The following is a 111,477-nucleotide window of genomic DNA, read 5'->3' as shown; positions in this document are numbered from 1 at the left end:
CTCGCCGACACCGGGGTGCTCGACCAGGACCGCTTCTTCGACGTCGAGGTCACCTACGCCAAGGCCGGTCCCGAGGACCTCTGTGTCCAGATCACCGCGACCAACCACGGCCCCGACCCGGCGCCGCTGCACCTGGTGCCGCAGGTCTGGTTCCGCAACACCTGGTCGTGGGGCCGCGACGCGCGCAAGCCGTCGCTGGTCGCCTCGACCGTCGACGGCTGGTCGCGGGTCCTGGCCGAGCACTCCAGCCTCGGCCGGTACACGCTGCACTTCGACGGCTCGCCGCGGCTGCTCGTCACCGACAACGAGACCGATGAGGCGCTGCTGTTCGGCCGCGACGCCAACCCCAGCCGGTACGTCAAGTCGGGCATCGGCGACCACATCGTCAACGGCGACCCCGACTCCTGCCAGCTCGTCAACGGCGCATCGCAGCCGGGCACCAAGGCCGCCGGGTGGTACCGGTTCGACGCGGTCGCCCCGGGCGAGTCGGTCACCGTGAGACTGCGGCTGATCAGCGGCGACGGCCACGGCGGCGCGTTCAGCGGCAACTTCCACAAGACCATGGCCGACCGCGAGGCCGAGGCCGACGCGTTCTACGACGGCATCGCGCCCGCCGCGAGCGAACAGGAGAAGCAGGTCGCCCGGCGCGCGTTCGCGGGTCTGCTGTGGACAAAGCAGCACTACCGGTTCCGGGTCCGTGAGTGGTTGGAGGGCGACCCGGCGCACCCACCGGCACCGGCCGAGCGGAAGGCGTCGGACGCGCGCAACCGGCACTGGACCCAGATGGACGTCGCCGATGTGCTGTCCATGCCCGACGAGTGGGAGTACCCCTGGTTCGCCGCGTGGGACCTGGCCTTCCAGATGGTGCCGTTCGCCCAGATCGACCCGGCTTTCGCCAAGGACCAGTTGCTCCTGCTGTGCCGCGAGTGGCTGATGCACCCCGACGGTCGGCTGCCCGCCTACGAGTGGGAGTTCGGCGACGTCAACCCGCCGGTGCACGCGTGGGCGGCGCTGCAGGTCTATCGGGCCGAGCAGCGCGCGACCGGCCACGGCGACCGGCTGTTCCTGGCCAGGGTGTTCCACAAGCTGCTGCTCAACTTCTCGTGGTGGGTCAACCGCAAGGATCCCGAGGGCAACAACCTGTTCGAGGGCGGCTTCCTCGGCATGGACAACATCGGCCCGGTCAACCGCTCCGAGCCGCTGCCCGACGGCTGGCGCTTCGAGCAGTCCGACGCGACCTCGTGGATGGCCACCTACGCCCTGCACCTGATGACCATGGCGCTGGAGTTGGCCAGGCACGACCCGGCGTATGAGGACGTGGCGACCAAGTTCGTCGAGCACTTCCTGGCCATCGCGCAGGCCTCGACCCACTTCGGCTCGGCCGGGGCGCCGATCTGGGACGAGCAGGACGGCTTCTGCTACGACCTGCTCGCCCGCGCGGGCGAGCAGTCGCGGCCGGTCCGGGTGCGGTCGATGGTCGGGCTTATCCCGATACTGGCCTCGGCGTCGCTGGAGCCGTGGGTGTTCACCGAGCTGCCCGCGTTCGCCGAACGGCTCAACTACGTGCTGCACCGCCAGCCCGAGTTCGGCCAGTTCCTCACCTGGCGCGAGGACGAGGACGGCCGCCGCGCCCTGCTGTCGCTGCTGGATGAAGGCAAACTCCGGCGCGTGCTGACCCGGATGTTCGACGAGGCCGAGTTCCTCAGCCCGCACGGCATCCGGTCATTGTCCGCCGCCCACCGCGACGGGATCGTGGTCGACATCGCGGGCTCGGAACACCGGATCCACTACGAACCCGGCGAGTCCCACACCACGATGTTCGGCGGCAACTCCAACTGGCGCGGCCCGGTCTGGTTCCCGACGAACGCCCTGCTGGTGGAGGCCCTGTTCGTCCTCGACGAGTTCCACCGCGGTGGCATCACCCTGCCCGTGCCGACCGGTTCGGATACGCAGGTCACCGCAGGTCAGGCGGCCCGCGGCCTGGCGGGCAGGCTCGCCGCGCTGTTCCTGCCCGGCCCGGACGGCGCCCGCCCCGCCGACGGGAAACGCATCGAGTCGACCGACTCCCCGCGCTGGCGGGAGCACATGACATTCAGTGAGTATTTCGACGGCGACACCGGCGAGGGCCTGGGCGCCACCCACCAGACCGGGTGGACGGCGTTGGTGGCGGTATTGCTCGCCGGGTGGCCTGACGGGGTCGACTGAACGGACTTCTTTCGGTCCCGAACTCCGCTATGCGCAAATGCTGCGCGCGGGGTCAAGGCGACGCAACAACTTGGCTGCGGTGGCGTGACAAACGAACTTGTACTGCACATGGCCGGGTGACGGTGGCAGTATGCGTGCACTCGACCTGAACAAAGTTACGAGGAGTGACACCGTGCTTCGATCCAAGCTCAAGGTGTTCGCCCTGGTCCCGGCGCTGGCCCTCGCGGTCGCCGCAGCGGGATGCGGGAAGACGGACACGCCCTCCGGGGGCTCCACGACGGGTGCGGCGGCGGACGCCCCTCAGCTCATCAAGTCCGGCAAGCTGCTGACCTGCACCGGTCTGCCTTACGAGCCGTTCCAGTTCGAAAAGGACGGCAAGGTCATCGGGTTCGACGTCGACCTGGTCGACCTGGTCGCGAAGAAGATCAACGTCACGCAGGAGATCATCGACACCCCGTTCGACGGCATCCAGTCCGGTGTCGACCTGAACTCGGGCAAGTGCGACCTCGCCGCGGCCGGGATGACGATCACCGACACGCGCAAGCAGAACTTCGACTTCTCCGACCCCTACTTCGACGCCACCCAGGCGCTCGTGTCGAAGAAGGGCTCCGGCATCAAGGACCTCGCCGGGCTGAGCGGCAAGAAGCTCGCGGTGCAGAACGGCACCACCGGCATGGAGTACGCGCAGAAGAACGCGCCGGGCGTCGAGCTGGTCACCTTCGAGGACCTCGGTCTGCTGCTGACCGCGGTCGAGACCGGCCAGGTCGCCGCGGGCATCAACGACAACGGCGTGCTGTTCGACTGGGCCAAGAAGAAGACCGACTTCGAGGTCGTCAAGGAGTTCGCCACCGGTGAGCAGTACGGCATCGGTGTCAAGAAGGGCAACGACAAGCTCCTGAAGCTCATCAACTCGACGCTGGCCGACGCCAAGAAGAGCGGCGAGTACGACAAGATCTACGAGAAGTGGTTCGGCAAGAAGCCGGGTAGCAACTAGCAACGGCCGCGGGGTCGGCGCGCACGTCGCGCCGGCCCCGCAGCATGTGCGGAGCCATTTCCTAGGAGCGAATATGGCAATGACCAAACGCCAACGCGTTCGGGTGATCCGGACCGCCCAATACGCCGTTCTCGTCGCCTTCGTCCTGGTCGCGGCGTTCGCCGCGGACTGGGGCAAGATCCGGATGGCCTTCTTCGACCTCGACGTCGCCGCCAAGATGTTCCCCGAGGTCATCAGCGTCGCCCTGGTCAACACCCTGATCTACACCGGACTCGGGTTCGGGTTCGGGTTGGCGCTCGGCTTGATCCTGGCACTGATGCGGCTGTCGAGCGTCGCGGTGTACCGGTGGATCGCGGGCGCCTACATCGAGTTCTTCCGCGGCCTGCCCGCGCTGCTGGTCATCCTGGCTATCGGTAGCGGTATCCCGCTGGCCTTCGGCACCAACCTCGACCGCTACGTCGCGATCATGATCGCGCTGGGCATCGTCGGCTCGGCGTACATGGCCGAAACGATCCGCGCGGGTATCCAGGCCGTCCCCAAGGGACAGGTCGAGGCGGCGCGGTCGCTGGGCATGTCGGAGGGCCGGGCGATGATCTGGATCGTCATCCCGCAGGCGTTCAAGATCATCTTGCCGCCGCTCACCAACGAGCTGATCCTGCTGACCAAGGACTCGTCGCTCGTGCTGTTCCTGGGGTCGAGCCCGCTGCAGTACGAGCTCACCCAGTTCGGTCGCACCTCGCTGAACCAGTCCCGCAGCTTGACCCCAGTTCTGGTCGCGGGCATTTGTTACCTGATCATCACCATTCCGCTCTCCTACCTGTCGCGGTACCTGGAGAAGCGGACCGGCGGACGCAAGATCGCGTCGCCGGAGAAGGTCGACGTGGACGTGGAGGCCGTCAAGTGAGTGAGCCCGCGGTCCGCATCACCGGACTCACCAAGAGTTTCGGCACCCTGAAAGTCCTGCGCGGCATCGACGTCGAGGTGGCCTCTGGCGAGGTCGTCTGCATCATCGGCCCGTCCGGCTCCGGCAAGTCCACGCTGCTGCGATGCGTGAACCTGCTTGAGGAACCTAACGACGGTTCCGTGGTCGTCAACGGCGTTGAGCTGACCCACCCCGACACCGATCTCGACGGCGCGCGGCGGCGGATCGGCATGGTGTTCCAGTCGTTCAACCTGTTCGGCCACCTCACGGTGCTGAACAACCTGACCATCGCGCAGCGCAAGGTCCTCGGCAGGTCCAAGGCCGAGGCCGAGAAGGTCGCGATGGCGAACATGGAACGGGTGGGCTTGGCCGACAAGGTCAACGCCCTGCCCAGCCAGCTCTCCGGCGGCCAGCAACAGCGGGTGGCGATCGCCCGCGCGCTGTCGATGAACCCCGAGGTCATGCTGTTCGACGAGCCGACCTCGGCGCTCGACCCGGAACTGGTCGGCGAGGTGCTGGCGGTCATGCGCGGCCTGGCCGACGAGGGCATGACGATGCTGGTCGTCACCCACGAGATGCAGTTCGCGCGTGAGGTGGCGGACAAGGTCCTGTTCATGGACGGCGGCTACGTCGTCGAGCAGGGCCCGGCGGCCCAGGTCATCGGCTCGCCGCAGCACGAGCGCACCAAGACCTTCCTCAAGCGCGTTCTGGACCCGACGCACATCGACTGATCTTCGTCCATCCGGTCGTTTCGCATACGTGGGGCGACCGGATGGGAACGAAGCGTAGCCGGCGTGCGTTTAACTCCTCGGGCAGCAAGATCGAGGAGGGGGCGCGATGGCGACGGCGGACTGGACCGAGGAACCGGGTGGCATCCTCGATCCGCACGACCCGTTCCCGCCCGCATGGGCGCGGCTGCCCGCTTCCGAGGTCGTGCGGCAGGCGATCGAGCCCGACACCGGCGGCGTCCTGCGGCGCAGGCGCCCGGCCACGGCCCCCGTGCTGACTGTCTCCGACCGCTTCCTGACCGGTCAGCTGGATCTGCGCGGCGTCGAGTTCCCTTATCTGCTGGAGTTCGTCCGCTGCCGGTTCGAGTTCACGCCCGACCTGCGCCAGGCCAAGCTCGCGGGCGTCGAGTTCCGCGACTGCGCGCTGCCGGGGCTGGCCGCGCGGAACCTGCGCAGTGACAACGATGTCCTGCTCGTGGCGGGCACCGTCGTGCAGGGCACGGTCGACCTGACCGACGGTGAGATCCACGGCTCGCTCGTGCTGCGCGGCAGCAAGCTGTTCAGCACCGACGGCCCCGCCCTGCACGCCAACCGGCTGCACCTGGCGGGCGCGCTGCTCGCGGCGAACATGCAGGCGGAGGGCGAGGTCCGCATCCCCGGCCTGCGCACGGGCGGCAACGTCAACTTCGCGGGCGCGCTGCTCAACAACCCGAAAGGCTTCGCGCTCAACGGAAACGGCGTCCAGGTCGGTGGCAACCTGCACCTGACGCCGGACGGCGCGACCGGGACGCCGTTCCGCAGTGTCGGGCAGGTGTTGCTCGCCAGCGCGCGGATCGACAGCGACTTCTCGTTGCGGGGAGCCAAGATGGCGCCGCGGACCGAGCACTCGCGGCCGGTTCCGCCGGACGACCCGTTCTACGACCCCAACGCCACGCTGGTCGCCGATCGGTCCAAAGTGGACGGCAATGTCAACCTCGACCGCGGGTTCGCCAGCACCGGGACCGTGCGCATGGTCAACGCCCACATCGGCGGGTCACTGCGAATGGCGCACGCCAGGGTCGACCTGTCGGGCGGGCGCGAGCCGTTCCGCGCGGTCGACGGCGCCCCGGGTCCGTATGACGACCGGTCGTTGCACTTCGACGGCACCCAGATCCGCGGCGGCATCGACGCCCGGGACGCACGGGTCGCGGGGCAGGTGCGGCTGGTCGACGTCCAGGTGCAAGGCAGTGTGCTGCTCGACCGCTGCGTGTTCAGCAACCGCCACGGCGACGCGGTCGAGGCGCGGCGGTTCACCTGCGGTGGCAACCTCGACGCCCGGTCGGCCACCGTGTTCGGCTCGCTGCTGCTGCCGGGCATCAAGGTCGCCGCGAACGTCGACCTGCGCGGCAGTTCCCTGCTGGCGCCCGGCACGTACCACCGCGACCGCTCGCCCAAGCCGTCGCTCGACCTGCGCGTCGCCCACGTCGGCCGCGACCTGATCCTCGCCGACAGCCTCGCCGAGGGCGAGATCCGCATCCGCCGCGCCGAGGTCGGCCGCGAGACCAACTTTCACGGCGCTCGCCTGTCGGCGGGCAGCAACGGCATCGCGCTCAACGCCTTCGGGGTGCGCACCCAGGAACTGCGGCTCGACGTGGCCATCCCGCCCAGCGGCGAGATCGACCTGCGCCACCTGCACTGCGCGTCCCTCACCGACAACGCGTCGCTGTGGCAGGCGGGCGGGCGGATCGAACTGGAGGAGTTCCGCTACGACGGCCTCGGTGACCCGGTCCCGCTCGACGCCGACACCCGCGTCGTCGAGCGGTTGCGCTGGCTGCGCCACGGCATGCGCGAGGTCTACCGCCCCGGCCCGTACGACCAGCTCGCCGCGATGCTGCGCGCGGGCGGCAACGAGGAACACGCGGCCACGGTCCTGGTCGAGAAACAGCGCCGCCGCTACGCCGCCCTCGCCGAGGGCGCGCGCTGGACCCGCCCCGGCATCCACCTGTGGAGCTGGCTGCAGCGCTGGATGGTCGGCTACGGCTACCGCCCGATGCGCGCGCTGTTGTGGCTCATCGCGATCCTGGTGGCGGGTTCGGTCTGGTTCTCGTTCATCCAGACCCCGTCGGAGTCCAATCAGGACGATCACCTGGTGTGGAACCCGGTGCTCTACACCCTGGACCTGATCGTCCCCATCGTCGACTTCGGACACAAGAACAAGTGGACGGTCGGCGGCGCCTCCCAGTGGATCGCGGCGTCGATGGTCGCCGCGGGCTGGATCCTGGCCACCACGGTCGCTGCGGGCGTCACCCGCATGCTGCGGCGGACCTCGTGACCCTTCCCTGACGTCGTTCGGCGGGGCAGGATGCGTGCACCACTGACGTCCCAGAGGGAGCACACAATGCGACGCCGTATGGTCCTCACGCTCACGCTCGGCCTGGTCGTGGCCGCCGCCCCCGGCGCGGACGCCGCGCCCACCACCGGGGTCGGCCAGGTGTTCATGGTGAACCCGGTGCAGTCCAGCGGGAACCAGGCGCTGACCGACAACAAGGACGCGGACGCCGCGGTGCCCGCGTCGGCCTACGTGACCGTGCCGCTGCGCAACCTCGACGGCTCCGGCACCCTCACCGGCAAGTGGGTCAACGTGCGTGCCGAGACGGGCAAGCCCGCGCGGTCGGCCGACGGCCGGTTCGTCTTCACCCGCAACCAAGACGAGTTCGAGCAGGTCATGGCCTACTTCTGGGTCAACCAGGCGCAGGAGTACCTGCAGTCGATCGGCTTCGGCAGCGAGCTGGCGCCGGTGAACGCCGAGTCGCAGGACGTGCGCACCAACCAGTGGGGCCAGGACAACTCGTACTCCTGGGACAAGCACGACATCATCCGCCTCGGCAAGGGCGGCGTCGATGACGCCGAGGACGCCGAGGTCATCGTGCACGAGTACGGCCACGCGGTGCACGACGCCCAGGTCACCGGCTTCGGCTCGGCCCACGAGGCAGGCTCGATCGGCGAGGCGTTCGGCGACTACCTCGCCGTGACCGTCGGCCTGAACGCCGCCCAGCAGTACGGCTGGCCGGTCAACGCGCCCGCGGCGTGCGTCGCCGACTGGGACGCGGTCAGCTACACCGCCGCCGCCCCGCACTGCCTGCGCCGCATCGACTCGAACCTGACCTACGCGGACATGACCAACACCAGCGTCCACCGCGACGGCATGATCTGGTCGCGCGCCCTCTGGGACATCCGCAACGCGCTCGGGTCCACCAAGGCCGACCGGATCATCGTCAACGCCCAGTTCGGCTTCGCCCCCGACACCACCTTCAGCGCCGCGGCCCTGACCACGGTCGCCACGGCCCAGTCGATGTACGGCCCGGCCGCCGCGAACACCGTCCGCGCCGCGTTCGCCGCGAGGGGTATCCCCGGTTTGTGACTCGCCAGTAGATTGGCGGTATGAGCACTCCCGACGCCCGCGCCCAGGTAGTAGTCGACGCCCCAGCCGACCGCGTGTACGCGCTGGTCAGCGACCTACCTGGGCTCGCGGGCGTCGCGGAGGAGTTCGCGGGCGGCAAGTGGCTGGGCGGGGTCAACCAGGCCCAGATCGGCGCCCGCTTCCGCGGCTCCAACCGGCGCGGAATCCGCTTCTGGACCACGGTCTCCACCGTCACGGACGCGTCGCCGTCGCGCTTCGCCTTCGAGGTCAAGTCGATGGGCCTGCCGGTCTCACGCTGGCAGTACGACATCGAGCCCACCGACGGCGGTTGTCAGGTCACCGAGTCGACGTGGGACCGCAGGCCGGGCTGGTTCCGCCCGCTGACCTACTTCGCGACCGGCGTGACGGACCGGAGCGTGCACAACCAGCGCAACATCGAACGGACTCTGGCGAGCCTGAAGCAGGCCGCCGAGTCCTGATCAGAGCTGGAGGATGCCGATTTCGTGCGCACAGGTCAGGCGATACCCAGCTCGCGGAGGACCTCGCGATGCGGAATCCTGGCTTCAGAGGACCCGAGCGCTTCCCGTATCGCGGTTAGGTCGGCCGCATCCTCAGCTTCTTCCAGCCGCTCAAGATCACGGGCCTCGCTGATGGGCAACTCAGTCATGCCCCGGATTGTGCAAAACGCTGAGCTCAACTGCCAGGAACATCGACTCATCGTGTGGTGTTGACTTCGCGTGTGACTTCTCAGATTCGTGGGCGGGTTCGTGCGCCCGAGCTTGTCGGGCGGGGGTGGCTCAACACCGGAGGCCAGACGCCGCATCTCGGGGACTTCCGGGGCAAGGTGCTGCTGCTCGACTTCTGGACGTTCTGCTGCATCAACTGCCTGCACGTCCTCGACGAGCTCCGCCCCATCGAGGCCGAGTTCGCCGACGTCCTGGTCACCGTCGGTGTCCATTCGCCCAAGTTCGTGCACGAGGCCGATGAGCAGGCGCTCAAGGCCGCCGTCGAGCGCTACGACGTGCACCACCCCGTCCTCGACGACCCCGACCTGACCACCTGGCAGGCCTACGCGGTCAAGGCGTGGCCGACGCTGGTCCTGGTCGACCCCGAGGGCTACGTCGTGCACGTCGCCGCCGGGGAGGGGCATGCCGAGGCGCTGCGGCGGGTGATCGCCGAGGTGGTGGCCGAACACGAGGCCAAGGGCACGCTGCACCGCGGCGACGGGCCGTACGTGCCCCCGGTCGCCGAGGACACCCCGCTGCGGTTCCCGGCCAAGGCCGTGACCAGCCCGAACGGCACCCTCCTCGTCGCCGACACCGCCCATCACCGCGTGGTCGAGCTGGCAGGCGATGACATCGTCAAAGCGTTCGGCACCGGGGAGCGCGGCCGTGTCGACGGCCGCGAAGCCACCTTCTCCGAGCCCTCCGGCCTGGCCGTGCTGCCCGACGAGATCGCCAGGAAAGTCGGCTACCACGTCGTCGTCGCCGACACGGTCAATCACCTGCTGCGAGGCCTCAACCTCGACACTGGCGAGGTCACCACCGTCGCGGGCACCGGCGACCAGTGGCGCGACGGCCGCGACGACGGCCCCGCCCTGGAGACCGACCTGACCAGCCCGTGGGACGTCGCGTGGTGGCGGTCCGAGATCGTCATCGCCATGGCGGGCAACCACACCCTCGGCGCGTTCGACCCGGTCACCGGCCAGGTCCGCCGCTTCGCCGGGACCACCGTGGAAGGTCTGCTCAACGGTCCCGTCGCCGAGGCGTTCTTCGCCCAGACCTCGGGCCTGGCCGCTGACGGCGACCGGCTCTGGCTGGTCGACTCGGAGACCTCCGCCCTGCGCTGGATCGATGCCGACCTCGTCGTGCACACCGCGATCGGGCGCGGCCTGTTCGACTTCGGCCACCGTGACGGCGCCGCCGACCAGGCGCTGCTGCAGCACCCGCTGGGTGTCGCGGTGCTCGGCGACGGCACGGTCGCCGTCGCCGACACCTACAACGGCGCCATCCGCCGGTTCGACCCGGAGACCGGGCAGGTCAGCACCCTGGCGACCGGTATCGCCGAGCCGTCGGGGCTGGTCGTGCACGACGGCGTTCTGACCGTGGTCGCGTCCGCCGCGCACCGGCTGGAGACCCCGGTGGCCGCCGCGTCGCTGGTCGCGGGCGAGGCCCACCAGGTGCGCAGGCCGCCGTCCGACCTCGCCGCGGGCGCGGTCGAACTCGCCGTTGTGTTCACCCCGCCGCCTGGGCAGAAGTTCGACGACCGCTACGGCCCGTCGACCCGGCTGGAGGTCACCTCGTCGCCGCCCGAGCTGCTCGCCGAGGGTGCGGGGGTGGGAACGGATCTGATCAGGAAACTGGTCGTCGCCGAGGGGTTCAGCGAGGGTGTGATCCATGTCGTAGCGCAGGGAGCAAGCTGCGACGACGATGGCTCCGAACACGCCGCATGCCATCTGACCAGGCAGGATTGGGGTGTCCCGGTGCGGATCGTCGCCGACGGCGCGCGCAGGTTGGCGCTGGTGATGGGCGGGATGGACGACCACGCATAGCACGCGTGCGAGGGACCGGCGAGCCGACCGTTAGGATTTGTCGGTGCCGGAACCGAAACTCGAGATCCAGATGCTGCACGACCGGCTGTTGGTCCAGCTCACCCCGGAGGAGGGAGAGCGGCGCAGCACCGGAGGGATCGTCATTCCGGCCACCGCACAGATGGCGACGCGGCTCGCGTGGGGCGACGTCCTCGGGGTTGGCATGAACGTGCGCACCGTCAAGGTCGCCGACCGTGTCCTGTTCAACCCGGAAGACCAGCTCGAAGTCGAGGTGCAGGGCCGCAACTACCTGGTCATGCGCGAGCGCGACGTGCACGCCATCGCCAGCGAGCGCACCGAACACGGGACCGGGCTGTATCTGTAACTGGAAGGTGTAGTCGTGCCGGACGACCACAAGTGGCCGGGGGAACACAGCTGGCCGGAACCGCCAGGGGAGCGGACCGAGCTGCTGCCGAGGGCGCCCATTCAGCCGTGGGGCGCCGGGTTCGAGGCGCCCACCGAGCGGTTCCAGCCCGCGCCCGACCAGTCCGCTGAGCCGGAGAAGAAGGCCCCCGGCTGGCGCAAGCCCGCGATCATCGCGGGCTCGGTCCTCGGTGCACTGGCCCTGCTCTACGGCGTCGACCTGGCGCTGAGCGGCGGCGAGGTGCCACGCGGGGTCACCGTCGCGGGCGTCGAGGTCGGCGGCCTCGCGCAGGCCGACGCCGAGCGCACCCTGCGCGAGGAACTGGAGCCACGGCTGACCAAGCCGGTCACCGTGCGCGCGGGCACCATCGAGGACCAGGTCGACCCGGCGAAGTCCGGGCTCACCCTGGACTGGGCCGCCACTCTCGCCCAAGCCGGTGACCAGCCGCTCAACCCGATCACCCGGATCAGCTCGCTGTTCAGCACCCGCGAGGTCGGCGTGGTCAGCGGCACCGACGACGCCAAGCTCACCGCCGCCATCGACCAGCTCAAGGGCAAGGTCGCCAAGTCCCCGGTCGAGGGCGCGATCAAGTTCGACGGCGCGACCCCGGCGATGATCGAGCCGGTCGCGGGCCAGGAACTCGACACCGCCAAGGCGCGCGACCGGCTCGTGGCCGACTGGCTCGCGGGCAAGCCGCTGGTGTTGGCCGTGACCGAGACTCCGGTCAAGACCAGCCTTGACGGCGTACGCGCCGCGTTCGAGCAGGTCGCCAAGCCCGCCGTCGCGGCCCCGGTCGTGGTGAAGGGCGAGGGCAAGGACGCCAAGATCGAGCCCGCCGTCATCGCCTCGGCCCTGACCTTCGAGACCGCCGATGGCGGCGGTCTGACGCCGAAGCTGGACACGGCCAAGATCGTCGAAGCGGTCAAGCCGCAGCTCGCGTCCACCGAGAAGGAAGGCAAGGACGCCCAGGTCGTCTTCGAGGGCGGCGCCCCGACGGTCACCCCGTCGGTCGACGGCATGGGGGTCAAGTACGACACCGCCTTCGCGACCCTGCTCGACGTGCTCAAAAAGGCCGAAGCGCGGGAGATCAAGGTCGAGTACGCCAAGACCCCCGCGAAGGTGACCACCGAGCAGGCCAACCAGCTCGGGATCAAGGAGGTCATCGGCGAGTTCACCACCAAGGGCTTCGCCGCCGACTCGGGAGTCAACATCCGGGTGACCGCGCAGGAGGTCAACGGCGCGATCGTCAAACCCGGCGAGACGTTCAGCCTCAACGGCCACACCGGCCCGCGCACCGCCGCGCAGGGCTACGTAGAGGCGGGCGTGATCAAGGACGGCGCCCCGGGCCGCGAGGTCGGCGGCGGCATCTCCCAGTTCGCCACCACGCTCTACAACGCCACGTATTTCGCGGCGCTGAAAGACGCGGGCCACAAGGAACACAGCTACTACATCAGCCGCTACCCGGCCGCCCGCGAGGCGACGGTGTTCCAGGACCACGCGGGCAACAGCGTCATCGATCTCAAGTTCACCAACGACTCGGCCACCGGCATCGCCATCCAGACCGTGTGGACGCCGTCGTCGATCACGGTGAAGATCTGGGGCACCAAGAAGTACACCGTCGAATCGGTCACCGGCGGCCGCTCGGCCGAGACCCCGCCCAACGAGAAGGCGGGCCCAGCCGCGAACTGCAAGGCCAGCAACGGCGCCCCCGGCTTCACCACCTCAGACACCCGCATCATCCGCGACGCCGCCACCGGCGCCGAGGTGCGGCGCAACACCCGGACGGTGAAGTACAACCCGCAGCCGAAGATCGTCTGCCAACCACCGCCTGCAGGCTGACGACGAGAAAGAGGCCCGGGCGGTTACACCCGGGCCTCTTTTCGTTGGGGGTCTAGTGGCGCGCGGTCGACCCGCCCCGTGTCTTCGCCCAGATCCCGGCCACCAGCGTCACCGCGACCACGGCGACGATCACCTGCAGCACGATCTCCAGGAAGTCGATCCCCGACGTCTTGTCCCACCCGAACGGCCGAGCGAGCAGGGTTCCGACGAACGCGGCCGCGATACCGGTCAGGATGGTCAGCCACCACGGGATCTTCTGCTCGCCGGGCGCGATCGCCCGACCCACGATGCCGAGGATCGCCCCGACGATGATCGCGCTGAAAATGCCACCGATACCCATGTGAGCTCCTCGCTTGAGCGCGTGATCTAAACGCTTGCGCAAAGCCTGACACCGAGTTGTCGAGCCCGCCTCTCGTGGCCCGGTGATCAGTGACGCGAAATCACTCTGCCGGGTGAATTTCGACCTGAGGAAATGCGGTTGACGGCAGATCATGGTTGCCGGATGCTCCGTGGCCATGACCTACCGAATCGAGAACACCCCCCTCTGGTGACCCCCGAGACCAGCGCGTCTGAGCGCGCTCTCGCCGAGGTCCTGCGTTCCTACTTCGCCTCTCCCCCCGATTCGCCCGCGGCTCTCCACGACGCACTTGAAGGCGTCCGGGCTACCCGGATCCGCCGTGCCCTTGATCCTTGGCCCGGCTTCAACCGCGAGTGGGCCCGGTACACCGGCCGGTGGCTCGTTTGCCACGGAACATACGATCCGGCGGTCTGGCTCGGCCTCGCCCTGCTCGGCGCGACCGGCACCACCGAGGACGCCGACCTCATCCGCACGGCCGCGTGCGTACGGCGTTTCACCAGACCCGCGATCGAAGCCCTTTCCGCGATCGGCGACACCGATCAGGATCTGCTCTGGCTCGCCGACCGGATCGACCGACCATGCTTGATCTGGCTGCTGGGCGCTCTGTGCGCGCAGCGCCTGGTGGCCGACAGTGCGGGTTGTCCAGCCGCGATCTCTTGCTATGAAGCGGTTTCCGCGCACCTTGAGGACATTGAACCGACCTTCGTCCGCTACGCCGCTGTCGTATCCCTTGTCGAGGAACTGATCAGTGGACGCAGTTTGCACCTCGACTGGGCGGACGGGCAGCGTCAATCTGTCATCACCCGCTCGCGCGCGGTCTTGGCGTCGGCGGCATGGCAGGAATCCTTGCGGCAGGCTAAGAACTCGCCGGACGCGACCGTCCGATGGCGCGCGGACTGGGCGAGTCACCTGCCGCCGCGCGATCCGCCCAGCGGAGTGCGTTTGGCCAGGCTCATCCGATCGGCGGTGGCGGCCGACCCGACCCTGCTGGGCCGGTGGGGCTACGTCGTCGACTGGATCAGCTCGTTGCCAGGTGAGCGCGACCAGGTGCGCTTCACCTTCCGATCGGCAAGCGATCCCGATGTACAGAGCCAGTGGCTGATAGATGTCAACGACCACCCACCTGAAGTCCAGGCCGAAGCCTTCCTCCGCGCGCTGAAGTTCGTCGATCCCAGAACCCTGGCCTGAACAGGAAACGGCGGTGGTCACCCGAAGGTGGCCACCGCCGTCCGCGCCGCGGGAGCGGTCTTACGAAATCAGAAAGCGGACTCGTCGATGTCCATCAGGTCGTTGTCCGCCGACTCGACGATCTTGCGGTCGGCCGACAGCTGCGGCAGCACGTTCTTGGCGAAGAACGCCGCGACCGCGACCTTGCCCTCGTAGAAGGCCTTGTCCTTGCCGGTGGCGCCCGCGTCGAGCTTGGCGTGGGCGATCTCGGCCTGGCGCTGCAGCAGCCAGCCGACGAGCAGGTCGCCGGTGGCCATCAGCAGGCGCACGGAGTGCTGGCCGACCTTGTAGATGTTGCGGGAGTCCTCCTGCGACGCGGTCAGGTACTGGATCAGCGCGCCGAGGATGCCCTGCACGTCTTCCAGTGCCTGCTTGAGCAGCTCGCGCTCCTGCTTGAGGCGGCCGTTGCCGCTCTCGGCCTGGATGAACTTGGTGATCTCGCCCGCGACGAAGGCCAGTGCCTGACCCTTGTCCCGGATGATCTTGCGGAAGAAGAAGTCCAGCGACTGGATCGCCGTGGTGCCCTCGTACAGCGAGTCGATCTTGGAGTCGCGGATGTACTGCTCGATGGGGTAGTCCTGCAGGAAGCCGGAGCCGCCCAGGGTCTGCAGCGACTGCACGAGCTGCTCGGTGGCCCGCTCGGAGCCGACACCCTTGACGATCGGCAGCAGCAGGTCGTTGACCCGCTCGGCCAGCTTGATCGCGTCCTCGTCGCCTTCCTGGGTCCAGACCTGGTCCTGGAAGGTGGCGTTGTAGATGTAGACCGCGCGCAGGCCCTCGGCGTAAGCCTTCTGCAGCATGAGGCTGCGGCGCACGTCCGGGTGGTGGGTGATGGTGACGCGCGGGGCGGCCTTGTCCATCATGTTCGGCAGGTCGGCACCCTGGACGCGCTGCTTGGCGTAGTCCAGCGCGTTGAGGTAGCCGGTGGACAGCGTGGCGATCGCCTTGGTGCCGACCATCATCCGGGCGTACTCGATGACCTGGAACATCTGCGCGATGCCGTCGTGCACCTCGCCGAGCAGCCAGCCAACGGCGGGGGTGCCGTGCTGGCCGAAGGTGACCTCACACGTGGTGGAGACCTTCAGGCCCATCTTGTGCTCGACGTTGGTGACGTAGGCGCCGTTGCGCTCGCCCAGCTCACCGGTCTGGCCGTCGAAATGGAACTTGGGGACCAGGAACAGGCTCAGGCCCTTGGTGCCGGGGCCGTGGCCCTCGGGCCGCGCCAGCACCAGGTGCACGATGTTTTCCGTCATGTCCTGGTCGCCCGAGGTGATGAACCGCTTCACTCCGTCGATGTGCCAGGAGCCGTCGGCCTGCTGGACGGCCTTGGTGCGACCGGCGCCGACGTCGGAGCCCGCGTCGGGCTCGGTGAGGACCATGGTGGCGCCCCAGCCGCGCTCGATCATGATCTGGGCCCAGTGCTTCTGCTCTTCGGTGCCGTTGGCGTGCACGACGCCCGCGAACGCCGGGCCCGCGAGGTACATGTACAGCGCGGGGTTGGCGCCCAGGATCAGCTCGGAGGCCGCCCACTGCACCGTCGGGGGCAGGCCGAAGCCGCCCAGCTCGTTGCGCAGGCCCAGCCGCCACCACTCGCCGTCCCACAGCGTCTTGTAGGACTTCTTGAAGGACTCGGGCAGCGTGGCGCTGAACGTCTTCGGGTCGTAGACCGGCGGGTTGCGGTCCGCGTCGGCGAACGACTCGGCCAGCGGGCCAACGGCCAGGGTGTTCAGCTCGGCGAGCACACCGCGGGCGGTCTCCTCGTCGGATTCGGCCAGCACGCCCTTGCCCAGTCGGTCCTGGACGTCGAACACCTCGAAGAGGTTGAACTCGAGGTCGCGGACGTTGCTCTTGTAGTGACCCATCTGTTTGCTCCGTGTCTTCACGCGAGAGTGCTACTCACCGGTAACATACAGGGTATTACCTGTCGGTAACCCGGGCAAGCGGTTCTGGTGCGCGAAGGGGTGAAGTGCTCGGAGTCACGTGCCCGTTCTGGGCGGCGCTGACTGGCCGGGCGGGCGCTGCGGCGTCGGCGCCAGCAGCACTCCGGAGCGGAAGCCGACGGCGACCGCGTGCGTGCGGTCCCGCGCGCTGAGCTTGCGCAGGATGCTCTTCACATGGGTCCGCACGGTCTCGACCGAGACGTAGAGGATCTTGGCGATGGCCTGGTTCTCCAGCCCGTCGGCGATCAGCTGCAGCACCTGGAACTCCCGCCGCGACAGCGGCTGGGTCGAGTCCGGCACCCGCGCCAACCGGCCGCGCGGGGCGGCCACGGTCTGAGCCAGCGCCGGATCGACGTACCGCCGGTCGGCTCGCACCGCCCGGATCGCGTCGATGACCTGTGGTGGCTCGGCCGAACGCAGGATCACCCCGTGCACGCCCGACGCGATCGCGGTGGCGACGTATTGGGTGGTGCGATGCGCGTCGCGGACCAGGACCAGCGTCGTCAGGCTGGGGTTGGCCGCCGAAAGCATGTTGCTGAGGTGACTGCGGGTGTCGAGGCCGGAGTCGATGAGCACCACATTCGGGTGATAGCGCTCAGCGAACTGGACGGCGCCCTGCGGCGTGTCAGTGGCCCCTAGCCAGGTCAGGCCGGGGGTTCGCATCACCAGCGCGGACAAGCCCTCTCGGAACAATGGGATGCCGTCAACGAGCGCGACCCCCAATCCACCGTCCGCAGGCCTGGCCGTCCGGCCAGAGACCTGTAGGTAGGAACTGCGCATTGCCCGCCCTCCAGTTCGTCCTCTCCGTGCGTGCGACGCACGGGACCGTCGGTCGTGACGTGCTCCTTTCGGATCGTTTCCGCTCGCAGGCAAAGTCACCCGCCCAGGTGATATGCGTGTGATTTGGATTACACTCCTGTCTCATGCGATCGTCCACCTGTGACGCGCAGAACTTTTCTACTCTCCGGTAGTGCAAGGAATCTTTAGGGAACGGACCGCCCTACGGGATAGGGTCGGTATGACCCGATCGGGTAACCGTTCCGGTGCGGTGCGTGATTCCAACCCAGGAGTAGGGGGCGGCGGTGGAACCAGGCGCGGTGCGCAACGCGGATGAGTGGTTCCGGCTCATGGTCGAGACCGGCTTAGCTCCCGGCCTGCGCGCGCTCGGCCTGTCCGGCACCGGTCGCCGCTACCGGATGGTCCGCGACGCGCATGTGGCCCAGGTGTCGATCCTGCAGTCCAACCTCGGCCCCCGCTCGACCCGCTTCACCCTCGCGCTCAGCGTCGCCGCCACCGACGAGTGGTCCAGCCAGCTGCGCATCCGCCCCTACCTGCGCGGCGCGTCGAACGCGGGAATGGGCTGGCAGGAGCGCATCGGCAACCTGATCCTGGTCGGCTCTGGCGTGCCGATCGGGGACCTGTGGTGGCAGGTCGACGTCGGCAAGCCCTTCGGCTCCCTGTCGCGCGAAGTGCTGTCCGCCGTGCGCGAGTTCGGCCTGCCCGCCATGTACGACGAGATCCGCAGCCGGGTGGACTAGTCCGCCTCTTCGGAACTAGGCCTGGCGTTCGGTTTCGTACCACTTGCGCAGTCGCGCGACGATCGCTTGCAGCGAGCCGTCGTTCATGGCGTGGTCGATCGTGCCGTCGCAGAACCGCTCGCCGCGGATGATCTTCGTGGCCAGTCGGGCGGCCGTGGCGACCGGCGCCTTGTCGAGGGTGGCCGCGTCGATCGGCGGCCAGTGCATCCAGTCGTAGACGACCACGGCGCCGACCTCGGAGAGCCTGCCGGTCAAGGCGTTCACAGCCGGGCTGTAGATCGGGTACGGCATCTGGATCGACCCGGTCGGTGTCGACTGCCCGCCGCCCCACTTGACGTTCAGGTCGGCCGGGGTGATCGCGTCGGCCGCGGCGAACAGTGCCTGCCACACCTCCGCCGGGCGTTCGGCGAGCCGGGCGGTGATCTCGTCGTCCGTCGGGCCTTCCGCGGCTTTGAACGCGGCATACGCGGCGCCGTCGAACAGGACGAATCGGACTTCATCGACCTGGGTGTCAGCGTCGCGGACCGCTCGCAGGGCGATATGAGCGGCGTTGTCGAGTGGCCAGGCGTAGGCCCCCGCCGATATCGCGGGGAAGGCCACGCTGCGCGCGCCGAGTTCGTCGGCGACCCGCAGTGACTCGCGGTAGGCCGAGGTGAGCGCGGCGGACCGGTCCTCGGACTTGGAGTGGACCGGGCCGACGGTGTGGATCACCCACCGCGCGGGCAGCGTGCCCGCCGTCGTCGCGACCGCCTGTCCCACCGGAAGCCCGCGCGGGTAGCTCGACTCCCGCAGCGCCCGGCATTCGGCCAGGATCGCGGGGCCGCCGCGGGCGTGGATCGCACCGTCGACCCCGCCGCCGCCGAGCAGCCCCGAGTTCGCCGCGTTGACGATGGCGTCCACGGCCTGCTCGGTGATGTCACCCCGGATAATGCTGATCCGCATGCCCGCAGGTTAGACGGTTAAACCTCGAAGATGAGGCACGACGAGGTGGCGTGGGCGATGAGCCGCCCGGCCTCGTCGGTGAGCTGCGCCTGGGCCAGCGCGGTCCGGCGGCCGCGCGAGATGACCGTGCCCTCGCACGTCAGCAGGCCGGACGCCACGGACGCGGGTCGCAGGAACTTCGTCGTCAGGTCCAGTGAGGTGTATCCGGTCCGCGCGGGCAGCGTGGTGTGCACCGCGCAGGCCGCGGCGGTGTCCAGCAGCGTGGCCAGGACGCCGCCGTGCACGCCACCGAGAGGGTTGTAGTGGAACTCCTGGGCCCGCATGGTCACGACCACGCGCCCTTCCTCGGCCTCCATGCGCTCCATGTCGAGCAACCGCATGACCGGCGGCGCGGGGTACTCGCCCGCGATCATCGCCTGGATCAGCCCCAGCCCGGTGAGCGTCCCGAGCGCGGCGGCGTTGACCTGCGGGTCGTCCCAGCTGAAGGTTCGGGTGCGCTGCATCTGTGTCATGGACTCAGCCTGGTCCCGCTTGCTGAGTCTGTCAATAAGACTTAGCCTGGTGTGATGGACTCCCCACCCGCGCTGGCCTGGTCGGTGGCCAACTGCACGGTCGCCAGAACGATGTCCATCCTCGGCGAGCGCTGGACGGTCGTGGTCCTCCGCGAGATCTTCAACGGCGTCCGCCGCTTCGACCAGATGCGCGAACACACCGAGATCCCCCGCCAGGTCCTGACCAACCGCCTCGCGATGCTGGTCGACGAGGGCATCCTCTACCGGCACCCGTACCGACTGGCGGGCGAGCGGGAGCGGCACGAGTACCGGCTCACGCCGAAAGGCTTCGACCTCTACCCGATCCTGGTCGCCATCCGGGCCTGGGGAGACCAGTACCTGGCCGACCCGGAAGGCTCCCCCGTCGAAATGGCCCACCGGGACTGCGGCGAACCCGTCGAGGTCCGCCTGGCCTGCGCGGGCGGCCACGACATCGACTCACCCCGCGACGTGGTCACCCGCCCCGGCCCCGGAGCCCACCGCCGAGTCGGTTGACTGGCGCGGCAGCAGGTCGCCTGGGTCTAGCCCGTCAAGGGTTCGGAGCTGGTGGAACACCGCGAGCAGGGCCTCGACCGTCGCCCGCTGCAGGATCTGCTCCGGCACATCCCCCGCTTCGACGAGCAACTCCCGAGCGCGCGCGGCGTGGCAGGCGGCGGCTTCGCGATGATCGAGTGCCATGACTCCACCGTGACAGCGGACGCGGGTGGTCGCATCGCCCGACTGGTTGACTTCGCGACCCCCGTCAGTGGAATTCATTTAGATTCAGGCGATGGCAGCGAATCCGGTCCGGTTATCGGTGTGGGCCTACGTGGGCATCGTCGTCGCCTACCTGGCGCTCCTTTTCGTGGTCACCGCGGTCATGACCCGCGGCATCGATACCCAGTACGCAACGGCCACCAACGTCGACCAGCTGTGGCGCAGTCTCACCGTCCCGCTGGGGGCCGCCCTGCTGTTCGTCCTGGCGGTGGTGGCGGCCCTGCGCTGGTGGCGCCCGGTCCTTCGCGACGACCGCCCGGTACAGCGGTGGGTGATCATCGTCCCCGTCATCCAACTGGCCGCCATCCTGCTCGCCGTCAACTATGGCGGACTGGCCGACCGGGGCCTCGCGTTCACCCTCCTGCTGCTGCTCACCGCCTTGCTCGTCGGATTCGGCGAAGAGATCATGTTCCGCGGCCTGGGCGTCACCGTCTTCCGGGCCAACGGCTTCACCGAAGGCAAAGTGGCCCTCTGGTCCACGGTGATCTTCGGCTTGGCCCACTCCACGAACCTGTTCACGTCGGAGGGCACAGGAGCGATCATCCAGGTCTTCATCGCGGCCCTGTCCGGCTACTTCTTCTATTTGGTGCGCAGGCGCAGTGGCGGCATCCTCGTGCCCGCCATCGTGCACGGCCTGTGGGACTTCGCCCTCATCTCGGGCACCACCGTTCCCGGTGAGCACTACCCCGGCTTTGTGGCGAGCATCCTGGCGCTAGTCGTGCTCACCGTGATCCTCCTGCTCCGCCGACACCGCGTCGAATTGGTCGACGAGAATGCGAAAGGCCCGTCAGTGACGGGCCCTCGGAACAGCTGAACGGTATTTGGAGCGGATGACGGGAATCGAACCCGCATATTCAGCTTGGGAAGCTGATGTTCTACCACTGAACTACATCCGCATAGTGATCCACAGGATACACGGACGACCCCGCCGCGCCCACACAGGGCGGTTCGGGCTAGGGGCAAGATCAGGGCAGGTCTCCGGGACCAGCCCTGATGTCCAGGCAAGTGCCGCTCCACACACTGGCCGCATGATTCTCTCCAGGGTCGGATGGGCCCTCATGACAATCCTGTCCCTGCTGGTGGTGCTGATCTCCACGCACTATCTGGCGTTTGACTCCACCACCTACTTCGAGCAGCAGCGTGAGGTGTTCATCCGGCGCGAGGTCGTGCTCGGGATCCACATCTGCGGTGCCCTCCTCGCCTTGATCACCGGTCCGTGGCAGTTCGCGCGATCCATCCGGAACCGCTGGCCGCGCGTCCACCGGATCACCGGCCGCGCGTACGTCCTCGGGTGTCTCGTCGGTGGCGTCGGCGGGCTCGCGCTCGCCACGACGGCGCACGGGGGCTGGGTGACGTCGCTGGGGTTCGCCGGGCTCGCGATCGCGTGGTTGGGGACGACCGTCGTCGCGTTCGCGATGATCAGGGTGAGGCGGGTGGCCGAGCACAAGAAGTGGATGATCCGCAGCTTCTCGCTGACCTTCGCCGCGGTCACGTTGCGGCTGATGCTGGGCGCGTATGAGGGCTTTGAGCTGGACATCGCCTTCGCCGACGCCTACTCCGCGATCGCGTGGCTGTGCTGGGTGCCGAACCTGGCCGTGGCGTGGTGGTTCACCCGGAGCAGGCAGCCTCTACTCTTGGCCCGTGCTGCTGAGCGACCGTGACCTGCTGAAAGAACTCGATTCCGGGCGACTGGGGATCGAGCCGTTCGAGCCGCTGATGGTCCAGCCGTCGAGCGTGGACGTGCGGTTGGACCGGTTCTTCCGGGTCTTCAACAACACCAAGTACACCCACATCGACCCCCGGCAGCAGCAGGACGAGCTGACCACCCTGGTCGAGCCGGACGGCGACGAGCCGTTCGTGCTGCACCCCGGCGAGTTCGTCCTCGGCTCGACGTTCGAGGCCGTGACCCTGCCCGACGACCTGGCGGGCAGGCTTGAGGGCAAGTCGTCGCTGGGCAGGCTCGGGTTGCTGACGCACTCGACCGCCGGGTTCATCGACCCCGGGTTCACCGGCCACATCACGCTGGAGCTGTCCAACGTGGCCAACCTGCCGATCACGCTCTGGCCGGGCATGAAGATCGGCCAGCTCTGCCTGTTCCGGCTGACCTCCCCGTCCGACCACCCTTACGGGTCGGCGCAGGCCGGCTCCCGGTATCAGGGTCAGCGCGGGCCGACGCCGTCGCGGGCCTACCTGAACTTCCATCGGGTGGACACCCGGCGCTGACCGGGGTTTCCACTACTTGGGACCTCGCCGCGCACGGGCGTGATCCCGGCCGCCATCAGCGGAAACAGCGCGCCCAAGGCCAGCGCCCACGGCCACCCGATCGCGGTGACGATCGCGGCGAACGCGGGCGCTGTCGCCATGGCCATCGAGTTCTGACCGGTGTTCTGCAGGCCCATGGCCCGACCGGCCCACGCCGGTCCGGCCAGTTCGGCGGTCGCGACGAACGACAGGCCGTTGGGGCTCGCCGAGATGATCAGCACCGCGACCAGGCCTGCCAGGGCCAACGCGGGGGCCACCGCGTCGCCGACCGCCCACACGATCATCGACACGGTGCCCGCGATGGCGATCGTGCGCATCGGCCGCATCCGGCTGGCGACGCGGTCCGACCAGACACCGGCCCCGACTCGGCCCAGCGCGCCGACCAACTGGACCACCGCGATGACCGCGCCCGCGGTCACCGGATCCCAGCCCTGCTCGGACACCAGATAGGTCAGCGCGAACACGGTCGAGACGAACTGCGGCCACACCAGCAGCGCGCTGGCCCCGTGCACCCGCCAGAGCCGCGGACTCCGATACGGCGACGGCGCGCGCACCTCGTCTCGGCTCGCGCGTGGACGGCTGGGCACGACAACGCCCACCACGATCGCCATGACAAGGCAGATCCCGGCGGGCACAAGCAGCGCCAGCCGGTAGCCCCAGGCCGCGCCCAGCGGTGGGAGCAGCACGGCGGCCAGGCTCAAGCCGAGCGGCTGCGCGCTCTGTCGGATGCCCATGGCCAGCCCGCGCTGCGAGACGTCGAACGCGGCCAGGATCGCCCGGCCGCTGGTGACGTTGATCGACGACCCGAAGGCGCCCGCCGCGATCAGCGCGAAGCCGAGCCCGCTCAGACCCGGCAGAGTCGCCGCCGCTATCCCGAACAGACCGGTGCCCAGCGTGCCGATGACCATGATCAGCCGCTCGCCGAACCGATCGGCCAGCGCGCCCCACAGGATCAGCGTGGCGAGGACGCCCAGCAGCGGCGCCGCGGCGATCGTGCCCGCCTGGGTCAGGGTGATCCCCTCGGCGGTCCGCATGAGCGGGATCAGGAACGGCAGTCCGTAGACGAGTGAGATCGATCCGGTCTGGGTGACGACCACCGCGGTGAGGATCGACCATCGGGACATTTACTTAACATAGCTAACGATCGGGCGTCCGCCTATGACACGGATAACAACGGAGGGGGCCGCCGAAGCGACCCCCTCCGTTGAACTCGACTCAGCTGGCGGGTGACCTGTCCTCTTCCGGCAGCTCGGCCGGTTCCGGCTTGCGCTTCACCGAGGACAGCAGCAGCTGCGCCACGTCGACCACCTCGACATGCTCGGCCGCCAGGCCGTCGGACTTCCGCGCGGTCACGCCGTCGGTGAGCATCACGCGGCAGAACGGGCAGCCGGTGGCGATCTTCGACGGTGCGGTGCCGAGGGCCTCATCGACCCGCTCGACGTTGATGCGCTTGCCGATGTGCTCTTCCATCCACATCCGCGCGCCACCCGCGCCGCAGCACATGGCGCGGTCGGCGTGGCGGGGCATCTCGCGCAGGGTCGCGCCGGACGCGCCGACCAGCTCGCGGGGCGCCTCGTAGATCTTGTTGTGGCGGCCCAGGTAGCACGGGTCGTGGTAGGTGACGTCCTCGGCGACCGGGGCGATCGGCACCAGGCGCCGCTCGCGGACCAGGCGGTTGAGCAGCTGGGTGTGGTGCACGACCTCGAACTGGCCGCCCAGCTGCGGGTACTCGTTGGCCAGAGTGTTGAAGCAGTGCGCACAGGTCACCACGACCTTGCGCTTGCCCCGCGGCCTGCCCTCGAAGACCGAGTTGATGACCTCGACGTTCTGCTGGGCGAGCATCTGGAACAGGAACTCGTTGCCCGCGCGGCGGGCCGGGTCGCCCGTGCAGGTCTCCTCGGTGCCGAGGACGACGTAGTTGACCTCGGCCATGTGCAGCAGCTCGGCGACGGCCTGGGTGGTCTTCTTCGCGCGGTCCTCGAACGCGCCCGCGCAGCCGACCCAGAACAGGTACTCGGTCTCGTCGGCGAGTTCACCGTCGAACACCGGGACCTCGAAGTCCAGCGCGTCGGTCCAGGCCAGCCGGTCCTTGGCGTTCTGGCCCCACGGGTTGCCCTTGTTCTCCAGGTTCTTGAACATGCCGCCCAGCTCGGACGGGAAGTTCGACTCGATGAGGACCTGGTAGCGGCGCATGTCGACGATGTGGTCGACGTGCTCGATGTCCACCGGACACTGCTCGACGCAGGCGCCGCAGGTGGTGCAGGACCACAGCACGTCCGGGTCGATGACGCCGAGCTCGTCGACGCCGCCGATCAGCGGACGCTCGGCCTCGGCCAGCGCCAGGACGTCCACATTGGAGTGGTCGGGCAGGCCGATCTCGTCGCCCGCCATGTCCTTCTTACCGCCCGCGAGCAGGTACGGCGCCTTGGCGTAGGCGTGGTCGCGCAGCTGCGTGATCAGCAGCTTCGGCGACAACGGCTTGCCGGTGTTCCACGCCGGGCACTGCGACTGGCAGCGGCCGCACTCGGTGCAGGTGGTGAAGTCGAGCCAGCCCTTCCAGGAGAAGTCCTCGACCTTGCCCGCGCCGAACGCGTCGGTCTCCGGGTCGGCCTCCTCCAGGTCGAGCACCTTGCCGCCGGACATCATCGGCTTCATCGCGCCGAGCGCCACGCCGCCGTCGGCCTCACGCTTGAAGTAGATGTTGAAGAACGCGCTGAACCGGTGCCACGCCACGCCCATGGTCATGTACTTGGCCACGACGTAGACCCAGATCATCGCGCCCATGAGCTTGATGAAGGCCAGGCCCGACACCAGGTCCGCGCTCGCGGGCAGCAGCTCGCCGACCGGGTTGGACACGATCGCGGCCCACCACGGCAGGTCGTGGGCGCCCATGGCGGCCTTGCCCGCGCGGACGCCGAGGATGCCGATGCCCTCGAAGATCACCACGGCCTCGACGAAGTAGGCCTGCCAGAAGTTCGAGCCCTGGAAGCGGGACTGGCGGTCGGCCCGGCGCGGGTGGTTGAGCTGGCGGACGACGACGAGCGCGACACCGCCGACGATGGTGGCGATGCCCAGCAGCTCCATCAGCAGGTGCCACAGATTCCAGTGGTCGAGGATCGGCCAGCCCCAGGTCGGGACGAACACCTCGCCGTAGGCCTCGAACAGCGCGGCGGACCCGATGAGGAAGCCCCACATCACCATCCAGTGCGCCAGGCCGACGTGCCGGAACTTGTTCATCCGGGTGTGGGCGGCGAACTCGGTGATCAGGGTCGTCATCCTGGCAACGAACGGGCCGTTGCGGGTGGGGTCGGGCTGCCCGAGGCGGATGATCTTGACCATCCGCGCGACAGTGCGGACGAACATCCCCCAGGCCACGATGCTGACCGCGACCGCGATCAGACCCAACGTCAACTGCACGGCACCCATGTGGCGTTGACCTCTTCCGTCATTCCGTTTGGGACGGGACTTTAGCTCTTCTTACTCGCCGGTAACCAACTGAGTGAAGCCTAAGTCGAGCAAGTGTGGCGCACACCTCGGCAAGTATTGGGACACTTGTTCAGGTAGTTTGCCACTATGCATCCGCTCATCTTGCTCGCCATCGCGATCGTCGGCGAGGTGGCCGCGACGGTCTCGCTGAAGCTGTCCGAGGGGTTCAGCAAGCTGGTCCCGTCGGTTGTTGTCATCGTCGGATACGGAGTCGCCTTCACCGCACTCGCCAAGCTGCTGAAGCAGGGCTTTCCGGTGGGTGTCGCCTACGCGGTCTGGGCCGCGATCGGCGTCGCGGCGGTGGCGCTCATCGGCGCGCTCTTCCTCGACGAGCCGTTCACCCCGGTCATGGGGCTGGGCTTGGCGATGGTGATCGGAGGCGTGCTCCTGCTCGAACTCGGGCGGACCCACTGACCCGCTCCTACCGCCGCGTCGACGGCCGCAAGGCCCGCGGCGACCGGCGGCGGTCGGAGATCATCGAGGCCACCTTGCGCGTGATCGAGTCCGACGGCGTCGCCGGGGTCAGCCACCGCTCGGTCGCGCGCGAGGCGGGGGTGCCTGCCACGTCGATCACCTATCACTTCGCGGGTCTGGACGACCTGCTGGTCGACACCCTGACCTGGTCGGCGGAGAACCTGGCCGTGGAGGCCCGCGACCTGATCGAGTCGAGCCGGATCAAGGGCGGCAGCCCGGCCGCGGCGGTGGCGTCGCTGTTGGCCACGGCGCTAGGACCGAGGCGGGGCCGGACGATGGCGGAGTACGAGTTGTATCTCTTGGCGGCGCGGCGCCCCAGTCTGCGGCCCGCCGCGCGGATGTGGCTGGACGTGCTGACCAGCCTGGCCCGCCATCCGGACGAGGTCGGATTCCGGGCATTCCTCGCGGGCGTCGATGGAATGCTCATGCAGGGCCTGATCGACGACGAGCCGCCCACGGCCGCGGAGTTGCTGCCGGTGGTGGAACACCTGCTCGCTCCCCTTCGGTGAGTGACCGACCGCGTCAGATGATCAGGTCGAACCCGCATGCCGCGCCCGACGCCGCGGCCAGTTTCGCGTCACACGTGACAAGGGGGCCGCCGAGGTGCTCCGCGAGTGCGACGTACGCCGCGCCGTAAGGGGTGATGTTGTTCCGCAACTCCCACATACGCTCAAGAAGTGGGGCGATCGGCATGCGACGGATCGGGAAACCCGCGAGGTGTCTCAACGCATTGGGTACCGCCTGCATCAGCGTTGGGTTCCCCCGGGCCATTCCACGCAGAGCTGAGAGCACCTCGGCGTCCAGATGCGCGGGCGCGAACAGCGCGTGCCCTGCGGAAAGGCGTGCCACCGTCTCCGGTCGTCGTACGTCGTCGGCCGCGTAGAACGCCGCCAAGACCGAAGCATCGACAACCATCAAGCTCACGAGGCTTCCCGGACATCGCGCACAGCGGCCACGGCGTCGTCGAGGGTGACGCCGGTTCCACGTGGTGGCTCGTAGGACGTCACATAGTCGGCGATGCTGAGCACCTTGGCGACCTCAGCGAGGCGTTCCACCACAAAAGCGTTCAACGATTGCCGATTGGCCTCGGCCCCTTCGGCCAGCGCGTCGTAGATCTCGTCCGGTACATCCCGCAGGTTGATTCGCTTCATGGCGCCATTATGGCACCAAGAGGGCTGGAAGTCCTGTTGCCCCGGGGGTTGAGCGGAACACTTGCTCGGCCACGGCGCTAGGACCGCGGCGGGGCCGGACGATGGCGGAGTACGAGTTGTATCTCTTGGCGGCGCGCCGCCCCAGCCTGCGGCCCGCCGCGCGGATGTGGCTGGACGTGCTGACCAGCCTGGCCCGCCATCCGGACGAGGTCGGATTCCGGGCATTCCTCGCGGGCGTCGATGGAATGCTCATGCAGGGACTGATCGACGACGAGCCGCCGACGGCGGCGGAATTGTTGCCCGTGGTCGAGCATCTCTTGGCTCCACTTCGCTGACCAGCGGCGATGTGGGGTAGCTGAATAAACCGGAACATTCCACCTGGCACAGCGTGGACTGCCCGTTTGATCCCTCATAGCGTTTCGCCGTGCCGGTTGTCCACCGGTAACGCAATTCGCTGGAGGGAAAGGCGGTAAATTGTGTCTGTCGATGAACGACAGAGCGGAAGAAGAATTCATGGGCTCGTCGCCGCAGGGATCGCGGCCGGATTGGCGTTCTGGTCGGTCCCGTCCGCGCAGGCGCAGACGCAGCCGAGTCCGGAGCGCGTGCTCAAGGTCGACTACGTCGGCGACGGGATGCTCGCGGGCGCGGGCCTGACCGATACGTACCTCGACGCGGCCGACCCCAGGGCGCAGTCGCGGATGTCGGCCCCGGCCCAAGCCCTGGCCCGGTTGCAGGGCGCGAACCCCGGCGTGCGGGTCGACGCCAGGGTCGCCGCGGCCGTCGGTGCCCGCACGGCGCACTACTTCGCGCCGCAGGAGGGCGGCGGCAAGGTGGTCAACACCGCCCAGCGCGACCAGGTGCGGCCCGACGCGGACGTGGTCGTGGTCGGGTTCGGGGCCAACGACATGCTCTATCCCGAGCTGCTGCTGGCCGCGGCCGGGACCCTGCCAGAGGGATCGCCGTCGTTCAGCGAGATCGTCGGCCAGATCGAACCCGGCGTCAGCACCTTGGTCAACGACGACGGACACCGCGGACTCGCCACATCGGGCGAGCCGGGCCACGCGGGCACCATTACCGCCAGGCTGCTGCAGATCCTCACCGACCTGCGGCAGCGGGCCCAGCGCGCCAAGATCGTTCTGACGACCTACCCGCTGGTGTTCGACCCGGCCGCGACGAACCTGCCCGCCGAGATCACCCGCGACGAGCTCACCGTGGCCGACGAGGTCGCCAAACGCCTCAACGCCGCCATCGACCGCGCGAGCCGGATCTGCGGTTGCGCGTCGGTCGCGGACCTGTCGTCCACGGTGAAGGGCCGGGAGATGTTCACCGCGAACTCCGCGGTCAACGACCTGACCCCGCGTCCGGGCCTCGCCCAGCCGACCCTCGCGGGCGCCGCGCTGGCGGCGACCCCACTGGCCGAAGCGATCGCCAAAGCCACCGCCCTCACCGCCCCGGCGGCGTCGGGCGACCTGGCGAACACCGAGTCCCTGCGGTTGGCCCGCGTGACGCCCACGGGGTCGGCCAAGCCCCACCCGGTTGCCCGCGTCTCGCACCCCGCTGCCCGCGCGCAGCGGCCGGTGACGATCGTGCGGCAGGCGCCCGCACCGAGGGCGATGGTCAGCGCTCGCCCGGCTAGCGCCGCGACGCGTCCAGCCCCCGTCGTGCAGCAGGCCCCAGCCGCGGCGGTGCGTTCGACTCCGGCCGCACCCGCTCCGGCGGTGGCAGGGGCTTCGGCTCCGGCCGAGCCGAAGTCGCCTGCGGACGTGCTGCGGGACCAGTTGGGACTGGACCGTGACGGCCGCTGCCGCAACGTCCTTGGGTGCAGGCCAGAGGTGAGTGCGGCCGAGAAGCGCGCACCCGAGTCGGACGGATTCGCGTCGGCCTTCCGGGACGCACTGGCGGCCACCACGAAGGACCCCGGTCGGGAGCCAGAACTGGATGTCGACCCCCGACCCGAGCCGAAGCCGAAGCCGGAGCCGAAGCCGGAGCCGAAGCCCGAGCCGGATATCGACCCGCGGCCCAAGCCCGTGCCGCTGCCGAGGCCCTTGCCGGTGCCCCGGCCCGAGCCCCGGCCCGAGCCCCTGCCGCTGCCCTGGCCCGAGCCGCTGCCGCGCCCCCGGCCTGAGCCGCTGCCGCTGCCTGAACCGAAGCCGGTGCCGGTGCCGTTGCCGCCGGTCGTGTCGCCAGATGACCTGGACGTGCTGCGCAAGCGGCTGGGCCTGGTCAAGGAAGGCCACTGCCTGAACGCGATCGGCTGCCCACCCTGGACGACCGGCGAAGCCACCGCACGCGATCGCGTCCGTGCCGCGGAAACCGACGGCATTCTGATCCGAATGAGGAGTGAGAAGTGAAGATCGGATCCAAGGCCCGATTGGTGGCCATGAGCTTCGCCCTGAGCGGCGCGCTGCTGATCGGCGGCACCACCGGGGTAGCGAACGCGTACATGGAAGGTGACAACGGCAGCCCCGCCGACACCTCTGCGCCTGCCGACTCCGGCCCGGCGCCTGATCACGATCCGAGGGGTGAGGCCGAGTCGCCGGGGGCCGGTCGCGGTTCTGGGAGCGAGGGGAACAAATCCGGTGGCGGTCCGGAGAAGTCCGCCGACGAGCAGGATCACGATCCGAGGGGTGAGGCCGAGTCGCCGGGTGCCGGTCGCGGTTCTGGGAGCGAGGGGAACAAATCCGGTGGCGGTCCGGAGAAGTCCGCCGACGAGCAGGATCACGATCCGAGGGGTGAGGCCGAGTCGCCGGGTGCCGGTCGCGGTTCTGGGAGCGAGGGGAACAAATCCGGTGGCGGTCCGGAGAAGTCCGCCGACGAGCAGGATCACGATCCGGTGGGTGAAGCCGCGTCGCCGGGTGCCGGTCGTAGTAGTGGTTCGGAGCCATCGGGTTTGGTCGACATGGGGGCTTCGGCCGTGAACGCCACTGGGTATGCGGGTCTCGACTTGTCGAACCCCGAGGTTGCGAACCTGGGGCAGACGGTCGAGAAGTCGAGCCTCGTCGACTTCGGCGATGTCAACAACCTCGTCGGGCCCTCGCCCGGCCTGAATGTCAATTCGTCCTTGAATTCCGGCATGGTGAGTTTCGGGGCCGCCCCCGCACAGGTCGAGGATGTCGTCGACTACACCGCCACCTTCAGCCCGGAGCTCGCCTACAGCCCCCACCGGGGGTGACCGCCAACCTGGCGTTCGAGGCGAAGGCCCTGACTCCGCAGGGGCAGCCCCGGATGGACCTGCCTGTCCACGCTGGGGTGCGTGGGTGTCTCAGCGCATGTTTGGGTCTCGGATTTTCACATCTGCCAGGCCGCGGGTTTTCAGTCAACTTGGATTACGCCCCGTTCGGCTGGAACTTCGGCCTAAAGAGCCATGTTCGGACCGTCGCAGGTCCCACACAAGCCAGTGGCTCTTATAGGTCGTACGTTTCGCAGAAGTTGGAGCAGCCATACATCGGAGGGGACCTCCACCTCTACTCTGCGCAAGTGGAGTCGGAATTCGGCCCGTTCGGGCGGGAGAAGACCTATGGCTGGTCGGGCGATTCATGGGGGCTGGCCACAGGAATCGGGCACATCGACACTACGTTCGAGGGACGTGCCTTCCAGATCTGGTGAGTCATCCGGAGCGGCGGTGGACCTCATCGAGGTCCGCCGCCGTGACCAGTCCGACCTCGGCGATCCGCTTGCCGACCGCGAACCGAACGTTCTGCAGCCGCTTGACGCGGGGGGCGCGGAACGGGTCGTCCGGCTCGCCGAAAGCGATCGTGGCTACCGACCGGATCGCCTCGTCAACCCGTTGGGAGCGTTCGAGGTTCCAGGCATAGCCGTGCCAGCCGAGGATTCGTTCGTAGATCTCGCGGTTCGACGGTGGGCGCGGATAGTCGTCGTCGCCCGCGAGCCAGGGTTCGGCCAGGGCCAGCGCGACGAACCACTCGCGTTCGCCTTTCGCCAGGCCGGGGGCGCGGCTGGTCGGGTCCTGTTCGACGGGCGCCGGTGGTTGCGGGGTGATCCGGATCGGGTCGACCGGGCGCACGTCGATCATGAGCGGCAGGTCGGTGAATCCGGTGTCGCAGACTCGGCCGCGCAGCAGCAGAAGCTGGCTCTCGCCTTCATCCATCAGCGCCGACATTCCCGCCGACAACGTCACTCGGCGAGCGCCGCCAGGAGCGTCGAACAAGCTCGACAGCTGGGCGCCGCCTTCGCCTCGCCATCGCATTCTTGCCAACTCGTTGGTCACGGCCAATTCCCCGACAAGACGGGACACATGTGGCGCGCAGTCAGGCAAGGCGAGAGTCGTGTAGCGGAGTTGGGTGTCCGCGTCACCTTCCGGGGTTGGTGACCGGCCGATCAGCAGCGTGTCCCCCGAACCGAGGACCACCGTGGGCGCCCCCGCACCCCGAACGACGACCCTGAGCATCCGTACCACCCCATGAGTCACTCTACTGATTGATCAAGGAAGTCCGTTGGGGCGCAATGGCTTGATATGCTCGGCCACGGGAGGGACCGGGCGGTGGAGACAGTCACGCTCGACGGCTACGACGACGTCACCCCGATCGCCAAGGGAGGCGGCAGCGTCGTCTTTCGGGCACGCCACCGCGGACTCGACCGCGTGGTCGCGGTGAAGGTCATCGACATCCATGACGCCGCCGCCGCGCGCCGGTTCCAGCGCGAACTCGACATCACCCTGACCTTGGGTCGCGAGCACCCCAACATCGTCACCGTTCTCGACACCGCGACCCTGCCATCGGGTCAGCCATGCCTGGTCATGGAGTACCACGAGGCCGGATCGCTGCACGACCGACTTGTCGAGTCCGGGCCGCTGCCGCCCGCCGACGTGGCCGAGATCGGCGCCGCGGTGGCCGACGCACTCGCGTTCGCGCACCAGCAAGGCGTCGTGCACCGCGATGTCAAGCCGCAGAACATCTTGCGGTCGGCCACGTCGTATGTCCTGTCCGACTTCGGGATATCCCGGCGGATGGACGCCGGGTACTCGACCTCGATGGAGCTCTTCAGCTACCGGCACGCGTCGCCGCAGGTGCTCGACGGCGAACTTCCCGCCGCGGCCGACGACGTCTACTCGCTCGGATCCACGCTCTACACGCTATTGGAGGGCAATCCGCCGTTCAGCGCGGACGACCCCGACGACGACACGCCACTGGCGTACCTGCGGCGGGTGCGGACCGGTAGGCCGCGGCCGATGACCCGGGCTGACGTGCCCGCCGACCTGGCCGACGCCATCACCCGGTGCCTGGCTCGACGGCGCGAGGATCGGTTCGCCGCGGCGGCGGACCTGGCGCACGCGCTCGCGGGTGGTCCACTCGCCCGGCCGCGAGTCGTCTGGCGGCCGGTTGTCGCGGCCGCCGCTGTGGCGCTCGTCCTGGGCGGGGCGGCCGGATTCGGGTGGACGTGGTGGCAGGCGAAACCATCCGGGTCGACTGCCGCGTCGCCGACACCGCCGCTGCGAGACGACCCAGCCATCGCGCCGGTCATCACGGGAGTCGACGACCAGCGCAGCGGTGTCGTCATCCACTGGCGCGACACGAGTGGCGGGACCGCCGTGTTCGCGGTAACCCGCAGGGCCGGTGACGTGGTCACCCTGGCGGCCAGGGCTCCGGCGGGCACCTCCAAGGTCACCATCGCGGGACTGGACCCGGCGGTGACCAGGTACTGCTTTCAGGTCTCGGCCGTCGTCACCGATCGGCGCGGACAGTCCGCGGAGCACTGCGTCCGGTCGTGATCATCTAGCCGGCCGTGGTGATCTGGTTGGACTCCGGTGAGCGCCCCGGCGCGTCGTCGGCCTCGACGAAGAACGTGCCGGAGCTGCCGGGGTCGAGCGAGGTGACCACGGCCGAGTTCGCCGAACCCGACACGTCGAGCACCTGCCGCGCACCGGGGCGGCCCGCCATCGGGGGCTTGGCGGCCCAGAACCAGACGTAGTAGCGGTCCGGCCGGGCCGCGCCCGGTGTCCAGCTGACCAGCACGGACCCGTCGCCCCGCGCTGTCGCGCTCACGCTCGTGGGGATGATCGCCGCCCCCGTGCCCGTCGTGGTTGGAGGTGGCGGCGGTACTGCCTGGGTCGTGGTGGTTGGCTGCGGGCCTGCCGAACCAGGGCGGGTCGTCGCCGTCGGCCCGGTCGTCGTGACAGGCGCGGCCGGACCGGTGGTGGTCGAGGTGGTCGTCGTGCCCGTCGGGGCGACACTCGCGGACGTTTCCGGCCGGGTGTCGACTGGTCGGGTGCTGCCGTCCGGCTCGATCACGATGTCCGTACTCGAACCGGGCACCCGGACCACGATGGTGGCGTCGCGTGAGATCAGGATCGGGTCGCCGCCTGCCGGGACGGTGAGGTCGGGGCGGACCTGGAGGCCGTCCGCGCCGAGCGCGATGACCCGTCGTGCGCCGAGGCACGGGACGTAGGTCACGGCGTCGAGCACGGCGGGTTTGCCTGGCCGGTCGCAGCCCACAGCGGCGACGTCGACGTCGGAGACCTGCGTGCCTCGGATGAAGATCACCATGCCCGCGGGCTCCACCGCCACCGGCACGGACTCGGCGCCGCCGCGGTCGGCTGTGCGCACGGGCGTGCGCAGCCCGGTCACCGTGACGGTCTGGTCGGTGCCCGCGCCGACCCGGATCGCCGCGCCTGCCTCCGGGCTGATCAACGTCGCCCCGCGCTGGTGCCCCATCAGCACCGATTCCGCTCCGATGCCGGTGACCGGTCGCCTCGTCGACTCGGTGAGCGCGCCGCCCGCCCAGGTGAGCTCGATCAGCGACCCGGACTTGTCGATGGCCCAGACCGTGCCCGCGTCATCGACCACCGCGTCGGCCAACCCGCCGACCGTGCGCCACGGCACGCCGAGCGACTTCGCGGAGATCCGGTCGGTCGCCGTGATGGTGCCGTCGTTGTAGTCGACGAGGTAGTCGTGTCCGGGTGTGGTGAGCAGCTTGGTGATGTGGTCGACCCGGTGGTCGGGTAGCCGCACGAGGCTGTGCGCGATCACCGTGCCGAGCCAGAACCCCGCGACGATCGCGGGCACCGTGGCCACGGTCAGCCTGCGAATCCTGGTGCGTGACAACGGGTTGCTCCTCCAGGTCGTTCTCCCAAGCAGTCTAGTGAGGTAGGGACATCCCATGACCACGAATCAGGGAAGCTCCTGACTCGCGCAAGAATGAGAGACATGCTCGACACCTCATCCTGGTCCGCCACCGAGTGGTCGCTGGTCCCCTGGCTGTCCAAGCTCGAAGACAACCAGTTCATCACCGTGTCCGCGCCCGCTGTCGCAGCCACCAGATCGGGCTTCTTCCGCCGCAATCGCGTGTCGGCCCCGTTCGTCCAGGCACTGCGGATGGACGACTTCCTCTACACCGAGTGTGTCGGCTCCACCTCCTTCGGCGGTCGGTACGCCTGGGCGCCCGACGACGAGGCCGCGCTCAAGCGGCTGGGCTGGGAGCCGGTGACCATCGGCGAGCGGGTCTTCGCTGTCCACTTCCCCCGCGACCAGACCCGAGCGGCCGCCCGGCTGCTCGTGGTCACCTTGCGCGACGTCGCCAGGGTCGCGGATCCGACGCTGCTCGAAGTCGGTTCCGGCTGAGTGGGGGTAGGGACAACCCCCGGGTCGATTCGGGGGCATTCCTGATGCCACGCGCCCGCGCACATCAATAGCGTCTTCCTCAGTCAAGGTTCCAGGGTGAGGGGTGCGGGATGGCGCGTCGGACGTGGGTGCTGGGGGTGTCCGCGGTGGGGGTCGCGGGCGCGGTGCTGTGGTTGGGGGCCTGCGGGATGGTCTCCAGGCAGTTCGCGGACGACACGAAGATCGACCAGACGATCAAGTCGGTGCTGGTTGCCAGCGACTCCGGGTCGGTGAAGATCCGGGCGGGCGGGTCGACCACCGTGCACCGCGAGGTGCACCACAACGGGGACCGGCCAGGGGCCACCTCCCGGGTGGACGGCGACGTGCTGATCCTTGAGGGCTGCTCGGTGCGCAACTGCTGGGTCGACTACGACGTCGTGGTTCCCGAGGGGGTGACGGTGTCCGGCAAGGTCGACTCGGGGGACGTGACGATCGAGGGCGCCAAGTCGGTCAGCCTGCAGGCCAGCTCGGGGGACGTGACGGTTCGCAAGGTCTCCGGGACGGTCAACGTCGAGGCGAACTCGGGGCGGGTCGAGCTGGTCGACATCGGCGACAACATCGCCGTCGAGGCCGACTCGGGGGACGTCAAGGCGGTGGGGATCGGCGGGTCGGCCGACATCGGGGCGTCGTCGGGGAACATCGAGGTGCGGCTGGACAAGGTCGGCAACGTGCGGGCCGTGTCCAACAGCGGCGGGGTGACCGTCGCGGTGCCAAGGGGGAGCTACAAGGTCACCACCGACGTCGACAGCGGCGCCCTCGACTGCGCGATCACGAGCGAGGAGTCGGCGGCCAACTCCGTCGACGTCAAGGCCGACAGCGGTGACGTGGCGATCAGGTTCAGCTGACCGGGTGCGTGGCGGCGGCAGTCGAGGGGGCTGCCGCCGTCGCCGCGTGTGGGGGCGGTCACGCCGGGAACACCGCGGTCGGGCCGCTCGTTGGGGGTTCAGGAAGGTTGAGCGAGGGCGACTCAAGTCTGGAGACTGAGTCAGCTAGGCTCAACTTCGCATAAGCAGGCTACAAGCAGGAGGAAAGACAATGGCGCGTGCGGTCGGCATCGACCTGGGGACGACCAACTCTGTCGTCGCCGTCCTTGAGGGCGGTGAACCGACGGTCATCGCCAACTCGGAGGGTTCTCGGACCACCCCGTCCATCGTGGCGTTCGCCAAGAACGGTGAGGTTCTGGTCGGCCAGCCCGCCAAGAACCAGGCCGTCACCAACGTCGACCGCACGGTCCGGTCGATCAAGCGCCACATGGGCGAGGACTGGCACACCGCCGAGATCGACGGCAAGGCCTACACCGCGCAGGAGATCAGCGCCCGCGTGCTGATGAAGCTCAAGCGCGACGCCGAGGCCTACCTCGGTGAGACGATCACCGACGCGGTCATCACCGTCCCGGCGTACTTCGAGGACGCCCAGCGGCAGGCCACCAAGGAGGCCGGGCAGATCGCGGGCCTCAACGTCCTGCGCATCGTCAACGAGCCCACTGCGGCCGCCCTGGCCTACGGCCTGGACAAGGGCGCCAAGGAGCAGACCATCCTGGTCTTCGACCTCGGCGGCGGCACGTTCGACGTCTCCCTGCTGGAGATCGGCGACGGCGTCGTCGAGGTCCGCGCGACCTCCGGCGACAACCACCTCGGCGGCGACGACTGGGACCAGCGCATCGTCGACTGGCTGGTCGAGAAGTTCAAGGCGAGCAACGGCATCGACCTGACCAAGGACAAGATGGCGCTGCAGCGCATCCGCGAGGCCGCGGAGAAGGCGAAGATCGAGCTGTCCAGCTCGAACAGCGCCAACATCAACCTCCCGTACATCACCGTCGACGCCGACAAGAACCCGATGTTCCTGGACGAGACCCTGACCAGGGCCGAGTTCCAGCGCATCACCGCAGACCTGCTCGACCGCACCCGCGCGCCGTTCAACAACGTCGTCAAGGACGCGGGCGTCCCGGTCGGCGACATCGACCACGTGGTGCTCGTCGGCGGCTCCACCCGGATGCCCGCCGTCGCGGAGTTGGTCAAGGAGCTGACCGGCGGCCGTGAGGCCAACAAGGGCGTCAACCCCGACGAGGTCGTCGCCGTCGGCGCCGCGCTGCAGGCCGGTGTGCTCAAGGGCGAGGTCAAGGACGTCCTGCTGCTCGACGTGACCCCGCTGTCGCTGGGCATCGAGACCAAGGGCGGGGTGTTCACCAAGCTCATCGAGCGCAACACCACCATCCCGACCAAGCGCTCGGAGATCTTCTCCACCGCCGACGACAACCAGACCACCGTGGGCATCCAGGTGTTCCAGGGTGAGCGCGACTTCGCCTCCGACAACAAGAAGCTCGGCACCTTCGACCTGACCGGCCTGCCGCCCGCCCCGCGTGGCGTGCCGCAGATCGAGGTCACCTTCGACATCGACGCCAACGGCATCGTGCACGTCGGCGCGAAGGACCTGGGCACCGGCAAGGAGCAGTCGATGACCATCACGGGCGGCTCCGCGCTGCCCAAGGAGGACATCGACCGCATGGTCAAGGACGCCGAGGCGCACGCCGAGGAGGACAAGAAGCGCCGCGACGAGGCCGAGGTCCGCAACCAGGCCGAGACGCTGGTCTACCAGACCGAGAAGTTCGTCAAGGACAACGACGACAAGATCTCGGCCGAGGCCAAGGAGAAGGTCAACGCCGCGGTGATGGAGGCCAACACCGCGCTCGCGGGCACCGACATCGCCGCCATCAAGGCCGCGATGGAGAAGCTGGCCACCGAGTCGCAGGCCATGGGCTCGGCCCTCTACGCCAACCCCGGCGCCGAAGCGGCCGATGGGCAGGCATCCGACGCGAAGCCCGCCGACGCCGCCGACGATGTCGTCGACGCCGAGATCGTGGACGACGAGAAGGAAAAGAAGTGAACGAGCTTGCGAGTTCACCAATCGACACAGTGACCGTTCGAACGGCTCCGAGCGGTAGCGAGGTGCGAAAGTGACCGATCAGCACAACTCCGAGGGCGAAGAGCCGCGGGTGGTCGTGCGTGATCGGCGGCGGATCGACCCGGACACCGGGCAGGTCCGCACCGGTTCGGTGGACGCGGAGGTGCCCGCCCCGGCGGGCGCCGACGCCCCGGCCGAGCCGGAGCCCGCGCCCGAGGTCGACCCGGCCGCCGAGTTCAAGGCCCAGCTCGACGAGCGCACCGCCGACCTGCAACGCCTGCAGGCCGAGTACGCCAACTACCGCAAGCGCGTCGACCGCGACCGTGAGGTCGTGGCCACCGCCGCCAAGGCGCACATCGTCACCGAGATGCTGTCCGTCCTCGACGACATCGAGCGGGCCGCCGCCCACGGCGACCTGACCGGCGCGTTCAAGGCCGTGGCCGAGAAGCTCGCGGCCACGCTGCAGAAGTCGGGCCTGGAACCGTTCGGCCACGAGGGCGAGCCGTTCGACCCGTCGGTGCACGAGGCCGTGCAGCACAACACCTCCACCGAGGTCGACGGGCCCACCGTCACCGGCGTCCTGCGCCGCGGCTACCGCTTCGGCGACCGCGTGGTGCGGGCGGCGCTCGTCGCCGTCACCGACGCGGAGACGGTGTCCGCCCCAGCGGTGGCCGTTGTCGACGGTGTCATCGAAGCCGAGCTCGAAGAGAACTGAACGGGAGGAGGGGACGTCCGATGAGTGCTAGGGACTGGATCGACAAGGACTTCTATCGCGAGTTGGGCGTCTCCTCCGACGCGGGCGACGCGGAAGTCAAAAAGGCATACCGCAAGCTCGCGCGCGAACTCCACCCGGACGCCAACCCGGGCAACACCGACGCCGAGGCCCGCTTCAAGGCGGTGTCCGAGGCCTACGGCGTGCTCGGTGACCCGGAGAAGCGCAAACAGTACGACGAGGCCCGCTCGCTGTTCGGCTCGTCGGGGTTCCGCCCCGGCGGCTTCGGCTCTGGCGGCAACTTCGACTTCGGCGACGTCTTCGGCGGCCAGAGCGGCCAGCCGGGCTTCGGCGCGGGCGGCGGCGGTTTCAGCGACCTGCTGGGCAACCTGTTCGGCCGCGGCCGAGCGGGCGCCACGGCCGCGGGCTCCCGCCCCAAGCGCGGGGCCGACGTCGAGACCGAGGTCCGCATCGACTTCCTGGAGGCCGTCAAGGGCGCCACGGTGCCGCTGCGGCTGTCCAGTCCGTCCACATGCGACACCTGTCACGGCTCGGGCGCCCGCCCGGGCAGCATCCCCAAAGCCTGCGAGACCTGTGGCGGCGCTGGCCTGGTCAGCCGCAGCCAAGGTGCCTTCGCCTTCAGCGAGCCGTGCCGCGACTGCCGCGGCACCGGTCGCCTGATCGACGACCCGTGTGTCGACTGTGGCGGCGAGGGCGTGAGCACGAAGATCCGCACGCTGACGGTCCGGATCCCGGCCGGGGTCGAGGACGAGCAGCGCATTCGCCTCGCGGGGCAAGGGGAACCCGGCAGGCACGGAGCCGCGGCGGGCGACCTCTATGTCCGCGTGCACGTCACGCCGCACTCGGTGTTCGGGCGCAGCGGGATCGATCTGACGTTGAAGGTGCCGGTGACGTATCCGGAGCTCGCGCTCGGGACGACGCTGACGGTGCCGACCCTGGACGCTCCGGTGTCGCTGCGGGTGGCGCCCGGGACCGCGTCCGGCCGCGTGCTTCGGGTGCGGGGCAAGGGCGTCGCCAAGCGCGACGGGCAGACCGGGGATCTCCTGGTGACCCTCGCGGTGACGGTGCCGCCCGCGTTGGACGACGCGGCGAAGTCGGCGCTGGAGGCCTATGTGGCGGCCAGCGGCGACCATGACCCGCGGCCGGACCTGACGGCGATGGTGCAGAAGGCGAGGGAGTCGTGAACCCGTTTCCGCCCGGTGCCGATGAGGACACCCCGGTATTCGTGATCTCGGTGGCCGCGCAGCTGTCCGGGCTGCACGCCCAGACGTTGCGCGGCTACGACCGGCAGGGGCTGGTTTCCCCCGGACGCACGTCCGGTGGGGGGCGGCGGTACTCGATGCGGGACATCGCCCTGCTTCGCGAGGTGCAGCGTCTGTCGCAAGAGGACGGTGTGAACCTCGCGGGGATCAAGCGGATCATCGAACTGGAGAACGAGGTCGACGCGCTGCGCGACCGGATCGCCCAGCTCACCGAGGAGATCGCCGCCGCATACGCCGCCGCGGAGCAGGCCGCCGCCGCGATCCACCGGTCGTACCGCAATGACCTGGTGCCGGTTCGGCAGCAGACCGCGCTGGTGGTGTGGCGGCCGCAGCCGCGCCGCTGACCTACCAGGCGGTCTTGAGGTCGGCGTGCTCGCGAACCCACGCGTGCATCACGATCCCGGCCGCGACCCCGGCGTTGATCGACCGGGTCGACCCGAACTGCGCGATCGACACCAGCAGGTCCGCGCCTGCCCGCGCCTCGGCGGTCAGCCCGGGCCCTTCTTGACCGAAGATCAGCACACATCGCCGCGGCAACGACGTCGTCTCGATCGGCGTCGACCCCGCGGTGTTGTCCACGCCGACCACGGCCAGTCCCTCGGCTCGCGCGAACTCCAGCAGCGAGTCGACCGACGCGTGATGATCGACGTGCTGGTACCGGTCGGTCACCATCGCTCCCCGGCGGTTCCACCGCCGCCGCCCGACGATATGGACCGCCCGCGCGGTGAAGGCGTTGGCGGTGCGGACCACAGTGCCGATGTTGTGGTCGTGCTGGAAGTTCTCGATCGCGACGTGGAAGTCGTGGCGTCGGGAGTCCAGGTCCGCCACGACGGCGTCGCGGCGCCAGTAGCGGTAGTGGTCGACGACGTTGCGGCGGTCGCCCTCAGCCAGCAGCTCGGGGTCGTAGCGCTCGTCGGTGGGCAACGGGCCCTCCCACGGGCCGACGCCGACGGGGTCGCCGAAGACCCATTCGGTGGGGCCGGTCACCTGGCGGCGACCGTGGGCGTGCGCCACCTCAGGTACGCGCCCACATACGAAACGATCAGCACTATCAGTGCTCCGATTGCCACGACGTGAATGTAGTCGGCGGGGAAGAGCACGCCGATGATGTAGTGCTCGTTGAAGCCGCCCGGGAGGTCGCCCAAGCCTTGCTGCCTGCGGAAATGGTTCTCCAAGGCGGTCAACGGGCACGGCACGGGGAACACGTTGACGAGCACGCCCCAGGCCGCGAAGAACACGTGCAAGAAGATCGACCTCGGCCACCTCCAGGCCAGGAACCCGCCTAGACCGATGTAGAGCAACGCGATGAAGTGGACCACCATCGTCGCCCCGGCGAGCACACCGGCCATGCGCACCCTCCTGCCCCAGATACCTTCCACGGTACCTGGGACAGGCGAAAATCACTGGTCAGACAGCCCAAGATCGGCAAGATCAAGCAGATACCGGTAGGGCAGCCCACGGGCCTCGATCGCTTCGCGGGCGCCGGTTCCGCGGTCGACCACGGTGACGACGCCGACGACGACCGCGCCCGCCTCGTCGAGGGCGTCCACCGCGGTCAGGACGCTGCCGCCGGTCGTGGAGGTGTCCTCGACGGCCAGGACCCGCTGGCCCGCGACCTCGATGCCCTCGATGCGGCGCTGCATGCCGTGTTCCTTGAGCGCCTTGCGCACGACGAAGGCGTCGAGCACCTCGCCCGCGTTGGCCGCGGCGTGCATCATCGCCAGCGCTACCGGGTCGGCGCCGAGGGTCAGGCCGCCCGCGGCGACGTAGTCCCAGTCGGCGGTGGCCTGGCGCAGCAGCCTGCCGATGAGCGGGGCGGCGGCGTGGTGCAGGGTGGCCCGGCGCAGGTCGACGTAGTAGTCGGCCTCCTTGCCGGACGCCAGCGTCACGCGGCCGTGGACAACAGCGAGTTCGGAGACCAGGCGGGCCAGTTCACCCTTGGCGGCCAGGTCGACAGTCGGAGCGGTTCGCACGGGTCCGTAGCCTCTCACGCCGGTCAGTTGAACCCGCGACTGTCCTGCTTGAGCGCGGTGTCGACGGTCAGCGCCGACGCCACGACCATGCTGATCAGCGGGTCAGGCAGCGGGCGGTGGATCTGCAGGACGTAGTTGTCCGCGGTGGTGAACAGCGTCTTGGCGAAGCCCTCGAACGTCTTGGTGATCCGCGCGACCTCGGTGCCGGTGTGGTCGACGATGGCGAAGTTCCACGCCCGCCAGTTCTCCGCCTGGATCGCGCCGATCTGCTGGCCGTTGACCAGGAACGAGAACCTGATCTTGCCGAAGACGTTGTCCTGGGCGATCTCGCCGACGGGCTGGCCGTTGGGCCGCTCGACGATCATCCGGGACTTGAACACCTTGCGCGGCCTGGTCAGCGCCAGCACCGGCTGGTGGTTGATGTCGCGCACCTCGTAGCGGTGGGTCATGAACTGGTCGATCTCGCCGAGGAAGCGCACGACCTTCTTCAGGGTGCTCTGCCCGACCTGGGCGACGAACCCGATCTGGCGGCCGTGCTGGTCGGACACCGAGTACTCGGCGGCCATCTCGATCAGCTTGACCTTTTGGTTCACGACGAGCACAGGCTCGGTGAACAGCGTGCCGCCGCCCTGGCCGACCTGCCCCACCCCAGCCTTGCGCTGCTGTTCCTTGATCTTGCTCGGGTCGTGCTGACCCTCCAGCGACAGCTCCCACGGGCTCGCGTCGCTGCGCGGGGCCTGCTGCGCCTGCTGGGTGTGGGCGGTCCACTGCGCACCGTCCCACCAGCGCAGCGTCGCGGAGCCTGGATTGTCGGGGTACCAGCCCGGCTGCGGGTTCGTCATAGCCCGAGCCTAACCTCGGTTGCGGCCCGCGGCCGCCCGCTTCTGCAGAACGCGCAGCAGCCCGCGCGGGGCGAACTTCGCGAACCCGACGAGCGCCTTGTACTGGGCGCCGGGGATCGACCGGGACCGGCCGTGCCGTAGGTCGTCGAGGCAGTCGGCGACCACCCGGTCGGCGTCGAGCCAGAGGAACTCGGGGATACGCGAGACGTCCTCGCCCACCCGTGCGTGGAACTCCGTGTGGGTGAATCCCGGACACAGCGCGACCACCCGCACGCCGGTGCCCGCCAGGGTGGTCGAGAGCCCCTCCGACAGCGCGGTCACGTACGCCTTGGTCGCCGAGTACGCCGGGCCGGTCGACGGGAAGTACCCGGCGACGCTGGAGACGTTGATGACCCCGCCGTGTCCGCGCGCCACCATGCCGGGGATGGCGGCCCTGGTCAGCCGCATCACCGTCGTCACGTTCACGTCGAGCTGCGACTGCAGCGCGTCGACGTCGGCGATCCCGAACGGGGTGCTGGTGCCGAAACCGGCGTTGTTCACCAGGAGATCGATGGGCCTGGACTCATCGGCCAGCCGGTCCTCGACCCGCTTGCGCGCCCGCGTCGTGCCCAGGTCGGCGGTCATGGTCTGCACCTGGACCCCGTGCGCGGCGGTCAGCGCGCCCGCTGTCTCCTTGAGCCGCTCGGTGGTCCGGGCGACCAGGACCAGGTCGTACCCGTCGGCGGCGAGCTTGCGGGCGAAAGCCGCGCCGATACCCGCGGTGGCACCGGTGATGAGCGCAGTAGGCATGCGGTCACGCTACTGGGTGGTAATCACCGACGGCAGTGGTCTGTGAGCCGATCAGCCTTCGATCCGCTTGATCGACTCCGGGTCCAGGACGACCGGTTCCACCTCGCCGTCGAACGGGTCGACCACGTCGGCGATCTCGCCGATGCCGCGCAGCAGCCGCTCCAGCCGCGACGGGCTGGAGTTGGGCGCGGCGGCGGCCAGCACCCAGCCCTGTTCGATCCACGCGACGGCGATGTCCTGGCCGATCTCCTCGGTGGCGTCGACCAGGTCCGGGGTGATCATGGCGCGGGCGCCGGAGATGTCGGAGACGAAGGCGTAGCGCTGGCCGACCGGGCCGAGCAGCTCGGGCATGTGCTCGCGCTGGAACGGCGTGCTCGGCACCCACAGCTCGACCACGACCGGATGCACCCGGCGACACTGCACCGCGGCGATCACCGTGTTGACCCGGCCGCCCGCCTCCAGGTCGAACACGTACACCCGGCGCCTGCCGTCGGCGGTGAAGGTCGACCCGGTGACGACGTCGCGGGCCACGCTGTCGCCGTAGTAGGCGATGGCGCCGCCCGACCAGGTGCGCGGCAGGTCTTGATCGGTCTCGGCGAACTGCCAGCCGCGCAGCGCGGCCCAGCGCCGCCGCTCGCGGTTGCGCGAGGTCAGCACGGCGCGGTCGCGCAGCAAGAAGAGGCCGCCCGCGACGAACGCGACCGCGGCGATGACGAACCAGATCCACGCGGGTATGCCCACGTCGAGCAGCGTAGTCGTCGCGGCGCGGTGTTCAAGATCACGGGGGCGTGGCTCGCGTTCTTTCCTTGTTCAGCGCGCCGCGTGGACCCCTCCGGCAGCGGGGTCGCCACTGCGGCACGATAGAAGGTGGAGAGGGGCCGCGGTTGGAGGCGGCCTCTCTCCACCTTTCGTCAGGCCCTGGAAACTACGAGCGCGGTGTTGTCGTCGGTGACGTCGACCAGGACGGTGTCGCCGTCGCGGATGTCGCCCGCGAGCAGGGACTTGGCCAGCTGGTCGCCGATCGCGCTCGACACCAGCCGCCGCAGTGGGCGGGCGCCGTAGACCGGGTCGAACCCGTTGATCGCGAGCCAGTCGCGGGCCGACATGGTGACCTCCAGGCTGAGCCTGCGCTGCGCCAGCCTGCGGCCGAGTCGGGTGACCTGGATGTCGACGATCGAGGTCAGCTCCTCGGTGGCCAACGAGTGGAAGACGACGACGTCATCGAGCCGGTTGAGGAACTCCGGCTTGAAGTGCCGCTGGACGACGCCCATGACCGCGTCCTTGCGCTGCCGTTCGTCGAGGTTGGCGTCGGCGATGACCTGGGAGCCCAGGTTCGACGTGAGCACCAGGATCGTGTTGCGGAAGTCGACCGTGCGGCCCTGGCCGTCGGTGAGCCGACCGTCGTCCAACACCTGCAGCAGCACGTCGAACACGTCCGGGTGGGCCTTCTCCACCTCGTCGAGCAGCACGACGCTGTACGGGCGGCGGCGGACCGACTCGGTGAGCTGGCCGCCCTGGTCGTAGCCGACGTAGCCGGGCGGGGCACCGACCAGGCGGGCCACCGAGTGCTTCTCGGCGTATTCGCTCATGTCGATGCGGACCATCGCCCGCTCGTCGTCGAACAGGAACTCCGCCAGCGCCTTGGCCAGTTCGGTCTTGCCGACGCCGGTCGGGCCGAGGAACAGGAAGGAGCCGGTGGGCCGGTCCGGGTCGGCCACGCCCGCGCGGGCGCGGCGGACCGCGTCGGACACCGCGCGCACGGCCTCGGCCTGGCCGACGACGCGGGCGGTGATCGCGTCCTCCATGCGCAGCAGCTTCTGGGTCTCGCCTTCGAGCATGCGGCCCGCGGGGATGCCGGTCCACGCGGAGACGACCTCGGCGACGTCGTCGGGGCCGACCTCCTCCTTGAGCATGACCTGCTCGCCGCTGTTGGCGGTGACTTCGATCGCCGCGTCGAGTTCCTTCTCCAGCGCGGGAATCCGGCCGTAGCGCAGTTCGGCGGCGCGGCCCAGGTCGCCGTCGCGCTCGGCGCGTTCGGACTCGCCGCGCAGCGCCTCCAGCTTCTCCTTCAGCTCGCGGACGCGGTCGAGGGAGCCCTTCTCGTTCTGCCAGCGGGCGGTGAGCCCGGACAGCGTCTCTCGCTTCTCGGCCAGTTCCGCGCGCAGCGTTGCCAGCCGATCACGGGAGGCGGCGTCGTCCTCTTTGGACAGTGCCATCTCCTCGATCTCCAGCCTGCGCACCGCGCGCTCGACCACGTCGATCTCCACCGGCCGCGAGTCGATCTCCATGCGCAGCCGGGACGCGGCCTCGTCGACGAGGTCGATGGCCTTGTCCGGCAGGAACCGGGCGGTGATGTAGCGGTCGGACAGGGTGGCGGCGGCGACCAGCGCGGTGTCGGTGATCCGGACGCCGTGGTGGACCTCGTAGCGCTCCTTGAGTCCGCGCAGGATGCCGATGGTGTCCTCGACCGACGGCTCGCCGACCAGCACCTGCTGGAACCGCCGCTCCAGCGCCGGGTCCTTCTCGATGTGCTGGCGGTACTCGTCGAGCGTGGTCGCGCCGACCATCCGCAGCTCGCCGCGGGCCAGCATGGGCTTGATCATGTTGCCCGCGTCCATCGCGCCTTCGCCGGTCGCGCCAGCGCCGACGATGGTGTGCAGTTCATCGATGAAGGTGATGACCTGGCCCGCGGAGTCGGTGATCTCCTTGAGGACGGCCTTGAGCCGCTCCTCGAACTCGCCGCGGAACTTCGCCCCGGCCACCATCGCGCCGAGGTCGAGCCCGACGACCCGCTTGCCGCGCAGCGACTCGGGCACGTCACCGGCGATGATCCGCTGGGCCAGGCCCTCCACGATCGCGGTCTTGCCGACGCCGGGCTCGCCGATGAGGACCGGGTTGTTCTTCGTGCGGCGCGACAGCACCTGCACGACCCGGCGGATCTCGGTGTCGCGGCCGATCACCGGGTCGAGTTCGCCTTTGCGGGCCCGGTCGGTCAGGTCGACGCCGTACTTCTCCAGGGCCTGGTAGGTGCCTTCCGGGTCGGGGCTGGACACCCGCGCGGACCCGCGCACCCTGGCGAACGCCTCGCGCAGCGCGTCCGGCGTCGCGCCGTGGCGCTTGAGCACGTCGGCGACGTCACCGCCCTCGGCGGCGAGGCCGACCAGCAGGTGCTCGGTGGAGACGTACTCGTCGCCCATCTCGGTGGCGAGCTTCTGCGCGTGCGTGATCGCCCGCAGCGCCGCCTGGGACAGCTGCGGGGACGAGACCGTCGCCCCGACCGCCGACGGCAGCGCGCGCACCAGCGGCTCCAACTCCTTGCGCACGGTGTTCGGATCGGCGCCCACGGCGGTGAGCAGGGGTGCGGTCAGCCCGTCGGCCTGCGCCAGCAGCGCGCCGAGCAGGTGCACCGGGCGGATGTCGGGATTCCCCGCGGCCGACGCGGCTTGCGCCGCGGCCGAGATCGCCGCCTGAGTCTTGGTCGTCGGGTTGAACGCGTCCATCTGCCACCTCGGTCGGTACGTCCATGTCACGGGTCCAACGCGCGAAAAGTTGAGTCAGTTCCACTCAACTCTAGGGGTGTGGGCCACTCGACGTCTTGGCGTGCTGGATGAACAGCGGGTTCCCGCGCGCGAAAACCCCTCGCCCAACCACGATCACCGGGTCACCCACCCAGCGCAACGCGGCGATTCCCGGTCTGTCCACACCAGGGTGCCAGTTATCCACAAAGCCCAGGAGTCCATCCACAGGCGCTGCGTGAAATTTCCACCGGGACGGTTCACGCGATCGTGGGAAGCCGCCATCCGGGTGGTGGATTCGTCGATCACGGTCACGCAGTGCCGATCAGACCGGCTCCGAACTGGGCAAACTTGGCTGAACAGCCAAGCGAAGGGGAGGTGAACCAGATCACAGTGCGTCGTTGAGCTTGCCCAGCAGCCGCGCGAACTCACGCAGGTCGCCCGTGGGCCACTCCTCGAACTTCCCGCGCAGCTGCTTGCGCCGGTCGGCGCGGACCTCGGCCAGCCGCGCGCTGCCGACAGCGGTGAGCTGGACCAGCCGCGCCCGACCATCGGACGGGTCGGGAACTCGCTCGATCAGGTCCAGTTCCTCCAGTCGGGCGACCTGCCTGCTCACTGTCGACTTGTCCAGCCCGGTCCGCTCGACCACATCGGCGGCGCGCACCGGGCCGATGTCCATCAGGTGCAGCAGCAGGGCGTAGGAGGCGCCGTCGAGACCAGGGTGGATCTTGGCCGCAAGGGTCAGCGACACGCTGCGGGCGCGGCCGAACAGCTTCGACAGCTCACGCTCCAAGTCGTGGGCGGCTTCCTCACGGTCCTCAGTCACATACGGAACGTTATCCGCCGGTCGCGGGCAGGTGAATGTTGGTCTCGCCAAACGATTACGACCATCAGCCGAATGCCAAATCCCCCGGTCGGCTGTCCCTCGATAGGACGAATGGCGATCACTGAACGTGAGGATACGGCACACCTTGGGGTGATCCTGGGCGCCATTTCCCAGATTCCGACTACTCTTAACACTCCGTCGGGGGATGGAAGCTCTAGTACCGTGGCCCCAGACTTACCCGGCGCACGAGAGGTGGAGTCGACCCCCCGACCATGACAGCCAACGCCTTGGTGAGTCCCATTCCGGCCTCCCAACCCCGGACCGAGTCCCCCACCGCCGTGTCCACGATGGTGCGGCTGGTCCGCGAGAGCTTCGCGGGGGTCGAGCCGCACGCCGAACAGGTGGCTCAGTTCTTCTACGGGATGCTGTTCACGATCGAACCATCCATCCGCGAGATGTTCCCGGCCAACATGCAGGTCCAGCGCTCCCGCCTGCTGCGCGCGCTCGTGCACGTCGTGCAGATGGTCGACCGCCCGGATGACTTGGTGCCGTTCCTGCAGCAATTGGGCCGCGACCACCGCAAGTTCGGTGTCGTCAGCACCCACTATGAGGCCGTTGGCATGGCCCTGATCTCCTCGGTCAAGAAGTTCGCGGGCCCAGCCTGGACCGACGACATCGAACGCGCGTGGGCAGAGGCCTACACGATCATGGCCCGCGCCATGCTCGACGCGGCCGCCTCCGACGAAGGCCCCGCCTACTGGCACGCGGAAGTCATCTCCCACGAACGCATCGGCTGGGACCTCGGCGTCGTCCGAGTCCGCCCCCACTACCCCTTGCCGTATCAACCCGGCCAGTACTTGAGCGTCGAAGTCCCCCAACGCCCCCGCCTCTGGCGCTACCTGACTCCAGCCAACGCCCCCCGCGCCGACGGCACCATCGACTTCCACATCCGAGGCGTCGAAGGCGGCTGGGTAAGCCGATCAATAGTCGCCCACGCCCACATCGGCGACGTTTGGAAAATGGGCCCACCCATGGGCCGGATAACTGTGGACCGTGAGAGCGGCAGGGACGTCTTGATGGTGGCGGGCGGCACCGGGTTGTCGCCGATGCGCGCGATCATCGATCACCTGGCCCAGTGGGGCGAGAACCCCCACGTCCACCTCTTCATCGGCGGCCGCATCCGCCAAGACCTGTACGACGTCGCCAACATGCAGAGCATCGCCGCCGTAAACCCTTGGCTGACAGTGGTCCCGGTCGTAGAGGAACCCAACGTGCCAGGCGTTGAACAGGGCACCTTGGCGGATGTCGTTACACGGTACGGAGCTTGGGCGGACAGGGATGTTCTGGTCTCAGGCTCCCCAGGCATGATCAGATCAACAGTCTCCCGCATGCTGGTAGCCGGAACCCCTCTGGACAGGATCACCTACGATCCGTTCACAGTGGACTAAAACCGCAACACACCAACGAGTGTGCTCGTTCGTTGTACGACGATGAGTGCACTCGTTCGGGCTTCGAAGACCGAGCCGCTCCCTCGTCAATCAGCGTCTTATCCGGAAACAGGCCTGTCAATGGCGCCTGCGGCGTCGCTGCGCGATCAGCAAGCTGACCATTGACAGGCCTGTTTCCGGATAAGGGATTGCCAGGACGAGGGTGCTGGGGGAAGTGCAGGGACCTTCGGTCCCCTCAAGCAAGGACCTTCGGTCCCCACAGGGGCCCGAGTTGGGCTGGGTGGGGTTGATCTTGGGTTCGCGTGCGTTGGTTGGTCAGTTTGGGGTTACTTCTACGGGGATGCCGTTCAGTACTGCGTTTCCTGATAGGGCGTCGATGAGTAGTTCGTCTGCCAGCAGGTTTGAGTTGACGCCCGCGTGGGCTGTCGCCACCGCCGTTCGCATTCCGTCCAGGTCGTGGCCCCAGCCATGGGGGATGCTGATCACGCCGGTTCGGATCGTGTCGGTTACCTCGACCGGGACGCGGATCTTCCCCGTCCGTGACCGCACAGTCGCCTCTTCGCCGTCGACCAATCCAAGTCGTTCGGCGTCTGCCGGGTTTACCTGGGCTGTGCAGCGGTTCTTGCCTCGCACCAACGGTTCCAGGTTGTGCATCCAGGAGTTGTTCGAACCCAGTTGACGTCTGCCGATCAGGAGCATCTGTCCATTCGGGACGGTGTGGAGTTCGGCGGCGAGGCGGGGGACGTCTTCGACCAGCGCTGGTGGGGCCAGTTCGATCAGGCCGCTTGGCGTCGCGAGTACGTCGGGTACGCGTGGTTGCAGCGGGCCGAAGTCGAGGCCGTGTGGGGCTTCCTTCAGTTCCGCCAGGGTCACCTTGTATGGACCGCCGCGCAGTAGGAGGTCGATCAGGCGTTCTGGGCCCGTCAGTGCGGGATCTGGTTCTACGCCTGCGCGGGCGGCGACTTGGGCTGCCACGAAGTCGTCCAGTGCCGACACATCCGCGCCTGCGCCGGTGATGATTCCGGTGAGGCGGAGGAGGGTTTCCCATTCCTGGGGGCCGTCGGCGGGGAGGGCGGCGGCGGTCCAGTTGGCGACGTTGCGTACGGCGAACTGGTAGAGGGCGACGTCGTAGTGCGGGCGTTGGAGAGGAGAGGGGCCAGGCAGGATGACGTCGGCGTGCCTGCTGGTCTCGTTCAGGTAAACGTCCAGCGAGATCATGAAGTCGAGTTGGTCGAGGGCTTCGGCTAGCCTGCCGGAGTTCGGGGTGCTCAGGATCGGGTTGCCGCACACCGTCACCAGCGCGCGGACCTTGCCCTCCCCCGGAGTCAGGATCTCGTCGGCCAGAGTGGCTGCCGGGAATTCGCCGAGGACTTCCGGGAGGTCGCGGACTCGGCTGCGCCAGCGGCCGTGGGCGAAGCCGCGGCGTCGTCCTGTTTGGACGTTGGCCTGGCCTGCCGCGGCCAAGGGGAACATCGCGCCGCCGGGGCGGTCGAGGTTGCCGGTGAGGACGTTGAGTACGTCGACCAGCCAGCTCGCCAGGGTGCCGAAGGCCTGTGTCGAGGTGCCGATCCGGCCGTACACCGCCGCGCTCTCGGCGCCCGCCAGGTCGCGGGCCAGGCGCCGGATCTCGGGGGCCGCAATCCCCGTGATCGACTCGACCGCTTCCGGGGTGAACGGTTCGGCCAGGTCTCGGACTTCCTCGACGCCGGTTACCTGGTCCGCCAGCGCGCCCAGGGCCACCAAGTCCTCCGCGAAGAGGGTGTTGACCAGCGCGAACAGCAGGAGCGCGTCGGTGCCGGGGCGGATGGCGTGGTGTTCGTCGGCCACCTCGGCGGTGCGGGAGCGGCGGGGGTCGAGCACGACGATCTTGCCGCCGCGGGCGCGGATGGCCTTCAACCGGCCGCGCATGTCCGGCGCGGTCATCAGGCTGCCGTTGGACACCAGGGGGTTGGCCCCGAGCAGCATCAGATACGACGTCCGGTCGACATCGGGGACGGGAATGCTCATCGGGTCGCCGAACAGGTACCCCGCCGACACGTGCTTGGGCATCTGGTCGACGGTGCTGGCGGAGTAGAAGTTCTTGGTCGACAGCGCCTTGTAGAGCACGCGGCCATAGAGCGCGGTGGACGTGTTGTGGATCGACGGGTTGCCCGCGTAGATGGCAACCGCGTCCTTGCCGTGCTCGGCGATGATCGGCAGCAGCCGGGCCGAGATCTCGGCGAACGCCTCGTCCCAGGTCGCGGTGTGCCACTGGCCGTCGCGCTTGATCATGGGGGTGCGGAGGCGGTCGGGGTCGTGGTGCAGGGCGCCGATCGATGCGCCCTTGGGGCAGATGTAGCCCGCGGAGAAGACGTCGGCGGCGTCGCCACGGACGGTGGTCACCCGATCTTCGTCGATGGTGACGTCGAGACCGCACGTCGCCTCGCAAAGTGGGCATGTGACCTGCTCGGTGCGCATAGCTCCGCCCCTCATCGTCCGGACCGACAGCCTCGCACGACCCGGTGACAAATCCCCGCTCGCGGGACATCGGAAACGATCCAGCCGTCACTATTGGTAGGTGACCCGGGGTACGGAGTACGCGGAGGGCGCTGCCGAGCGGTGCCCTCAGTTGTGGGCGGCCCGCGCCGCCGTGGCCGAGCAAGGTGTCCTCGCTCGGCACCTGCGCAGACTGTGGGCCGTCCCCGGCACCCGCCTCGGCGTCGCGACCTGGCCGTCAACCCCAGGCCACCGCCTGCTGCTGAGCTGGAACTACTGGTGGCAGGCCCACCTGCTCGACTGCCTCATCGACGCCCAACTCCGCGCGCCGAGCCCGGTCCGGCTGCGGACGATCCGCCAGCACATCCGCGGCGTCCACGTGCGCAACCTGGGCAAGTGGACCAACGAGTACTACGACGACATCGCCTGGATGGGCTTGGCCCTGCTGCGCGCCTCCGACGAACTGGGCATCGATACCGAGAAGGCACTCGACGCGATCACCGCCCAGATCCGCGGCGGCTGGACCGACCACGGCGGCGGCGGCATCTGGTGGCGCCGCCACGACACCCTCAAGAACGTCCCGGCCAACGGCCCCGCCGCCATCCTGCTGGCCCGCTTCGCCCAGGACCGCGCCGACCGCCAGCGGGCCCGCTCGATGACCGACTGGATGGACGAGTACCTGCTCGACGACACCACCGGCCTGGTCTGGGACGGCCTCTACGTCCACTCCGACGGCGAGGTCCGCGAACGCGTCGAGGTCGTCTACACCTACTGCCAGGGCGTTTTCCTCGGCGCCTGCGTCGAACTGGCCGCCGACGACCCGTCCGGCGAGTGGACCGAGCGGGCCGAGCGCACGGTCCGGGCCGTGGCGGGCCACCTGGCCGTCGACGGCGTCCTCCCCGGCCGCGCGGGCGGCGACGGCGGCCTGTTCGCCGGGATCCTCGCCCGCTACCTGGCGCTGTCGGCGATCCGCCTGCCACAGGCCGCGGGCGACCTGGCCGCGCGCATGGTGATCACCACCGCCGAGGAGACCTGGCGCAACCGCGGCGTGGCCCGCAGCGGCCCGCTGTTCGGCGACGAGCCGGTCGTCCCCGCGATCACCCCACGGGGCAGGCGCGACCGGCGCGTCGAGCGCGACCTTTCGGTCCAGCTGTCCGGCTGGATGTTCATGGAAGCCGCCGCGCTGCTGGAAGGTCATGCCAACATGGCGCCATGAGCTTGCGCGCGAATCAGTGGCTAGGCGCTGGTCGCGGGTGCCAGTCTCAGGCGAGCCGCTCGACCTCCTGGATTCGACTGTCCAGTCGTGCTGAGTTGACTGAGTCGCTGGCCCGCTTCGAGCGGATGAGCGTTTCTCGCGCGGCGTCGAACTCGCCTGAGCGCGCGTAGGACTCTGCGAGCCACGATAGGTACAGGCCAACCTCTCGTGCGTGTTCTGGCGTATACGAGTCGATCGCGGCCGTGAGCAATGGTTCCGCAGCGGCCGGATGCCCGAGTTCGATCAAACAGCGTCCGGCCATGACGTCGATCTCGCTGCGGTTCATCCAGTAGACCCAGTGCGGTTCTTCGATTCCATCAGATCGCTCCTCGTAGGTTTCGTCTACCTCGTCAAGGATGCGTCGCGCGGCGTCGCTGTTCCGCGCGCGAGCTTCTGCCCACGCCGCACGTTCAAGTAGGAGGGTCTTCACAACAGGAGTCGCCTGTGCCGCGCCCTTTACCGCTGATCGAGCGAGCAGAGCCGCATCGGAGGGATTGCCGATATTGGCCATTTGGTAGCTCAGCGAAGACAGAAGCTGACCGGCAAGCGCTGTGTCGCCAGCGTCGCGAGCCGCGGCCACGCCAGACAGGTATGCCCGTTCGGCGGCGACGTGCCTTCCGGCATCGCTCGTGACCCAACCCGCGAGTTGCGACAGCTCGCCGACGACCTTCAGTAGTCGGCGACCAATGTGTTCGCTATATGAACCATCGGACACGACGTTTTTCGCGTCGTTCAGCTCCTGGGCGACTAGCGGGTGCAGATCCGTCCCGCCGATCACGTCGTCAAGCAGGCGCAGCTCAATGACTCTGGATTCAAGCGTCTGGGTCAGACTTTCCCCAATGCGCCGCCCGGCGTCTTGGTGCAGTCGGGCGGGCTGATCGTTCACCAGCCATTCATGAGCGACCCTCAGTGGATCATCGGGTTCGCCGAAGAGGCTGCCAACCGGTACGCCCAGCGCCCTCGAATAGGCGATGACGTGCTCGTTTCTGACCGGACGCACACCGGTTTCGAGATGGCCTAGAAGTGACTTGGAGTAGTGGGTCTTCTTCGCCACAGCTCCAAGGCTAAGGCCGGCCGCCTCGCGTGCGGCCCGCAGCGAGTAGCCCAGATTGTCCATGGCACCACCTGTAGACGCTTGTAGACGCGTCGAGACTTCCCCGTCACGGCCTGCATTCGCAAGGCTACCCCTAGCCAGTTCTCGGCGATGTCGCTGGCGGCGGACATGACAGGTGAGGAGGTAGTGGGCGTGGTGTCACCGGCAACGACCGTTGTGCAAAGCCCCGCCGTGATTGGCGAGGACGTGGTGCTGACGCCCACGCTTGGCCTGTCCATGGTGCTCAGGCACGCGCGCGACGACAGGCTTAGGTGGATTCCGGCCGTTCCTGATGTTTACGACGGTGGCCATCCGATGAAGCCCTGGTTGTATACGCACCTCGATGTTGCCCTGGCGGACTCCTACATACGTTTTGTGGCCATGGTCAACGGCATGAACGCCTGGTACTCGGGCCTTCTCACCCCAACTGGCGCGTGGCTGATTCCGGTTCTGGATCGACTCCACGAAATAGATATCCGTGCAAGGAAATTTCGGACTCACGGGGGCATCGGGCCGACAGGCGGCGCCCGGCGACGACCCCCGGCGGTCGCCGTTGATTGCTTCTCGCTGGACCCGCACGGCGCCTTGGTCGCCGTGCGGGTCCACCCAAACGTTCGCGGCCGGGGTGGAGGACCGATGAAGATCGTCTTGACCAACCTCAGATGGTTCCAGGGCTACTTCCGTTCGGTCGTGGCCCACCTACAGGAGACGTGCGACGGACTTCCACGCCTGGTCGACCGCGGGGATCAGCACAGGATGGTTTCGGTGGCCGTCTGCGGTGTTTGGCTCAGCGACAACGCTGTGGGGCCTGACTCCGCAGTCGTGCGGTGCGAGGAGTGCCGGGACGCGGCTTCGCGGATTGGCGGGATCGTGTGACAGCCAAACGGCGCCTTGCGGAAGAACTCCCGACACCGGTACATGTGGGAGTCGATCCCGGCATCGAGCCCGATCAGCCGCGCGCCAGTGCGGTTCGCGCTCGCGTGGACCTCCTTCGCTGCAACGGGTTCAGGCTTTCGCCGCTGCCGGGCCTCACTGGTCGGGTTAATGGCCTTTACGCGGTTCGGTACGGAATCGGGCTCATCGACGTGGCCGTCATCCGGGCGTTCGACTGCGTCAGCGCGGCTCGGGTCCTTGACTACCTAGAGGTTCCGTGTAGGGGCGACGAGCAGCCGCCTGTCGTTTGGGCGAAGGTCGGCGACCTTTGGGTGCTCGACCAATTGCGCGAACTCCCGAGTCCGCTTGGCCGACATCGAGGAGCCCGACCTCGACATGCCGCCCCGTGATTGCCGACGCGCTCGATGAGAACCGACCCAGAAGGAGTTGACGTGGTCATCCCTCTAACCATGCGGAGCATCAATCAGCCTGAGGCGGCCGACAGGTGGCTGTTGGCGACGCCGCAGACCATGATCGTTCAGCCGACCAGTCTTTGCCCACTCGCTTGTACCTATTGCTACCTGCCGGAACGGCACCGGAAGCAGGAGATGACGATTGAGACCGCTCGCGCGCTGGCCGAGGGAATCGGCGCCGAGTGGGGAATCGGCAAGCCGCTGGAGATCGTGTGGCATGGGGGCGAGCCCCTAGCGGTTGGTTGCGCGAGATTCCGTGAGCTGCTGGCGCCTTTCGAGGATCTTCGAGCCGCAGGGCGGGTGGTGCACCGGATCCAGACCGGGGCGACGTTGATCAACGACGAGTGGTGCGGTCTGTTCAAGGACTACGACATCGACGTCGGCGTGAGCCTGGACGGCCCGCGGTTTGTCAACCGGCACCGTGTGGACCGGGCTGGCCGCGAGATGTTCGACCGGATCCTGAGGGGGATCGAGTGTCTCAAGGCGCACGACATTGGTTTCACAACCCTTGCCGTCGTTACGGAGGACAGCATCCCGCACGCAGAGGAACTGCTGAAATTCTTCGCCGAACTCGGCTGCTCGTGGATCGGCTTGAACGTCGAAGGCAAGGAGGCCGCCAACGTCGACGGTCAGCCGCCCGCCTTGGAGCAGGCTAGATCGTTTTGGCGCGACGTGTTTCGTTGGAGCGCCGCCAACCCGACGATGACGATCCGGGAGGTCCGAAGCCTCTTCGGGTTCCTCGGCTTGGCGTCGGAGATTCAGAGCGCGGACGGATTGCATGATCCCATTCCCACAGTCGGCTGGAATGGTGACGTGATTCTGCTGTCGCCGGAGCTTCTGGGTGTGCGCTCTGCCGAATATGAGGACTTCGTGGCGGGCAACGTGCGGCGCGAGTCGATCGCGTCCATCGTTGGACGCGCCGCGGAGATTGGTTACGTCCGCGAGTTCATGGATGGCCTGAACGAGTGCAAGCGGACGTGCGAGTTCTGGAACTACTGTCAGGGTGCTCACGCCGGAAACCGGTATTTCGAGCACGGGAATTTCCGTGCCACGGAAACACTCCACTGCCTGACGTCCTTCCAGGCGCCTGTCCTGGCGCTTGGCGATCTGATGAGAGAAGGAGCGAACGAATGACCGTGCTCGAACAGCTTGTGGCCCAGCCGAAACCCATGAAGTGGCAGAATCTGATCAACCGGCACACGCCTCAGACCGGCCACGGCTACCCGGTGGTGCAGGATTGGGGGAGGAAGGGGCAGAGCCACTACAAGGACGGCACGTTCTCGAAGAACTAGCCGAACACGGACCTGCGTGACGAAAGCAGGAGGACCTTGACCGACGAGGAAATCGAGCAGGCCGTCGAGCAACGTCGGCTGTGGCTGCTCGACCAGGTGGACCTGGCTGCGACGCACCTCGGCGCGCAGTTGACGGGCGCTGAGGTGGTCAACACCTACGACATGCGGTCAGCGGGCACGGTCGCAACGGACTCAGGGACGGAGGTCTGGTTGCGGGTCGTTACCGAGGATCCGGACTACCAGCCCGCCTGTCGCTGGGACGGCAACGTCACGGCTAACGCGATCGAGGGTGTGCCCAAACCCGACGTGCTGCGCTGGGTCGACTGGGACAACCGCACCGAGTACCGCAACGGATGTCGAATGCGCGCTGAGGTCATGACCTTGGTCCCGGCGAAAGCCATCGCCCAGGACGCCGTACTGACCACGGATCCGGGCCTACCGGAGACATGGTGGTCCGACGTGCGGACCGCGATCGACGCGCTGGCGAAGAACCCGGTTCCGCCGCGAAGCGAGGTCGACACTGTCGGCTTCACTCTCCGCGGAGTGGAACGTGAGTTCGGCGTGCAGCTCAACGCATCGTTGTTCGACATGGCCGAGTGGACGACCGCTCACGCGGATCTGCACTGGAGCAACATCACAGGGCCTGACCTGTGGCTGTTGGACTGGGAGTCCTGGCGCCGTGATCTCCTCGGGTACGACGCCGCCACGTTGCTCTGCAACAGTCTGCTCGTCCCGCACGTCGCGGACCGAGTCCAGGCTGTGTTCGCCGATCAGTTGGACACTCCGACCGGCAGGCTCGCTTTGCTGGCCGCGGTCGTTCGGTACCTGGCCAACGCGGACGAGGGCGGAATAGGCGAAGCCCTTGCGCCCAGCCTCCGAAAGATCGGCGACGAAGTGTTGGCAAGCATTCGCAAGTAGAACGAACAGCAGGTGATCGGCGGGTCCGCGTCAATGGCGCGGATCCGCCGATCAGAAGCCCCCGGATATTGGCAATACTGCGCCGGTGACGAACGACGCGGCGGGCGTGAGTAGCCAGACCACGCCTTCCGCTATTTCTTCAGGCTCACCCGCTCGGCCAAGCGGGATCTTCCAAGCGAGTCGTTGTGGCCGGTCCGGCATGCCCGCGGCTGCGTGGAGGTCTGAGTTGACCAGTCCCGGCGCGACGGTGTTCACACGGATGCCCCGATCGGCGACCTCTTGCGCCAGGCCGTAAGCGAGAGTTTCCAGAGCTGATTTGCTTGCCGCGTAGTGAACCCACTCGCCTGGCGATCCGCGACGTGCGGCGGTGCTTGACACGGCCACGATAGCTCCGCCGTCGGTCAATCTGCCCACGGCCTCGCGCATACAGAGGAACGCGCCTGTCACGTTCACGTCGAAGACGCGGCGAAAGGTCGCCACGCTCTGGTCGTGGAGTTTGCCGGGGGTGTTTCCGGTGATACCCGCGTTCACTACCAGAGCCGAGAGAGAACCGAGTTCGTCGGCCTGGCGGAACAAGTCGCGGACCTGGTCCTCGTCGGACACATCCGCCCGCACGGTCATTGCGCGCTGGCCGACCGTCCGGACAGCTTCCGCGACGTCCTCGGCCGACTTCCTGTCGTCGGCGTAGTTGACGACGACGTCGAATCCCTCGCGCGCGGCGCGGCGACAGACCGCTGCGCCGATACCTCGCCCGCCTCCAGTAACCACCAGAACCGTCACGCTGCCATCCTGGCACAAAGGCGTTGTGTACCAGTGGAAACACCGGTCCTCTAGATGGAGGTTGACCAAAGCCGCGGTTGAGACCCTCTCCTACGGACTAGCCCAAGAGGTTGCGGGCGAGGGCATTCGGGTCAACGTGGTGGCGCCCGGACTCGTCCACTCCGACCTGCACGCCGCCGCCGGTATGCCTGACCGGCCACAGCGCCTGGCCCCGCGCATCCCGATGGGTCGCGCCGGGCAGCCACCGGAGATCGCCGAGGCGGTCGTGTGGCTGCTCAGCCCGGCGGCATCGTTCGTGACCGGCGCGGTGTTGCCGGTGTCAGGGGGCTTCTGAACGGGGCAGGGGGAAGTGGGCGACCACCGTGGTCCGCTCGACCTCGACCTTCTCCGCCGCGGCGTGGGCCATGGGGAGGCCGACCGGATCGATCTCGGCTTGACCGGTGATCGTCAGCACCACAGCCTCGGCGGAGGCCTCCGCGGTGATCGACAGTGGACCGTCCAAGGTCAACGCCTCCTCGGCGACCAGGACGACGTCGCAGGCCAGCAGCTCCGGCACGTCCCGCCGCAGCAGCCACCGGCTCAGCGACCGCCGGGCGGCGGGCCACTCGGCTGACGACGTGATCGCCAGCTCGGTCGACTCGGATTCCGTGCTCACGTTCATCCGACTCCCTTGGCCGTGCGGAGTCGACGGCTGCCGGACCCTGTCGGAGGGTCGTTCCGTCCTCTGTGGCCGTTACGCGGATTCGCGACCAGGATGTCGGGTCAGCAGCTTGGCGAGGGTGTCGGTGAAGCGTCGGGCGTCCACCCCGGCGGGCGGGACGCCGAAGTAGTCCGCGGCGACGAAGTAGCCGATCATCGCCGACTGCATCACCGCGGCCGCGGCCGCCGGATCCTCGGCCACCAACGGGGTCGGGTCGCCGAACAGCAGGTCGGCCACGCCCATCTCGACGCCGCGGTCCATCATCATCTTCTGGACCGTCTCGGCCACCTGCGGCGCCCGGCCGCGCTCCCACATCAGGATCGCGATCAGCGGCCGAAGGTCGGCAAGGAAGGTCAAGTCCGAGCGCAGCCGCGCGGCGAGTCCATCGGTGATCGGCCCGCCCGTGCTCGCCTGCCGGGTGTCTGGGTCTTTGCGCACCCGGACGAGTTCGCGCTCGACCACGGCGGCCAGAAGTGCGTCCTTGTCGGGGAAGTGGCGGTAGAAGCCGCCGCTGCCCGCCGAGAGCCCGGCCGCGGCTTCGATCGCGGTGACCGGGGTAGCAGCGACGCCGCGCTCGACGAACAAGCCGAGCGCGGCGTCGATGATCCGCTCACGGGTCCCGGTCGCCATAAGGATCAAGCTACCCGCAGGCGCCACCGTCCCCTCGTCGATGGCGACAGCGTCGGACGACCTACTACCCGGTAGCCAAGCGCAAGTATGCAAGACCCGTCTTGCGCGGCGCAAGCTACCCCGACGCCGCCGTCCGGTCGCACCCGCACGACTCCCGATGGATCAGCCGCGGCGGCAGCAGCACGGTGCGCGGCGCGTGCTCACGGTCGTTCAGGCGGTCGAGCAGCAGCCGCACGGCGGTGCGGCCGATCTCGTCCACCGGGTGCGCCATGGTGGTGATCGACGGGCGCACCAACTCGGCCCACTCGACCTCGTCGTGGCCGACGATCGCCAGGTCCTCGCCGATCCGCAGCCCGTGCGCCGTGGCCTCCCGCACCGCGCCCGCGGTCATCGCGCCGTTGCCGGTGATCACCGCGGTCGGGCGCTCCGGCACGGTCAGCAGCCTGCGCAGCGCCAGCACACCGTCCTCGTGGGACGCGCCGCCGCCCGCGACCAGGTTGGAGTCCCAGCGCAGGCCCGCGCGGCCCAGGCCGAGCCGGTAGCCCAGCGTCCGCTCCTCGCTGGCGACCATCCACTCCACGCCGCTGATGAACGCGATCCGCCGGTGCCCGGCCGCGGCCAGGTGCGAGACCAGCGCCGAGGTCGACTGGATGTTCTCCGGGCCGACCTGATCGAGCTTGACCTTGTGCGACACCCGGTCGACCAGCACCGCGGGCACGCCGGTGCGGGCGAGCTGCTCAAGCGTGGCGGTGTCGCCGGGGGCCGGGGTGAGCAGCATGCCGTCGACCCGGCGGGCCTGCAGCTTGCGCACCGCGTCGCGCTCGCCGTCGGGCGAGTCGAGGGTGTCGCCGAGCAGGATGGTGTACCCGGCCCTGGTGGCCTCGGCCTCGATCGCGTGGATCAGCTCGGCCAGGTGCGGATTGGCCAGCAGCGACATGGCAACGCCGATGGACTTGGTGCCGCCGGTGACCAGCGACCGGGCGATGGCGTTGCCGGTGTACCCGGTCGACTCGATCGCCGCCAGCACTCTGGCGCGCGTGCTGACCGCGACCGCGCGGGTCTCGTTGACCACATGTGAGACGGTGCTGATCGACACGCCCGCGAGCTTCGCGACGTCGTCCATAGTGGCCACGGAATGTCCTGACTGCCGTATGCAAACGCTTGCGCGCGGGGACCTTACTCCTAAGGGAGGACGACGGATGTCGCGGGAGCCGATCTTTGCCGACCTGGTCGCCCTGGGGCGGGCCATGGCGGGCCATGGCAGGCGGCTGCTAGGCATCGCCGGGCCGCCCGGCTCTGGCAAGTCGACCCTGGCGGCCCGGCTGGTCGCCGAGCTGGGCCGCGACGCCGTGCTCGTCGGGATGGACGGCTTCCACCTCGCCCACGCCGAGCTGGAGCGGCTGGGCCGGGTCGACCGCAAGGGCGCCCCGGACACCTTCGACGCCGACGGCTACGTCGCCATGCTGCGGCGGCTGCGGGCCAACACCGACCCGGTCGTCTACGCCCCGGAGTTCCGCCGCGAGATCGAGGACGCGGTGGCGGGCGCGGTCGCGGTGCCGTGTGAGGTTCCCCTCGTGGTCACCGAAGGGAACTATCTGCTGCTGTGGCCCGCGGTCCGGCCCCTGCTCGACGCGGTCTGGTACCTCGACCCCGACCCGGTCCTGCGCCGGAAACGCCTGGTTAAGCGGCACATGGCCTTCGGCAGGACGGCAGCGCAGGCCTGGGAGCGGACCACCGGATCCGACGAGCGCAACGCCGAACTGGTGGCGACCACGGCGGGAACGGCGGATCTCCACCTGCGGAAGGTCGAATAACGGCGCTCCACTGGTCACCGGACTGGGGCACTATGGGCGAAGGTCAGGATCCGAACGGCGCAAGGAAGGGACGGTCGGCGATGCCCGGCGTACGCCAGGTCGCGCTCACGGTGACGGATGTGGACCGCAGCGTCCCCTGGTACGAGCGGGTCCTGGGCTTCACCAGCGCCGCCGAGCAGGACGTCCCCGGCCGGAGATCGGTGCCGCTCGACGGCTTCGGCATCACACTCACCCTGGTCCAGCACCTCGACGCCGCGCGCGCGACGTTCGACGGCTCCCGGCCGGGGCTGGACCGGCTGACATTCGCGGTGGACGAGCTCCGCACGTGGGTGACCCGGCTGACCGAGTTCGGCGTCCCGTTCATCGCCTGCTCCGACGAGATCTCCGTGTGCGACCCCGACGGAATCCAACTGGCCCTGCGGCCTACTCGGTGATGGAGACCGTGTCGACGGGCTTGTGCATCTCCTGGCGGTAGCGCCACACGCCCCACACGGTGCCCAGCACCAGGAACGCGACGCTGATGACCAGCGCGGCGGTCTGCAGCCAGGGCAGCTCGTCGAGCAGACCGGCGGCGTAGTAGCCGACCAGCACCAACGTCGGCACCCAGGCGATGCCGCCGATGGTCGTGGCCAGCGCGAACTTGCGGGGATCCATCTTCGCCGCCCCCGCGATCAGCGGCGCGAGCGTGCGGATCCACGGGATCCAGCGGGCGAGCACGATCGCCCAGAACCCGCGCCGGTCGAGGAAGTCCCTGGCCCGGTGGAGGTTGTGCTCGTTCATCACCTTGCCCCCGCGCCGGGTGATGATCGCGTGGCCCGCCCGGTGGCCGATGTAGTACCCGAGCTGGTTGCCCGCGACCGCCACCGCCGTCGCCACCAGCGACAGCCACCACGCCTGGTGTTCGTGGTTGCCCTGCGCGAGCACCACCCCGGCGGCGAACAGCAGCGAGTCGCCGGGCAGGAACAAGCCGACGATGAAGGCGCACTCGACGAAGACGAAGCCGAGCACGATCGCCCAAACCAGCAATGGGGCGGCGGAGTCGAGCAGACCCGTAGCCATGGTCACGGGGCCAGACTACGTGGGGTGTCCGGCGGGCCGCAGGGGAATGGGTCCGTATTCACCTGTCTTTGGCGAAGCCGCAATCAGTGGGTCAGCGTCGCCGCACGCCGCCCGATCAGCTCGCCGATCCATACCGCGACCAGTCCGAGCGTGCCGATCCCGATGGGAATCACGTAGCCGAGGACCTCCAACCCGTCACCCCATTCGGACTCCTTATACCGCCGCACGGCCTCCCATGCTCCGAAGACCAGCGGCACGACCAGCCCCACCAGCCCGAGCAACGCGATCGGCACCGACCGGTGGGCGGCGAGGCCGAGCAGCGGGACGAGCAGCAGCGACGCGCCCAGGACCGGGGTGTCGATGAACTCGACCTCGTAGTTGCTGTTTCCCAGGTTGATGACACCGGCAGCGGTGTTGAGGGCGATCAGAACGATCACCACGGAACCGGCGGTGACAACGGCGGACCAGAGCGACGCGGTGGTTCGTGCGGTCATGCCTCCACCGTAGGGCCGCGCTGATCGTCTCGCCGAAGGACGACGACACCCCGGTCAAGATCGACCCCGTGGTTCGGTGGGGCACCTTCGGCGTCTTCCTCGCGCAGCAGCGACACCGAGTCCCGGTGGTCCAGCTCCGTCCGTTTGGAGCCGTAGAACATGGCGGTGAACTCGTTGACGTAGGTCGCGGTGAGCGGAGTCCCCGGGCGCTTGCGGCGCTTCTGCCGCAGCAGTTCGTAGCCGCCGACCGCCACCATCAGCAGCGTCCCGCCGGGAACACTCCAGGCCAGGATCGTCTCCACCGTCCCCATGCCGGTCGAACGATCCGGCGGGCCGTGCCGTTCCCTACTAGAGCCCGATCACCGGCGGTGCGGCCGCTCGACGGACACTTCCCTTGGGTCGGAGACCACCAGAATCCCGCCGCCCGCGCCCATCCTCACGATCTTCGCGAAGGGGTGGAACAGGTAAGCGACGTCCTCGGGCGGAGCCCCGCGGTAGCCACCGACCACAAGTGGGGTCGAGGTGTACTCGCCAGGCTGGACGTGATCGGCGACTTCCGGGTGTTCCCTTCGATCGCGGTGGTCGCGGCAGAGCCTTGGGGGTGGGTCTTGGTGTGCGCTTACGGTCGTTCACCAGGCAAAACCGGATTATGAGGCGTTTTCTGTCCGTGGACTTGTCTGCCTGCTTGTCCGGCGCGCTGTCCCTCAGGCGGCGAGCGACTCCGCCAGCGCCGCACGCAGGAAGTCGCCCGCGTAGCGGATGGCCAGGCGGCCCTCCGGGACGATCGGGTAGAAGGCCGGGAACACGTGCACCTGCCCCGGCCACACCTGCAGCTCGCAGTGCGCTCCCGCCATCCGCATCGCGGTCGCGAGGCGTTCCGAGTCGCCGAGGAGGCATTCGGTGTCGCCGACCTGGATGAGCATCGGGGGCCAGCGGCGCTTGCTTCCTTTGAGCACGGTCAGCCGGGGGTCGGTCAGGTCGGTCGTCCCCGCGTAGACCCCTGCCGCCTCGCGGGCGCGCGCCGGTGGGATGAACGGGTCGCGGCGGGTGGCGTCGCGGTCGTCGAGCTGCGTGCAGTGCAGGTCGAGGAACGGGGAGAACAGCACCGCCGCGCCCGGCATCGGCAGGCGCAGGCGGGTCAGGTCGGCGAGCAGGCCGACCGACAGGTGTCCACCAGCCGAGTCGCCCGCCACGACGATCTTGGACGCGGGGAAGCCCTGGTCAAGCAGCCAGTGATAGCCCGCGACCGCGTCGTCGGCCGCCGCGGGGAACTGGTGCTCTGGCGCGCGGCGGTAGTTCAGCAGCAGCACCGGCAGACCCGAAGTGGCCGACAGTGCGGCCGCCAGGTGCTTGTGGGTGCGCATCGAGCCGAAGACGAAGCCGCCGCCGTGCAGGTAGAGGATCGCGCCCGCGGTCTCGTCGGCCTCACGGGCGCAGATCCACATCCCGTGGACGTCGCCGTAGCCGTGGGGTTCGCTGACCGGGCGGACTTTCGTCCCTCGTGGCAGCGGCATGAAACCGAGCGCGTCGAAGGACTCTCTGATCACGCGCAGGTGCAGGCCGTGCAGTCGGATCCGCTCGGCTATCGGCCGGATCGTCGTGCCCATGAACAGTGCGAGCGCGCGAGCCTGCACGCTGGGACCAGGCATCTCGGCCATGGCACACCGCCCCTCCCCCGATGTGGGTGTCCACAGTGACCACCACTGCACCAACTGTAAGTCAACGATCTACTGATTCACTGCGTCCGAACGCCTTAACTCTTCATTGTGTCGCGGGGACTACCGTGACTGTTATGTCCCTGCTGACCAGGCTGAACACCGCCCTCGGTGCCGACGGGATCGCGGTCGATCCCGACGTCACCGCCGCGTATCGGCGCGACATGATGCCGCTGGCGCCGTACGGCTCGCCGCTCGCCGTGGCGTTCCCCCAGGACGTCGAACAGGTCCAAGAGGTTGTCCGGGCGTGCGCCGAACACGGGGTGCCGATCGTGCCGCGCGGCGCGGGCAGCGGGCTGTCCGGAGCCGCCAACGCGATCGACGGATGTGTTGTGCTCGTCACAACAAGGATGAACACGATCCTCGAGGTCGACTCGGACAACCGTCTCGCCGTGGTCGAGCCGGGCGTGGTCAACCTCGACCTGCGCGGCGCCGTCGAGAAGCACGGCCTGTTCTATCCGCCCGACCCGTCCTCCTATGACTGGTGCACCATCGGCGGCAACCTGTCGACCAACGCGGGCGGCCTGTGCTGCGTGAAGTACGGCGTCACCACCGATTCCGTCCTCGGCGTGCACGTCGTGCTCGCCGACGGCGAACTTCTCAAGACCGGCCGCCGCACGGTCAAGGGCGTGGCGGGCTACGACCTGACCAAGCTGTTCATCGGCAGCGAGGGCACCCTTGGCGTGATCACCCAGGCGACGCTCGCGCTGCGCCCGCTGCCGCAGGCCCCCGGCACCATGGTCGCGGCGTTCGGCTCCACCGAGGCCGCGGGCGCCGCGGTCAGCCGGATCGTGCGCGAGGGCATCGTGCCGTCGCTGATGGAGATCATGGACGCCACCTCGATCGAGGCCGTCGAGGCGCACCTGAAGACGGAACTGGGCGCGGGCAAGGGATGCGCGGCGCTCCTGATCTGCCAGTCGGACTCAGGCGGCGAGGCCGCCCGCCGCGAACTGGGTGTCATCGAACAGGTCTGCACCGACGCGGGCGCCGAACTCGCCTACACGACCTACGACCTCGCCGAAGGCCAAGCCCTGCTCACCGCCCGCCGCGCCGTCCTCATGGCCCTTGAGGTCTACGGCGCCTGGCTGACCGACGACGTCTGTGTCCCGCGCACCCGCATCGCCGAACTGATCGCGGGCTGCGAGCGGGTCAGCGCCGAAGTCGGCCTGCGGATCGCCGTCGTCGGCCACGCGGGCGACGGCAACATGCACCCGACAATCGTCTACGACGCGACATCGGAGGACGAGTTCGCGCGCGCCCACAAGGCTTTCGACGACATCCTGGCCATCGGTCTCGCGCTGGGCGGCACCGTCACCGGCGAACACGGCATCGGCAAGATCAAACGCGAGTGGCTGGCCCGCGAGATCGGCCCGATCGGCATGCGCACCCACCGGGCGATCAAGGCGGCGCTGGACCCGGAGAACCTGTTCAACCCGGGTTCGATGTTCGCCGCTCAGCTCTGAGCGGCGCGCTTCTCGCGGCGGGCCTTGAGGACCTCGATGATGATCGGGATGATCGAGATGAACACGATCAGCAGGATCATGGCTTCGAGGTTGTCGTGTACGAACGGGATCTGGCCGAGGAAGTAGCCAAGGACCGTCACACCCGTGGCCCACAGCACCGCGCCGATGCCGGAGTAGACGAAGAACTTGCGCTTGTCCATCTTGCCGACGCCCGCGATGGCGGTGATGAAGGTGCGCACGATCGGCACGAACCGGGCGAGCACGATGGCGCGGGGGCCGTACCTCTCGAAGAACTCGTGGGTCTTGACCACGTGTTCCTTCTTGAACAGCTTCGAGTCCGGCTTGTTGAACAGCGCGGGCCCGGCTTTCTCGCCGATCCAGTAGCCGACGACGTTGCCTGCGAACGCGCACACCGTCAGCAACACGCAGACCAGCCACAACGGCGGCGTGATCGCGTCGATCGCGACGAAGAGTCCTGCGGTGAACAGCAGCGAGTCGCCAGGCAGGAAGAACCCGATCAGCAGCCCGCACTCGGCGAAGATGATCAGGCACAGGCCGGGCAGCAGGTACGGGCCGAGCCCACGCAGGATCACCTCGGGATCCAGCCAGGACGGCAGCAGGGCGAGATTCACGGGAAGCGCGGCGCTCATCACGACAACAAAGGTACGGGGCGGGTGTCAGATCAGGGTCAGCAGGCCTACGAGCGAGCCTGCTGCCAGGCCTAGTAGGAGCGCTACTAGGAGGATCCACCAGACCCTTGTCGGTGTCTTGGGCTCGAAGCGGGCCGTTGGCTCGGCTTGGGCGACCAATGGCAGGTCGCTGCCGGAAAGCAGTCCGAATCCGCCGATCGTTGGTGACTCCGACAGGGGGGTGCGCGCGGCTTGGGCGCGTAAGGCCTCGGTTAGGAGGCGTTCGGGGTCGGCGGTCAACTCGCCTCTCTTCGCGGTGCGCTGGTGGTGTCTGGTTGGGTGGGGCCTGGTCGGGTGGGGCTGGTTGGGTGGTGGGCCTGGTTGGCGGGTTGGTGCCTGGTTGGGTGGTTCGCCTTGATTTGGGGACCCCTGGAAATGGGCCTGTGCGGGTCAAAAGGCGAGGTCAAGAAGACTCACCCGCACCGCGAGTTTAGGCCCATTTCCCCCAAATCAAGGCGAACCACCCAACCAGGCCGTTCAGTTGGGGCCGTTCAGTTCCGTGCCGGTCCGGCCCCGATCCGGCTACGCGCCGGTTCCGCTCTGCCCCAGTCGACCTGGCGGTCCGGGGTCCCGTTTGACCCGGTTCGGCCTGCCCCTGTCCGGTCCCGCGCCAGCCATGCCGCGCCAGTCACGCCCCCGAGCCATGCCCCGGTCCGGCCATACCCGGTCCTGCTCTGCCCCGGATCCGGCGCTGCTCCGGTCTGGCCCTGTCCTCGGGTCGACCTGCTCCCGGTTCGGCGTTGCCCCGGCTCGGCAGGCCTGGCCCCCGTTCGGCGCTGCCTCGGTCTGGCCCTGTCCTCGGGTTAACCTGCTCCCGGTTCGGCGTTGCCCCGGCCGGCCCGCCCCGGCCCCCATTCGGCGCTGCTCTCGGGTCGGCCTGCCCTGGGTCCGGCAGTGCCCTGCCCGGGGTCCCGCCCTGGCCGGGTTCGGCCTCGCACCGGGTCCCGCCTGCGGTCCCCGGCCGAGCCCGGGTTCCGCCCTGTCCGGTCCCATCCTGCGTTGGATCGATCCCGGCCCGCGCGGTCCGCCCGCTCGGCGCCGGTCCGTCTGTTCTAGTTCGGTCCCATTCGAGTTTTCGCCTCGCGATCAGGCGATCCAGTTCCCTCGCTGCAAGACGCGTTCCACCTGCAGTTTGTCGTCCAGGAGGACCACGTCTGCGGACTTTCCGGCGGCGAGTCTGCCGGTGTCCAGGCCGAGTAGGTCAGCCGGACGGGCTGCCGTGGCGGCGACGGCGGCGGTGATGTCCAGGCCGCAGGCGGTGATCAGGTTGCGGAACGCCGCGTCCATGGTCAGGGTGCTGCCTGCCAGGGAGTTGCTGCCCTGGACGGTGGGGACGCCGTCTCGGACTTCGATGGTCAGGCCGCCGAGTTGGTACTGGCCGTCGCCCGCTCCTGTTGCTGAGATTGCGTCGGTGACCAGGACAGTTCTGTTTGTCCCTGCGTGTTGGGCGGCCATGCGCACGATCGTGGGGCTCAGGTGGACCAGGTCGCAGATCAGTTCGACCGATACCCGCTCGTCGTCCAGCAAAGCGCCGATGGGGCCGGGTTCGCGGTGGTGGAGGGGGCGCATGCCGTTGAACAGGTGGGTCGCGACGGTCGCTCCCGCGTCGATGGCGGGTAGGACCAGGGACTCGACGGCGTCGGTGTGGCCGATGGCGGCGATGGAGCCGCCGTCGACGAGTTGTTTCACCGCGTCGATCGCCCCGTCGAGTTCGGGGGCCAGGGTCACCATTCGGACCTGGCCGGTATCCAGCAGAGCGGCGACCGAGTCGCGGTCGGGGGGCGTCAGGATCGCCGGGTCGTGGGCGCCGCAGCGGGCCTCGGCGAGGAAAGGGCCCTCCAGGTGGACGCCCGCGATCACGCCGTCGGTGACGTGTTCGCGCAGGATCGCGAGTTGTTCGACCAGTTCGGGGATGGGGCGCGAGACCAGGCTGGCCAGTAGCGTCGTGGTGCCGTGACGGGCGTGGAAGGCCGTCGCGGTGCGGATGTCGTCGGGGTTGGGGCTGGTGAACGCGGCCCCGCCGCCGCCGTGGCAGTGGATGTCGATGAAGCCAGGGACGACCCAGTCCGCTCGGGTGGTCCGCTCGGTGGCGGGTGCCTGGTCCGTGCCGACGGCTTTGATCTTCCCGCCGTCGATGTGGAGCCAGCCGTCGTCGAGTACGCCGTCCGGTGTGACGATCCGCCCGGTGATCAGTTGTCCAGCCATGCCCGTCCTCCCGAGGTTCCTCGGTGAGGAGTCTAGGTGGTCTAGACCTCAGTGGTCTAAACCAAACTTTGCGTAGTTATTCGATCACGGGGTGTTCATGATCTTCTGTAGGGCTTCCAGCGCGCGGCTGGCGGTGGACTTGACCGTTCCCTTCGAGATGCCTGCGGCCTCGGCGATCTCGGCCTCGGTGAGGTTGCCGTAGTAGCGCAGCACCAAGACCTCGCGCTGGCGGGGCGGCAGCTGTGACAGCGCCTTCACCACGCCCTGGTGTTCGGCGGTCAGCATGGCAAGGCTCTCGGCCGACCGGGCGTTGACCGCGTGCGGCGGGGTGTACTCGCGTGCGGTTTTGCGGCGCCGCAGCACGCTGCGGGACCCGTTGACCACCGCGGTCCGCAGGTACCCGACTGCCGCGGCCGCGTCGCGCAGGCCGCCCCAGTTGCGGTGCAGACCGGTGAACGCCTCCTGGACGACGTCCTCGGCCGTGGCGGGCTCGTCGACCAGCAGCAGGGCCAACCGGATGAGCCGCATCCGGTGCGTCCGGTAGAGATCTTCCAAGGTCAGGGGCGCCTCGGGCGCGGCTGGCGGCGAACTCTTGAGGTCGATCGCCCGCAGCCGGGTCAGCGTCTGTTCGACGCTGCGCTCAGCATTGCCCTCAACCGGTTGCCCCGGCTCCGCGATGAATCCGCGCGCCGGAGGGTAATCACCTGGTTGCACACCATCCCCTGCCACGGACAAACCTTACCGGGCGGCGATCCCGAACACACCGGCAAACCCCGACTGGGATCATCACGCCATGACTTGGTTCACCGTGGACACCACCTACATCGACGACGCCGACCGTCTCGCCGAGGTTCGCCCGCTGCATCGCGCGTACCTGGGGACTCTCATTGAGACCGGCCAGGTCCTGGCCGCGGGCCCGTGGGCGGACGGCACCGGCGGGTTCGTGGTGCTCAAGGTCGTGGACCGGGCCGAACTCGACGCCATCCTGGCCGTCGATCCGTACACGACCGAGGGAATCGCGGCAGCCCGGACCGTGCGCGAGTGGACGATCGCCCTTGGTCCTTGGGCGACCCAGTGATCCAGGGCGTGGTCGAGTCGTGGTTGGACGAGGAGGGCTGGGGCGTGCTCACCTCGCCCGCGCTGGCCGAGCCGGTATGGGCGCACTTCTGCCACATCGTCGACATGCCCGGCTTCCGCACCCTCACCGCGGGTAACGCTGTGGAGTTCGACTACGAGGACGCCGACCAGGACGGATACATCTACCGCGCGACCAGCGTCCGACTGCTTCGCTAGTACGTGCCGCCGAGTTTGCTGTGGTCCCAGGACACGACCTTGGTCGGGTGGAACACCAGGCCGACCCGCTTGGCCGCCTGGGCGCGGACGAACTGCGACGCCGCCGCGGCGACCTCGGGGCTGCCGGTGTACCGCTCGGTCAGCGCGCTGCCGATGGCGGTGATCCGCTCGGTGTCCTCGACGATCTCCACGTCGCACTCCAGTGATACGCCGCGAAGTTCCTCGTAGGACGTGCCCGCCTCGACCAGCACCGTCGCCTGGGCGAGGCGGCGCAGGTTGGCCACCTTCTGCGACGACTCGTAGGTCCAGGTGCTCAGCGTCGAGCCGTCCGGCAGGTACCAGACCGGCACGAGGTGCGGCCTGCCGGTGCGCCCGATCGTGGCGACGTTGGCGACCTTCTCTTCGGCCAGGAAATCCGCGATCTCCTGGGGCGTGAGCTTGATCTGGTCCCGTCGCGACATCAGCGCCTCCTTGGCAGCCAGGCTAGCGGTTCGCGGCGTCGGCCTGCCCGCCCGCGCCGACCGGGCGGGAGGCGGCCTCGGCACCGCGTCGGGCGATGTCCTCGAGCGCGGCCTTGTCGGCCTTGGCGACCAAGTCGCCGCGCAGCTTGGCGCCGATCTCGATGATCGGCGGCAGGAACGAGCGGATGAGCTTGAGCGCGCCGACCCAGCCAGGCACGTGCACCGTGCGGTCGCGCCGCAGGATGCCCTTCTCCAAGGCGTCCAGGGCGACCTCGACCGGGTAGGTCTTGCCCAGCACGCCCGGCATCGCCGACCGCAGCGGGCCGAACACCGGGTGCTGGTCGGCGCCATGGACCAGGTCGGTGGAGATCCAGGACGGGTGCGCGACGCCGACCTTCACGCCCAGGTGGCGGACCTCGGCGCGCAGGCTGTTGGTGAACGCCTCGACGCCTGCCTTCGCCGCGGCGTAGGCGCCCATGCCGGGGGCGTGGGTGATCGCGGCCAGCGACGAGACGACCAGGACGTAGCCCTTGCGCTCGATCACGTGCGGCAGGGTCACCCGGATTGTGCGCCACACGCCGAGCAGGTCGACCTCGATGGTGCGCTCGAAGGCCTTGGGGTCGATCGAGCGGATGAAGCCGGTCGCCGCGATGCCCGCGTTGGCCACCACGATGTCGATCCCGCCGAACCGCTCGACGACACCCCTGGCGGCGGTCTCCAGCGCGGCCCAGTCGGTGACGTCGGCCTCGAAGACCGCCGCGTCGGGCCCGCACTCGACGGCGACCTTGGCCATCTCGTCCGGCTCGATTCCGACGAGCGCGACCTTGGCCCCCTGCGCGGCGAACCGCTTGGCCAGTCCCGCGCCGAAGCCGCGGGCGGCACCGGTGATCAGGATGACCTTGCCGCGCACGCCGGTCTTGCGGGCCAGCAGGTTCGTCGCACCCATCGTGGAGCCTCCTCGGTCGCTTCTTACCGCGAGTAACCTACCACAAGTAACTGTAATTTGAAGTAACAGTTACTACTTGTCGCGGATGATCCGGGCCGCCAGTCCCGGCGCGAGTCGGTGCAACGCGGCCAGCTTTCGGGTCGCGCCGATCCTGATCACGTCGCGGTGCAGCCCGGACAGGATCGCTTGAGCCGCGGCGTCCGCGCTGATCTTTCCGGTGCCGCGGCCCGCGGTCATGGCCGTGTCGACCAGCGGCAGCATCGCCTCGACCACCCGTCGGGGCGCCAGTTGATACCGCAGCGACGTGCTGAACGCGCTCAGTCCGGCTTTGGTGGCGCAGTATCCGGGCGCGGCCCGCTTGGGCACGAGCCCCAATCCGGACGTCACATTGACGATCACCGCCGACTTGCTCAGGCGTGGCAGCAGCATCGCGGTCAGCCGCATCGGGCCGAGCAGGTTCAGGCCGACCTCGCCGTCGATGTCGGCCAGCAGGTCCGCCGTCGGCTCGATCGTCCAATTGTTCAACAGTTGAACACCTGCATTGTTGAACAAGAGGTCGATCCGGTCCGGTGCGGCGTCGGCGACCGCTCGGGCGCCCGCCTCGGTCGACAGATCCGCGACGACCGTGCGGACGCCTTCGACCTGGGCGAGCCGGGCCTTGTCCCGGCCGCAGATCGTCACGTCGACACCGTCGGCGACCAGTCGGCGGGCCAGCGCGAGGCCGACTCCGGCGCTGCCGCCGGTGACGACAGCGGTTCTTGTAGCACTTGTTACACTCATGGGGTCGACCGTAGATGTAACACGTGCTTCAGTCAAGGAGGTGGGCGTGCGCCAGCCCGACCAGGCCCGCCGCGACGAACTGGTCGCGCGGACCCTCGACTATCTGGCCGAGCGAGGACTGGCCGAGTTCAGCCTGCGGGGTCTCGCCGCTGAACTCGGGACCAGCGCGCGCATGCTCGTGCACTACTTCGGCACCCGGGAGAACCTGCTCGACCAGGCGTTCGCCGAACACCGCGCGCGGGCGATCGCCGCGGTCCAGGCCGCGCGCGGCGACAAAGCCGCGGCGCGCACCGGCTGGGACACCATGGCCGACCCGGCCAACCGCGGGCACTACGTCGTGATGTTCCACCTGCTCGCGGCCGGCCTGACCGACGGGCCGTTCACCGAGATCGCCCGGCACGCCGTCGCCGACTGGTTGGACGTGGTCACCGGCCTGCTCGCCGACCGCGACGAGCCGAGCGTGGACGCGACAGTGCTGGTCAGCGGCCTGAAAGGGATCCTGCTGGACTTGCTGGTGACCGGTGACCGCGACCGCTGCGCGGCCGCGGCCCACCGGCTCATCGGGCTGTTGACCTAGTCAACGACCTCGACGCCGCGCCAGAAGGCGACGCGGTCCTTGATCTGGGCGGCTTCGGGTTTCGGGTCGGCGTAGTACCAGACGGCGTCGGTGTTCTCCGCGCCGTCCACGTCGAGCGAGTAGTAGTTCGCGGTGCCCTTCCACGGGCAGAAAGTGGTCGTGTCGGAGGGGCGCAGGTACTCGCGGCGCACCGAGTCGGCGGGGAAATAGTGGTTCCGCTCGACGATGACGGTGTCGTCGCTCTCGGCGATGAGCACGCCGTTCCAGGTCGCTTTGGCCATGCCGCCACTCTGCCCGATCGGCCCGCCGGGTCCGCCTCGTAGGATGCCGCTGACGGGCGCAGGCCATTTCCGAGGAGGACCCACCGATGCCTATCGCCACCCCCGAGGTCTACGCGGAGATGCTTGACCGGGCCAAGGCGAACGAGTTCGCCTACCCCGCCATCAACGTGACCTCGTCGGAGACACTCAACGCCGCGCTGCGCGGGTTCGCCGAAGCCGAGAGCGACGGCATCATCCAGGTGTCCACCGGCGGTGCCGAGTTCGCCTCGGGCACCAAGGTCAAGGACATGGTGACCGGCGCGGTCGGGCTCGCCGAGTTCGCCCACGTCGTGGCCGCCAAGTACCCGGTGAACGTCGCGCTGCACACCGACCACTGCCCCAAGGACAAGCTCGACGGCTTCGTCCGCCCGCTGATCGCGATCAGTCAGGAGCGCGTTGATACTGGCGGGCTGCCGCTGTTCCAGTCGCACATGTGGGACGGCTCGGCCGTGCCGCTCGACGAGAACCTGCAGATCGCCGCCGACCTGCTCGACCTGGCCGCCAAGGCCAAGATCGTGCTGGAGATCGAGGTCGGGGTCGTCGGCGGCGAGGAAGACGGCGTCGACAACGAGATCAACGACAAGCTCTACACCTCGACCGAGGACTACCTCAAGACCGTCGACGCGCTCGGTGTCGGGGAGAAGGGCCGCTACCTGCTGGCCGCGACCTTCGGCAACGTGCACGGCGTCTACAAGCCGGGCAACGTCGTGCTGCGGCCGGAGATCCTCAAGCAGGGTCAGGACGTGGTGGCCGAGAAGCTGGGCCTGCCCGCAGGCTCCAAGCCGTTCGACCTGGTCTTCCACGGCGGGTCGGGCTCGCTGCTGGAGGAGATCCACGAGGCGGTGACCTACGGCGTCATCAAGATGAACATCGACACCGACACCCAGTACGCGTTCACCCGCCCGGTGGCCGCGCACATGTTCGCCAACTACGACGGCGTCCTCAAGGTCGACGGCGAGGTCGGCAACAAGAAGGCGTACGACCCGCGCAGCTACCTCAAGGCCGCTGAGCAGGCGATGGCCGCGCGCATCACGCAGGCGTGCGAGCACCTCAAGTCCGCGGGACGCATGATCGCGGGCTGACCCAACTTCACGCGCGAACGCCCCCCTCCCCGGCTGCGGGAGTGGGGCGTTCGTCGTATCAGCCTACAATTCTAATGTTCAACAATCCTACGTTTGAACATTAGAATTGTTGAACGATCGGCTGGCGAGGGCGGGCGCGGCGGACTGGCGTTTGGTGAACCAGGCGCCCACCGGCTTGCCGAGCCACCACAGGATCGCCACCAGCGCGAACGTGATCGGGGCCGACCACCATGCGATCGGCGGCGCGGCGATCAGCGCGTCCTGGGCGTAGAGCGCGGCGTGGCCGAGCACGGTCACCGCGGCGGCGCCCGCCACGGCCTCCAGGGTGTGCCCGAGATTCAGCCTGCGCACGATGTCGATCGCGAGGCCGACGAACACCAGGTAGAACGGCACCGTCGACGGCGGGAAGTCCCCGATCGTCAGCAGCGGCCAGATCACCGCGCGGTAGGCGACGTACACGCCCGCGACCATCGTGGCCGCCCAGCGGGTCCCGATCGTCTTCGCCGCGGCCGCCAGCACCAGCGCGGCCATGCCGATGCCCCACATCGGGTACACCCAGCTCGGGATCGGCAGCGCGAACTGCTCGATAGCCTGATAGTCGACCGGGCGGCCGATCTCCCCGGCGGCGAACTCCAGCAGCGTGCGCTCCGCGTAGCACTGATCGATCGTCAGCACGCCGTTCGGCATGCAGGACCGCAACTCGAGCACGCCGTACTCCTGCTGCCCGTTGGGGAACAGCATGTTCTCGAAGAAGAACAACCACAGCGCACCCAGCACCCACGGCCTCGATTTGCCGCCGGGTCCCGCCGAGTACCAGCCGTCGATCAGCCCGGCGATCATGAGCGCGGTGCCGAAGTAGAGGAGCGCGTGCGACGGGCTCCACGCGGTCAGGTCCAGGCCGTTGATCCGGTGGTTGATCACATCGAGCGGGGCGGCGATCAGGAACACGCCGAGGCCCCACTGCAGCAGACGCACGGACCGCTTCGTGGCCGCCATGCCGGTGAAGCTGTGGATCGCGACCAGCACCACCGCGATGCCGGTGCCGACGGTATTGATCAGGTGCGGCGGGGCGAGGTCGTCACGCAGGAACTTGAAGTGCCACGATTCGTCCCAAGAGGACCCGAGCACCTTGAACAACAAGGCGATCAACCAGGTCCGGTAGGCGAAATGCCATACCCATTCCGGCGTCTCCCGGCCCGCGTCGCCACGGGTCCAATGGAGCCGGAAGAAATCCTTGAACTGCCCGACCGGCCCCTTGCCCGCCGGGTCATCGATCGCTGCGTTCCCCGTGTTCACCCGGTCATCATGGCGTTCTGGACCTGAGAACGGATAGTCGGCCCCACACGTTCGTGAGCGAATTCCGGGTTTCCCTTAAGGGATGGTGACATCAGGGATCAGGGCGATTACCCAGGGTATATCGGCCAGACGTCGTGCGGATGCGGCAGGATGGCGGCATGACCGGCAATCTGCTTGGACCCGAACCCACCTTGCTCCCCGCCCGCGACGAGCCGCAGGGCATGCTCGACGGCGGGACCGACCCGGCGCAGGTGGCCGCCCACTGGCCGGACTTCAGCGCCGCGTGGGCCGCTCTCGCCGAGAACGCGCTCGCCGCCGGGGAGAACGTCTCCGCCTACGCCTACGCCCGCACCGGCTACCACCGCGGCCTCGACCAGCTGCGCCGCTCGGGCTGGAAGGGCTTCGGCCCGATCCCGTGGTCGCACGCGCCGAACCAGGGCTTCTTGCGCGCGCTGGCCGCGCTCGCCCGCGCCGCGAAGGCCATCGACGACGTCGAGGAGTACGAGCGCTGCTCGACCTTCCTCACCGACTCCGACCCGACCGCCCCCCACTGACGACCAGAGCCCGCCCCGGATGTGTCCGGGGCGGGCTCCACGGTCAGCCCGCGGGTCGGTTGAGCACGCTGACCAGCAGCGTGTGCACCGGCCCGTGGTCGGCAGGGTCGGCCAGCTTGCACTGCCCACCCCGCAGCCGGTACCACTCCGCCGCGCCGAGGTAGCGCACCTTCGCGGTCAGCGCGCCGTCCAGGCCGAGAGCGGTGTGCAGCTCAAGGTCACCGGTGACGACGCCCACTTCCTCGGTCATCACGCCTGGTCCGGCGTGCAGCGGCGAGGTGTACTCCGACATCGGGCGTCCGATCAGCAGTAGTTGAGCATGCTCAGCAGCGCCGACTTCTCCGCCGAGTTCACCCGCAGCGCGTACTTGTACTTCACGTGCGTCCACATCTTGGCGTAGGTGCACCAGTACGAGGTGAGCGACGGCTTCCAGGTCGCCGGGGTCTGGTCGCCCTTGGACTGGTTGACGTTGTCGGTGACCGCCATGAGCTGCGGGTAGCTCAGGTCGTTGGCGAAGGCCTGCCGCTTGCTCGTGGTCCACGAATTCGCGCCGGACCGCCACGCCGCGGCCAGCGGGACGACATGGTCGATGTCGACATCGGAGGCGTTGTACCAGGTCGCGCCGTCGTACGGGCTGTACCAGGAGCCCGAGGTCGCCGCGCACGACGAGTCGGTCACCACGCCGCTGCCATCGCGCTTGAGCACCGTCTCCCGGGTGTTGCACGAGCCGGAGATGGTGATCCAGTGCGGGAACAGGGTCCGCGAGTAGCCGGACATGGAGCCGTCCGCGGCCACGGTGAGCGCGGCCAGCTCGGCGCGGGCGGTCGCCTCACTGGGGATCGACGGCGGAGTGGCACTGGCAATGCCCGCGAGCCCGACGACGAGCGCGACGGTCAGGAATAAGGAGCCGATCAGAGTGCGGGTCTTCGACATGTGTTCCTCCGTTGTGGGGGCAACGAGACCGTCGATTACCGTGGCGGGGCCATGTGGCATGTCGACGGCGGGTGAAAACTGACCCCCGCGTGGCATCCGAATTTTGACCCCCTGTCCGGTGACTCTGGCTCGTAGTCGAGCCGGGGAGGACGAAGGGTGTTGTCCGTGGAGGATTGGGCTGAGATTCGTCGTTTGCGCAGGTCGGAGCGTTTGCCGATCAAGGTGATCGCTCGGGTTTTGGGTGTCTCGAGGAACACGGTGCGTGCCGCGCTGGCCTCGGATGCGCCGCCGAAGTATGTGCGGCCGTTGAAGGGTTCGATCGTGGATGCGGTCGAGCCGCGGATTCGTGAGTTGTTGCGGGCGTATCCGACGATGCCGGCGACGGTGATCGCGGAGCGGATCGGCTGGAAGCGGTCGATCCGGGTGCTGTCGGAGCGGGTGGCCGAGTTGCGGCCGGTGTATCTGCCGCCGGACCCTGCCTCACGCACCACGTATGCCGCCGGGGAGATCGCCCAGTGCGATCTGTGGTTCCCGCCGATCACGCTGCCGGTCGGGTTCGGGCAGGCCCGTAAACCTGCTCGTCTGCCGGTGCTGACCATGGCGTGCGGGTACTCGCGGTGGCTCTCGGCGGTGCTGATTCCGAACCGCTGTGCGGAGGACTTGTTCGCCGGGTGGTGGCGGCTGGTCGAGAAGTTGGGTGCGGTGCCACGGGTGCTGGTCTGGGACGGTGAGGGTGCCGTGGGCCGGTGGCGCGGCGGGCGCAGTGAGCTCACCGCGGACTGCCAGGCGTTCCGTGGGACGCTGGCCACGAAGGTGGTCATCTGCCGTCCGGCGGACCCGGAGGCCAAGGGTCTGGTGCGAGCGGGCGCACGATTATCTGGAGCGTTCGTTCCTGCCTGGAAGGCAGTTTGCCTCGCCTGCGGAGTTCGCCGCGCAGCTCGAGGGGTGGCTGGCGGTGGCCAACACTCGGCCCAAGCGGGTACTTGGGTGCGCGCCTGCCGACCGGATCACCGCCGACAGGACGGCGATGCTGGCGCTGCCGCCGGTCGCGCCTGCGGTCGGGTGGCGGGCCTCGACCAGGTTGGCGCGCGACCACTATGTCCGTCTGGACTCCAACGATTACTCAGTGCACCCGGGCGTGATCGGTCGCCGCATCGAGGTGATCGCCGACCTGGATCGGGTGCGGGTGCACTGCGATGGCAGGCTCGTCGCCGATCACGAGCGGATCTGGGCCTGGCACCAGACGATCTCCGATCCCAGCCATCTCGTTGCGGCAAAGGTGTTGCGCCGCAAGCGGATCGGCATGCTGCGCCCGGCGACCGAACCGGAGGTCGAAGTCCGCTGCCTGGCCGACTACGACACCGCGCTCGGCCTCGATGGCATCGATGGTGGGGTGGCGTGATGGCCGTGAAGACCACACCACCGTCGCGGGACCTGGCCGCCGAGGTCGCCTACCTGACCCGGGCGTTGAAGGCGCCAACCCTGCGCGAGTCCGTCGCCCGCCTCGCGCAACGGGCGCGGGCGGAGTCCTGGACGCATGAGGAGTTCCTCATCGCCTGCCTGCAACGCGAGGTCTCCGCGCGGGAGTCCCACGGCGGCGAGGGCCGGGTCCGGGCCGCCCGGTTCCCTGCCCGCAAGTCGCTGGAGGAGTTCGACTTCGATCACGCCCGCGGGTTGAAACGCGACGTGATCTCCCACCTCGGCACCCTCGATTTCGTTGCCGCCAAAGAGAATGTGGTGTTCCTCGGCCCGCCCGGCACCGGCAAGACCCACCTCGCGATCGGCCTGGCCATCCGGGCCTGCCAGGCCGGGCACCGGGTCGCGTTCGCCACCGCCGCCGAGTGGGTGGCCCGGTTGGCAGAGGCCCACCACGCGGGGCGGTTGCAGGCCGAGTTGACCAAACTCGGTCGCTATCCGCTGATCGTCATCGACGAGGTCGGCTACATCCCGTTCGAGGCCGAAGCCGCGAACCTGTTCTTCCAACTCGTGTCCTCCCGCTATGAGCGGGCCAGCGTGATCGTCACATCCAACAAAGTCTTCGGCCGGTGGGGCGAGGTCTTCGGCGACGACGTGGTCGCCGCCGCCATGATCGACCGCCTCGTCCACCACGCCGAGGTCATCGCCCTCAAAGGCGACAGCTACCGGCTCAAGGACCGCGACCTCGGCCGCGTCCCCACCGCCAGTGGCACCGAAGAATAAAGATCAACCAACACACAGGGGGTCAACATTCAGATGCCGCCTGGGGGTCAGATTTCGAGTGCCGTTGACAGCGGCACCCGTCATACCAAAGAGTGACACCCCGACGACGGGCTGTGAAAGTTCTTGACCACGTTCCGTGGAGGGTTCTGTTGGCAGTCCTGCGGACAGTGGAGTTCTGGCCGAAGACCGGATTCCCCGGCGGGCCGTGGGCTGACACTCCTGACGTGGACACCTTCGTCAAGACCGCCCGCCGCGTGTGCGAGCGCTATAGCGAGCTGCTGGCTCTTGGTGGCGTCAGGAGCCGGACCTCCAGCGTCCGGCTCTTCGCCCATCCCGATACCGCTCGCGCCGACGTGCTCGGTGAGGTCTACGTCGATCCGCAGAGTGATGGCGAGTTCGCCGTCGTCAGCCTGCCTCCAGGCATCTCCGTGTTGGCGCCGCAGGCCCGCGCGATGCTCGTACTGGAGGTCGTTCACCGGTGCTTGCTCCGACTGGCGAGCGCACGCGGCTGGGATCCGGCCGTCCTCGACGCCGCATACCGGCACACGATCGAGTCCGGCCTCGCGTTCACCTGGTCGAGTGCATGGAAGGCCAGTCCCGGGCGATGCTTCCGGGCTCGGGCGACCTTCCGGCTGGCCGACGACGGCTACGGCAGGGTCTCGGTGGAGATTCAGGAGCGTTCCGGTGGGACCGTCGTCGGCCACACGTCGGAGTCACTGAGTTTCAGCACCATTGAGGGCTTCAAACGATCGGCGGCCACGCTGCGGTGGGTCGGTCGCTCAGCTGTGCGGATCCACCCGTTCGTCAGCCCGTTCGGCGACTCCACCGGCGAGATCGAGCACGACGTCACGACCCTGACCCAGCAGCCCATCCACCTACTCGGCCCACCGGAATCGGCAGTGATCCCGGTCACCGTTGTGGGCAGGGGCGCTTCCCGCTCAGCTCGATGCGCTCAGGCCATGAAGGAGCGACACAGGCTCGTGCTGACGGGCTCGCGCTGATGACCAAGGTCGCGGCACGGCTCGGCCTCGGCCCAGTGCCCGACCTAAACCAATCCCCGCGCGATTCGTAGGTCCTCCGTGTGCCGGTACCAAGTCCACCTCGACACGTCCCGAGGGTGGGCGACCCCGTTCGACTCGGGGATCGCCGGTAGGCAGCCGACCTGGAACGCCCGGCCCCGCATCGTCTCCACGCGCCTTCCAAGCAGCCCGAGTCGGACCACCCGCACCGCCAGCCCGCTCTCCGGGTCCGGCACGACCTCGATCCGCTGGGCCCGCCCGCGCAGCGCGGTCGTGTCGTCGCAATAGGCCACGCCGCGGACCGACTTCAGGACGCCCAAGCCGACCAGCACCCCGCCCGTGTCGTCGCGGACCAGGGGGAAGTGGTCGAGTTCACCGTCCAGGGCCACCCGCAGCGCCGAGGTCGGGTCCGCTGGGATGCCCCAGAGGCCGGGGATGGCCGACCGGCCCACCGGCACGAACCCGATCGGCGTCGACAGCAGGGACAGCCGCATGAGTCGCACCACAACGGCGGCCAGGTCGGCGTCGGTGCCCTTGATCACCAATCGGCGGTCGTCGAGGGCTTTGACCAGCGGATCCACGTCAGCGCGGGCTGGTCGCGACGGTATTGACACCACCTCGACGCCGTCTCGCTCGCCGAGGTCCGGCCCTGCCTGGTTTCCGCAGGCCAGCACGAGTGCACCCACGTCACGCTCCTGGTCTAGTGTTAATCACCGGCATTCGCCCGAATCAGCCCGGGTACGGGTGTCCACGCGGTCCATTGCCAACACCTGGAGTTTCACATGCCGGCAATCGTGCTGATCGGCGCCCAATGGGGCGACGAGGGCAAGGGGAAGGCCACCGACCTGCTCGGCGAGCGGGTTCAGTGGGTAGTGCGCTATCAGGGCGGGAACAACGCCGGGCACACGGTCGTGCTGCCCGACGGCGAGAATTTCGCCCTGCACCTGATTCCCTCCGGCATCCTCACCCCGGGACTGAACAACGTCATCGGCAACGGTGTCGTGGTCGACCCGACGGTGCTGCTCAAGGAGCTGGCCGGGCTCGAAGGCCGCGGTGTCGACACCTCGCGGCTGCTGATCTCCGCCGACGCGCATCTGATCATGCCCTACCACGTGGCCATCGATAAGGTCACCGAGCGCTACCTCGGCAAGGCCAAGATCGGCACCACCGGCCGCGGCATCGGTCCGGCCTATCAGGACAAGGTCGCCCGCGTCGGCGTGCGGGTGCAGGACCTGCTCGACGAGAAGATCCTGCGGCAGAAGGTCGAGGCCGCGCTCGACATCAAGAACCAGATGCTGGTGAAGATCTACAACCGCAAGGCCCTCGACCCCGACCAGGTGGTCGACGAGGTGCTGGCCTGCGGCGAGAAGTTCGCCCACCGCATCGCCGACACCCGGCTGCTGCTCAACGAGGCCCTCGAACGCGGTGAGACCGTGCTGCTCGAAGGTTCCCAGGGCACGCTGCTCGACGTCGACCACGGCACGTATCCGTTCGTCACGTCCTCGAACCCGACCTCGGGCGGCGCGTGCGCCGGGTCGGGCATCGGCCCCACCCGGATCACCACGGTGATCGGCATCCTCAAGGCCTACACCACCCGCGTCGGCTCGGGTCCGTTCCCGACCGAGCTGACCGACGACATGGGCGAGCGGCTGCGCAAGGTCGGCGGCGAGATCGGCGTGACCACCAAGCGCCTGCGCCGCACCGGCTGGTTCGACGCGGTGATCGCCCGCTACGCCAGCCGCGTCAACGGCATCACCGACTACTTCCTCACCAAGCTCGACGTCCTTTCCGGACTGGATACCGTCCCGGTCTGCGTCGGCTACGAGATCGACGGCCAGCGCGTCAACGACATGCCGATGACGCAGACCGACGTGCACCACGCCGTGCCGGTCTACGAGGAGCTGCCGGGCTGGTGGGAGGACATCAGCAAGTGCCGCACGTTCGACGAGCTGCCCGCCAACGCGCGCGCCTACGTCGAGCGCCTCGAAGAGCTGTCGGGCGCCCGGATCTCGGCGGTCGGTGTCGGACCGGGCCGCGACCAGACGATCGTCCGTCACCAGATGGCATGAGTAACCAGCGGCCGGGCCCCCGCCCGGCCGCTGGTTCTCACTCGACCTTGAGCGTCGACTTGGCGAGGTCGTAGGCGGCCATGCCGTCCTCGAACTCCTCGTCGTCCAGCCCGCGCCACAGCACGGCCACGATCCCCTTCGGCGTGGCGACGGCGAAGCCCTTGTCCTTGGCCTCCTTGGTCGCGCTGACCGCCTCGACGACTTCGGTGGTCCCGGCCTTGGTCTGGCTGTACTCGTGCTGGGCGCCCTTCTTGCCTTCCTCGGCAAGGAAAGCTTCCAGCGTCTGTCGCACGTCGGCATTCGGGTCGTCGCCGGACCACACCCGGATGAAGCCGAGCAGGCCAGCGCCCTTGGCGTCGATCTCGTAGCAGAGCTTGAGTCCGGCGGCCTCGGCGAGCGAGTCGCCCGACGGTTCCACCGGCTTGGCCTTCCACTTGTCGGCCACCTCGAAAGTGATGTGGCACTTGGCTTCCAGCCGGTTGGCCGACTTGGCGGGCGCGGCCGGGTCGGCCGAGCAGGCGGCGGCCAACGCCATGATCGCGGCGACGGCACACAGACGCTTTGTCATCCGATCCCCCAAAAGAGTCGCGGCCGCGAGCCTACTCCCGGGCCAGGGCCGCCTCTTCCAGGTCCGCGGCACATTCCGCAGATTTCGCCTTTGTCCCGCGCGGCGATGAACACCGATCGCTCCGCGGCAGGCATCTCGCGGCGCAGCCGCCGGAACGCCGACGCCGGGGCCGGGCATATCCAGTGGGATCGCGGCCAGCGGCGGCCGGCGAGATCACGCCGCGCATGCCTGCCCAGGAGATCACGGTCAGCGACCGCCAGCCGGGCCTGGGCTCCCGTTCGCGGATCCTGGAGATCAGCCTGGGCCGCCACTGGCCGGGAACATCCACACGAACCGGACGACGACCACCGCCGCCAGCACGACGAGCGACGCGCCGACGAGTGTCCAATTCGGACAGGCGCGGCGATCACGGTGCGCGGCTGCAACCCGATCAGGGCGAACGAGCCGGAACTCGGGGATGCCGGGGTGAACGACACCGCCAGCCCCACCGCCACCAGCAGCAGGGACGCGGGCTACCCGGCCCGCCGCGCGATGGTGGTGACGGCGAGCTAGCCCGCCACGAGCACACTGCGCCAAGATGACCGGTGAGAGCGAAGGAGCGCGCGATGAGCCGTGAACACGTGGCCGCGTTGCCCGCCGAGGTCACCGCCGACGCCGATGACTGTCCCGCCTCCCCGGAATTCTAGGTTCGTCACGATCGCGGGTTCCGTCTCGACGGGCGGTCACCGTGGTCGGCCGCCGTCACGGTCCCCTTGGGTCTGGATGGCAGTGAGCCATGAGCCAGACCCAAGGGGTGAGCGTCAGTGGGCGAAGTGCTCGGTGCGCGACTCGACGGCGATGTCGCTGTTGTCGGTGAACAGGCCGTCCACACCCGCCGCCCAGAACGCGGACAGCTCGCCGAACAGGTTGCCCGCGTCAGCCGGGTTGGCCGACGAGCGCAGGTTGGTCGGCAGGAAGTTGTTCTCCACCCGGAACGTGTACGGGTGGACCTTGAGGCCCGCGGCGTGCGCGTTGCCGACCAACGCGGTCGGGGCGGTCAGGTTGCCCGCGGCGTCGCGCGGGATGACCTGGTCCTTGGCCGGGCCGATGCCGGAGGCGTAGGTCGCGACCTCGCGCAGGCCCGCCGGGGTGATGAGGTCGGCGTACTTGCGGGGGTCGCCCGAGTCGACGAAGTCGTACGGAGCGCCGTTGGCCGAGGTCAGCTGGATCAGCGGGACCCGCAGCTTGCCCTTGAGCGCCTTGAGGTTGGACACCTCGAACGACTGCACGAACACCTTGGCGCGCGGGTGGTTGAGGCCGTTGCGGGTCAGCGTCCACACCAGCTTCGGCTCGAGCTCCAGGCCGAGCTTGCGGAAGTAGGTGGGGTGCTTGGTCTCGGGGTAGATGCCGATGTCGCGGCGCAGCTCGCGGGACAGGCGCTTGCTGAGGTCGATGACCTCCTGCAGCGTGGGCACCTCGTAGCGGCCGTTGAACACGGTGTTGCGCGGGCGCAGCGCCGGGATGCGCTCGACGGCGCGCAGGGTCTTCAGCTCGGCGAGGGTGAAGTCCTCGGTCCACCAGCCGGTGACCTGAACGCCGTCGAGGTTCTTGGTCGCCTTGCGGTCGGCGAACTCGGGGTGGTTGGCGACGTCGGTGGTGCCGCCGATCTCCGGCTCGTGCCGGGCCACGAGCACGCCGTCCTTGGTGGGCACCAGGTCGGGCTCGATGTAGTCGGCGCCCATGCGGGCGGCCAGCTCATAGGCGGCCAGGGTGTGCTCCGGTCGGTAGCCCGACGCGCCGCGGTGGCCGAGCACCAGGGGCAGCGCCGAGTCGCGCCGGTCGTCGTTGTGCTCAGGGGACGCGCTGGCGGTGCTCAGCGTGGCGACGCCGAGCAGGGCGATGGCCGACACGGCGACACCGGCTAACCGGACCGATCGGAGCATGGTTGACCTCCTGCGATGTGATGGCCTGGCCACCTTCGTCCCGCACCGCGACATCGGGGCCACACGCGGGCGAAACGCGGCCCACCTGTGGATGAACGCCGGGAAACTTCGCCGGTTCAACAATTCCACAATCCTCTTGTTCAACAATCCTATTGTTCCCTTGTTGAACTGTAGGATTGTTGAACATTCCTGGCCCCGGTGGGACGTGTCCGGACTGGGCGGCCGATTACCGTGTCGCCCGGTCGAGCATCTAGGCTCACCGCTCGTGCGTGTCCTGGTTGTCGGGTCTGGCGCCCGCGAGCATGCCCTGGTCCTTGCGATGTCCAAGGACGCCGAGGTGACCGCGTTGGCGTGCGCTCCCGGCAACGCGGGAACCGCCGCGCTGTCGGAGAGCTACGGCGTCGACCCGGCCGACCCCGCCGCGGTGACCGAGCTGGCCAAGCGCTGGCAGGCCGACCTCGTCGTCATCGGCCCAGAGGGTCCGCTGGTCGCGGGCGTGGCCGACGCCGTGCGCGCCGCCGGGATCGACGCCTTCGGCCCGAGCGCCGCCGCCGCGCGCATCGAGGGTTCCAAGGCGTTCGCCAAGGACATCATGACCACCGCCGGTGTCCCGACCGCGCACAGCGAGATCGTGGACAACCCGGCCCGCCTCGACGCCGCGCTCGCCCGCTTCGGCCCGACCTGGGTGGTCAAGGACGACGGCCTCGCCGCGGGCAAGGGCGTCGTGGTCACCACCGACCTCGCCGCCGCCCGCGCCCACGCGATGACCCTGCTCGACGGCGGCCACCCGGTCCTGCTCGAGTCGTTCCTCGACGGCCCCGAGGTCTCCCTGTTCTGCGTGGTCGACGCCGCGGGAACCGTCGTCCCCCTGCTTCCCGCCCAGGACTTTAAGCGCGTTGGCGACAACGACGCCGGGCCCAACACCGGCGGCATGGGCGCCTATGCGCCGCTGCCCTGGACCCCCGACGGCATGGTCGACGACGTCGTGGCCCGGGTCATCCAGCCGGTCGTCGACGAGATGGCCGCCCGCGGCTGCCCGTTCTCGGGCCTGCTCTACGCCGGGCTCGCCATAACCAGCAATGGCCCCGAGGTCATCGAGTTCAACTGCCGCTTCGGCGACCCGGAGACCCAGTCCGTCATCGCCCTGCTCCGCAGCCCGCTGTCGCTGTTGCTGCGCGCGTCGGCCCGAGGCGAACTGGCCGCCCACCCGCCCCTGGACTGGGCAGAGGGCTCCTCGGTCACCGTCGTCATCGCCGCCGACGGCTACCCCGGCCGCCCCCGAACCGGCGACCCCATCACCGGCGCCGAGGTCGAGGGTGTCCTGCACGCGGGCACCCGCCGCCGCGACGACGGCGCCCTGGTCTCCGCGGGCGGCCGAGTCCTGGCCGTGGTCGGCACCGGCCCCACCCTGGAAGCCGCCCGCGCGGACGCGTACCGCAAGGTCGACGCCGTCCACCTCGCTGGCTCCCACCACCGCACCGACATCGCCCTGCGCGCCCAGCGCGGAGAAATCGGCGTCCCCGTCGCCGGATAGGGAACCGAAGCGCGGTTTTCTCCGTCAAAGTTCAGGTAGGCCTCACCACGCCGTTGGTAGCCTGCTAAACGAGACGACATCATCACGATGCGTACGGGGGTGCGTGAGATGGACATCGGCGCTTCGCTCAACGCCGTCGCGGGCGCCGCCCTCGACATGGCCGCCAAGATCATGGGCAACGGCCCAACCGGCGGAAAGTTCGTGGTCAACCACGACAACGTCCTAGCCGCAGCCAAGATCATTCATACCCAGGTGGAAACGTTCAGACTCGCCACCCGGGACGCATTCCATGACTTGCACGTCGATCCGCCGGGTGAGGACATCGTCAGCAAACGGCTGGCCAACGCCTGGAACGACAAGCTCATGCTCGATGATGATTCCTATGCGGTGCGCATCGATGAATATGTGCGTTCTCTGAACAAGTTGGTCTCACAGTTGATCGAGTCGGCCAAGGCCTATGGGCACAACGAGGAAGAGATCGCAGCCGCACTCCAGGGTGACACGCGTGCGTAGCCGCGTCCTTCTCGTAGCGGTGGTGCTCGTCGGTGCAGTCGCGTGCACGACGAATGAACCAGGCACGGCGACGACCCCAGCAGGGACAACCACCTCGGACTCTGGCGGTCAGACGGCATCGACGAAACCCACCACGAAGCTGCCGCCGAGGCCACGCGAGATCAAACTGGATTCGGTCGATCCATGTGCCCTGCTGACAAAGCCGCAGTCCGATCAGCTCAAGATCGATCGTTTCCGCGCGCGTGTAAGTGGCAGTGAGACCTACAAGGGCGCCAAGGAGTGCGTATTCAACGTACTTCGCCAAGAGCCGTTCTATGACTACGGCATCTTGCTGGTGACCACCGAAGGCGTTGATGTGTGGTTTGCCAACAAGCGCAATGCTGACGTCACCGAAGCAACGGTCGAGGGATTCGGCGCGGCGAGCTTCCATTTCCCAGGCGCGTCCGGGACCAGGAGCTTTGAGTGCACGACCGCGGTGGATGTCGCTGATGGTCAACAGCTCCAAGTCGATATGAAGCTGACCAGCCGGGGTGCGTTCACGCAGGATCAGATTTGTCAGATGTCCGAGGAAGCCGCGGCGATGGCCGTGACCACGTTGAAGACGTTGGGGTGAGGGGCTGACATGGCAGGCGACAACGGGCTGGGCGACCTCCGCTTCGAGGGCTACGGCCACAACGAGCTGGCCACCGAGCTCGACCGGCTGCGTCAAGGGCCAGGTTCCGAGAGCCTTCACCGCGCCGTGGCCGCGCTCAAGACCATCTCCGAGGGACTCGCCGAGACTGACCGGGTGCTGCGGGAGGAACTCGCCAAGATCGGCGTCGAGTGGGAAGGCGCCGCGTCCGAGGGCGGTACTGAGGCCACCAAGAACTCCAGCGTCTATGCCGAAGAGGCGGGCGCGACGGTCGACCAGTCGGCCGGAGGCGTGCGGGAGCAGGGCGAGACGTTCTCCAACACCCGCAACGGCGCTCCCGAAGGCTCGGATCTGCGCGGGCCGACCAAGCTCAGCGGGGTCGATCGCTTCGCGGGTGCGGTTCTCGGGCACACCACCGACCACGCCAAGCAGGTTCAGCAGACCAACGCCGCGCATCAGCAGGCGGTGACGTCGATGAACGGGTACAGCTCGGGCAGTCAGGCCGCGCTGGGCAACTACCAGTCGCTGCCGGTGCCGCCGGGGATGTCGCTGGAGTCGACGCCGTACCACCCGAACGGCACGACCTCCGCGCAGACGTTCAACGGCAACCCGAGCACCTTCACCCCGTCCGGCTCCACCGGGCCCGGCGTGCCGGGGCAGACCAGCGTCCCGCCTGGCGGCGGTCAGCAGTACACCGGCGTGCCCGGTCAGCCCGGCAACCCCGGCCACGTGCCGACCACGGGCGGCCAGCCGCCCGGAGGGCTTCCTGGCCGCGTCTCCGGGGTCGCGCCGGTGGTGCCCGGGTTCGGTGGGCTTCCGGCGACCGGTGGGTTCCCCCCTGGTTTGCGGCCCGGTTTCCCCGGCGGTCTCATGGGCGACATCGCCGCCGTCGCCGGGTTGGCGGGCGCCGGTGGCGGCGGTGCCGCGGCGGGGTCGAGTCTGGAGAAGGACCGGGTTGTGCGCGGCGGGGGCTTCGCCGACACGCCCGAGGGGCGGGCGGCGCGGGCCGCGGCGCGGGGCGGGGTGCCGATCGGCGACCTGCCCGACGACGAGGCGAGGGCCGCGCGCAACGCCGAGCGCCATGGGGCGCGGCCGGGGCGGGCCGCGGGCTCACTCATGCAGCCCGCCGCCGCAGGGGCCGGGGCGCCCGGCGAGGACGACGACGAGCATGTGCGCAAGTACGGCATCGACTCCGACGACGTCTTCGGCGACGACCGCCTGGTGATCCCGCCAGTGCTCGGGCAGGACGACTGACCTTGACCGCGGGTTCCAACAGCATCGTGCTGTCCACGCTCGAGTTCGACGTGCTCTGGGCGGCCGAACGGCTGCCCGAGAAGCATGTCGCGCTCGATGTGCCCAGCCCGGGCAAGACCCACACCGAACGCGCCAAGCTGGTCGAGGAGGCGTTCGCGGGGCTGGCTCAGCGCGGGCTGGCCGAGGGTGGCCGCGCGGTGCCGGACCTGGCCGACTGGCTGAGCCTGCTCGCGCACGCGCCGGTCGCGATCGACAGCTGGGTGTGGACCGACCGGGAGATCGCCGCGCTGGCCGTGGTCAGCGGCGATCAGGGGCTGCTCGCCGTGGTCGACCGCGCCGAGGTGTGGCTCATCCCGTCCCGCGCCACCGCGATCGCCGACGCGGCTGTGTCCATCGCGGGCGACATGCCCGCCGGGCCCGGGCGGTCGGTGAGCCTGCCGACCGACGTACTGATGAAGGCCGACAGCGGCGACCCGCAAGCGATGATCACTGTCATGGTCGAGCACGGCGTGAGCCTGTCGGACGCCCAGACACTCGGGTCGATGCTCAGCGGCATGACCACCCGCGGCCAACTCGGCGCCGAGCGCGCGCCGCGCGGGCAGAAGCGGGAGCGCGCGGGGCGGGTCGTGGCGTTCCACGACACCGACGCGGGCCGCTATCTGTACCTGTCCCGCCCCAGTTCGGACGGCCGATCATGGAGCACGATCACCCCCGCGGACAACGCGCGCCTGGCAGGCTGCGTACGCGAACTACTCGACGAGCTGTGACCCGCGGCGGTGGCTGCGCTGGCTACTGAATGCGGACGTATCGGGTGTGTTGCCGACGCTCGTCGACGACGTGGGTCGGCGCCCCGAGGAAAGCATCCGGCGAGGCGACTGGGCCGTAGGCCAGGTTCAGCGTTTCGAGACTGTAGTACCAGGGCCCCCGGCCGAGCGAGGTGGCTTGCCGATAGGTGATCTGCCACCGAACCCACTCGTTGGGGCGCAATCGCACCGCTGGAGGTCTGCGCCGAATCGCTCCGGGCCACTGAGTATCGACCAGCATGACGCGCAGCAGGCCGTTTTCCTCCCGCAGCCGCACCTCGCTCCGGTCAGGCGATGTATGCGCGATGGTGGACTGCGCCGCGAAATTCGTGCTCTCCCTCATCATAACCGCGTGGACGAGTGGCGGATTCAGCTCCGGGAGGGGAAACGCCATGGGGAGCGCGTTGCGCTGGGCCGCGGCTGGTCCGCTGCGGGACTGCTTGGTCCACTGCGTCCGAACCCACTGCGCGACTACGTCCACGGAGCCATCATCGCTGACAAGTCCCTCATGGTGGCGGTAGCGGCTGACCTACGCTGACCGCATGCATGGTCGGTTGCTCAAGGTCGCGGCCCGGGCGGCTGTTCCGCCCTTCCACGTCATGGACGTGCTCTCCGCCGCGAACGCCCGGCAGCGGGCGCACGGGGACATGGTGTCGCTGGCCGCGGGGCAGCCGTCGACCGGGGCGCCGTCGGCGGTGCGGTTCGCCGCGGCGGAGGCGTTGGGCAGCCAAACGCTGGGGTACACCGAGCAGTTGGGGGTGCCCGCGCTGCGGGAAGCCATCGCGGGGCACTACGGGCGGCGTTATTCGCTCGACGTGTCCGCGCAGGACGTCGTGATCACCACCGGCTCTTCCGGCGGGTTCCTGCTGGCCTTTCTCTCCGCGTTCGACGCGGGTGACCGGGTCGCGCTGGCGCGGCCTGGGTATCCGGCGTATCGGAACATCCTCAGCGCGCTCGGGTGTGACGTGGTCGAGCTGCCGTGCGACGAAAGCACCCGGTTCCAGCCGACCGAGGCGATGCTCGACGAACTCGGCCCGCTCGACGGGCTGATCCTGGCCAGCCCCGCCAACCCGACCGGCACGGTCCTCGACCCGGCCGAACTGGCCGCGATCGCTGGCTGGTGCGCCGAGCGCGGCGTTCAGTTGATCAGTGACGAGATCTACCACGGCATCTCCTACGGCGCCGAGACCAGCAGCGCGTGGCAGTTCTCGCGTGAGGCGGTGGTGGTCAACAGCTTCTCGAAATACTTCGCGATGACCGGGTGGCGGCTGGGCTGGATGTTGGTGCCCCGGCGCCTGCACCGGGCTGTCGACTGCCTGACCGGCAACTTCACCATCTGCGCCCCGGCCATCGCCCAGCACGCCGCGGTGGCCGCGTTCGAGCCGGAGACCTACGCCGAGCTGGACGCGCACGTCGCGCGGTACGCCACCAACCGCGACCTGCTGCTCACCGGCCTGCCGAAGCTCGGCATCGACAAAGTCGCCCCCGCCGACGGCGCCTTCTACGCCTACGCCGATGTCTCGCACCTGACCCACGACTCGATGTCGTTTTGCCAGCGGCTGCTCGCCGAGACCGGGCTGGCGATCGTGCCCGGCATCGACTTCGACCCGGTCGACGGCAACCGGTTCGTCCGCCTGTCCTTCGCGGGCGCCACCGCCGACGTCGAGGAAGGGCTGCGCAGGTTCGGGGACTGGCTCCAGGGAACCTCGGGCGGACTCTGAGCGTTGATCGGACGTGGAGAGGGGGAGGCAATGGTTCTGAAGATCATCGGCGCGGTGATCCTGATCTGGGTGGCCTTCAGCCTGATCGGGTTCCTGTTCAAGGCCGTCGTGTGGCTGCTCGTGGCCGCCGCGGTCGTGTCGATCGGGGCGATCGCGTACGGCGCGATCAAGGGCAAGTCGGAGCGCCGCCAGATCCGCGGGTAGCGCCTGGTCACAGCCGTCCGCGAGGATGTCGGCGTGCCCAACATCCTCGTGCCAGGCGAACGCGTCGCCGATCCCGCTGAGCCAAGGCTCAGCGCGTGGGAGGCGCGCACCGATCTTCCGCTGACCGCCTTGGCTGGCGTCTTCCTGCTCGGCTACGCCTGGCAGGTGCTGCACACCGGCGCCACGCCGACGGTCCAGCTGTGGCAGGAGATCCTTCTCTGGGGCATCTGGGCGGTGTTCGCCGTCGACTACGTCATCCGGTTCGTGCTGGCGCACAACAAGCGCCGATTCATCTGGCGGCACCTCTTCGACTTGATCGTCGTGGCACTGCCGATGGTGCGCCAGCTGCGCGCGTTGCGGCTGATCACAGTCCTGCGCGTACTCAGCAAGCGTTTCGCGGTCAACTTCCGCGGCCGCATCGGCCTCTACGTCGCCGCGACCGTCCTGCTGGTCGGCGTGTCGGCGTCGCTGGCCGTGCTCGACGCCGAGCGGGCCGACCCGGACGCCTCGATCACCACCTTCGGCGACGCGCTCTGGTGGACGCTCACCACCATCACCACGGTCGGCTACGGCGACCGCTTCCCGGTCACGACCGAGGGCAGGCTGGTCGCCGCGGCGCTGATGATCGGCGGGATCGCGCTGCTCGGTGTGGTCACCGGTCTGATCGCGTCGTGGTTCCTGGAGAGAATCGTGGGCGCCGAGGAATCGATCGAGGAGACCACCCGCACCGAGGTCCGGGCGCTGCGGGCGGAACTCGCCGAACTCCGCGAGGAACTCAGGCGGACTTGATCCGGTGCAGCGCCTCGGCGATGTCGGCGGCCAAGACGTCCCGGTGGGTCACGAAGCGCACTCCGCCCGGCACCGCGACCGCGGGTACCCCGACCCGGTCGAGCATGGCCAGCGTGGTCGGGGTGTCGGGCACCGACGCGAGCACGATGTTGGTCTGCGGCTCGGTGACCTCCCAGCCCAACTCCGCCAGGCCCGCGGCCAGTGTCCGCGCGTTGGCGTGGTCGGCGGCGACGTCGTTGATCCGCGACAGCGCCACCAGGCCGCCCGCGGCCAGCACGCCGCCCTGGCGCACACCGCCGCCCAGCATCTTGCGCAGCCGCCTGGCCTCGGCGACGAACGCCGCCGACCCGCCCACCAGCGACCCCACCGGGGCACCCAGGCCCTTGCTCAGGCACACCTGGACCGTGTCCACGCCGACCGTCAGCGCAGCGGGCGGCACGCTGAGCGCCACGGCGGCGTTCCACAGCCGCGCGCCGTCGAGGTGCACCTTCAGGCCCGCCTCGCGGGCGGTGGCGACCAGCAGGGCGTGTTCGTCGGGCGGGGTCACGGTGCCGCCCGCGAAGTTGTGCGTGTTCTCCAAGCACAGCAGCGTCGTGCGCAGCGCGTAGTACGGCGCGCTGCCCGCCGCCATCGCGCTGACGTCGTCGGCAGCGACGCGGCCTGGCCGGCCGGACCACTCCAGCGGGTGCGGCATCCCGCCCGCGAGCCACGCGGGCGTGCCCAGTTCGGCCTCCAGCACGTGGCTGCCGCGCGCGGCCAGGAACCGGTCGCCGCGGCGGAGGTGGGCCATCAGGGCGATCAGGTTGCCCATGCTCCCGCTGGGCACCCACAGCATGGCCTCGACGCCGAGCAGCGCGGCGGCGCGTTCCTCTAGCTCGCGCATGGTGGGGTCGTGGTCGAGGACGTCGTCGCCGACCTCGGCGGCGGCCATCGCGGCGCGCATCGTGTCGTCGGGGCGGGTCACGGTGTCGGAGCGCAGGTCGATCCGGCGGGGTGCGGAAGTCACGATCCGATCTCACCACAGCGGGCAATACAGCCACGTGTATGCCGCTGATCGCGGGGGTGGCGTACATCTCTTCGGGCACACATGCAACCGTGGACCCGGTCAGGTCCGTCCTTAGTCCGACAGAACGAGCGGAGAGCGTCCGCGTGGATCAGCGCGACGAACAACAGTTCGCGGAGTACTTCACGGCCCGGCGCGACGCCGTGCGGCGAACCGCGTTCCTGTTGTGCGGAGACTGGCACAAGGCGGATGACCTCGCGCAGACGGCGTTCGTCGCGCTGCACCGCAGCTGGCGCAAGGTGCGGGACCGGGAGGCCCTCGACGCCTACGTCCGCCGGTCGGTGGTGCGCGCGATGATCGACGAGACGCGCAGGCCGTGGCGGCGGGAACGCCAGGTGGACCAGTTGCCCGAACGGGCGACCCACGATGGTGAACTCGGTAACCGGGTGGCCACGAGGTCGGCGCTCCTCGACGGGCTGTCGCGGGTGCCACCGCGGCAACGCGCGGTGCTCGTGCTGCGGTTCCTGGAGGGCTTGGACGTGGCGGCCACGGCCGAGGCGCTCAAGTGCTCCGAGGGCACCGTGAAGAGCCAGACCGCCCGTGGCCTGGCCGCTTTGCGGGAATCGCTGGGCGACACACTGGATGATCTACGGTCGGGACTGTGATGCGAACAGGGACGAGGAGGTGGATGTAAGTGGATGAGCGGAAGATCTCTGAGCTGTTTCGCGACGCCGTCCGTGACGTTCCGCCTGCCTCCTTCAACCAGGAGGATGTCGCGGCCGAGTCGTCGAGATTGACCCGAAAGAGGAACAGCCTCGTCGCGGGATCAGCGCTAGGCTTCGTGTTGCTCGCAGGCGGAATCGTTGCCGGGACAAGCCTGTTGTCGGGTTCGGAAACGAACACGCAAACAGGGGCTGCCGCCGGTGCGCCCTATGACAGCGGTAACGATTCACGGTCTCTGAGCGAGAATAGGGACGACGGCCAGAAGGCCGAAGCCCAAGGTCTCCCGCCGACGGCGCCCATGCAGGGGGGCTCGTCGGTCGGGAAAGCCGGTGTCACAACCGGCGGCACCCCTGGTGGGTGCGGGTCGGCGGACCGGGAGCTCGCTGCTGCCCTCGCGGGCGAGCTCCCGGCCGCCACTTCCGCGGCCGATGTCGTCGCCTCGCCGCTCGCCTGTCCCACCGGCTCGCGATCCGCCGCGTTCGGCGTGCAGAACGGCCCCCGCCGCGGCTTCATGTCGATCATGCTGGTGCCCGCGAACACCGCTCTGATGCAGCAGCCGCCGTGGGCCGACCGGCCCTCCGGCACGACCGGCTCGGTGGTCGACACCAAGTCCGGCCAGGTCATGATCGTGGTCATCGAGCCGCTGGCCGGTTCGATCGCCCCGCCGGTCGACGGCTCGCAGGCCCGCGCGATCGCCGAGGAGCTGGCGGCGCGGTTCTGATCCCGGCCTGCGACGATTGATCCGATGACCACCGCCAGCACGCCCAAGGGCGAACGACGCAAGCACGCGCTCGTCGAGGCGGCGGCGGCGCTGCTGATCGAGGGCGGGTTCGACGCCGTCCGCCACCGCGCCGTCGCCGAGCGCGCCGGGCTGCCGCTCGCGTCGACCACGTACTACTTCGACTCCATCGACGACCTCATCGTCGACGCGCTGGAGTTCCACGGCCGCGCCGAGCTGGCCCGCGGCCGGGCCGTGCTCGACGAGCTGACCGCGTGCCCGCGCGAGCCGGACGCGCTGGTGGAACTGGTGCTCGACCAGCTGCTGGGCCCCAGGGCCAGGGAGAACGACGCCGAGGCGATCCTGCTGCGCTACGAACGGCTCGTCGCCACCGCCCGCAGACCCTACCTGCGTCCGCTGACCCTCGAACTCGGCGCCGACCTGCGGTCGCTGCTGATGGACACCCTCGCCCGCGCGGGCGCCGCGGTCGACGAGACCCGGCTGGAACAGCTGATCGCCCTGGTCGACGGCGCGGTCGTGAACGCGCTCATCGAGGTCAACCCGGACCCGCGGGCCGCGGCGCGAAGGATGTTGCTCGACGCACTTGCCTGACCCATGCAACCTTCCCGCGCGCAGGCGCGTGAGAAGGTGCGAAGGGGGGCTCGATGCGAGACGAGGACGAGTTTCGGGCGTTCGCCCATGGTCACGCGCCCACGTTGCGAAGATCGGCATACCTGTTCTGCGGGGACTGGCACCTGGCCGAGGATTTGGTCCAGACCACCCTGATCAAGATCTACAAGTCGTGGTCGAGGGTGGGCAAGCGCGAGACCACGCACAACTACGCGCGCACGGTCCTGCTGCGCACGTGGCTCGACGAGAAGCGCAGGCCATGGCGTCGTTCGGAGCGGGTCGGCCCGGAGGTCCCGGACACCCCGGACCCGTCGGCGGACGTCGCGGACTGGGTCGGCCGGGCGTGGGAGCGGGATCTGGTGCACCAAGCGCTGTTGGCGCTGGGTCCGCGTCAGCGGGCGGTGTTGGTGCTGCGGTACTTCGACGAGCTGAGCGTCGCGGAGACCGCCGAGGTCATGGGGTGTGCGGAAGGGACCGTCAAAAGCCAGGCCGCCCGCGGTCTGGCAGCGCTGCGCGCGGCGGTCGGGGGACTTTCGGAAGGGGAGTTGGTGGCGACATGACAGAGCGGAACCGCGAATGGCGCCAAGTCGGCAGTGAGGTACGGCCGTGAGTGAGAACGACCTGCGCGAAGGGCTGCGCGTGGCGTTGGCCGACGAGCCCACGTTCGACATCGACGCGGTGGTGGACCGCGCGCGGACGGCGGTGGCGCGGCGGCGGTGGGCCATGGTCGGGGGCGCCGCGGGGGCGGTGGTGGTGACGCTGGCGGTGGTGCTGCCGACGCTGGCGAGAAAGATGCCTGACGGGCATGTCGCCGCGGCCTTCCCCGGACCGAGTGCCACGTCCAGCCGCGACTTGTCGGCGAAGCTGATCAGCCGGGTGCGGTCGGAACTGCCGCAGGCGACCGATGTGCGGGTCGCGCCCGGCCGCGGTACCCCGGAACACGCCAGGCGAACTGTTCGGTTCGCGCTGGACTCGGCGCGGCTGGAACTGGTCGTGGTCGTCCACGCCCCCGGCTCGCTCTCGACGGACCCGACCCGGTTCTGTCCGGCGATGACGCAAACCTGCGAGATCGTCGCGCTCTCCGAGGGGCGCATCCGGGTTGTGGACCGCGACGCGACCCGGCGGGTCTGGGAGATCCGGCCCGACCGCACAGTCGTCGCGGTCTCGGGATCGCTGCCCGACACGGTCGGCGACGCGGTGCTCGAAGCGGTCGCGGGCGATCCGGCGATCACCGCGTGACGTGCCGGGGTACCGGGGCGCTGGGGGTGCTCCGGTACCCCGGTAAGCTGGGCAAACGTGAGCGCCGCGCAGAAACCCCGCATCCCGAACGTCCTCGCAGGCCGCTATGCCTCGGCCGAGCTGGCCACGCTGTGGTCGCCGGAGGAGAAGGTGCGGCTGGAGCGTGAGCTGTGGCTCGCGGTGCTCACCGCGCAGGCCGAGCTCGGCGTCGACGTGCCAGAGGGCGCTATCGCCGACTACCGGCGCGTGCTGCCCGAGGTCGACCTGGCGAGCATCGCCGACCGCGAACGCGTCACCCGCCACGACGTCAAGGCGCGGATCGAGGAGTTCAACGCCCAGGCCGGGCACGAGCACGTGCACAAGGGCATGACCTCGCGCGACCTCACCGAGAACGTCGAGCAGCTGCAGGTCCGCCGGTCGCTGGAGCTCACTCGCGCCAGGGTCGCCGCCGTGCTCGCGCGGCTGGCGCGGCTGGCCGCCGAACACGGCGACCTGGTCATGACCGGCCGCTCGCACAACGTCGCCGCGCAGGCCACCACCCTGGGCAAGCGCTTCGCCACCGCCGCCGACGAGCTGCTGGTCGCCTTCCAGCGGCTCGACGAGCTGATCACCCGCTACCCGCTGCGCGGGATCAAGGGCCCGGTCGGCACCGCCCAGGACATGCTCGACCTGCTGGGCGGCGACGCGGCCAAGCTCGACCGCCTGGAGCAGGTCGTCGCCGAGCACCTCGGCTTCGCCTCGGTGTTCACCAGCGTGGGCCAGGTCTATCCGCGGTCGCTGGACTACGACGTGGTCTCCGCGCTGGTCCAGCTGGCGGCTGCCCCGTCGAGCCTGGCCAAGACGATCAGGCTGATGGCGGGCCACGAGCTGGTCACCGAGGGTTTCAAGCCCGGCCAGGTTGGCTCGTCGGCGATGCCGCACAAGATGAACACCCGCTCCTGTGAGCGTGTCAACGGCCTGGCGGTCATCCTGCGCGGCTACGCGTCGATGGTCGGCGAGTTGGCGGGCGATCAGTGGAACGAGGGTGACGTGTCCTGCTCGGTGGTCCGTCGGGTCGCCCTGCCGGACGCGTTCTTCGCGCTCGACGGTCTTCTGGAGACCTTCCTGACGGTCCTTGACGAGTTCGGCGCTTATCCGGCTGTGGTGGCTCGCGAGCTTGACCGGTATCTGCCGTTCCTGGCCACTACGAAGGTTTTGATGGCCTCGGTGCAGGCTGGGGTGGGTCGGGAGACCGCGCACGAGGCGATCAAGGAGAACGCTGTCGCTGTGGCGTTGGCGATGCGTGAGCAGGGCATTGAGCGGAATGATCTGCTTGACCGGCTTGCTGCTGACTCCCGTATTCCGCTGGATCGGGCTCGGCTTGATGCGCTGCTGGCTGATCGGCTGCCGTTTACCGGGGTCGCTGGGACTCAGGTGGGTGCCGTGGTTAAGCGGGTTGAGGATGTGTTGGGGCGTTTTCCTGAGGCCGCGGGGTATGTTCCGGGTGCGATTCTTTGATTCTTTCGTTTCCCTTTGACGGTACGCCGGAGCATTTTCGCGAGCAGGTGGCGGAGTTGTGGGCGCAGGCTTGGGGAGATACCAGTGGCCACGATCCGGTGCTCGGTCCGGTGTCGATGCTGCTGGTCGACGGCGACACCGTGGTCGCGGCGCTGGACGTCCTCGGCAAAGAGATCGTCCACGCTGGTCGGCGGTATGTCGCGGGTGGGCTGAGTACGGTGGTCACCCGCAAGGACTCGCGCGGGCTGGGGCATGGGCGGCGGCTTGTCGCCGCGGCTCGGGAGGCGATGTCGCAGGGGTATGACCTGGGGCTGTTCACCTGTGATCGGCCGCTGCAGGGGTTCTATGAGAGTGCGGGGTGGCGGGTGTTGCCGGGGGCGGTTCTCGTGGGTGGGACTGCGTTGGCACCGTTTCCTAGTGATCTCGATGGGTTTGACAAGGTGACAATGGGGGATTTCTTCTCGCCTGAGGTTGACCAAGTGTCTTTTTTGGGCGCGCGGATTGAGTTGTATTCCGGGGAGATTGACAAGCTCTGGTGAGCTGGTTTGCTTTGGGTGCCTGAATGGCTCACGGGCCGCGTGCGACCAGGACGGTGGCGGAGACTCCTGTGACTGGTGCTAGTTCGTGGGCTGCTGAGTCGCCGTTGATCGTTATTGCTACGTGGCCTGCTGAGTCGATCAGTAGGACGGCCTCTCCTGGTTCCGCGTCGGCGAAGGTGCGTCCCACTACTGCTTCCAGGGAGCGGTCGCCGATTTGGGCGTGGGCACGCCAGCCGGGGGCCGCTCGGGTGGCGGCCAGGTCGGTGGCGGTGGCGGCTAGTTGGACGTTGCCGAAGGCGTCGGTGCCCAGGACTTCGGTGATGAGCCTGCCTGGGACGGCCATGGTGATCGGCTCGGGGAGTCGGATCAGGGTGGTCGGGTCGATCTGGTGGCCGTTGGGTGCGGTGCCTGCGGCGATTCTCGCGGCGGCGGGGGCGAAGACGTCGCGGCCGTGGAAGGTTGCCGAGGTGGGGTGGTCGGTTAGTTCGTAGGCGGCCGTTATTCCTTGGCTCGTCGCGGCGGGGAGGAGGAGGCCGTTGTCCGGGCCTACGAACACCGCCGTTTCGGTGACGATCACGATGGCCCGCCGGGGTGTCCCGACGCCTGGGTCGACGACGGCCAGGTGTACGGCGGGGGGCAGCGACGGCACGGTCTGGGCTAGGACCGAGGCGCCTCGGCGGATGTCCAGGGGCGGGATGAGGTGGGTGACGTGGATGACCCGCACGGCGGGGGCGATGCGGGCGATGACGCCTTCGCAGGCCGCGGGGTAGCCGTCGGCCAGGCCGTAGTCGGTGGTGAACGAGACAAAGTCGAACGCCATGGGAACAAGTGTCGTCGCCCAACGTTCCACGTGAAACCCGAAGCTCCGGCGGGGTGCGTAAGCTGCTGAAACGTGCCGACGCTCTCTGACTATCCCAAGATCGCCGCGGGCAAGGTCCGCGAACTGTACGCGATCGATGACGACCATCTGCTGCTCGTCGCGTCCGATCGGATCTCGGCGTACGACTTCGTGCTGGACACGCCGATCCCGGACAAGGGACGCATCCTGACCGCGATGAGCGTCTTCTGGTTCGAGCTGCTCGGCGACCTGGTGCCCAATCATCTCGTGGCCTATGACGACGAGCGGATCCCGGCCGATGTGCGCGGGAAGGCGCTGATCGTGCGGCGGCTGTCGATGCTTCCCGTGGAGGCCGTCGCGCGCGGCTACCTCGCGGGTTCCGGCACCACGGACTACCAGCGCACGGGCGCGGTGTGCGGCGTCGCGTTGCCGAGTGGGCTGGTCGAGGGGTCGCGACTGCCCGAGCCGATCTTCACCCCGGCGACCAAGGCGGCCCTGGGTGAGCATGACGAGAACGTCGACTTCGCCGCCGTCGAAGCCGAGATCGGCTCCGAGTTGGCCCACCGGGTCCGCGAGCTGACCCTGGCGATCTATGGCCGCGCGGCCGATCACGCGCTCGCCAAGGGCGTGATCCTCGCCGACACCAAGTTGGAGTTCGGACTGCTCGACGGCGAGATCGTGCTGGGCGACGAGGTCCTCACCCCGGACTCGTCGCGGTACTGGCCGACCGAGACCTACGCGCCGGGCAAGGCGCAGCCGTCGTTCGACAAGCAGTACGTCCGCGACTGGATGACCTCGCCCGCCTCCGGCTGGGTGCGCGCGTCGGAACTGCCGCCGCCTCCGCTGCCCGAAACCGTCGTCGACTCCACCCGCGCGCGGTACGTCCAGGCCTACGAACAGGTCACCGGGCGGAAATTCGCCGACTGGATCGGGTGATTCTCCACAAGCGACACCTGGTTGTCATCCGGATGCGCTGTGCTGGATAGCGTGACGGGACGACTCGTGGTTTCGCTGGCCGGTATCGACACCCGGACGCTGCACCGCTGCGCCGACCTCGCCGAGGAGATGCAGAAGCGCGCGGTGCCGCTCTCGCTGCTGTTCGCCCCCCGTCGCGACGGCGCGGTCGCCGACTGGGTCCGCACCCGCCGCGCTGCGGGTGACGCGGTGCTCATGCACGGCTTCGACCACTCGCCCGAACCCCGCGGCCGCACCATCGCCCTGGGCCGCCGCGCCGAGTTCGCCGCGCTGCCCGCGCATGAGGCGGGCCTGCGGCTGACCGCGGCGGTCGCCACGATGGACCGCCTCGGCCTGGCCACCGACGCCTTCGCCCCACCCCGCTGGTACGCCTCGCGTGGCACCGTGACGGCGTTGGAGCGCAAGGGTTTCACCCTGTGCGCCGACCTCTACGGCGTGCGTGACCTGCGCACCGACGGCGTGCACCGCTCCCGGGTCCTTGGCCTCGCGCACACCGAGCGCGCCGAGACCCTCTGGTGCTTCACCTTCGTCCTCGCCGCGGCCCGCGTCGCCCGCCGCGGCGGTTTGGTCCGCCTGTCCGTGGACGCCGCCGACCTCGCCCGCCCCGGCCTCCGCCAGGCCGTCCTGGACGCCGTCGACAACGCCCGAACCCACGGCGCGGCAGGCATCACCTACCCCGAAGTCCTTGCCCCACACGCCCTTCCGGCCGCGACGCCCATCCCGGCCCGGAGCGTTCCGGCCACTCTCTGAGCCAGATACGGGAAGCCCCCGTCGAGACCGGCTGGTCTCGACGGGGGCCTTATTCACCACCCGGTGGGTCTGATCAGAAGGTCACCTTCCAGGAGTTGATGTGGCCGACGTCGTAGCGGGCCACGTCCTGGACCTTCAGGCGCCAAGTGCCGTTGGCGACCTCGGTCGACGCGTTCACCGTGTAGGTGGCGATCACGTTGTCGGCCGAGTCGTTCGAGGAGGAGTTCTTCATGCGGTAGGTCGAGCCGTCCGGGGCCACCAGGTCGATGACCACGTCGCCGCGCCAGGTGTGGACGATGTTGACGTCGACCTTCAGCGTGGCGGGGGCGTTGCCCGTGACGCCGGTGACGGCGACGTCGCTGTAGACCGCCGCGCCGGGCGAGTCCGCGATCTGGACGTCGTTGGTGTTCTCGAAGACCTTGCCGGGGGGCGGCGGGGTGCCACCGGAGACGGCCTCAAGGGCGTCGACGCGGCCTTCGCCGAAGAAGTTGTTCTTCGCCGTGGTGCCCGAGCAGCGGCTGTCGGTGCAGGCCAGGTCGTCGGCCTGGACGCCGAGCTTGGCGCGCAGCTGGGCGACGGTGGCGGTCGGGTCGACGCTGACGAGCAGCGCGGCGACACCCGCGACGTGCGGGGAAGCCATCGAGGTGCCGGACTTGGCGCCGTAGCCACCGCCGGGGACCGTCGAGTACACGCTGTCGCCCGGTGCGGCGACGGCGATCTTGTCGACGCCGAAGTTGGAGAACGACGACTTGGCGTTGGACGAGTTGATCGACGCCACGGTCACGACGCCGGGCAGCTCGGTCGGGACGCTGAGGCAGTCGTTGGTGATGGTGCGGCTGGCGGGCGTCGAGTCGTTCGGGCTGGTCGTGTCGGTCGACTTGCTCGACAGGTTGTAGTTCTCGTTGCCCGCGGCGGCGACGTGCAGCACGCCCTTGCCCTCGGCGTACAGCGCGGCGCGCTTGGTGCCTTCGAGGATGGCGGCCTGGTCGAGGTTGTTGGGGCAGTTGAACAGCCACGGGTCGGTGTAGTAGCTGTTGTTGGTGACGTCGATGCCCTTGTCACCGGCGAACACGAACGCGCAGATGGTGTTCTCGGCGTAGAACAGGCCGCTCGGCTTCTCCGCGATGCGGACCGAGGAGATCTTGACGCCCGGCGCCACGCCGACCATGCCCTTGCCGTTCTTGGCCGCGGCGATGGTGCCCGCGACGTGCGTGCCGTGGGTGTCGGTGTCGCGCCACGAGCCCGCGCGGGTGTCGAGCTTGCCGTAGGCGCAGGACGCCGACTTGGTGGCGTCGAAGTTGGCCTTGAGGTCGTAGTGCTGGTCGTCGACACCGGTGTCGAGGATGCCGACGGTGACGCCTGCCGAGCCCTGGTTGACCGCCCAGGCCTGGTCGGCCTTGATCTGGGTCATGTCGGACCGGTTGGTCTCGTTGGCCGTCGGGGTGGTCTGCGACGGCGACGCCGGGATCGCCGGGTTCGCCGCGTCCGCCGGGACGTCGCTGGTGCGGGTCGCGCCGACCTGCTGGACACCGCTGACCGTGCGCATCTTGGTGGCGAAGTCGGTGGCCGACGAGTGCGCCACGATGACACCGATCGCGTCGTAGGACGCGTACACGGAGCCGCCGTTGGTGCCGACCGCGGTCTTGGCGCCCGCGGTGTCGTTCGGGGCTGTGATGACCAGGTACGAACGCAGGCCTGCGGCAGCGGAGATCGACTCCGGGGCGGCAGGGACGCCGGGGGCGGCCAACGCGGGCACGGCGGTGGCGATGAGTCCGGCGCCGACCAGCGCGGCGGTGGCCGCGCGGCGGAGCCGGGTGCGTGAACGCAGGAACACGATGTCCTCCGGACAGAAATCAGGGGCGGACCCGCACCGGTCGGCGCGGGCTGCAGGAGCCCGTTACCCAACCTTGAGGCCGCGAAAGGGCTTTCGGGACGCCATGTGATGAACTAATTCGCCGAATTGCGCCGAACGGTCGACTAGACCTCGGCCGTCTCGGCCGCGACAGGTAGGTGTACGTGGGAACCGGCCGGGCCCATCGTGGTGAAACGGTTGAATGATGAATCAATACCGCCCTGACTCAGCCAGCCTTCGTGAATGGGAATGGCAATACGGGGCGCGACCGCGCGGAAGTACTCGACCGTCTCGGCCAGCTTCATCCACGGCGCGGCGGTCGGCAGTGCCAGCACGTCGATCTTCTGCTCCGGCACGAACAGCGAGTCGCCGGGGTGGTAGAACGCGCCGCCGTCGACCACGTATCCCAGGTTGGGCGGCATCGCGATCTCCGGGTGGATGATCGCGTGCGCCCCGCCGACGGCCGCGACCTCCGCGCCGCCGAGCGTCACCGTGTCGCCCTCACGCAGGACGCGCGCGGCCAACCCAAGCGGCTCGATCTCGGCGGCCGTTCCGGGGTCCACGACGAGTTCGGCGTGCTGGTTGGCGGCCATGAGCGGGCCGATCCGGTCGGGGTCGATGTGGTCGCCGTGCACGTGGGTGACCAGGACGCCGTCGAGGTCACGCAGGTCCTCGAAGCCGTGCGACCACACGCCGGGGTCGAACAGCAGCCGCGCGCTCGCGGTCTCGATGAGGACGCAGGAGTGGCCGAAATGCGTGATCTTCACGCTCGGCAGGGTATCTCCGCCGCTGAGTACTGACCGGTAACGTGAGGGCATGACGACCGTTCAGGCGACCTTCGAATCGGTGAACCCGGCTACCGGAGAGGTGGTCGGCACCCATCCGATCGCCACCGCGGCGGAGGTCCAGGCCGCCGTCGACCGGGCCCGCCCGGCCGCGGCCTGGTGGGCATCACTGGGGTTCAGTGGTCGTGCCGAGCGGCTCAACAGCTGGAAGGCTGTTCTTACTCGGCGCGCGCACGAACTTGCCGACGTCGTGCGGGCCGAGACCGGAAAGCCGCACGGCGACGCCATGTTGGAGATCATTCTGGCGATCGACCACACGGCTTGGGCGGCCAAGAACGCGCGGAAGGTGCTCGGGGCGCAGCGGCGCTCTCCTGGCCTGCTGATGATCAACCACGCGGCGTCGGTGGAGTACCAGCCGTTGGGTGTCGTCGGGGTTATCGGGCCGTGGAACTATCCGGTGTTCACGCCGATGGGCTCGATCGCGTATGCGCTGGCGGCGGGGAACGCGGTGGTGTTCAAGCCGAGTGAGTACACGCCCGCGGTGGGTCGGTGGCTGGCGGACAGCTTTGCTGAGGTCGTGGCTGAGCAGCCGGTCTTCCAGGTGGTGACGGGGTTGGGGGCGACCGGTGCCGCGCTGTGCCGGTCGGGCGTCGCCAAGATCGCGTTCACCGGATCGCCCGGGACCGGCAAGAAGATCATGGCCGCGTGCGCCGACACTTTGACGCCGGTGCTGATTGAGGCGGGTGGCAAGGACGCGCTGCTGGTCGACGCTGATGCGGATGTGGACGCCGCGGCTGACGCGGCGGTGTGGGGTGGGTTCTCCAACGCTGGTCAGACGTGCGTGGGTGTTGAGCGGGTCTATGTGCATGAGCAGGTCTATGACGAGTTCGTGGCGAAGGTCGTGGCCAAGGCTCGTGCGGTGAAGCCGGGGACGGAAATCGGGCCGATCACGATGCCCGCTCAGCTCGACATCATTCGTCGCCACATCTCCGACGCTGTTGCCCGTGGTGGGCGGGCGCTGGTTGGTGGTGGGGTTGGGGAGCGGTTTGTGGAGCCGACGGTGTTGGTGGATGTTCCTGAGGACGCCGACGCTGTGCGGGAGGAGACTTTCGGACCGACTCTGACGGTGGCCAAAGTGCGTGACATGGATGAGGCGATCGCCAAGGCCAATGACACCGCTTACGGACTCGGCGGAACGGTGTTCTCCAAGGCGCGGGGAATGGAGTTGGCGCGGCGGTTGCGGTCGGGGATGGTGGCGGTGAATTCGGTGATCAGTTTTGCCGGGGTGCCGTCATTGCCGTTTGGCGGGAGTGGTGATTCCGGCTTTGGTCGGATTCATGGGCCTGAGGGTCTTCGTGAGTTTGGTCGACCGAAGGCGATCGCGCGGATGCGGTTTCGTGCGCCGTTGACGTTGACGACGTTCGCTCGGACGGCGAAGGTTGATGAGCGAGTGGCGAAGCTGATCAAGCTGCTGCACGGGCGCTGACCCGCGGCTCTACAGCGCCGCCAGCACCGCTGCTTCTTCCGCCGCGGTCAGCCCTGCCTTGCGTTCGCGGTCCAAGCCCATGGCGCGCTCGTGAGCCAGGGCGCCCTCGACGGCGTCGGCGAGTGGGCGCGGCTTGAGTCCGGCGGCCAAGGCTGGGCCCGCGTCGCGGCTCGCCATCAGGCGGTGCGACTCCGGGAGCCACAGTGGCAGCGACTTGGGTCCCATCCAGGCCTGCACGCCGTGCTTGACCAGCACGTCCTCCGCGACGGGCACCAGTTCCACGTCGAATCCCGCGGCCATTTCGCGCAGGAGGTTCGACAGTGGCACCGCTGGGCCGGTGACGTCGAATGTGCCTTTGAGCTGTGTCTCCGCGGCGTCCACCAGCCAGGTCGCGGCGTCTCGTACGTCGAGGTAGCCGGTGAGCTGGTCGGCGTCGGGGGTTACCACCTGGCCGCCTTGGGACATCCGGGCGGGCCAGTAGCCGAAGCGGTCGCTGAGGTCGCCGGGGCCGGTGAGGAGGCCTGCCCGGGCGATGAACGCGTCTGGGAATGCTTCGCGGACGGCGTTTTCGCTCGCGACCTTGATGTGGCCGTAGGACTCCATGTCGTCTTCGGTTTCGCGTGGCGGCAGGAGCTCGTCGTTGATCTTGTCTGGCTCCGCGTAGACGCTGATGGAGGACACGAAAGTCCAGTGCCCGACCCGGCCTGCCAGGGTGTCCACGGCCCGCCGGACCCAGGGGAACGAGATGCGGGCGACATCGACCACCGCGTCGAAGTCGCCGGTCAGTGCGTCCAGTCCGTCGTCGGCGTCGCGGTCGACCTTGACCAGGTGGGCGCCGGTGGGGACCTGGCCGGACTCACCTCTGGCGGCGCAGGTGACGGTGTGGCCGCGGGTCACCGCCTCGGTGGCGACGGCGTGGCTGAGGAATCGGGTACCGCCGAGTACGAGGAGTCGCATGCCTCACCCTCACCCGAACGGACCTTACGGCGCCACTGATCTCGCCGAGGGTGAACAGGCTGGCCAGTGGCCCGGCTCACCCGTGGCAAAGGTGGCGCGCTGATGAATTCCCAGCTCAGGTAGGCTGCGGCGGTACCGGCCCGCTCGAACTCAGGAGTAGCCCGCCGTGGCCCGAGTCGTCGTCGACGTCATGCCCAAGCCGGAGATCCTCGACCCCCAGGGGCAAGCCGTGGCGCGCGCGCTGCCGCGCCTGGGATTCGACGGGGTGTCCGATGTCCGTCAGGGAAAGCATTTCGAGCTGGAGGTCGACGACTCGGTCGACGACGAGACGCTCGCCAAGATCGCTGAAGGTTTCCTGTCCAATCCGGTCGTCGAGGACTTCGTCGTGCGGCGGGTGGACTCGTGAGGATCGGGGCCGTCACCTTCCCCGGGACCCTCGACGACAGCGACACGCTGCGGGCCATCGCCGCGGCGGGCGCGGAGGCCGTGCCGCTGTGGCACGGTGACGCGGACCTGCGCGGGGTCGACGCGGTCATCCTGCCCGGCGGGTTCTCCTACGGCGACTACCTGCGCGCAGGCGCCATCGCCCGGTTCGCCCCGGTGATGGGCGAGATCGTCGACGCCGCCCGCAAGGGGCTGCCGGTGCTCGGGATCTGCAACGGGTTCCAGGTCCTCTGCGAGGCCGGGCTGCTGCCGGGGGCGCTGCTGCGCAACGCCGGGCTGCACTTCGTCTGCCGCGACCAGTGGCTCAAGGTGGAGAACAACACCACCGGGTGGACCACCCGCTTCGAGCAGGGCGCCGAGATCATCATCCCGGTCAAGAACATGGACGGCCGCTACACCGCCGCCCAGTCCACTGTGGACGAGCTGGAGGGTGAGGGTCGCGTGGTGTTCCGCTACGTCGGCGAGAACCCCAACGGCTCCCTCAACGACATCGCGGGAATCAGCGACCCGACCGGCCGCATCGTCGGGCTGATGCCGCACCCCGAGCACGCCATCGACGCCCTCACCGGGCCCAGCGACGACGGTCTCGGCCTGTTCCTGTCCATTCTCGACTCGGTGGTGACCGCATGATCGACACCGTCGAACACGCGCAGGCGACCCCCGACCAGGCCCAGCCCTGGAAGGAACTCGGCCTCAAGGAGGACGAGTACGCCCGCATCCGCGAGATCCTCGGCCGCCGCCCCACCGACGCCGAGTTGGCCATGTACTCGGTGATGTGGAGCGAGCACTGCTCGTACAAGTCGTCCAAGGTGCACTGGAAGCACTGGTCGGCCAACACGACGCCGGAGATGAAGGCGAAGATGCTGGCGGGCATCGGCGAGAACGCCGGGGTCGTCGACATCGGTGACGGCTGGGCGGTCACGTTCAAGCTGGAGTCGCACAACCACCCGTCCTATGTGGAGCCCTACCAGGGCGCCGCGACCGGTGTCGGCGGCATCGTCCGCGACATCATGGCGATGGGCGCGCGCCCGCTGGCGGTGATGGACCCGCTGCGCTTCGGCGCGGCCGACCACCCCGACACCAAGCGGGTGCTGCCCGGGGTCGTGGCGGGCATCGGCGGCTACGGCAACTGCCTGGGTCTGCCCAACATCGGCGGCGAGGTCGTCTTCGACCCGTCCTACCAGGGCAACCCGCTGGTCAACGCCCTGTGCGTCGGCGCGATGCGGTCCGAGGACCTGCACCTGGCGCACGCGTCGGGCACCGGCAACAAGGTCATCCTCTTCGGCGCCCGCACCGGCCTCGACGGCATCGGCGGCGTGTCCGTGCTGGCCAGCGAGACGTTCTCGGGCGACGAGTCGGGCACCGGGCGCAAGAAGCTGCCCGCGGTCCAGGTGGGCGACCCGTTCACCGAGAAGGTGCTCATCGAGTGCTGTCTTGAGCTGTTCCGCGAGGGCATCGTGGTCGGCATCCAGGACCTCGGCGGCGCGGGCCTGTCGTGCGCGACCAGTGAGCTGGCCAGCGCCGGCGACGGCGGCATGCGCGTCGAGCTCGACCGGGTTCCGTTGCGCGCCACGGGAATGACCGCGGCCGAGATCCTCTCCAGCGAGTCGCAGGAGCGGATGTGCGCGGTGGTCAAGCCGTCCGATGTGGACGCGTTCATGCGCGTGTGCGCCAAGTGGGACGTCATCGCCACCGAGATCGGCGAGGTCACCGAGGGCGACCGGCTGATCATCACCTGGCACGGCGAGACCGTGGTCGACGTGCCGCCGCGCACCGTGGCGCACGAGGGCCCGATGTACGAGCGCCCGATCGCTCGCCCGGCCGACCAGGACGACCTGATCGCCGACAGCGCGGCGTCGCTGCCCCGTCCGTCCACTCAGGACGAGCTGCGGGCCGAGATCCTGCGCATGGTCGGCTCGCCCAACCTGGCCTCGCGCCGCTGGGTCACCGAGCAGTACGACCGCTACGTGCGTGGCGGCACCGTGCTCGCCCAGCCCGCCGACGCGGGCATGATCCGCATCGACGAGGAGACCGGCCGCGGCGTCGCGCTGGCCACCGACTGCAATGGCCGGTTCGTCAAGCTCGACCCGTACACCGGCACGCAGCTCGCGCTGGCCGAGGCGTACCGCAACGTGGCCGTCTCCGGCGCCACCCCGCTCGCGGTCACCAACTGCCTCAACTTCGGCTCCCCCGAGGATCCGGGCGTGATGTGGCAGTTCGAGGCGGCCGTGCGCGGCCTGGCCGAGGGCTGCAAGGAACTGGGCATCCCGGTCACCGGCGGCAACGTCAGCTTCTACAACCAGACCGGCAGCACCGCGATCCTGCCCACCCCGGTCGTCGGCGTCCTCGGCGTGATCGACGACGTGCGCCGTCGCATCCCGACCGGCATCGGCGGCGAAGCGGGCGAGACCCTGCTGCTGCTGGGCGACACCCGCGACGAGTTCGACGGCTCGGAGTGGGCGCACGTGGTCCACGGCCACCTCGGCGGCGTCCCGCCCAAGGTCGACCTGGTCCGCGAGAAGCTGCTGGCCGAGGTCCTGGTCGCCGGCTCGCGCGACGGGATGATCTCGGCGGCGCACGACCTGTCCGATGGCGGTCTCGTGCAGACCCTGGTCGAGACCTGCCTGATCGGCGAGGTCGGCGCCCGCGTCTTCCTCGACCCGGACCAGGACGCCTTCGTCCAGCTGTTCAGCGAGTCGGCAGGCCGGGTCCTGGTGGCCGTCCCGCGCTCGGAGGAACTGCGCTTCACCGAGATGTGCGCGGCTCGCGGCCTGCCCTGCAGGCGGACCGGCGTGGTCGACCCGGAGTCGGCGTCCCTGGAGATCCAGGATGTCGCGACGTTCCCGCTGGAGGAACTGAGCACCGCCTGGGAAGGCACCTTGCCAGCCCTGTTCGGCTGATCGTCCTACAATCCGACAATCCCCTTGTTGAACAATTCTAAGATTGTTCAACAAGGGGATTGTTCGCATGTAGAAGCGTTCAAATGTAGGATTGTTGAACTATTTCTCCGGGCGAGGGCCGTACTTGGACTCCAGCTCGGCGTAGCGGTCCTTGTTGGCCGCCTTCGCCGCCGGGCTGAACGGCAGCGGCAGCTTGTCGGTCGCGATGCTGGTCCCCGCGCTGTTCATGATCTCGGCTTTGACGTCATGCAACGCCGACGGCGCCAACCACGTCTCCTTGATCACGAACTCGGCCAGGTCCTTCGCCGCGCTGTCCTCCCCCTGTTTCACGGTGGCCTTGACGATCAGATGTTCGCCCTGGTCCAACCCGCTTTTGTACACATAGGACGCGTCGGAGACCTCCGGCCGCTTCTCCAACTCGGTGACGATCTTGTCGCCCAAGGCGTCGACCCGGTTGTCGTGCGTGGTGCACCCGGCGAGCGCCAAGACCAGCGCGGCCGCGGCGAACAGTTTCCTCACTTGCGCGTCACCTTGTACTCGTAGGTCTCCGCCGAGCTTCCCCCGGTGAAGTCGCCCATGCTGTCCCGGAACCGCGTCACCGAAGGATCCTGGCTGCCGTCCAGCTGCCGGGCCGCCTCGGTGTAGTTGCCGCCGATGGCGTGGTTGCCGCCAGCGGTGCCGCTCTGGTTGTCGAACCTCACCGTGGTCCGGTTGTGCTGGTCCGGGTTCTCCTTGGCGTCCAGGTGGGGCACCACGTCGCCGTTGTTCTCCAGCGACAGCATCTGCACCCCGTTCGGCACCGGCATCCCGCCGACCGGCGAACCAGCCGTGATCACGTGCGTGACGTTGTACTGCCCGCTGTTGACGAAGTCGTTCGCCGCCCGCGCCGCGACCATCCCGCCCTGGCTGTGGCCCACCAGCATGACCGGGTCGCCCGGCCGCACGCCCGCCCGCGCCAGCGCCTCCTCGATCCCCTTCTGCAGCACCGTCTCGTTGCCCGCCATCGCGTCGACGTTGGTGCCGAGGTCGTTGGCGCTGTGCGCCGACTGGTCCCAGGGCGCGTTCCATTCCTTGGTGCCTGGGATGTCCACGACGTAGCCGGTGATGTTGCCG

The 111,477-nt window shown here is 68.9% G+C and carries 119 protein-coding genes, 1 tRNA gene and 4 pseudogenes (2 of these 124 cut by a window edge); 70 read left to right on the top strand and 54 right to left on the bottom strand.

The features are described from left to right. The 7 genes from BN1701_RS25920 to BN1701_RS25890 form a co-directional block, all read left to right on the top strand. Positions 1-2,205, top strand: the 3' portion of a protein-coding gene (locus BN1701_RS25920; protein WP_054056132.1) for a glucosidase. It extends 456 nt beyond the left edge of the window; 2,205 of the gene's 2,661 nt are visible here — the last part of the coding sequence; the start codon falls outside the window, past its left edge; its stop codon occupies positions 2,203-2,205. Positions 2,206-2,377: 172 nt separating this feature from the next. Continuing rightward, on the top strand, positions 2,378-3,199 hold the full coding sequence (locus BN1701_RS25915) for a basic amino acid ABC transporter substrate-binding protein (RefSeq protein ID WP_231949706.1): 822 nt from the start codon (positions 2,378-2,380) through the stop codon (positions 3,197-3,199). A 73-nt stretch (positions 3,200-3,272) separates the two neighbouring features. Beyond that, positions 3,273-4,103, top strand: coding sequence for an amino acid ABC transporter permease (locus BN1701_RS25910; RefSeq protein WP_054053076.1), 831 nt, complete (start codon positions 3,273-3,275; stop codon positions 4,101-4,103). Then, entirely contained in the window at positions 4,100-4,852 is a 753-nt protein-coding gene (locus BN1701_RS25905; protein ID WP_054053073.1) for an amino acid ABC transporter ATP-binding protein, read from the top strand. The genes BN1701_RS25910 and BN1701_RS25905 overlap by 4 nt, the downstream gene beginning before the upstream one ends. A gap of 106 nt (positions 4,853-4,958) precedes the next feature. Beyond that, positions 4,959-7,160: a hypothetical protein gene (locus BN1701_RS25900; RefSeq protein ID WP_054053071.1), complete on the top strand. Its 2,202-nt coding sequence runs from the start codon at positions 4,959-4,961 to the stop codon at positions 7,158-7,160. Between the two features lie 66 nt (positions 7,161-7,226). Then, entirely contained in the window at positions 7,227-8,249 is a 1,023-nt protein-coding gene (locus BN1701_RS25895) for a M36 family metallopeptidase (protein WP_054053069.1), read from the top strand. Between the two features lie 20 nt (positions 8,250-8,269). Next, complete coding sequence (locus BN1701_RS25890) at positions 8,270-8,728, top strand: SRPBCC family protein (RefSeq protein WP_054053068.1); 459 nt, start codon at positions 8,270-8,272, stop codon at positions 8,726-8,728. Between the two features lie 35 nt (positions 8,729-8,763). Here the strand turns inward: BN1701_RS25890 and BN1701_RS36005 are convergent, their stop codons facing one another. Next, positions 8,764-8,916, bottom strand: a complete 153-nt coding sequence (locus tag BN1701_RS36005) for a hypothetical protein (protein ID WP_157368223.1) — start codon at positions 8,914-8,916, stop codon at positions 8,764-8,766. A 72-nt stretch (positions 8,917-8,988) separates the two neighbouring features. Between BN1701_RS36005 and BN1701_RS25885 the strand changes: the two genes are divergently transcribed. The 3 genes from BN1701_RS25885 to BN1701_RS25875 all read left to right on the top strand — a co-directional run bounded on the left by BN1701_RS25885 (position 8,989) and on the right by BN1701_RS25875 (position 13,042). Further along, a complete protein-coding gene (locus BN1701_RS25885; RefSeq protein WP_054053066.1) occupies positions 8,989-10,800 on the top strand; it encodes an NHL domain-containing thioredoxin family protein in 1,812 nt (603 codons plus the stop codon). 70 nt (positions 10,801-10,870) lie between these two features. Next, entirely contained in the window at positions 10,871-11,164 is a 294-nt protein-coding gene (locus BN1701_RS25880; RefSeq protein WP_054056130.1) for a co-chaperone GroES, read from the top strand. 15 nt (positions 11,165-11,179) lie between these two features. Further along, the gene (locus BN1701_RS25875; protein ID WP_082860054.1) at positions 11,180-13,042 is read left to right on the top strand and encodes a VanW family protein; all 1,863 of its coding nucleotides are present in this window, start codon (positions 11,180-11,182) and stop codon (positions 13,040-13,042) included. Between the two features lie 52 nt (positions 13,043-13,094). Here BN1701_RS25875 and BN1701_RS25870 read toward each other — a convergent pair whose 3' ends face one another. Beyond that, the gene (locus tag BN1701_RS25870) at positions 13,095-13,382 is read right to left on the bottom strand and encodes a GlsB/YeaQ/YmgE family stress response membrane protein (RefSeq protein WP_054053062.1); all 288 of its coding nucleotides are present in this window, start codon (positions 13,380-13,382) and stop codon (positions 13,095-13,097) included. Positions 13,383-13,589: 207 nt separating this feature from the next. Between BN1701_RS25870 and BN1701_RS25865 the strand changes: the two genes are divergently transcribed. Further along, on the top strand, positions 13,590-14,588 hold the full coding sequence (locus tag BN1701_RS25865; protein ID WP_054053060.1) for a hypothetical protein: 999 nt from the start codon (positions 13,590-13,592) through the stop codon (positions 14,586-14,588). 68 nt (positions 14,589-14,656) lie between these two features. Here BN1701_RS25865 and BN1701_RS25860 read toward each other — a convergent pair whose 3' ends face one another. Continuing rightward, entirely contained in the window at positions 14,657-16,489 is a 1,833-nt protein-coding gene (locus tag BN1701_RS25860; protein WP_054053058.1) for an acyl-CoA dehydrogenase, read from the bottom strand. Positions 16,490-16,603: 114 nt separating this feature from the next. Continuing rightward, positions 16,604-17,347, bottom strand: a complete 744-nt coding sequence (locus BN1701_RS25855; protein WP_054053057.1) for a response regulator transcription factor — start codon at positions 17,345-17,347, stop codon at positions 16,604-16,606. A gap of 302 nt (positions 17,348-17,649) precedes the next feature. On the opposite strand from BN1701_RS25855, the gene BN1701_RS25850 reads away from it, so the two are divergent. Next, complete coding sequence (locus BN1701_RS25850; RefSeq protein WP_054053055.1) at positions 17,650-18,105, top strand: DUF4304 domain-containing protein; 456 nt, start codon at positions 17,650-17,652, stop codon at positions 18,103-18,105. Positions 18,106-18,120: 15 nt separating this feature from the next. Here BN1701_RS25850 and BN1701_RS37565 read toward each other — a convergent pair whose 3' ends face one another. The 3 genes and pseudogenes from BN1701_RS37565 to BN1701_RS25840 all read right to left on the bottom strand — a co-directional run bounded on the left by BN1701_RS37565 (position 18,121) and on the right by BN1701_RS25840 (position 19,559). Continuing rightward, positions 18,121-18,495 carry a DUF6508 domain-containing protein gene (locus BN1701_RS37565; RefSeq protein ID WP_231949920.1) on the bottom strand — a complete coding sequence of 125 codons (375 nt, stop codon included), beginning with the start codon at positions 18,493-18,495 and terminating at the stop codon, positions 18,121-18,123. A 54-nt stretch (positions 18,496-18,549) separates the two neighbouring features. Continuing rightward, positions 18,550-19,047 (bottom strand): annotated as a pseudogene (locus BN1701_RS37560) (O-acetyl-ADP-ribose deacetylase); the annotation flags it as partial. A 17-nt stretch (positions 19,048-19,064) separates the two neighbouring features. Next, a complete protein-coding gene (locus BN1701_RS25840) occupies positions 19,065-19,559 on the bottom strand; it encodes a PaaI family thioesterase (protein ID WP_054053053.1) in 495 nt (164 codons plus the stop codon). Between the two features lie 54 nt (positions 19,560-19,613). Here BN1701_RS25840 and BN1701_RS25835 point away from each other — a divergent pair, with 54 nt between their 5' ends. Next, on the top strand, positions 19,614-20,093 hold the full coding sequence (locus BN1701_RS25835; RefSeq protein WP_054053051.1) for a helix-turn-helix domain-containing protein: 480 nt from the start codon (positions 19,614-19,616) through the stop codon (positions 20,091-20,093). Here the strand turns inward: BN1701_RS25835 and BN1701_RS25830 are convergent. Then, the gene (locus tag BN1701_RS25830) at positions 20,037-20,276 is read right to left on the bottom strand and encodes a hypothetical protein (RefSeq protein WP_054053049.1); all 240 of its coding nucleotides are present in this window, start codon (positions 20,274-20,276) and stop codon (positions 20,037-20,039) included. The two genes, BN1701_RS25835 and BN1701_RS25830, sit on opposite strands and share 57 nt — an antisense overlap. Positions 20,277-20,367: 91 nt before the next feature. On the opposite strand from BN1701_RS25830, the gene BN1701_RS25825 reads away from it, so the two are divergent. Then, positions 20,368-21,168 carry a CPBP family intramembrane glutamic endopeptidase gene (locus BN1701_RS25825; RefSeq protein ID WP_067520886.1) on the top strand — a complete coding sequence of 267 codons (801 nt, stop codon included), beginning with the start codon at positions 20,368-20,370 and terminating at the stop codon, positions 21,166-21,168. 8 nt (positions 21,169-21,176) lie between these two features. On the opposite strand, the gene BN1701_RS25820 is transcribed toward BN1701_RS25825, so the two are convergent. Further along, positions 21,177-21,250 (bottom strand) — tRNA-Gly (locus BN1701_RS25820). 132 nt (positions 21,251-21,382) lie between these two features. Here BN1701_RS25820 and BN1701_RS25815 point away from each other — a divergent pair. Further along, positions 21,383-22,015, top strand: a complete 633-nt coding sequence (locus tag BN1701_RS25815) for a DUF2306 domain-containing protein (protein WP_054053048.1) — start codon at positions 21,383-21,385, stop codon at positions 22,013-22,015. After that, on the top strand, positions 21,996-22,577 hold the full coding sequence (dcd, locus tag BN1701_RS25810; protein WP_054053046.1) for a dCTP deaminase: 582 nt from the start codon (positions 21,996-21,998) through the stop codon (positions 22,575-22,577). The genes BN1701_RS25815 and dcd overlap by 20 nt, the downstream gene beginning before the upstream one ends. Here dcd and BN1701_RS25805 read toward each other — a convergent pair. Further along, positions 22,541-23,740: an MFS transporter gene (locus tag BN1701_RS25805; RefSeq protein WP_054053044.1), complete on the bottom strand. Its 1,200-nt coding sequence runs from the start codon at positions 23,738-23,740 to the stop codon at positions 22,541-22,543. The two genes, dcd and BN1701_RS25805, sit on opposite strands and share 37 nt — an antisense overlap. Positions 23,741-23,831: 91 nt before the next feature. Next, the gene (locus tag BN1701_RS25800; protein WP_054053042.1) at positions 23,832-26,042 is read right to left on the bottom strand and encodes a (Fe-S)-binding protein; all 2,211 of its coding nucleotides are present in this window, start codon (positions 26,040-26,042) and stop codon (positions 23,832-23,834) included. A gap of 147 nt (positions 26,043-26,189) precedes the next feature. On the opposite strand from BN1701_RS25800, the gene BN1701_RS25795 reads away from it, so the two are divergent. Beyond that, positions 26,190-26,516: a multidrug efflux SMR transporter gene (locus tag BN1701_RS25795; RefSeq protein ID WP_054053040.1), complete on the top strand. Its 327-nt coding sequence runs from the start codon at positions 26,190-26,192 to the stop codon at positions 26,514-26,516. Continuing rightward, positions 26,513-27,085: a TetR/AcrR family transcriptional regulator gene (locus tag BN1701_RS25790; RefSeq protein ID WP_054056128.1), complete on the top strand. Its 573-nt coding sequence runs from the start codon at positions 26,513-26,515 to the stop codon at positions 27,083-27,085. The genes BN1701_RS25795 and BN1701_RS25790 overlap by 4 nt, the downstream gene beginning before the upstream one ends. Before the next feature lie 13 nt (positions 27,086-27,098). Here the strand turns inward: BN1701_RS25790 and BN1701_RS25785 are convergent, their stop codons facing one another. Further along, positions 27,099-27,491 (bottom strand): type II toxin-antitoxin system VapC family toxin, encoded by a 393-nt coding sequence (locus BN1701_RS25785; protein ID WP_255364685.1) that lies wholly within the window; start codon positions 27,489-27,491, stop codon positions 27,099-27,101. Positions 27,492-27,496: 5 nt separating this feature from the next. Beyond that, positions 27,497-27,727 carry a hypothetical protein gene (locus BN1701_RS25780; RefSeq protein ID WP_054053038.1) on the bottom strand — a complete coding sequence of 77 codons (231 nt, stop codon included), beginning with the start codon at positions 27,725-27,727 and terminating at the stop codon, positions 27,497-27,499. Positions 27,728-27,795: 68 nt separating this feature from the next. Here BN1701_RS25780 and BN1701_RS25775 point away from each other — a divergent pair. From BN1701_RS25775 to BN1701_RS37915, 4 genes and pseudogenes are all read left to right on the top strand, one after another. Then, positions 27,796-28,062 (top strand): annotated as a pseudogene (locus BN1701_RS25775) (TetR/AcrR family transcriptional regulator); the annotation flags it as partial. 210 nt (positions 28,063-28,272) lie between these two features. Then, the gene (locus tag BN1701_RS25770; protein WP_054053036.1) at positions 28,273-30,078 is read left to right on the top strand and encodes a GDSL-type esterase/lipase family protein; all 1,806 of its coding nucleotides are present in this window, start codon (positions 28,273-28,275) and stop codon (positions 30,076-30,078) included. Beyond that, positions 30,075-30,899 (top strand): hypothetical protein, encoded by an 825-nt coding sequence (locus BN1701_RS25765; RefSeq protein ID WP_054053034.1) that lies wholly within the window; start codon positions 30,075-30,077, stop codon positions 30,897-30,899. The genes BN1701_RS25770 and BN1701_RS25765 overlap by 4 nt, the downstream gene beginning before the upstream one ends. Positions 30,900-31,204: 305 nt before the next feature. Then, the gene (locus BN1701_RS37915) at positions 31,205-31,333 is read left to right on the top strand and encodes a hypothetical protein (protein WP_255364656.1); all 129 of its coding nucleotides are present in this window, start codon (positions 31,205-31,207) and stop codon (positions 31,331-31,333) included. A 1-nt stretch (position 31,334) separates the two neighbouring features. Here BN1701_RS37915 and BN1701_RS25760 read toward each other — a convergent pair whose 3' ends face one another. After that, positions 31,335-32,135: a hypothetical protein gene (locus BN1701_RS25760; protein ID WP_054053031.1), complete on the bottom strand. Its 801-nt coding sequence runs from the start codon at positions 32,133-32,135 to the stop codon at positions 31,335-31,337. Positions 32,136-32,228: 93 nt separating this feature from the next. On the opposite strand from BN1701_RS25760, the gene BN1701_RS25755 reads away from it, so the two are divergent. Continuing rightward, a complete protein-coding gene (locus BN1701_RS25755) occupies positions 32,229-33,455 on the top strand; it encodes a serine/threonine-protein kinase (RefSeq protein WP_172803321.1) in 1,227 nt (408 codons plus the stop codon). A 4-nt stretch (positions 33,456-33,459) separates the two neighbouring features. Here the strand turns inward: BN1701_RS25755 and BN1701_RS25750 are convergent, their stop codons facing one another. Continuing rightward, positions 33,460-34,788, bottom strand: a complete 1,329-nt coding sequence (locus BN1701_RS25750; RefSeq protein ID WP_054053026.1) for a fibronectin type III domain-containing protein — start codon at positions 34,786-34,788, stop codon at positions 33,460-33,462. A gap of 102 nt (positions 34,789-34,890) precedes the next feature. Here BN1701_RS25750 and BN1701_RS25745 point away from each other — a divergent pair, with 102 nt between their 5' ends. The 6 genes from BN1701_RS25745 (at position 34,891) to BN1701_RS25720 (ending at position 40,583) form a co-directional block, all read left to right on the top strand. After that, the gene (locus BN1701_RS25745) at positions 34,891-35,304 is read left to right on the top strand and encodes a hypothetical protein (protein WP_054053024.1); all 414 of its coding nucleotides are present in this window, start codon (positions 34,891-34,893) and stop codon (positions 35,302-35,304) included. Between the two features lie 110 nt (positions 35,305-35,414). Beyond that, complete coding sequence (locus BN1701_RS25740) at positions 35,415-36,188, top strand: DUF4097 family beta strand repeat-containing protein (RefSeq protein ID WP_067520884.1); 774 nt, start codon at positions 35,415-35,417, stop codon at positions 36,186-36,188. 190 nt (positions 36,189-36,378) lie between these two features. Then, the gene (dnaK, locus tag BN1701_RS25735) at positions 36,379-38,226 is read left to right on the top strand and encodes a molecular chaperone DnaK (RefSeq protein WP_054053020.1); all 1,848 of its coding nucleotides are present in this window, start codon (positions 36,379-36,381) and stop codon (positions 38,224-38,226) included. A gap of 70 nt (positions 38,227-38,296) precedes the next feature. Further along, entirely contained in the window at positions 38,297-38,959 is a 663-nt protein-coding gene (gene grpE, locus BN1701_RS25730; RefSeq protein ID WP_054053018.1) for a nucleotide exchange factor GrpE, read from the top strand. A gap of 20 nt (positions 38,960-38,979) precedes the next feature. Then, positions 38,980-40,161 carry a molecular chaperone DnaJ gene (gene dnaJ / locus BN1701_RS25725; RefSeq protein WP_054053016.1) on the top strand — a complete coding sequence of 394 codons (1,182 nt, stop codon included), beginning with the start codon at positions 38,980-38,982 and terminating at the stop codon, positions 40,159-40,161. Then, on the top strand, positions 40,158-40,583 hold the full coding sequence (locus BN1701_RS25720; protein ID WP_054053014.1) for a heat shock protein transcriptional repressor HspR: 426 nt from the start codon (positions 40,158-40,160) through the stop codon (positions 40,581-40,583). Before dnaJ ends, BN1701_RS25720 begins: the two co-directional genes overlap by 4 nt. 1 nt (position 40,584) lies before the next feature. Here the strand turns inward: BN1701_RS25720 and BN1701_RS25715 are convergent, their stop codons facing one another. From BN1701_RS25715 to BN1701_RS25680, 8 genes are all read right to left on the bottom strand, one after another. Further along, a complete protein-coding gene (locus BN1701_RS25715) occupies positions 40,585-41,226 on the bottom strand; it encodes an RNA methyltransferase (protein ID WP_231949705.1) in 642 nt (213 codons plus the stop codon). Then, entirely contained in the window at positions 41,223-41,588 is a 366-nt protein-coding gene (locus tag BN1701_RS25710; RefSeq protein ID WP_054053010.1) for a DUF2784 domain-containing protein, read from the bottom strand. The genes BN1701_RS25715 and BN1701_RS25710 overlap by 4 nt, the downstream gene beginning before the upstream one ends. A gap of 51 nt (positions 41,589-41,639) precedes the next feature. Beyond that, entirely contained in the window at positions 41,640-42,212 is a 573-nt protein-coding gene (pyrE, locus tag BN1701_RS25705) for an orotate phosphoribosyltransferase (RefSeq protein WP_054053008.1), read from the bottom strand. Between the two features lie 23 nt (positions 42,213-42,235). After that, on the bottom strand, positions 42,236-43,054 hold the full coding sequence (locus BN1701_RS25700; RefSeq protein WP_054053005.1) for a phospholipid scramblase-related protein: 819 nt from the start codon (positions 43,052-43,054) through the stop codon (positions 42,236-42,238). Positions 43,055-43,063: 9 nt separating this feature from the next. After that, positions 43,064-43,843: an SDR family oxidoreductase gene (locus BN1701_RS25695; RefSeq protein ID WP_054053003.1), complete on the bottom strand. Its 780-nt coding sequence runs from the start codon at positions 43,841-43,843 to the stop codon at positions 43,064-43,066. Between the two features lie 51 nt (positions 43,844-43,894). After that, the gene (locus tag BN1701_RS25690; protein ID WP_054053002.1) at positions 43,895-44,584 is read right to left on the bottom strand and encodes a hypothetical protein; all 690 of its coding nucleotides are present in this window, start codon (positions 44,582-44,584) and stop codon (positions 43,895-43,897) included. A 170-nt stretch (positions 44,585-44,754) separates the two neighbouring features. Then, positions 44,755-47,343 (bottom strand): ATP-dependent chaperone ClpB, encoded by a 2,589-nt coding sequence (gene clpB, locus BN1701_RS25685; protein WP_054053000.1) that lies wholly within the window; start codon positions 47,341-47,343, stop codon positions 44,755-44,757. Positions 47,344-47,746: 403 nt separating this feature from the next. Then, on the bottom strand, positions 47,747-48,184 hold the full coding sequence (locus BN1701_RS25680; protein ID WP_054052997.1) for a MarR family winged helix-turn-helix transcriptional regulator: 438 nt from the start codon (positions 48,182-48,184) through the stop codon (positions 47,747-47,749). Positions 48,185-48,456: 272 nt separating this feature from the next. Between BN1701_RS25680 and BN1701_RS25675 the strand changes: the two genes are divergently transcribed. Next, positions 48,457-49,632 carry an FAD-binding oxidoreductase gene (locus BN1701_RS25675; protein WP_172803320.1) on the top strand — a complete coding sequence of 392 codons (1,176 nt, stop codon included), beginning with the start codon at positions 48,457-48,459 and terminating at the stop codon, positions 49,630-49,632. Between the two features lie 315 nt (positions 49,633-49,947). On the opposite strand, the gene BN1701_RS25670 is transcribed toward BN1701_RS25675, so the two are convergent. Continuing rightward, complete coding sequence (locus tag BN1701_RS25670) at positions 49,948-52,089, bottom strand: molybdopterin-dependent oxidoreductase (protein ID WP_054052995.1); 2,142 nt, start codon at positions 52,087-52,089, stop codon at positions 49,948-49,950. A gap of 100 nt (positions 52,090-52,189) precedes the next feature. Between BN1701_RS25670 and BN1701_RS25665 the strand changes: the two genes are divergently transcribed. Continuing rightward, on the top strand, positions 52,190-53,323 hold the full coding sequence (locus BN1701_RS25665; protein WP_369800618.1) for a glycoside hydrolase family 76 protein: 1,134 nt from the start codon (positions 52,190-52,192) through the stop codon (positions 53,321-53,323). Between the two features lie 46 nt (positions 53,324-53,369). Here the strand turns inward: BN1701_RS25665 and BN1701_RS25660 are convergent, their stop codons facing one another. Beyond that, positions 53,370-54,479: a helix-turn-helix domain-containing protein gene (locus BN1701_RS25660; protein WP_054052990.1), complete on the bottom strand. Its 1,110-nt coding sequence runs from the start codon at positions 54,477-54,479 to the stop codon at positions 53,370-53,372. An 87-nt stretch (positions 54,480-54,566) separates the two neighbouring features. Here BN1701_RS25660 and BN1701_RS25655 point away from each other — a divergent pair, with 87 nt between their 5' ends. The 4 genes from BN1701_RS25655 to BN1701_RS25645 all read left to right on the top strand — a co-directional run bounded on the left by BN1701_RS25655 (position 54,567) and on the right by BN1701_RS25645 (position 58,011). After that, positions 54,567-55,331, top strand: a complete 765-nt coding sequence (locus BN1701_RS25655) for a hypothetical protein (RefSeq protein ID WP_054052988.1) — start codon at positions 54,567-54,569, stop codon at positions 55,329-55,331. 449 nt (positions 55,332-55,780) lie between these two features. Further along, entirely contained in the window at positions 55,781-56,935 is a 1,155-nt protein-coding gene (gene amcB / locus BN1701_RS25650; RefSeq protein WP_054052986.1) for a cyclophane-forming radical SAM peptide maturase AmcB, read from the top strand. After that, the gene (gene amcA / locus BN1701_RS36000) at positions 56,932-57,093 is read left to right on the top strand and encodes a multiple cyclophane-containing RiPP AmcA (protein ID WP_157368222.1); all 162 of its coding nucleotides are present in this window, start codon (positions 56,932-56,934) and stop codon (positions 57,091-57,093) included. Before amcB ends, amcA begins: the two co-directional genes overlap by 4 nt. 36 nt (positions 57,094-57,129) lie before the next feature. Next, complete coding sequence (locus BN1701_RS25645) at positions 57,130-58,011, top strand: hypothetical protein (protein WP_054052984.1); 882 nt, start codon at positions 57,130-57,132, stop codon at positions 58,009-58,011. Positions 58,012-58,062: 51 nt separating this feature from the next. Here BN1701_RS25645 and BN1701_RS25640 read toward each other — a convergent pair whose 3' ends face one another. Beyond that, a complete protein-coding gene (locus BN1701_RS25640) occupies positions 58,063-58,791 on the bottom strand; it encodes an SDR family NAD(P)-dependent oxidoreductase (RefSeq protein WP_054052982.1) in 729 nt (242 codons plus the stop codon). A gap of 64 nt (positions 58,792-58,855) precedes the next feature. On the opposite strand from BN1701_RS25640, the pseudogene BN1701_RS35995 reads away from it, so the two are divergent. Further along, positions 58,856-59,125, top strand: a pseudogene (locus BN1701_RS35995) (SDR family oxidoreductase); the annotation flags it as partial. Here the strand turns inward: BN1701_RS35995 and BN1701_RS25630 are convergent. The 3 genes from BN1701_RS25630 to BN1701_RS25620 all read right to left on the bottom strand — a co-directional run bounded on the left by BN1701_RS25630 (position 59,111) and on the right by BN1701_RS25620 (position 61,244). After that, on the bottom strand, positions 59,111-59,446 hold the full coding sequence (locus tag BN1701_RS25630; RefSeq protein WP_157368221.1) for a hypothetical protein: 336 nt from the start codon (positions 59,444-59,446) through the stop codon (positions 59,111-59,113). The pseudogene BN1701_RS35995 and the gene BN1701_RS25630 overlap by 15 nt on opposite strands. A 78-nt stretch (positions 59,447-59,524) precedes the next feature. Next, positions 59,525-60,121: a TetR/AcrR family transcriptional regulator gene (locus BN1701_RS25625; protein WP_054052979.1), complete on the bottom strand. Its 597-nt coding sequence runs from the start codon at positions 60,119-60,121 to the stop codon at positions 59,525-59,527. A 115-nt stretch (positions 60,122-60,236) separates the two neighbouring features. Further along, positions 60,237-61,244, bottom strand: a complete 1,008-nt coding sequence (locus BN1701_RS25620) for a LacI family DNA-binding transcriptional regulator (protein ID WP_054052977.1) — start codon at positions 61,242-61,244, stop codon at positions 60,237-60,239. 76 nt (positions 61,245-61,320) lie between these two features. Here BN1701_RS25620 and BN1701_RS25615 point away from each other — a divergent pair, with 76 nt between their 5' ends. Together BN1701_RS25615 and BN1701_RS25610 are read left to right on the top strand one after the other, a co-directional pair. After that, positions 61,321-61,935, top strand: a complete 615-nt coding sequence (locus BN1701_RS25615) for a nucleoside/nucleotide kinase family protein (protein WP_054052975.1) — start codon at positions 61,321-61,323, stop codon at positions 61,933-61,935. Positions 61,936-62,015: 80 nt separating this feature from the next. Next, a complete protein-coding gene (locus tag BN1701_RS25610; RefSeq protein WP_054052973.1) occupies positions 62,016-62,369 on the top strand; it encodes a VOC family protein in 354 nt (117 codons plus the stop codon). Here BN1701_RS25610 and BN1701_RS25605 read toward each other — a convergent pair. The 4 genes from BN1701_RS25605 to BN1701_RS25590 all read right to left on the bottom strand — a co-directional run bounded on the left by BN1701_RS25605 (position 62,359) and on the right by BN1701_RS25590 (position 65,146). Further along, positions 62,359-62,994, bottom strand: coding sequence for a DedA family protein (locus BN1701_RS25605; protein ID WP_054056125.1), 636 nt, complete (start codon positions 62,992-62,994; stop codon positions 62,359-62,361). The two genes, BN1701_RS25610 and BN1701_RS25605, sit on opposite strands and share 11 nt — an antisense overlap. An 83-nt stretch (positions 62,995-63,077) precedes the next feature. Next, entirely contained in the window at positions 63,078-63,488 is a 411-nt protein-coding gene (locus BN1701_RS25600) for a hypothetical protein (RefSeq protein WP_054052971.1), read from the bottom strand. Further along, entirely contained in the window at positions 63,485-63,799 is a 315-nt protein-coding gene (locus BN1701_RS25595) for a DUF6191 domain-containing protein (protein WP_054052969.1), read from the bottom strand. The genes BN1701_RS25600 and BN1701_RS25595 overlap by 4 nt, the downstream gene beginning before the upstream one ends. Before the next feature lie 393 nt (positions 63,800-64,192). Then, the gene (locus BN1701_RS25590; RefSeq protein WP_054052967.1) at positions 64,193-65,146 is read right to left on the bottom strand and encodes an alpha/beta hydrolase; all 954 of its coding nucleotides are present in this window, start codon (positions 65,144-65,146) and stop codon (positions 64,193-64,195) included. 134 nt (positions 65,147-65,280) lie between these two features. On the opposite strand from BN1701_RS25590, the gene BN1701_RS25585 reads away from it, so the two are divergent. Continuing rightward, the gene (locus tag BN1701_RS25585; protein WP_157368220.1) at positions 65,281-66,666 is read left to right on the top strand and encodes an FAD-binding oxidoreductase; all 1,386 of its coding nucleotides are present in this window, start codon (positions 65,281-65,283) and stop codon (positions 66,664-66,666) included. On the opposite strand, the gene BN1701_RS25580 is transcribed toward BN1701_RS25585, so the two are convergent. From BN1701_RS25580 to BN1701_RS25570, 3 genes are all read right to left on the bottom strand, one after another. After that, positions 66,657-67,316 carry a DedA family protein gene (locus BN1701_RS25580; protein ID WP_054052964.1) on the bottom strand — a complete coding sequence of 220 codons (660 nt, stop codon included), beginning with the start codon at positions 67,314-67,316 and terminating at the stop codon, positions 66,657-66,659. The genes BN1701_RS25585 and BN1701_RS25580 overlap by 10 nt on opposite strands. Before the next feature lie 1,125 nt (positions 67,317-68,441). Then, the gene (gene nagA, locus BN1701_RS25575) at positions 68,442-69,560 is read right to left on the bottom strand and encodes an N-acetylglucosamine-6-phosphate deacetylase (protein ID WP_054052962.1); all 1,119 of its coding nucleotides are present in this window, start codon (positions 69,558-69,560) and stop codon (positions 68,442-68,444) included. 84 nt (positions 69,561-69,644) lie between these two features. Beyond that, the gene (locus BN1701_RS25570; RefSeq protein ID WP_172803432.1) at positions 69,645-70,238 is read right to left on the bottom strand and encodes a SigE family RNA polymerase sigma factor; all 594 of its coding nucleotides are present in this window, start codon (positions 70,236-70,238) and stop codon (positions 69,645-69,647) included. A 115-nt stretch (positions 70,239-70,353) separates the two neighbouring features. Between BN1701_RS25570 and BN1701_RS25565 the strand changes: the two genes are divergently transcribed. Together BN1701_RS25565 and BN1701_RS25560 are read left to right on the top strand one after the other, a co-directional pair. After that, positions 70,354-70,638, top strand: a complete 285-nt coding sequence (locus BN1701_RS25565; RefSeq protein ID WP_054052958.1) for a YciI family protein — start codon at positions 70,354-70,356, stop codon at positions 70,636-70,638. Beyond that, positions 70,623-70,853, top strand: coding sequence for a cold-shock protein (locus BN1701_RS25560; protein ID WP_231949704.1), 231 nt, complete (start codon positions 70,623-70,625; stop codon positions 70,851-70,853). The genes BN1701_RS25565 and BN1701_RS25560 overlap by 16 nt, the downstream gene beginning before the upstream one ends. Here BN1701_RS25560 and BN1701_RS25555 read toward each other — a convergent pair. From BN1701_RS25555 to BN1701_RS25545, 3 genes are all read right to left on the bottom strand, one after another. Next, positions 70,850-71,314, bottom strand: a complete 465-nt coding sequence (locus BN1701_RS25555; RefSeq protein ID WP_054052954.1) for a pyridoxamine 5'-phosphate oxidase family protein — start codon at positions 71,312-71,314, stop codon at positions 70,850-70,852. The genes BN1701_RS25560 and BN1701_RS25555 overlap by 4 nt on opposite strands. A 22-nt stretch (positions 71,315-71,336) precedes the next feature. Beyond that, positions 71,337-72,260 (bottom strand): SDR family oxidoreductase, encoded by a 924-nt coding sequence (locus tag BN1701_RS25550; protein ID WP_054052952.1) that lies wholly within the window; start codon positions 72,258-72,260, stop codon positions 71,337-71,339. A 72-nt stretch (positions 72,261-72,332) separates the two neighbouring features. Then, positions 72,333-73,040, bottom strand: coding sequence for an SDR family NAD(P)-dependent oxidoreductase (locus tag BN1701_RS25545; protein ID WP_054052950.1), 708 nt, complete (start codon positions 73,038-73,040; stop codon positions 72,333-72,335). Positions 73,041-73,086: 46 nt separating this feature from the next. Here BN1701_RS25545 and BN1701_RS25540 point away from each other — a divergent pair, with 46 nt between their 5' ends. After that, the gene (locus BN1701_RS25540) at positions 73,087-73,617 is read left to right on the top strand and encodes a TetR/AcrR family transcriptional regulator (protein WP_067521348.1); all 531 of its coding nucleotides are present in this window, start codon (positions 73,087-73,089) and stop codon (positions 73,615-73,617) included. On the opposite strand, the gene BN1701_RS25535 is transcribed toward BN1701_RS25540, so the two are convergent. Then, a complete protein-coding gene (locus tag BN1701_RS25535) occupies positions 73,614-73,898 on the bottom strand; it encodes a DUF427 domain-containing protein (protein ID WP_054052946.1) in 285 nt (94 codons plus the stop codon). The genes BN1701_RS25540 and BN1701_RS25535 overlap by 4 nt on opposite strands. Positions 73,899-73,984: 86 nt before the next feature. Here BN1701_RS25535 and fbaA point away from each other — a divergent pair, with 86 nt between their 5' ends. Continuing rightward, positions 73,985-75,019: a class II fructose-bisphosphate aldolase gene (gene fbaA, locus BN1701_RS25530; RefSeq protein WP_054052944.1), complete on the top strand. Its 1,035-nt coding sequence runs from the start codon at positions 73,985-73,987 to the stop codon at positions 75,017-75,019. Between the two features lie 87 nt (positions 75,020-75,106). On the opposite strand, the gene BN1701_RS25525 is transcribed toward fbaA, so the two are convergent. Further along, positions 75,107-76,315 (bottom strand): hypothetical protein, encoded by a 1,209-nt coding sequence (locus BN1701_RS25525; RefSeq protein WP_054052942.1) that lies wholly within the window; start codon positions 76,313-76,315, stop codon positions 75,107-75,109. A 158-nt stretch (positions 76,316-76,473) separates the two neighbouring features. On the opposite strand from BN1701_RS25525, the gene BN1701_RS25520 reads away from it, so the two are divergent. Beyond that, a complete protein-coding gene (locus BN1701_RS25520; RefSeq protein WP_054056124.1) occupies positions 76,474-76,869 on the top strand; it encodes a DUF3151 domain-containing protein in 396 nt (131 codons plus the stop codon). Between the two features lie 43 nt (positions 76,870-76,912). Here BN1701_RS25520 and BN1701_RS25515 read toward each other — a convergent pair whose 3' ends face one another. Further along, complete coding sequence (locus tag BN1701_RS25515; protein WP_054052940.1) at positions 76,913-77,161, bottom strand: hypothetical protein; 249 nt, start codon at positions 77,159-77,161, stop codon at positions 76,913-76,915. A gap of 11 nt (positions 77,162-77,172) precedes the next feature. Continuing rightward, complete coding sequence (locus tag BN1701_RS25510) at positions 77,173-77,802, bottom strand: DUF1524 domain-containing protein (protein WP_054052938.1); 630 nt, start codon at positions 77,800-77,802, stop codon at positions 77,173-77,175. Positions 77,803-77,958: 156 nt separating this feature from the next. Between BN1701_RS25510 and istA the strand changes: the two are divergent. From istA to BN1701_RS25490, 3 genes and pseudogenes are all read left to right on the top strand, one after another. Next, positions 77,959-79,204, top strand: a pseudogene (gene istA, locus BN1701_RS34660) (IS21 family transposase). Beyond that, the gene (istB, locus tag BN1701_RS25495) at positions 79,204-80,001 is read left to right on the top strand and encodes an IS21-like element helper ATPase IstB (protein ID WP_054050512.1); all 798 of its coding nucleotides are present in this window, start codon (positions 79,204-79,206) and stop codon (positions 79,999-80,001) included. The pseudogene istA and the gene istB overlap by 1 nt, the downstream one beginning before the upstream one ends. Before the next feature lie 149 nt (positions 80,002-80,150). Beyond that, positions 80,151-81,002, top strand: coding sequence for a hypothetical protein (locus BN1701_RS25490; RefSeq protein ID WP_157368219.1), 852 nt, complete (start codon positions 80,151-80,153; stop codon positions 81,000-81,002). A 44-nt stretch (positions 81,003-81,046) separates the two neighbouring features. On the opposite strand, the gene BN1701_RS25485 is transcribed toward BN1701_RS25490, so the two are convergent. After that, a complete protein-coding gene (locus BN1701_RS25485; protein WP_157368218.1) occupies positions 81,047-81,706 on the bottom strand; it encodes a hypothetical protein in 660 nt (219 codons plus the stop codon). A 96-nt stretch (positions 81,707-81,802) separates the two neighbouring features. Here BN1701_RS25485 and BN1701_RS25480 point away from each other — a divergent pair, with 96 nt between their 5' ends. Continuing rightward, complete coding sequence (locus BN1701_RS25480; protein ID WP_054052932.1) at positions 81,803-83,089, top strand: adenylosuccinate synthase; 1,287 nt, start codon at positions 81,803-81,805, stop codon at positions 83,087-83,089. Positions 83,090-83,126: 37 nt separating this feature from the next. On the opposite strand, the gene BN1701_RS25475 is transcribed toward BN1701_RS25480, so the two are convergent. Next, positions 83,127-83,657, bottom strand: coding sequence for a lipoprotein (locus BN1701_RS25475; RefSeq protein ID WP_054052930.1), 531 nt, complete (start codon positions 83,655-83,657; stop codon positions 83,127-83,129). Positions 83,658-84,068: 411 nt separating this feature from the next. On the opposite strand from BN1701_RS25475, the gene BN1701_RS35990 reads away from it, so the two are divergent. Further along, positions 84,069-84,209 (top strand): hypothetical protein, encoded by a 141-nt coding sequence (locus tag BN1701_RS35990; RefSeq protein ID WP_157368217.1) that lies wholly within the window; start codon positions 84,069-84,071, stop codon positions 84,207-84,209. Between the two features lie 248 nt (positions 84,210-84,457). Here the strand turns inward: BN1701_RS35990 and BN1701_RS25470 are convergent, their stop codons facing one another. Beyond that, entirely contained in the window at positions 84,458-85,579 is a 1,122-nt protein-coding gene (locus tag BN1701_RS25470) for a glycerophosphodiester phosphodiesterase (RefSeq protein ID WP_054052928.1), read from the bottom strand. Between the two features lie 265 nt (positions 85,580-85,844). Here BN1701_RS25470 and purD point away from each other — a divergent pair, with 265 nt between their 5' ends. From purD to BN1701_RS25445, 5 genes are all read left to right on the top strand, one after another. Next, entirely contained in the window at positions 85,845-87,113 is a 1,269-nt protein-coding gene (gene purD, locus BN1701_RS25465) for a phosphoribosylamine--glycine ligase (RefSeq protein WP_054052926.1), read from the top strand. Positions 87,114-87,221: 108 nt separating this feature from the next. Then, complete coding sequence (locus tag BN1701_RS25460; RefSeq protein ID WP_054052924.1) at positions 87,222-87,626, top strand: hypothetical protein; 405 nt, start codon at positions 87,222-87,224, stop codon at positions 87,624-87,626. Continuing rightward, entirely contained in the window at positions 87,619-88,239 is a 621-nt protein-coding gene (locus tag BN1701_RS25455) for a DUF3558 domain-containing protein (protein WP_172803319.1), read from the top strand. The genes BN1701_RS25460 and BN1701_RS25455 overlap by 8 nt, the downstream gene beginning before the upstream one ends. A gap of 9 nt (positions 88,240-88,248) precedes the next feature. Then, on the top strand, positions 88,249-89,511 hold the full coding sequence (locus tag BN1701_RS25450) for a PPE domain-containing protein (RefSeq protein ID WP_054052920.1): 1,263 nt from the start codon (positions 88,249-88,251) through the stop codon (positions 89,509-89,511). Then, positions 89,508-90,278 carry an ESX secretion-associated protein EspG gene (locus BN1701_RS25445; RefSeq protein ID WP_054052918.1) on the top strand — a complete coding sequence of 257 codons (771 nt, stop codon included), beginning with the start codon at positions 89,508-89,510 and terminating at the stop codon, positions 90,276-90,278. Before BN1701_RS25450 ends, BN1701_RS25445 begins: the two co-directional genes overlap by 4 nt. 22 nt (positions 90,279-90,300) lie before the next feature. Here the strand turns inward: BN1701_RS25445 and BN1701_RS25440 are convergent, their stop codons facing one another. Beyond that, a complete protein-coding gene (locus tag BN1701_RS25440) occupies positions 90,301-90,708 on the bottom strand; it encodes a hypothetical protein (RefSeq protein ID WP_197672140.1) in 408 nt (135 codons plus the stop codon). 148 nt (positions 90,709-90,856) lie between these two features. On the opposite strand from BN1701_RS25440, the gene BN1701_RS25435 reads away from it, so the two are divergent. The 3 genes from BN1701_RS25435 to BN1701_RS25430 are packed head-to-tail and all read left to right on the top strand — an operon-like array spanning position 90,857 to position 93,028. Continuing rightward, the gene (locus tag BN1701_RS25435) at positions 90,857-92,035 is read left to right on the top strand and encodes a pyridoxal phosphate-dependent aminotransferase (protein ID WP_054052914.1); all 1,179 of its coding nucleotides are present in this window, start codon (positions 90,857-90,859) and stop codon (positions 92,033-92,035) included. Between the two features lie 30 nt (positions 92,036-92,065). Then, positions 92,066-92,239 carry a hypothetical protein gene (locus tag BN1701_RS36550; protein WP_172803317.1) on the top strand — a complete coding sequence of 58 codons (174 nt, stop codon included), beginning with the start codon at positions 92,066-92,068 and terminating at the stop codon, positions 92,237-92,239. Positions 92,240-92,272: 33 nt separating this feature from the next. After that, entirely contained in the window at positions 92,273-93,028 is a 756-nt protein-coding gene (locus BN1701_RS25430; protein ID WP_231949703.1) for a potassium channel family protein, read from the top strand. On the opposite strand, the gene BN1701_RS25425 is transcribed toward BN1701_RS25430, so the two are convergent. Further along, positions 93,015-94,034 (bottom strand): low specificity L-threonine aldolase, encoded by a 1,020-nt coding sequence (locus BN1701_RS25425; RefSeq protein WP_054052912.1) that lies wholly within the window; start codon positions 94,032-94,034, stop codon positions 93,015-93,017. The two genes, BN1701_RS25430 and BN1701_RS25425, sit on opposite strands and share 14 nt — an antisense overlap. A gap of 143 nt (positions 94,035-94,177) precedes the next feature. Between BN1701_RS25425 and BN1701_RS25420 the strand changes: the two genes are divergently transcribed. From BN1701_RS25420 to BN1701_RS25390, 7 genes are all read left to right on the top strand, one after another. Further along, a complete protein-coding gene (locus tag BN1701_RS25420; protein ID WP_054052910.1) occupies positions 94,178-94,696 on the top strand; it encodes a SigE family RNA polymerase sigma factor in 519 nt (172 codons plus the stop codon). A 356-nt stretch (positions 94,697-95,052) separates the two neighbouring features. Continuing rightward, positions 95,053-95,475 (top strand): hypothetical protein, encoded by a 423-nt coding sequence (locus tag BN1701_RS25415; protein WP_054052908.1) that lies wholly within the window; start codon positions 95,053-95,055, stop codon positions 95,473-95,475. A 24-nt stretch (positions 95,476-95,499) separates the two neighbouring features. Beyond that, a complete protein-coding gene (locus BN1701_RS25410) occupies positions 95,500-96,084 on the top strand; it encodes a TetR/AcrR family transcriptional regulator (protein ID WP_054052906.1) in 585 nt (194 codons plus the stop codon). A 53-nt stretch (positions 96,085-96,137) separates the two neighbouring features. Continuing rightward, the gene (locus tag BN1701_RS25405; protein WP_054052904.1) at positions 96,138-96,662 is read left to right on the top strand and encodes an RNA polymerase sigma factor; all 525 of its coding nucleotides are present in this window, start codon (positions 96,138-96,140) and stop codon (positions 96,660-96,662) included. 46 nt (positions 96,663-96,708) lie between these two features. Continuing rightward, positions 96,709-97,341: a hypothetical protein gene (locus BN1701_RS25400; protein ID WP_054052902.1), complete on the top strand. Its 633-nt coding sequence runs from the start codon at positions 96,709-96,711 to the stop codon at positions 97,339-97,341. Between the two features lie 57 nt (positions 97,342-97,398). Further along, positions 97,399-98,838, top strand: a complete 1,440-nt coding sequence (gene purB, locus BN1701_RS25395; protein ID WP_054052900.1) for an adenylosuccinate lyase — start codon at positions 97,399-97,401, stop codon at positions 98,836-98,838. Beyond that, positions 98,835-99,377, top strand: coding sequence for a GNAT family N-acetyltransferase (locus BN1701_RS25390; RefSeq protein WP_054052898.1), 543 nt, complete (start codon positions 98,835-98,837; stop codon positions 99,375-99,377). The genes purB and BN1701_RS25390 overlap by 4 nt, the downstream gene beginning before the upstream one ends. Before the next feature lie 28 nt (positions 99,378-99,405). Here BN1701_RS25390 and BN1701_RS25385 read toward each other — a convergent pair whose 3' ends face one another. Then, complete coding sequence (locus tag BN1701_RS25385) at positions 99,406-100,197, bottom strand: S-adenosyl-l-methionine hydroxide adenosyltransferase family protein (RefSeq protein WP_054052896.1); 792 nt, start codon at positions 100,195-100,197, stop codon at positions 99,406-99,408. A 72-nt stretch (positions 100,198-100,269) separates the two neighbouring features. Between BN1701_RS25385 and BN1701_RS25380 the strand changes: the two genes are divergently transcribed. Then, positions 100,270-101,151, top strand: coding sequence for a phosphoribosylaminoimidazolesuccinocarboxamide synthase (locus BN1701_RS25380; RefSeq protein ID WP_054052894.1), 882 nt, complete (start codon positions 100,270-100,272; stop codon positions 101,149-101,151). Positions 101,152-101,202: 51 nt separating this feature from the next. Continuing rightward, a complete protein-coding gene (locus BN1701_RS25375; RefSeq protein WP_054052893.1) occupies positions 101,203-101,940 on the top strand; it encodes a DUF2334 domain-containing protein in 738 nt (245 codons plus the stop codon). Positions 101,941-102,013: 73 nt separating this feature from the next. Here the strand turns inward: BN1701_RS25375 and BN1701_RS25370 are convergent, their stop codons facing one another. Together BN1701_RS25370 and BN1701_RS25365 are read right to left on the bottom strand one after the other, a co-directional pair. After that, positions 102,014-103,774 carry a S8 family serine peptidase gene (locus tag BN1701_RS25370; protein ID WP_172803316.1) on the bottom strand — a complete coding sequence of 587 codons (1,761 nt, stop codon included), beginning with the start codon at positions 103,772-103,774 and terminating at the stop codon, positions 102,014-102,016. A 143-nt stretch (positions 103,775-103,917) separates the two neighbouring features. Beyond that, positions 103,918-104,559 carry an MBL fold metallo-hydrolase gene (locus tag BN1701_RS25365; RefSeq protein ID WP_054052891.1) on the bottom strand — a complete coding sequence of 214 codons (642 nt, stop codon included), beginning with the start codon at positions 104,557-104,559 and terminating at the stop codon, positions 103,918-103,920. Between the two features lie 49 nt (positions 104,560-104,608). On the opposite strand from BN1701_RS25365, the gene BN1701_RS25360 reads away from it, so the two are divergent. Further along, positions 104,609-106,063 carry an aldehyde dehydrogenase family protein gene (locus tag BN1701_RS25360; RefSeq protein ID WP_054052889.1) on the top strand — a complete coding sequence of 485 codons (1,455 nt, stop codon included), beginning with the start codon at positions 104,609-104,611 and terminating at the stop codon, positions 106,061-106,063. Between the two features lie 9 nt (positions 106,064-106,072). Here BN1701_RS25360 and BN1701_RS25355 read toward each other — a convergent pair whose 3' ends face one another. After that, positions 106,073-107,020 (bottom strand): NAD-dependent epimerase/dehydratase family protein, encoded by a 948-nt coding sequence (locus BN1701_RS25355; RefSeq protein ID WP_054052887.1) that lies wholly within the window; start codon positions 107,018-107,020, stop codon positions 106,073-106,075. 166 nt (positions 107,021-107,186) lie between these two features. On the opposite strand from BN1701_RS25355, the gene purS reads away from it, so the two are divergent. The 3 genes from purS to purL are packed head-to-tail and all read left to right on the top strand — an operon-like array spanning position 107,187 to position 110,364. Continuing rightward, on the top strand, positions 107,187-107,426 hold the full coding sequence (purS, locus tag BN1701_RS25350) for a phosphoribosylformylglycinamidine synthase subunit PurS (protein WP_054052885.1): 240 nt from the start codon (positions 107,187-107,189) through the stop codon (positions 107,424-107,426). Beyond that, positions 107,423-108,094 (top strand): phosphoribosylformylglycinamidine synthase subunit PurQ, encoded by a 672-nt coding sequence (gene purQ, locus BN1701_RS25345; protein ID WP_054052883.1) that lies wholly within the window; start codon positions 107,423-107,425, stop codon positions 108,092-108,094. The genes purS and purQ overlap by 4 nt, the downstream gene beginning before the upstream one ends. After that, entirely contained in the window at positions 108,091-110,364 is a 2,274-nt protein-coding gene (purL, locus tag BN1701_RS25340; RefSeq protein ID WP_054052881.1) for a phosphoribosylformylglycinamidine synthase subunit PurL, read from the top strand. Before purQ ends, purL begins: the two co-directional genes overlap by 4 nt. 99 nt (positions 110,365-110,463) lie before the next feature. Here the strand turns inward: purL and BN1701_RS25335 are convergent, their stop codons facing one another. Together BN1701_RS25335 and BN1701_RS25330 are read right to left on the bottom strand one after the other, a co-directional pair. Next, positions 110,464-110,883 (bottom strand): hypothetical protein, encoded by a 420-nt coding sequence (locus tag BN1701_RS25335; protein WP_054052879.1) that lies wholly within the window; start codon positions 110,881-110,883, stop codon positions 110,464-110,466. After that, positions 110,880-111,477 carry the final stretch of an alpha/beta hydrolase gene (locus BN1701_RS25330; RefSeq protein ID WP_054052877.1) on the bottom strand. The gene runs 758 nt beyond the window's last position, so only the last 598 of its 1,356 coding nucleotides appear in the window; the start codon falls outside the window, past its right edge; the stop codon is at positions 110,880-110,882. Before BN1701_RS25330 ends, BN1701_RS25335 begins: the two co-directional genes overlap by 4 nt.

Source organism: Alloactinosynnema sp. L-07 (assembly GCF_900070365.1).
Lineage (GTDB): Bacteria > Actinomycetota > Actinomycetes > Mycobacteriales > Pseudonocardiaceae > Actinokineospora.
Note: the sequence above shows the minus strand (reverse complement) of the source record. Positions and strands in the feature narration are given on the sequence as shown.

Coding starts and splice junctions, on each gene's coding strand:
- BN1701_RS25360 (WP_054052889.1), top strand. CDS start 104,609: ATGACGACCGTTCAGGCGACCTTCGAATCGGTGAACCCGGCTACCGGA.
- BN1701_RS25795 (WP_054053040.1), top strand. CDS start 26,190: ATGCATCCGCTCATCTTGCTCGCCATCGCGATCGTCGGCGAGGTGGCC.
- BN1701_RS25435 (WP_054052914.1), top strand. CDS start 90,857: ATGCATGGTCGGTTGCTCAAGGTCGCGGCCCGGGCGGCTGTTCCGCCC.
- BN1701_RS25605 (WP_054056125.1), bottom strand. CDS start 62,994: ATGGCTACGGGTCTGCTCGACTCCGCCGCCCCATTGCTGGTTTGGGCG.
- istB (WP_054050512.1), top strand. CDS start 79,204: ATGGCCGTGAAGACCACACCACCGTCGCGGGACCTGGCCGCCGAGGTC.
- BN1701_RS25515 (WP_054052940.1), bottom strand. CDS start 77,161: ATGTCGGAGTACACCTCGCCGCTGCACGCCGGACCAGGCGTGATGACC.
- BN1701_RS25415 (WP_054052908.1), top strand. CDS start 95,053: ATGCAGGGGGGCTCGTCGGTCGGGAAAGCCGGTGTCACAACCGGCGGC.
- BN1701_RS25695 (WP_054053003.1), bottom strand. CDS start 43,843: ATGCCTACTGCGCTCATCACCGGTGCCACCGCGGGTATCGGCGCGGCT.
- BN1701_RS25890 (WP_054053068.1), top strand. CDS start 8,270: ATGAGCACTCCCGACGCCCGCGCCCAGGTAGTAGTCGACGCCCCAGCC.
- BN1701_RS25840 (WP_054053053.1), bottom strand. CDS start 19,559: ATGACACAGATGCAGCGCACCCGAACCTTCAGCTGGGACGACCCGCAG.
- BN1701_RS25910 (WP_054053076.1), top strand. CDS start 3,273: ATGGCAATGACCAAACGCCAACGCGTTCGGGTGATCCGGACCGCCCAA.
- dnaK (WP_054053020.1), top strand. CDS start 36,379: ATGGCGCGTGCGGTCGGCATCGACCTGGGGACGACCAACTCTGTCGTC.
- BN1701_RS25535 (WP_054052946.1), bottom strand. CDS start 73,898: ATGGCCAAAGCGACCTGGAACGGCGTGCTCATCGCCGAGAGCGACGAC.
- BN1701_RS25895 (WP_054053069.1), top strand. CDS start 7,227: ATGCGACGCCGTATGGTCCTCACGCTCACGCTCGGCCTGGTCGTGGCC.
- BN1701_RS25565 (WP_054052958.1), top strand. CDS start 70,354: ATGACTTGGTTCACCGTGGACACCACCTACATCGACGACGCCGACCGT.
- clpB (WP_054053000.1), bottom strand. CDS start 47,343: ATGGACGCGTTCAACCCGACGACCAAGACTCAGGCGGCGATCTCGGCC.
- BN1701_RS25355 (WP_054052887.1), bottom strand. CDS start 107,020: ATGCGACTCCTCGTACTCGGCGGTACCCGATTCCTCAGCCACGCCGTC.
- fbaA (WP_054052944.1), top strand. CDS start 73,985: ATGCCTATCGCCACCCCCGAGGTCTACGCGGAGATGCTTGACCGGGCC.
- BN1701_RS25460 (WP_054052924.1), top strand. CDS start 87,222: ATGGACATCGGCGCTTCGCTCAACGCCGTCGCGGGCGCCGCCCTCGAC.
- purL (WP_054052881.1), top strand. CDS start 108,091: ATGATCGACACCGTCGAACACGCGCAGGCGACCCCCGACCAGGCCCAG.
- BN1701_RS25450 (WP_054052920.1), top strand. CDS start 88,249: ATGGCAGGCGACAACGGGCTGGGCGACCTCCGCTTCGAGGGCTACGGC.
- amcA (WP_157368222.1), top strand. CDS start 56,932: ATGACCGTGCTCGAACAGCTTGTGGCCCAGCCGAAACCCATGAAGTGG.
- BN1701_RS25860 (WP_054053058.1), bottom strand. CDS start 16,489: ATGGGTCACTACAAGAGCAACGTCCGCGACCTCGAGTTCAACCTCTTC.
- BN1701_RS25815 (WP_054053048.1), top strand. CDS start 21,383: ATGATTCTCTCCAGGGTCGGATGGGCCCTCATGACAATCCTGTCCCTG.
- BN1701_RS25475 (WP_054052930.1), bottom strand. CDS start 83,657: ATGACAAAGCGTCTGTGTGCCGTCGCCGCGATCATGGCGTTGGCCGCC.
- BN1701_RS25800 (WP_054053042.1), bottom strand. CDS start 26,042: ATGGGTGCCGTGCAGTTGACGTTGGGTCTGATCGCGGTCGCGGTCAGC.
- BN1701_RS25710 (WP_054053010.1), bottom strand. CDS start 41,588: ATGGCCGGTGTGCTCGCCGGGGCGACGATGGTGGTCCACTTCATCGCG.
- BN1701_RS25510 (WP_054052938.1), bottom strand. CDS start 77,802: ATGTCGAAGACCCGCACTCTGATCGGCTCCTTATTCCTGACCGTCGCG.
- nagA (WP_054052962.1), bottom strand. CDS start 69,560: ATGGCTGGACAACTGATCACCGGGCGGATCGTCACACCGGACGGCGTA.
- BN1701_RS25780 (WP_054053038.1), bottom strand. CDS start 27,727: ATGAAGCGAATCAACCTGCGGGATGTACCGGACGAGATCTACGACGCG.
- BN1701_RS25835 (WP_054053051.1), top strand. CDS start 19,614: ATGGACTCCCCACCCGCGCTGGCCTGGTCGGTGGCCAACTGCACGGTC.
- BN1701_RS25740 (WP_067520884.1), top strand. CDS start 35,415: ATGGCGCGTCGGACGTGGGTGCTGGGGGTGTCCGCGGTGGGGGTCGCG.
- BN1701_RS25555 (WP_054052954.1), bottom strand. CDS start 71,314: ATGTCGCGACGGGACCAGATCAAGCTCACGCCCCAGGAGATCGCGGAT.
- BN1701_RS25520 (WP_054056124.1), top strand. CDS start 76,474: ATGACCGGCAATCTGCTTGGACCCGAACCCACCTTGCTCCCCGCCCGC.
- BN1701_RS25745 (WP_054053024.1), top strand. CDS start 34,891: ATGCTCGACACCTCATCCTGGTCCGCCACCGAGTGGTCGCTGGTCCCC.
- BN1701_RS25880 (WP_054056130.1), top strand. CDS start 10,871: ATGCTGCACGACCGGCTGTTGGTCCAGCTCACCCCGGAGGAGGGAGAG.
- BN1701_RS25655 (WP_054052988.1), top strand. CDS start 54,567: ATGTCGCTGGCGGCGGACATGACAGGTGAGGAGGTAGTGGGCGTGGTG.
- BN1701_RS25405 (WP_054052904.1), top strand. CDS start 96,138: ATGCGAGACGAGGACGAGTTTCGGGCGTTCGCCCATGGTCACGCGCCC.
- dnaJ (WP_054053016.1), top strand. CDS start 38,980: ATGAGTGCTAGGGACTGGATCGACAAGGACTTCTATCGCGAGTTGGGC.
- BN1701_RS25385 (WP_054052896.1), bottom strand. CDS start 100,197: ATGGCGTTCGACTTTGTCTCGTTCACCACCGACTACGGCCTGGCCGAC.
- BN1701_RS25410 (WP_054052906.1), top strand. CDS start 95,500: ATGACCACCGCCAGCACGCCCAAGGGCGAACGACGCAAGCACGCGCTC.
- BN1701_RS36550 (WP_172803317.1), top strand. CDS start 92,066: ATGGTTCTGAAGATCATCGGCGCGGTGATCCTGATCTGGGTGGCCTTC.
- BN1701_RS25585 (WP_157368220.1), top strand. CDS start 65,281: ATGTCCCTGCTGACCAGGCTGAACACCGCCCTCGGTGCCGACGGGATC.
- BN1701_RS25825 (WP_067520886.1), top strand. CDS start 20,368: ATGGCAGCGAATCCGGTCCGGTTATCGGTGTGGGCCTACGTGGGCATC.
- BN1701_RS25660 (WP_054052990.1), bottom strand. CDS start 54,479: ATGGACAATCTGGGCTACTCGCTGCGGGCCGCACGCGAGGCGGCCGGC.
- BN1701_RS25545 (WP_054052950.1), bottom strand. CDS start 73,040: ATGAGTGTAACAAGTGCTACAAGAACCGCTGTCGTCACCGGCGGCAGC.
- BN1701_RS25550 (WP_054052952.1), bottom strand. CDS start 72,260: ATGGGTGCGACGAACCTGCTGGCCCGCAAGACCGGCGTGCGCGGCAAG.
- BN1701_RS25610 (WP_054052973.1), top strand. CDS start 62,016: ATGCCCGGCGTACGCCAGGTCGCGCTCACGGTGACGGATGTGGACCGC.
- BN1701_RS25670 (WP_054052995.1), bottom strand. CDS start 52,089: ATGCGCACCGAGCAGGTCACATGCCCACTTTGCGAGGCGACGTGCGGT.
- BN1701_RS25600 (WP_054052971.1), bottom strand. CDS start 63,488: ATGACCGCACGAACCACCGCGTCGCTCTGGTCCGCCGTTGTCACCGCC.
- BN1701_RS36005 (WP_157368223.1), bottom strand. CDS start 8,916: ATGACTGAGTTGCCCATCAGCGAGGCCCGTGATCTTGAGCGGCTGGAA.
- BN1701_RS25620 (WP_054052977.1), bottom strand. CDS start 61,244: ATGGACGACGTCGCGAAGCTCGCGGGCGTGTCGATCAGCACCGTCTCA.
- BN1701_RS25700 (WP_054053005.1), bottom strand. CDS start 43,054: ATGACGAACCCGCAGCCGGGCTGGTACCCCGACAATCCAGGCTCCGCG.
- BN1701_RS25590 (WP_054052967.1), bottom strand. CDS start 65,146: ATGGCCGAGATGCCTGGTCCCAGCGTGCAGGCTCGCGCGCTCGCACTG.
- BN1701_RS25805 (WP_054053044.1), bottom strand. CDS start 23,740: ATGTCCCGATGGTCGATCCTCACCGCGGTGGTCGTCACCCAGACCGGA.
- BN1701_RS25855 (WP_054053057.1), bottom strand. CDS start 17,347: ATGCGCAGTTCCTACCTACAGGTCTCTGGCCGGACGGCCAGGCCTGCG.
- BN1701_RS25830 (WP_054053049.1), bottom strand. CDS start 20,276: ATGGCACTCGATCATCGCGAAGCCGCCGCCTGCCACGCCGCGCGCGCT.
- BN1701_RS25785 (WP_255364685.1), bottom strand. CDS start 27,491: ATGGTTGTCGATGCTTCGGTCTTGGCGGCGTTCTACGCGGCCGACGAC.
- BN1701_RS25760 (WP_054053031.1), bottom strand. CDS start 32,135: ATGCTCAGGGTCGTCGTTCGGGGTGCGGGGGCGCCCACGGTGGTCCTC.
- BN1701_RS25480 (WP_054052932.1), top strand. CDS start 81,803: ATGCCGGCAATCGTGCTGATCGGCGCCCAATGGGGCGACGAGGGCAAG.
- BN1701_RS25675 (WP_172803320.1), top strand. CDS start 48,457: ATGACAGCCAACGCCTTGGTGAGTCCCATTCCGGCCTCCCAACCCCGG.
- BN1701_RS25900 (WP_054053071.1), top strand. CDS start 4,959: ATGGCGACGGCGGACTGGACCGAGGAACCGGGTGGCATCCTCGATCCG.
- BN1701_RS25595 (WP_054052969.1), bottom strand. CDS start 63,799: ATGGGGACGGTGGAGACGATCCTGGCCTGGAGTGTTCCCGGCGGGACG.
- BN1701_RS25870 (WP_054053062.1), bottom strand. CDS start 13,382: ATGGGTATCGGTGGCATTTTCAGCGCGATCATCGTCGGGGCGATCCTC.
- BN1701_RS25580 (WP_054052964.1), bottom strand. CDS start 67,316: ATGAGCGCCGCGCTTCCCGTGAATCTCGCCCTGCTGCCGTCCTGGCTG.
- BN1701_RS25440 (WP_197672140.1), bottom strand. CDS start 90,708: ATGGCGTTTCCCCTCCCGGAGCTGAATCCGCCACTCGTCCACGCGGTT.
- BN1701_RS25615 (WP_054052975.1), top strand. CDS start 61,321: ATGTCGCGGGAGCCGATCTTTGCCGACCTGGTCGCCCTGGGGCGGGCC.
- BN1701_RS25625 (WP_054052979.1), bottom strand. CDS start 60,121: ATGGCGACCGGGACCCGTGAGCGGATCATCGACGCCGCGCTCGGCTTG.
- BN1701_RS25470 (WP_054052928.1), bottom strand. CDS start 85,579: ATGCTCCGATCGGTCCGGTTAGCCGGTGTCGCCGTGTCGGCCATCGCC.